The following is a 113,030-nucleotide window of genomic DNA, read 5'->3' on the forward strand; positions in this document are numbered from 1 at the left end:
CCCACGGCAACAACCCCACCATCTGGCCCACCTACACCCACACCTACCACAAACAAACCAACCACTTCGACCACACCAACTACCAAACCACCACCACCCAAAACACCACCCACACCACCCACAACTAACCCACACACACAAAACCGAAGGCGAGGTCAACTGCCGTGCACACCATCGACGTCATCGACGAGACCATCCTCAACCACCCCACCGACCGCGTCTGGCACGCCCTCGTCGCCGAGCTCAACGGCGCCGCCAACTGGTGGACCCCCCACAACACCTTCCAGCCCGGCCCCACCGCCCCCCAGCACAAGGGCGGCACCTCCCGGATCACCGTCCACCCCAACGGTGTCGGCAAGCCCGGGCCGAAGTTGCGCTTCACCGCCACCACCACCCACGTCGACGCCGAGCGCCAGCTCACCACCACTCTCTCCGGCCACTTCACCGGCGACTTCTCCTACACCCTCACCCCCGTCGACGACGGCGCCCGCACCCGGCTGACCATCACCTTCACCAGCACCCCCCACGGCTGGCCCGCCCTCCTCGACAAGGTCGCCCACCTCGGCTTCAAGCACTCCCAGCAGACCCAGCGCGCCCTCACCCAGCTCCGCGCCCACCTCGACACCCACCTCGACACCCACCAGGACGACACCAAGGGCACGAGCGCGTGATCACCGCCGCGGCGCCGCCCGCCCTGCCGATGCGCGGCGCCGCGCGTGGCCCCGTCCGGTGGGCGGAGGCGTTCGGGGACGGGCCGCGGGCGCCGCTCCTCCCGGCCGAGGCCGCGCACGTCGCGGGGCGGCCGGAGCGGCGCACGCGGCAGTTCACCGTCGCCCGTACGCTCGCGCGGCGGGCGCTCGGGCAACTCGGCTTCGCACCGGCGCCGTTGCTGCCCGGGGCCGGGGGTGCACCGGTGTGGCCGGACGGCGTGGTCGGCAGCATCACGCACTGCGACGGGTACACCGCGTGTGCCGTCGCGCCGGCCGGGCGGCTCGCCTCGCTCGGCATCGACGCCGAGCCGGCTCGGCCGCTGCCGGTAGGCATCCTGGGGCTCACCGCCTCCGCCGCCGAGCGAGCCGGTCTGGCGCAGTTGCCTCCGGGCCTCGTCCCCTGGGACCGGCTGCTGTTCAGTGCCAAGGAGGCCGTCTACAAGGCCTGGTACCCGCTGACCCGGCAGTGGGCCCCGCTCGTCGAGATGCCCGTGACGGTGTGCCCTGACGGGACCTTCACCACCCACCGGGATGGACAAACCCTCACCGGCCACTGGCACCACACCGGCGGCATCCTGATCACCACGATCGCCCTCCCGTGAGCCCGTGCCAGGATGGCCCCATGCTGAACGCGGCGCTGCGCGCCTCCAACTCGCCGTCCTGGTCGGACCGGGCGAACGCCGGCCGGCAGCTCGCCGCCCACGCGGACGTACCCGAAGTCGCGGCGGTCCTCCGCCGCCTCCTGCAGGACGGCCAGGACACGGCCGTCACGCAGGGGACGGCGGAGGCGCTGCTCAGGCGGCGCGATCTCCTGGGCCTGCGACTGGTCCTCGCGGCCTTCGCCGGGGCCGACGTCGACACCACCGACCACCTCGGCGACGCGATCCTCAACGTCTGCTTGCGGTCGGACGAGGACCAGGAGTACTTCGAAGGCCTCGCGACGGAGCTCGCCTCGGACGCTGAACCCGACGAGGCGGCGCGTACGGAGGCCGGGCTCCTGCTCCAGGAGTGGAATCCTCGCTTGGCATGATGCCGGTCATGGGAACATCGCTGCGCATCGAGGGCTATTCCGCGGCCGACCGTCCGGTCTCCACGCCGACGACCAAGTTCGGCGGCCAACCGGTGTGGCTGACCGGCCCGCAGTGGCCGGTCAGCACGGCATGGGACCGGCCGATGCGGTTCGTCGGCCAGGTCGAGTTGGGCCCGGTGCTCGGAGCCGCCGGGGACGGGAAGGTGGCCTACCTCTTCGTGACCCACGCCGATCACGAGGAGGACTTCTTCGATCCCGACGTCATCGACCCCGACGGCGGCGAGAACGCGGTGATCGTGCAGTCGGCTGGCGGCCTTGCCGGCCCGGTGCTCCCGCTGACGACCCTGCCACTGGAGACCGGCCCCGGCCTGTACGGCGACGACGGGTCGGCCGTGGAGTTCACCGTCGATCTGCGGCCCGTCACCGAGCCCGCTGCCATGACGGATGAGGAACTCGAAACCCTTCCGACCGCCGACCGCGACCGCTACGTCGAGCGGATCGACGGCGCCAAGATCGGCGGGACGCCACTGTTCTTCCAGGGGGACGAGTGGCCGGACGGCGGCCCCTGGCGACTGCTGCTGCAGCTGGACTCGAACTGGGTGCCGTTCCGGCTCAACCTGGGCGCGGCGCCGAGGTTGTTCGCCTTCGTGTCCGAGGACGGTGCCCGGGGCAGGATGCTCGTCCAGGATTCCTGAGCCGTCAGGATTCCTGAGCCGTCAGGACGCCCGAGTTGGCAGGGCGCCTCAGCCGTCAGGGCCCTCCCGGTGGACGACCTGCAACCGGTACCTACCTCCCCACCTGGAGGTTCGGTTTTCCGAACCCCGGATTCGGGTGCCAGCACGATCGTTTTCGGCGCTCCGCCCGCCCAGGATTGAGGCATGGCTGAGATGACGATGGATCCGGGGACGGCGGTCCTCGCCGCGCGGGCCGAGGGGCTGTACCGGGAGTACGGTCGCGGCTCGGGTGCCGTGCGGGCGTTGCGCGGGGTGTCCTTGGGCTTCGCGCCCGGGACGTTCACGGCGGTGATGGGGCCGTCCGGGTCCGGGAAGACCACCTTGTTGCACTGTCTGGCGGGCATGGACCGGCCCTCCCGGGGTTCGGTCTGGTGGGGCGGGACGGAGGTGTCGCGACTGCCGGAGCGGCGGTTGGCGCAGGTGCGGCGCAGCCGGGTGGGGTTCGTGTTCCAGGCGTTCAACCTGATGCCGGCGATGACGGTCGCGCAGAACGTCGAGCTGCCGGCTCGGCTGGGTGGTGAACGGCCGGACCGGGGTCTGGTGTTGGAGGCGATAGCGCGGGTGGGGCTGGCGGGGCGGGAGCGGCACCGGTCGGGGCAGCTGTCGGGTGGGCAGCAGCAGCGGGTGGCAATCGCCCGGGCGCTCGTGAGCCGGCCGGAGGTGCTGTTCGCGGACGAGCCGACGGGGGCGCTGGACCGGGCCACGGGGCACGAGGTCCTGGCCCTGCTCCGGGCCGGGGTGGACGAGGACGGGCAGACGTGCGTGATGGTGACGCACGATCCGGTCGCGGCCGGGTACGCGGACCGGGTGGTGCTGCTGGCCGACGGCGTGGTGGTCGACGAGCTGGAGCGGCCAACGGCCGCCCAGGTCGGCGAGCGGCTGAGCCGGCTGGGCGGGTGAGGGCCGTGGTCTCGATCGCGCTCGGGCAGCTGCGCCGACGGCCGGCCGCCTTCGTCGGTCTGGCGGTCGCGCTGCTCCTCGCCATCGCCGCCGTGACGCTCTTCGGTTCGCTGATCGCCGCCCAGGCCGCCGCTCCGGCGGCTGCCCGGAAGGCCGTCGCCGGGCCGGGGGTGCTGGTGATCGCCGGTGCGTTCGGTGAGATCGCCGTGCTGGTGTCGTTCTTCGTCGTGGTGAACGCGCTGGGCTTCGCCCTCCGGCAGCAGCACCGCGAGCTGGCGCTGCTGCGGACGATAGCGGCCACGCCCCGGCAGGCGCGGCGGCTGGTGCGCGGCCAGGTGCTCGCGACGACGCTGCTGGTGGCGGTGCCGGCCTGGGCCCTGGGGTCGGTGTCGGCCCGCTGGTTCCTGGCCGCATTGCAGCGGCGCGGGATGGCGGCGCCGGGTGTGCGGGTGCCGGGCAGTCCGGTGCCGATACTGGTCGCGGTCGCCGCCGCACTGGTCGTCGGCCTGGTGGCGTCGGCGGTGGCCGCGCGGCGGATCTCGCGGATCGCGCCGGCGGCCGCGCTGACCGCGAGCTCGACCGAGCAGGGGCGGACGGGTGTGCTGCGGCTGCTCGCCGGGGCCGGTGCGCTGGTGGGTGGCGGGCTCCTGCTGCGGCTGGCCGCGACCAGGTCCACGCAGGATCTGGACAAGGCCGCTCAGGCGGCGCTGCTCGGTTCGCTCGTGCTGCTGGTCGCGGCGGCGCTGCTGGGGCCGCTCATAACGCGCGTGTTGGTGGCCGTCCTGGGCGCACCGATACGGGTGCTCGTCCCCGGTGCGGGGTGGCTCGCCGACGCGAACATGCGGGGGTACGCGCGGCGGTTGTCGTCCGCCGTGGTGCCGGTCGCCCTGCTGGTCGGGCTTTCGGGCACCATGTCGATCATGACAAGTACCGCCGGGCACGCCGCACGGGCGAGCGCGGGCAGCGTCACCTCCGCGACGGACGTCTGGCTGCGCCAGGCCGAGTTGGGGCTGCTGATCTGCTTCGCGACCGTCTCCACCCTGAACACCCTGGTCGCTGTGACCGCCGAGCGGCGCCGCGAGTTCGCGCTGCTGAGGCTGGTCGGCGCGACGCGTGGGCTGCTGATGCGCATGCTCGGCGCGGAGGCGGTGCTGACGGCGGCGCTGGGCGTGCTACTGGGCGCGGCGGTCGCGGGGGCGGCGTCGGCGGCGTTCAGCCGGGCGGTGACGGGTTCGGCGGTGCCGTCCGTCCCGGTGGGCGCGTGCGGGTGGATCGTGGCGGGCGCGGTGGCGCTCACCGTTCCGGGGATCCTGGTGACGGGCCTGCGGGCGATCGCGGGTCCGGCGACGGAGCTGGCCGGCGGCGGGCGTGACTGAGACCGCATCGAGGGAGCGGCGGCCGTACCTCTCCGTACGCACGGGCGAGTGGGCATTCGCCGTCCTTGGCCTGCCGCTCGCGCTGCTCGGCAGCCTGTACGCGGTCGCCGTCCTCTACGCGGGGGCGCTGCTGTCGCTCACCGTGCTCGGCCTGCCGTTCGTCGTCGCCGCGCTGCTCGGCGCGCGCGGGATCGGCACACTGCACCGGTGGCTGGTCGGCCGGCTGCTGGTCGCGTACGTCGAGCGGCCGGACCCGCTGCCGCGGCCCAAGGGCGTGTTCGCCCGCGGCCGGGTCGTGCTGACCGATCCCGTCGCGTGGCGGACGCTGCTCTACCTCGTCCTGCGGCTCCCGGTCGGCGCGCTCGGGTTCGCCGCCGCCGTGGGGCTTCCCCTCACGTGCGGCTGGCTGATCGGCTTCCCGCTCTGGGTGCGTCTCCTCGATGGACCGCACCCGGTCGACTGGCTGGACACCGCGCCGCTGGCCGGCCTGGCCCTCGTCACCACCGTGCCCGCCGCCGTCCGGGCGACGGGCGAGCTGAACCGGTGGCTCGCCCGGCTGCTGCTGGGCCCGGCCCGCGCCCAGCAGCGCGTCCGGGAGCTGGAGAGCGCCCGGGCCGTCCTGCTCGCGGAGAACACCGACCAGCTCCGCCGCCTGGAGCGCGACCTGCACGACGGCACGCAGGCCCGGCTGGTCGCCCTCGCCATCACGCTCTCCCTGGCCGACGACACCCTCACCGGAGCGCCGCCGGACGCCGAACGGCTGCGCACCCTCGTCGACCGCGCCCGCGGCCAGACCGACGACACCATCGCCGAGCTGCGCCGCCTCACCCGGGGCATCCACCCGGTGGCCCTGGACGGCGGCCTCGGGGAGGCGCTGCCGGGGCTCACCGCCACCTCGCCCGTGCCGGTCGACGTCATTCTCGACCTGCGAGAGCGCCCGGACCCGGCCGTCGAGCGGGCCGTCTACTTCTGCGCCGCCGAGTTGCTCACCAACGTCGCCAAGCACAGCGGCGCGCAGGCGGCCGAGCTCACCGCGCACGCCGCAGACGGCCTGATCCGCCTCATCGTCCGTGACGACGGCCGGGGCGGGGCAGCACTCGGCACCGGACCCAGCGGCGGCACCGGACCCGCACTCGGCACCGAACCTGGCGGTGGCACCGGCCTGACCGGTCTGGCCGAGCGGCTCGCGGCGGTGGACGGCGTCCTGCGCATCGACAGTCCGCCCGGCGGACCGACGGTCATCACCGCGGAGCTGCCGACGCACCTTTGAACGCCCCTACGAGTTCACCCACCCGACGAACCTCCCAACGAACCTGCAGGAACCATCGTCGCCCCGCCGGCAGGTCCGACGGCAGGTCCGACGGCAAAAATCGGTAGGCCGACCCGGCCGGATCTGCCACGATCACCGGATGGGTGCATTGGATGCGGTGGCGGCCAGGGTCGCCGGCGGGGCCACCGTGGAATTCCGGCCGAGTGGCTCGTCGATGGTCCCGCTGATCCGCAGCCGCCAGCTGGTGACCGTCACCCCGGTCGACCCGTCGAAACTGGAGCGCGGGGACATCGTCCTCGCCCGCGTCGCCGGGACGGTGTACCTGCATCTGGTGTCGTCCCTCGATCCGGCGAAGCGGCGCGTGCAGATCAGCAACAACCGGGGCCGCGTCAACGGTTGGACCGGGCACGATCGCGTGTTCGGCATCTGCGTCGCGGTCGACGGGGTCCCCCGGGCCGGTGCGGCCGACAAGGCGGTCAAAGCCGTCAAGGCCGTCAACTCCCGCTCTCTGCCAGGTAGGTGAGGACCGCCTTCACTCGCCGGTTGTCGGCCTCCGTCGCGTGCAGGCCGAACTTGGCGAAGACCGCGGCGACGTGCTTCTCCACGGCGCGCTCCGACACCGTCAGGAGTCCGGCGATGGAGCGGTTCGAGTGGCCCTGGGCCATCAGCTCCAGCACCTCGCGCTCGCGCGGGGTCAGGGTGTCCGCCCGGCTGCGCTGACCGCCGCGAAGAAGCTGGGTGACGACCTCCGGGTCGAGCGCCGTGCCGCCCTCGGCGACCCGGTGCAGCGCGTCCACGAACTCCGAGGTGCGGGCGACGCGTTCCTTCAGGAGGTACCCGACGCCCGCCGAGCCGTCCGCCAGCAGGCGGGCTGCCCAGGCCGCTTCGACGTGCTGGGAGAAGACCAGGATGCCGACCCCCGGCGCCGTCGCGCGGATCTCGACGGCGGCACGAATGCCCTCGTCGGTGTGGGTGGGCGGCATCCGGACGTCGACGACGGCCACGTCCGGCCGGTGCTCGGCGACGGCGGCCAGCAGCTCGGGTGCCGTCCCGGCGGTGGCGACGACGTCGCAGCCGCGGGCACCGAGCAGTTCGACCATGCCGTCGCGCAGGACGACGGAGTCCTCGGCCAGGACCACGCGCAGGTGCTTGTTGATCACCCGACCATTATCCGGTCGGCCCGAACCCGCCCGCCCACTCTACCCGTGGCTCCTCGACCAGGGAGTCGAGTGCCGCTTTGACACCGAGGTCACCGACGTCGACTACGCGTTCACCGCTGAGGGAGCGCCGTGCCCGCCCGGAGCCGTCCGGGCGGGCACGCGCGTCGGGCGGGTCCGCTCAGCGCGAGCCGCGCCCCTGGAGGAACAGCGCGCGGGTCAGGGCCGCCAGGCCCGCCGTGCACAGCAGTGTCCGGAGCATGTTCGTGGCCACCCAGGTGCCCTCGAACTTCTCCCGCACGCCGTGGAAGTCCGTGATGTGCGCCGGGTCGCCGGCGGCCGCCAGCTGGTTGTTGAGCGGGATGTTGACACCCATCGTGACCATCAGCGCGGCCACGTACAGGACGGTCGCAGCCGCCGCCCAGAACGCCGCGGTGCGCCGGCCGGCCTTGTACTGGAGGTAGGCGGCGACGCCCGTCGCCGCGAAGGCCCCGACGAAGACCAGGCCGAACAGCCCGTTCTCGATCGCCTTGTTGATGTTCTGCATCGCCGTCACGTAGGTACGGTCGTCGCCCTTCGCGAGGCCCGGCATCACCGAGACGTCGAAGGCGAAGAACAGGCCCGCCATCAGGCCCATCGCGATGGTCGCCGCCACCAGCACGGGCCCGGCGGCCTTGCCCTGGGCCGCGACGGGGGCGGCGGGGGCGCCGTAGCCGGCCTGGAAGGTGGAGGGTGGTGCGGTTCGGTTGGTGCTCATCGGTACTCCTTCGGGACGCGGATGGTGCGGTGACCGGTCACAGGACCGGGGCCAGGGTGCGCCGGTAGCGGCGTTCCAGGACGGTGCGGCCCAGCAGCCGCACCGGCGCCGGGATGGTCGCCGCGACGGCGGCCACCGAGGCCGCGTCCGCGCCGTCGAACATCCACGGCTGCAGGTAGGTCATCACCTGGGCGGGGGCGCTCCCGATGATCCGCCGCTCGACCCGGCCGTACTCCGCGACGCCCAGGGCGGCGAGCACCGGGAAGACGACGCGCTCCTCGTGCCGCAGGTGGTCGCGGACGAGGTCGGCGAACTCCTGGGCAGCCTCCGGGAGTTCTTCGATCCGCCCGGTGGTCAGAACGCCCGCCACCCGGCTCATCGAGCGGTCCAGGGCGCCGTGGTCCTGTTCCAGCGCGCCGCTCCCGTCGAAGCCGGGCACGTGCCCGCGCAGGTAGGGCCAGAGGATCTCGTCCTCGCTGTGGTGGTGCCAGTCGATCACCGCGCGCAGCCGGCCGAACCACTCCCCCAACGCCCGCGCGCCGCCGGGCCGTACGCTCCGCGCCGCCGCGCACAGGCGGGCCGCGTCACGCCGCATCGCCACGTGCATCAGGCCGAATCCCCGGACGTGCTCCGGGAGGCCGCCCAGGCCCTGCTCGCTCGACCACACCACGCTCTCGTTTCCAGACATGACGCTCCATCACCTCCGCGATCACACCTACCTGTTGACCTACCCGGTGCCCGTCCCCGACCTCGATGGGAACACACCGGCTCGACGGCGAACCACGCATTTCCACCCCTCCTCAAGCCGCTTTCGAGCAACCGTCGGAAATGGCCACCGAATGCGTACGGAAGAGGCGTTCGGAGAATCAGGACCGGGAATTTCCGTGAAACAGCCGCGCATCAGCCGTGTCCCGGTTCCGCGACACGGCCGCGCCCGCCGCCGTCCGCGCCCGGTAGTCTCGGCCTGCTCTCGATTGGAAGGCATGTCCATGGCCAGATTGATAGTTCTGCTCATCGCACTCGCGGTCCTGTTCTCCGTGTTCGGGTTCCAGGGCGGCAACCCCTTCGTCGGCGTGCTGTTCGCCGCCGTGGCGGTCGCCCCGTTCGGCTACCTCGTGTACGCGGTCGTCCGCAGGAGGCGCGGGCCCCTGGACGGGAAGGCCGTCACCCCGGCGCAGCGGCAGCGCCGCACGTGGGCGCTGCGGGTGGTCGCGCTGGCGATGGTGGGGGCGATCGGGTACGGCGGCTACTGGGTGGTCTTCGAACCGCACGCGAGCGACAAGGCGCTGCGGAGCCTGTCGGACTTCGAGTCCGGCTGCGGGGGCTCGTTGGCGCGCAAGTACTTCCCGCAGGCCGCCGAGCACACCGGCCCGGGCCCGCATCCGGTGGCGATGTTCGACATCAGCGAGTCCGGCTCGTCCCACCCCGTCTACCCGTCCCTGGAGACGCCGGACTACTGGAGCGCGAACAAGCTCGACCCGCACCGCGTGCAGCTGCTCGCGTGCCTGGACGAGCCGGACGAGGGCGACCTCCTGACCACCTGCAAGTTCACGACGGACTCACTGAAGCTCTACCGGGGCGTCTACAACGTCACCGTCTACGAGGCCCGGACGGGCCGGAAGCTCGGCAACGAACGGCTGCTGGGCAGTGCGAAGGCCGCCTGTCCGAGCATGGTCTACCTCGGCAAGAACGTCGACAAGCTCCACACCTCGCCCGAATTCGCGGACTACCAGCAGGTGTTGAAGAGGTACGTCGAGCAGTAGCGGGAAGGGCGAGGCCCCCGGGGACGGTGCTCCCGGGGGCCTCGTGCTCGGTGGAACGCGCCGCGCCTCAGCCGGTCATGGCGGCCAGCACGGTGCGCCAGTCCTCGCCCGGCCCGGGGCGCAGGACGGCGGCGAGGGTCTCAGCGCCGTAGCGCCAGGGGCGTCGGAGCTCCCGGTCGGCGTCCGGCCCCGGGGTGACCGTGCTCGCGGACCCCAGCAGGCGGACGAGCTCGGCCGTGAAGTCCGTCCAGGAGAGGTGCCCCGTGACGGCGTTGACGATCCGTCCGGCCGCGGGCGGCTGCTCCACCACGCACGCGCCGAGCGCCCGGGCGAGGGCGGCCGAGTGGACCCAGCAGGCGCCGGCCCACTCGGGGCCGTCGGGCAGGGTGATCGGTTCGCCCGCCAGGGCGGCCTGGAAGAGGGCGCCGGTGGAGCCCCAGCGGAGCTGGTCGCGCAGCCGCTGGTGCGGGCCCCAGACGATCGGGGCGCGCACGATGCTCGCCGGGCCCCGGCCGGATTCGAGGAGGATCCGCTCGCAGTCGAGCTTGGCCTGCCCGTACGGGGTGAGCCCGGGGCCGGGCTCGGCGCCCTCGGGGACGTCGACGGCCGCGGGCCGGCCGTAGGCGTCGATGCTGCTGACGAAGACGAACGGTCCGCCGCGCCAGCCGTCCACGAGGGCGCGCATCGCGGCGACGTCGGTCGCGTGGTCGGTGAAGGTGCACGCGGCGTGGATGACGGAGTCGGCGCCCTCGACGGCCCGCCGGAGGCTGTCGGGGTCGGCGAGGTCGCCCTCGGCCACCTCGACGCCGTTGAGGGCCGGGAGGTGGGCCGACTCGGGCCGGACCAGCGCTCGCACCGGGCGGCCCTGGGCCATCAGTTCCTGGAGCACGGCCGCTCCGACCCCGCCGGTGGCGCCGGTGACCAGGACCGTGCCCGCGCGGGCCCGTGTGACGGGGGCGCCGGTGCGGGCGAGGGCGGCGCGGCGCTCGTCGCCACGGGTGGCGAGGAGCCCGGCGAGGGCCCGCGGGGTGCGCTGCTCCAGGATGTCGAGGCCGGTGAGCGGCAGGCCGGTCCGGGTGCGCAGGCGCTCGGCGAGCTGGACGGCGACGAGGGAGTGGCCGCCGAGGGCGAAGAAGTCGCCGTCGGCGGGCGGGACGGTGCCCAGCAGTTCACCGAAGGCCGTACGAACGGCGGCCAGCGGCCCGGACTCGTCGGCCCCTGGTGCGGGGGGACGGGCCGCGCCGGGCAGACGGGCGTGGTCCGGCGTGCCGTCGGGCAGGCGGGGCAGCCGGTCCAACAGGACGACGGCGGACGGGAGTCCGTCCGCCTGTACGGCCCGACGCAGGAGTGACTTGAGCTCGGCACCGCTGGGCGCGACCGGTCCGCGCACGACGGCGTAGCCGAGCAGCGGCCCGTCCGCCGACCGGGCGAGCGTCGCCTCGGCGACCCGCGGATCGGCCAACAGCACGGTGAGCGCCGGGTGTTCGGACGCGGTGAGGCGCGAGCCGGGGAGCTCGTCGACGCGGCGGTCCCCGTCCGCGGCGACGGCCGCCAGCAGCTCGGCGAACGCGGCCAGCAGGCGCCCGGCCGTCTCCTCGTCGAGGGCGTCGCGGTCGTGCTGGACCAGGCAGCGCGGCTGCGGGCCGTCCTCGACGAGCAGCGCGAGGCCGAACTTGGCCAGCCCGAGGTCGAGTTCGACGCTCTCGGCGGCGAGGCCGGGCAGCGCGAGCGGCTCGGAGGGGCGGACGACGTCACAGCTGACGGAGAGCAGCGGGATGCCGTCCGCGCCGCGGGCCGAGGCGCCGAGGCGTTCGAGCACCAGGTCGAACGGGACCTCGTGGTGCTCCTGCGCGTCGAGCAGCGCGCTCCTGACCTGCCCGAGGACCGCCGTGAAAGCCGCGTCCCCCGCGATGCCGGCCCGCAGCGCCAGGGTGTTGACGCTCAGGCCGACGGTGGTGCGCAGGTCGGCGCGGTGGCCGCTGGCGCAGCCGAGGACGAGGTCGCTCTCTCCGGAGGCGTTGCGGAGCGTGGCGAAGGCCGCCGCGAGGACGACGCCGAACAGCGTGGCGCCGTGCCGGGCGCCGAGGCGGCGCAGCGCGTCGACGGTGCCGGGGGTGAGCGGGGTGCTGTGCAGGGCGGCGCGGCGTTCGCGTGCGCCGGGCGGGACGGGCCGCAGGAGCGGCAGCGGGCGGGCGCCGGCCAGGTGGGCGGCGCGGCTGTCCGCGGCGGTGGTGAGCTCGGCGTCGCGGGCGCGTTCGCGGCGGGCGTGGTCGGCGTACGCCGGTCCGGGCGGCGGGAGCTGGGCCGGACGCTGATCGCGCGCGGCCTGGTAGAGGGCGGCGAGTTCGGCGCCGACGATCGGCAGGGAGCCGCCGTCGACGGCGATGTGGTGGATGGTGAGGAGGAAGGTGTGGTCTTCGGGTGCGTGCCGGAGCAGCAGGGCGCGCAGGACCGGCCCGGTGGCGAGGTCGAACGGGCGGGCGGCCTCGGCGGCGAGCAGTCCGGGGGCGTCCGCGTCGGTGGCGTCGACGACCGGGAGCGGCACCGGGGTGGCCGGGAGGGCCTCCTGGTAGGGCTCGTCGCCGCGGCTGCCGTAGTGCGTGCGCAGGACGGCGTGCCGTTCGGTGAGCGCGGTGAGGGCGGCGGCGAGCGCGGCGGGGTCGAGCGGGCCGCGCAGGCGGGTGGCGAGCGGGACGTTGTAGAGGGCGCCGCCCTGGCCGAGGTGGTCCATCAGCCACATCCGCTGCTGCGCGTGCGAGAGCGGGGCGGGGCCGGTGGGGTCCACCGCCGGGGCGGGCTGGGCGGCGGCGGGACGGGTGCGGCTGCGGGCGCGCCGCAGCAGGTCGGCCTGGTCGACGGCGTTCATCGGTCGGCCCCCTGCGCTTCGGCCCCCTGCGGTTCGGCCCCCTGCGCTCCGGCAGCGGCGTCGGCGGCCGCTTCGGCCGCGGCGACGGCTTCCGCGTCGCGCAGGGCCCGTTCGAGGAGTTCGGCCTGGCCCGCGACGGTGGGGTCGGCCAGGAAGGCGGCCAGCGAGAGCTCGACGCCGATGTCCCCGCTGAGGTCGTCGACGACCCACATGGCGAGCAGCGAGTGGCCGCCCTCGGCGAGGAAGTCGGCGGTCGGCGAGGTCACCCGGCGGCCGAGGGCGCGCTCCCAGGCCTCGGCGACGACCTGCTGGATCGGCGTCAGCTCGACGGCCTCCCCAGTGACGGCGGCCCCCGTGGCGGCCTCCCCCGCGGCCGACGCCGTCCCGCCGTCGGCGGGCGCGGACTCGGCGAGCGCCCGGCGGTCGACCTTGCCGGTGCCGGTGAGCGGGAGGGCGTCCAGGACGGCCCACGCGGTGGGCACCAGGTGGGACGGCAGCCGCTCGGCGAGCCGGGCGCGCAGGGTCTCGGCCTGCGGCCGCGTGCCCTCGGCGGGCACGACGCACGCGGTGAGCGCCGCCTCCGGCCGGCCGACCCCGCGCACGACCACAGCGGCCTCGGCGACCTCGGGGAACTGCAGCAGCGCGTGCTCGACCTCCTCCGGCTCGATCCGGAAGCCGCGCACCTTGACCTGGTGGTCGACGCGGCCGTGGAACTCCAGGACGCCGTCCGGGCGGCGGGCCGCGAGGTCGCCGCTGCGGTAGGCGCGCCCGACGCCGGGCAGTTCGCGGAAGCGCTCGGCGGTGAGCTCGGGCCGGTCGAGGTAGCCGTCGGCGACGCGGGCGCCGGCGATCCACAGCTCGCCGACGGTGCCGTTCGGCGCGGGGGCGAGGTCCTCGTCGAGGACGAGCACGCGGGCGCCGCCGGTGGCGCGGCCGATGGGCACCGGGCCGGCGCAGTCGGCCGGGTCGACGCGGTGCAGGGTGGTGAAGGTGGTGCCCTCGGTGGGCCCGTAGCCGTTGACGAGCTCCAGCCACGGGAACGCGCGCAGCACGGCGGCGGAGTGGTCTGGCGAGAGCGCCTCGCCGCCGACGGCGAGGGTGCGCACGACGCCGAAGATCCGGGACTGGCGGGCCGCGAGGTGGTGGAAGAGCGCGGTGGTGAGGACGAGCACGGTGACGCCGAACCGCTCGACGTCAGCGGCGAGTTCCTCGGAGGTGGGCCGGTCGGCGGGCGAGACGGCGACGGCGGCGCCGTTCGCGAGCGGCGCCCACAGCTCGAAGGTGGAGGCGTCGAAGGTGACGGCCGAGTGGAACAGGACGCGGTCGCGCGGCCCGACCCGGATTCCGTCGGGCGCGGTGACGAGGTCGGCGATGCCGCCGTGCGGGATCCGGACGCCCTTGGGGCGGCCGGTGGAGCCGGAGGTGAAGAGCACGAGGGCGGTGGCGGCCGGGCCCGTGGTGGGCAGGGCCCGGGCGGCGGGCTCCTCGTCGGTGCCGCGCTCGCCGAGGACGAGGGTGCGGTCGTCGGACAGGCCGGCCTCGGCGAGCAGGGCCTTGTCGCCGAGGGTGAGCTCGACGCCGGCGTCGGCGATCATGTCGGCGATGCGCGGGCGCGGGTAGGCGGGGTCGAGCGGGACGACGTGGCCGCCGGCCTGCCAGACGGCGAGCTGGGCGACGACGAGGCGGGTGGAGCGGGCGCAGAGCAGGCCGACGGCGCGGCCGGGGCCGATCCCCCGGGCGCCCAGCACGGTGGCCAGCTTCCGGGCGGCGTCGGCGAGTTCGCGGTAGGTCAGGACGGTGGTGCCGTCGGTCACGGCGAGCGCGTGCGGGCGCTCGGCGGCGTGCCGGGCGATGAGGGCCGGGACGGTGTCCGCAGCAGGCATGACGTGGTTCCCTTCCGGGCGCCCCGGCGGCTGGCCGGGGCGCCCTGGGTCAAGGCTTCGAGGACGCGGTCAGGCGGTGGCGCCGGCGCCGGTGCGCCGTTCGTCCACGAGCCGGGCGACGGCGCGCAGGTCGGGCTGGCGCAGCAGTGCGGCGGCGCGCAGCCGTACGTCGTACTCGTCCTCCAGCGCGGCCAGCAGGCGGGCGGCGGCGAGGGAGTTGCCGCCGGCCTCCAGGAAGTTGTCGTGCGGTCCGAGGTCGGCGCGGCCGAGGAGGTCGCGGGAGAGCCGCAGGACGGTGCGTTCGGTGTCGGTGGCGCCTTCCTCGGCCCTCACACCGTTCTCAAGGGATTCGGCGGCCAGCAGCGCGGCGCGGTCGACCTTGCCGTTTGCGTCCAGGGGGAAGGCGTCGACGAGCCGGACGAGGGAGGGCACGGCCTGTTCGGGCAGCCACGGCCGGACGGCCTCGATCAGGCCGGCGGCCTCGGGAAGTTCGGTGGAGGCGGCCTGGACGAAGGCGAGCAGCCGGTAGCCGCCCGCCGCGGCCGGTGCGGCGGCGACGACGGCGCGGCGCACCCGCTCGTCGCGCTCGAACGCGGCCTCGACCTCGGCGGGCTCGATCCGCACGCCGCTGACCTTGACCTGGTCGTCGAGCCGGCCGAGGAATTCCAGCACGCCGTCGGCGCGCATCAGGACGCGGTCGCCGGTGCGGTAGACCCGGTCGCTGCCCTCGACGGCCTCGGGCGCGCCGACGAAGCGGCGGGCGGTGAGTTCGGGGTCGAGGTAGCCGGCGGCCAGGCCCCGGCCGCCGATGCGCAGCTCCCCGGCCTGTCCGCGCGGCACCGGCCGCCCGTCCTCGTCGGTGACGAGGACGACGGCGCCGGGGATCGGCAGGCCGATCGGCGGCGCGTCGGTGCCGTGGTCGCCGCCGGGCGCCATGGTGTGGACGGTGGTGGCGACGGTGGCCTCGGCCGGGCCGTAGGCGTTGTGGACGGTGGCGGTGACGTCCGGGCCGGGGGTGCGGCGCAGCCGGTCGCCGCCGATCGTCAGGTGCCGCAGGGCGAGCCCGGCGGGCCAGGGCCGGTCGAGGACGGGCTCGGCGAGCGGGGTGGGCAGCACGGTGACGGTGATGCCGGCCTCGCGCCACCAGTCGGTGAGGGCGCCGGCGTCCCAGCGGACGGCGTCGGGGGCGACGCTGAGGGCGGCGCCGGAGGTGAGGGTGGCCCACAGCTCCTGGAGGTGCGGGTCGAAGGCCACGCCGATGAGCAGGCTGTGCCGCTCGCCGGGGCCGAGGCCGGTGAGGTCCCGGTACCAGTGCAGGAGTGCGCCGAGGGCGGGTTCGCCGACCGCGACGGCCTTGGGGGTGCCGGTGGAGCCGGAGGTGAGGACGGCGTAGTGGGTGCCCTTGGGGATCTCGACCGCGCCGCCGTCGGAGCCGTCCGCGAAGGCGGCGATGACGGTGGCGGCCGCGTTGGCGCCCTCCGTCGGCAGGGCGAGCTTGAGCTGGTCGCCGGCCTGGCGGCCGGTCGGGAGCAGGGCGGGGTCGCCGATCAGGCAGGCCGGCCGCAGCTGTTCGGCGACGGCCTGGAGGCGGCGTTCGCCGGGGCGCGGGCCGAGCGGCAGGTGGACGGCGCCGAGCTTGGCGGTGGCGAGGGTGACGGCGACCAGCGCGGCCGAGTGGTCGAGGCAGATGCCGACCAGGTCGCCCGGGCGCACGCGCTCGCGCAGCGCGTCGGCGACGGTGTCGGCGAGGCGGTCGAGTTCGGCGTAGCTCCAGGCGTGGTCGCCGTCGATCAGGGCGGGCGCGTCCGGCGTGCGGTGCGCCCAGGTGGTGAAGAGGTCGAGGACCGCGCCGTCCTGGTGCGGACGGCCGTACTCGATGCTGAGGGGTTCCATCATCGTCTCCCGGTTCAAGGTCACGGCGCGTCAGTTCAGGCCCATGGAGCGGGCGATGATGACCTTCTGCACCTCGGAGGTGCCCTCGATGATCGTCATCATCCGCACGTAGCGGTAGAGGAACTCCAGCGGGTGGCCGCGCACCCAGCCGGTGGCGCCGTGGACCTGGAGCGAGCGGTCGACGGCGCGGACGGCGGTCTCGGAGGCGGTGAGCTTGGCGAGGGCCGCGTTCTCGGGCGCCTCGGTGCCGTCGTCGACGAGGCGGGCGCACGCGAGGGTGAGCAGCTTGGAGGCCTCCACCTCGGCGCGGGTGGTGACGAGGTGCTCCTGGACGTGCTGGTAGTCGCCGATCGGCCGGCCGAAGGCCTCCCGCTCACGGGCGTACTCGACGCCTGCGCGCAGCGCGTACTCGGCGACGCCGTTGCACATGGCGGCGACGACGAGCCGGCCGCGCGAGAGGCTGTCGATGGCGAGCGCGGTGGCCGCGCCGATGCCCTCCTCGCCGCCGATGACGGCCTCGGGCCCGACGGTGACGCCGTCCAGGAGGAGCTCGAACAGCGGCTCGCCGGACATGCCCTCGTAGCGCTGGCCGATCCGCAGGCCGGGCTGGTCCATCGGCAGGACGAAGGCGGTGGCGCCCACGGTGCTGCCGTCGCCGAGGTCGGTGGCGGCGACGACGAGGACGATGCCGGCCCGGTCGGCGTTGCTGACGAAGGTCTTGCGGCCGTTGAGCACCCACGTGTCGCCGGTGCGGACGGCGGTCGTCGTGAGCCGGAACGCGTCGGAGCCGGCGTGCGGCTCGGTGAGGGCGAGGCAGCGGGTCTGCTCGCCGCGCACCAGCGGCACGAGGTGGCGCTCGATCTGCTCGGGCGTGCCGTTGCGCAACAGCGGGCTCGGGCCGTCGGAGCCGGCGAGGGCGTACGGCGCGAGGGAGCAGCCGCTGCGTCCAGCGGCGTGGTGGAGCAGGACGACGGCGGTGAACGGCATGTCGGAGCCGCCGAGTTCCTCGGGGTAGTCGCCCGCGTAGAAGCCGAGGGCGGCGGAGCGCTTGCGCACGTAGGCGCGCAGGTCGGCCGGGGGCTGGTCGGCGGTCTCGGGCAATTCGGCGGCGAGCGGCACGAGTTCGCGGCGGATGAAGCTCTCGAACGCGTCGACGAGTTCGCGGTGACCGTCCTCCAGGACGGACGAGGGCGTCGAAGTCACTTGGCGTCTCCGGTCAGCGCGCGGGCCTGGTCGGCCAGGACGGGGTGGCGGAAGAGGACGCGCAGCGGGGGCCGGGTGCCGAGGTGCGGTTCCAGCCAGGCGGCGACCTGGGCGGCGAGCAGCGAGTGGCCGCCGACCTCGAAGAACTGCGACTCGGCGGTGAACCGGTCGTGGCCGAGGACCTCGCGCCAGGCGGCGGCGACGAGCTCCTGCCCCGGGCCGTCGAAGGCCGCGCCGGTGGCGGCGGGGGCCTCCTCGGGCGCGGTGGCCTCGGCGGCGAGCCGGGTGAGGGCGGCGCGGTCGGGCTTGCCGCCGGGCAGGGTCGGCATGGCGGGCAGGGCGGTCCAGGTGGCCGGGACGAGCCCGCCGGGCAGGCGCTGCGCGAGGGCGGCGTGCAGGGCGGTCTGGTCGGGGCGTTCGTCGCCCTCCAGGAAACCGACCAGGCGTGGGCCGGCTTCGGGGTCGGTGTGCAGGACCACCGCGCAGGAGCGGCCGCCGAGTTCGGCGGAGGCGGCGGCCTCGATCTCCTCCAGCTCGATGCGGTGGCCGCGCAGCTTGACCTGGTTGTCGGTGCGGCCGAGGAAGCGCAGCCGGCCGGTGAGGTCGCGGTAGCCGCGGTCGCCGGTGCGGTAGACCCGGCCGAGGCCGGGCAGGTCGCGGAAGCGCTCGGCGGTGGGCTCGGGCAGGTTGAGGTAGCCCTCGGCCAGCATCGGCCCGCCGACGGCGAGTTCACCGACGCAGCCGGGCGCCAGCGGGCGCAGCGCGGCGTCCAGGACGTGCATCCGCACACCGGGCAGTTCGTCGCCGAGCGGCACCTCTCCGCCGCCGTCGAGGTCGGCGGGCCCGACCTGGTGGACGGTGGAGGTGACGGTGGCCTCGGTGACGCCGTAGGCGTTGAGGACCGTGGTCGCCTCGGTGAGGCCCGCGAGGGCGCGGGCGGGCAGCCGCTCGCCGCCGAGGACGAGCAGGCGGGGCGTCCAGCGGCCGTCGCGCAGCGCCTCGTGCAGGTCCTCGCGGACGGCGAGGAGGTAGCTGGTGGGCAGGTTGGCGACGGTGACGCCGCGGGCGGCGAGGACGGCCACCAGTTCCGGGCCGGTGGGCACTTCGCGCTGCGGCACGACGAGGGCGGCGCCGGCGGCGAGCGCGGGCAGCACCTCCTCCAGGGCCACGTCGAAGGACGGGCGGGCGAAGAGCAGCACCCGGTCGGCGGCGGTGAGCTCGTAGCGGGCGGCGATCGCGCCGACGTAGCCGGCCAGCGCCTCGCGGCCGACCAGGACGGGCTTGGGCACGCCGGTGGAGCCGGAGGTGTGGATGACGTACGCGATGCCGTCGAGCACGGCCGCGGGCTCGGCCTTGGGGAAGGCCGGTCCGTCCAGGAGCGCGGGGGTGACGCCCTCGGCGGGCAGGGCGAGCGCGCTCTGGCGGGTGGCCAGCACGAGCGCCGGGGCGAGCCGCTCCACCAGCAGGCCGAGGCGGGCGGCCGGGTCCTCCGAGGAGAGCGGCGCGTACACGGCGCCGTGGCGCAGGCAGGCGAGCAGGGCGACGACGCTGTCGACGCCGCGCGGCAGGACGGCGGCGACCGGCTGGCCGGGCTCGACCCCGGCGGCGCGCAGCCGCTCGGCGAGCTCGCAGACGCGGCGGTCGAGCTCGCCGTAGGTGATCCGCTCGGTGCCGGCGACGAGGGCGAGGGAGGTGGGGTCGTGGGCGGCGGCCGGGTCGAGGTTCGCCGGCTCGACGGCCGTCTCGACGCTCTCCGTGATCGGGGCGGCCAGGGCTGCCAGGGGCTCCTCCGGCCGGTCGAGGTAGGCGCGCAGGAGGTCCAGGAGGCGCTCGGACAGCAGTACGGCCTCGGACTCGTCGAACAGGTCGGCGTCGTAGTCCCACACCAGGGTCATGCCGGCGGCGCCGTGCTTCTCGCCGACGACGCGGCGGTCGTCGGGCATCAGCACGAGGTCGAGGTCGAAGCGGGTGGTGCCGGTGTTGAAGCCCTCGTAGAGGAGGACCTCCAGGCCGGGCACGCGCACGTCCGGGAGCGGGGCGTCGTGGGCGCTGAACATCACGTTGAACAGCGGGTTGTCCGCGCCGGTGGTGTGCAGCCCGAGGCGGCGGGTCAGCTCCTGGACGGGCAGGTCCTGGTAGGGCAGGGCGCGCAGCAGGACGTCCGTCACCTCGTCGATGGCGTCGGTGCCCGAGGTCTCCGCGTCCGGCCGCAGGCGCAGCGGGACGGTGTTGACGAACATGCCGAGGGTGCCCTCGAAGCCGACCGGGCGGTTGCCGACGGCGGTGCCGACGACGATCTCGTCGTGGCCGCTGTGGCGGCGCAGCAGCTCGGTGAACAGGGTGAGCAGCGTGCTGAACGGGGTGTGCCCGTCGGACTTGCTGCGCTCGCGCAGCCGCTCGGCGAGGTCGGCGCCGACGGCCTGGCGCAGCTGGCCGCCGCGGTGGCGGCGGACGGCGCCGGGCCGGGCGAGGCCGGGGAGGGTGACCTCGCGCGGGGCGTCGGCCAGTTCGCGGAGCCAGAAGGCGAGGGCGTCGTCGCTCGGGCCGGTGGCGGTGCGGGCGTGCTGTTCGTAGGAGGGGGCCTGGGCCAGCTCGTAGGGCTCGTCCAGGACGTGGGCGCGGTAGACGGTGAACAGGTCGCGCAGCAGGATCGCGAAGGAGTGGCCGTCGTGGATCAGGTGGTGCTCGACGTGGATCAGCCGGTGGTGGTCGTCGGCGACGCGGACCAGGTGCCAGCGCAGCAGCGGGGCCTGGCTGGTGTCGAGCGGCTCGGCGGCCTCGGCGGCGAGCAGGGTGCGGAAGGCGGCCTCGGGGTCGGCCTCGGCCGAGAAGTCGCTGGTGCGCAGCCGGGGCTCGCAGTCCTCGGCGACCCGCTGGCCGGGGACGCCTTCTTGGCGGGCGACCAGCTCCAGGCGCAGGCCGGGGTGGTGGGCGACGACGGCGGTGAGGCCGGCGCGCAGGGCGTCCCGGTCGACGGTTCCCCAGAGGTCGAGGACGGCGGTGAAGTTGTAGGCGCGACTGCCGGGCAGCATCTGCTCGTGCAGCCAGACGATCTCCTGCGAGGAGGAGAGTGCGAACATGGGCGGCTACTCCCTAGTGGTGGCGGGCGTGTTCGTCCTGCGGGCGGCGGGGCGGGCGAATTGTGGGGTCCCGTCCCGGCCGGCCGGGCGCGCCGGGGTGGTGGCGCGTGCGGCACTGCTGCGTGGGGGAGTTCGTGGTTCCTTGCGGAAGCTCGCGTCGAACGGCCCGAGGCCGTCGGCGGATCGGCGGCGCTCTGGTCAGGCGGCCGGCCGGAGGTGGTGGCGCAGCGCGCCGAGCAGGCCCTCGAAGGCCGCTTCGGCGGTGGCGTCCGGGAAGCGCTCGCGGTCCCAGGCGAGGCGGACCAGCAGGTCGTCGCCGTGCGAGGCGGAGACGGCGAGCGGCACGGGCAGGGGGCGCCCGGCGAGGTGGGTCTCGCGGCCGGGGACGCCGGCGAGGGCGAGCGGCGGGCGGCGGTGGAGGTCTTCGAGGGTGAGGAGGCCGTCCAGGGCGCCGTTCCAGCCGGCACCGGCCGCGCGGGCGGCGCGGACGACCTCGTCGAAGGGGGTGTCGGCGTGGTCGAGGTCGTCCCACCAGCCGTCGGCGAGCGCGTCGAGGTCCCCGGTCGGGCCCGGGAGCGCCGGGTGGACGAGGGTGTTGATGAAGCAGCCGAGCGCGGCGGGCGCTCCCGACGGGCGGCCGCCCCACGGGTAGCCGAGGGCGAGCGGGCGGCTCCGGTCGGGGCCCGTCCCGAGCGGGCGGCTCCGGTCGGGGCCGGTGCCGAGCGGGCGGCTCCGGTCGGGGCCGGTGCCGTGCAGGCCGCCGGTGCCGTGCAGGCGGTGGGCGGCCACGGCGACGGCGTCCAGCAGGACGGGGAAGACCGAGCCGCGGACGGCGCCGGGCACGCGTTCGGTGAGCATGCCGGTGGAGTGCGCCGGGCCCGCCTCCGTGGTGGCGAGGCCGCCGAGCCGCTCGCCCCAGTGGGCGTGGGCGGCGGGGGTGGAGGCGGCGTCCTCGGCGGCGAGCTGGCGCTCGACGGCCTCGCGGTAGTCGGCGACGGCGGCCTCGTCGGGGCCGCGGCCGGGCTGGGCGTCCGCCGCGTAGGCGTCCTCCAGTTCGGCCGTGACGACGCCGAGCGACTGCTCGTCGCAGGCCGCGTGGTCGAGCGCGACGGCCAGCAACTCCTCGTCGCCGTCCGGCTCTTCGGCCACCAGCAGGCGCAGCGCAGGTCCGTCGGCCGGCCAGTCCAGGAGGGCCTCGCGCAGCGCCTCGCGGGCGGAGCCGCCGGGGGCGACGGCCACCCGGGCGGCCTCGGCCGACGGTCCGCCGACGCGCAGCACGGGTGTGGCGCGCACGTTCGCGAAGGCGCCGCACAGCGCGGGGTGCCGGGCGGCCACGGTGGTGGCGGCGCGCTGGAGCCGGGGCAGGTCGACGGTGCCGCGCGGGTAGGCGAAGAAGACCGGGACGATCTCCGGGCGGCCGCCGGGGGTGAGCCGGCGGGTGATCAGGAAGCGCCGCTGGGCGCCGGTCAGTGGGAGGAGGGCCTGCGGGGTGTCGGCGGCGATGGCGCGGTAGCGGGCGAGGTAGGCGGCGGTGATGCTGGGGGCACCGGTGGCGGTGCTGGTGGCGTGCACGGAACGGTCTCCGGTCTCCGGGTCTCGGTCTCGGTACGGGTTCAGGGCGTGGGGCTCACGGCCGTGTCGGGCGTCTACGCCCTCGTCTCGGACGCCTCCGCCGCCGCCTCCGGAGCGGGCGCGACGGCCGTCGGCAGGTCGCGCATGCGGAGCAGCGGCGAGAGCAGCAGCGGCACGGGCACGAGCAGGAAACCCGCCGCGCACAGCCACAGCGCGGTGCGCGACCCGGCCGCGTCGGCGACGGCGCCCCCGGCGAGCGCGCCGAGGGGCAGCGTGCCCCAGACGAGGAAGCGCATGGTGGCGTTCATCCGGCCGAGCAGGTCGGGCGGGCAGACGGACTGGCGGAAGCTCACCTGGGCGACGTTGTAGGCGACCGCGCCGAACAGCACCACGGCCGAACCGACGCCGAAGAGGACGACGCCGAGGCCGCCGTCGGCCAGCGGCCACAGCACGGCGAACGGTCCGGTGACGACCGGGGCGAGCCAGATCAGGCGGGCCTGCCCGACGCCCCGGGCGAGCGGCCCGGCGCACAGCGCCCCGGCGAGGCCGCCGACGGCGGAGGCCGACAGCAGCACGCCGATGGCGCCGGGCGGGAGGTCGAGCACGCGCACCCAGAACACGGTCTGGACGGCCATCAGCACGGCGGCGAACAGGTTGGAGACGGCGGTGGCGGCGGCGATGACCCGCAGCAGCGGGTGCCCGAGCACGAACCGCACGCCCTCCCCCACCTCGGCGCGCAGCGACTTCCCGGCCACGGGCTCCGGCTGCGGTTCCTCGGCGCGGATCCGGGTGAGCAGCAGCGCGGAGGCCAGGTAGCCGCAGGCGTCGGCGACGATCGCGAGCGGCGCGCCGAGGAGTTGGACGAGTCCGCCGCCGAGGCCGGGCCCGGCGATCTGCGCCGAGGAGCGGACCGTTTCCAGCGCGCCGTTGCCGCCGACGAGGTGCTCGCGCGGCAGGACGGTCGGCAGGAAGGACTGGTGGGCGACGTCGAAGAACACCGTCGCCACGCCGGTGACCAGCGCGACGGCGTACAACTGGGCCATCGTCAGCGCGCCGAGCGCGGCGGCCGGCGGGATGGACCCGACGGCCACGCAGCGCACGACGTCGGCGCGGATCAGCACGGGCAGTTTGCGCATCCGGTCGAGCCAGGCCCCGGCGGGCAGGCCGACCAGCAGGAAGGCTGCGGTCTCGGCGGCGGTGAGCAGGCCGACCTGGAAGGGCTCGGCGTCCAGCACCAGCACGGCGACCAACGGGAGGGCGACCAGGGTCACCTGACTGCCCGTCTGGGCCGCGGCGGCGCCCGCGAGCAGGAGCCGGAAGTCTCGGTGACCGAGGAGGCGAGGGCGGGGAGGGGACGGAGTATCGCTCTTCTCGTTCATCAGTACGACTCTCGGTCACCGATTCGACACGCGGCAACCGCCAGGTCCGTTTCCGGACGAAGCGATGGCCGGTCCGATCCCGCCACCGCCCCGACCGGCCTTCACGCGCCGCTTATCCGCCCCGCGAACCCGCCCGCAGCGCGCTGCGCAGGGGAAACCGGCCCTCCGGTCGGCCGGTCGCCCCCGGCGTGCGAAGTCCATACCTCCGTCCGAAATACGGACACGCCCTTTCCAGCCATCGGACGGATACGCTCAACTTGGCCGGATCCTGTGAGGTATTGACGTTTGGTCACCTCGGCGTGGTGTCGGCGTGATACCGACCCGTCCGATCGCCACCGCGTCAGAGCGCGGCGCGCAGCCTCCTCTTGTCGGGCTTGCCGACCGCCGTCAGCGGGATCTCGTCCACCACGTGCAGGGCCTCGGGCGCGTACATCCGCCCCTTGCGCGCCGTCACGAACTCCCGTACGTCGTCGAGCTCCGGGCGCCGCCCGGGCGCCGGGACGACGGCGACGTGGACGTGTTCGGCCTCGTCGCGGTCGCGCACGCCGAACACCGCGCACTGGGCGATCGCCGGGTGGGTGACCAGCAGGTCCTCGACGTCGGACGGGTAGACGTGGCCGCCGACCACGATGATCACGTCCTTCAGCCGGTCGGCGAGGTAGAGGTAGCCGTCCTCGTCGACGTAGCCGACGTCCCCGGTGTCGAGCCAGCCGTCGCGCAGCACCGCGGCGGTGAGGTCGGGCCGCTTCCAGTAGCCGGCCATGACGGAGGCCGAGCGCACGTGGATCCCGCCCTGCTCCCCCACCGGCAGGTCGGTGCCGTCGGCCGCGCGGATGGCCACCTCGACGCCCGGGAGGGGGCGGCCCACCGAGATCTGGCCGCCGCGCCCGACGCGGTCGTGCTCGTGCGGGCCGAGGACGGCGATGTTCTGCGCCTCGGACTGCCCGTAGCCGCTCGCCAGCACCGGGCCGAACACCTTGATCGCCTCCCGGATCCGCGTCGGCGAGGCCGCGCAGCCGCCATAGAGGACCCGGGCCACGCTGGACAGGTCGGTGCGGCCGATCGCCGGGTGGTCGAGCAGCCGGTAGAGCAGCGGCGGCAGGACCCACAGGTCCGTGATGCGCTCGCGCTCGACGGCCGCCAGCACGTCGCCCGGGTCGAACGCGCGCTGGAGGACGACCGAACCGCCGTGGTAGAGCGCGAGGTCGACGAACACCCCGGCGAGGTGGGCGACCGAGGTGGCCGCGAGGAAGCGGGGCCGTTCGCCGGCCCCGTACGGCGACGCGTCGAAGATGCGCCGGTAGGGGCCGTGCAGGCTGCGGATGCCCTTGGGGATGCCGGTGGTGCCACCGGTGTGGCGGATGCCCCAGTCGTCGTCCGGGCCGACGTGGACGGACGGCGGCTCGGCCGGCTGTGCGGCGGAGGCGGCGACGACGTCCTCGCCGGGCCCGCCCGGCCCCAGCGAGAGGACCGTCGGGACGTCGACCAGGGGCAGCAACTCCTGGGCCACCGGGAAGCGTTCGGCGTCGACGAGCAGCACGGCGGTGTCGACGCTCGCCACGATCTCGGCCATCGTCGGGGCGCCCATGCCCTCGTACAGGCTGACCAGCCGCGCGCCCGCGAGGCTCGCGGCGTAGCGGGCGCTCAGCGCCTCGGCGGTGTTGCCGGTCAACAGGGTGACGGTGACGCCGCGCGCCGCGCCGCGGTCGGCGAGCTCGCGGGCGAGGCGGTAGGTGGCGGCGGCGAAGTCGCCCGCCGTGACGTCCACGCCGTCGGCGGTGGTGACCGCCCGGCGGGCGGGGTCGGCGGCGAGGGCGCTCAGGATCAGTGCGGGGGCGCTGACGAAGTCCTGCTGGTGCATGACTGCTCCTACCTCACGTTCTTCTGCGGGTCGTTCCTCGGGCTCTTCTCGGGTCCACTGACGCTGTGCAATCGCACCATAACGCCATGTCCCTGCCGGTTTCCCGGAGTTCGCACACCGGCGCCGGCCGCGTCGGGGGCACGGGTCACCGCGCGAACCGCGCCGCGCCGGACGCGGTGAGGAAGGCGGAACCACGTCCGGCACAGCGGCTTGCATGCACTCAGCCTGCGTGCGGGAGCCTTCGCGCGTCCAAGACCCGGATCTTCTCTCCGGGCCTGTGAGAGCCGTGTCCGGGCGGAGGCGCGCGGGTACGGTACCCGCGTGACAGGAACCACGGACACCGTGCTGATCGTGGTGCGCGGGCCGAGCGGCGCCGGCAAGTCCACCGTCGCCGCGCGGCTACGCGCCGCCTACGGGCGGGGTGTCGCCGTCGTCGCCCAGGACGTCCTCCGCCGGACGGTCCTGCGCGAACGCGACGTCCCCGGCGGGGCGAACATCGGCCTCGTCGAGCTCGTCGCCCGGCACGCGCTCGACCACGGCTACCACGTCGTCGTGGAGGGCATCCTCGCCGCCGACCGCTACGGCCCGATGCTGGCCCGCCTCGCCGCCGGCCACCGGGGCCGCACCCACCTCTACTACCTGGACGTCGAGTTCGAGGAGACGGTGCGCCGCCACGCCACCCGCCCGCAGTCCGCCGAGTTCTCCCCCGCCGACATGGCCGAGTGGTACCGGCCCCGGGACCTTCTGCCGGGCGGCGTCGAGCGGGTCGTCCCCCAACACAGCACCCTGGACACCACGGTGACGCGGATCCTCGCCGACACCGCCCTCACCCCGCCCGGCTGGACTCCCCGCCCCTGAGGCGGCGGCCGACCGGGGGCCCGGCCGGCCGCCTCTCGCCGGGTCAAACGGGTCAGACCGGCAGGGCCTGCCAGTCGCCGAAGGTCGTCGGCGTGGTGCCCGCGCGGAAGTACACACGGCCGTCCGTGCCGATCGCGAAGACGTGGAGCACGCCGGCGCCGTCGACGACGGCCGACGGGTAGTCGAGGACGGTGCCGCCGAGGTCCTGCCAGGCGCCGTAGCCGGAGTTCGGCGCGGTCTGGGCAGTGGTGCTCACGCCGCCGCCCCGGTTGCGCTCGAACAGGACGACCTGGCCACCGGCCGTGGTCGCGGCGGGCTCGCCGACGCCCAGGTGGCCGCCGAGGGAGGCCGGGGACTGGCTCCACGCGCCGCCGACCTGCGTCTGGTAACTGACCAGCACGGCGCCGGTGCCGGCCTCGCGGTAGGCGAGTTCGATGCGGCCGTCCTGGTCCAGCGCGGCCTTCGGCGGACTGGCCGGCTGGGCGTTCGGGATCTGACCCGGGCCCGCGAAGGTGCCGTTGGGCGCGCTCTGCCACCAGCCGAGGATCCCCGTGCGGGTGCTCGCGAACACCTCGATGGCCCCGGTGCCGTTGCGGATCGCGGTGACCGGGTCCTGGACGTCGCTGCCGCCGTGGTCGGCCCAGGTGCCCGACCACGCGCCGCCGGGGGCGGTCTGACCGGTGCGGCTGACACCTCCCCCGCCGTTCTTGACGAAGACCTCCAGCCGGCCGTCCTGGTCGTTGGCGACGGCGGGCACGCCGACCTGGTCCTCGTTGCCGAGCCCGGCATTGGGGTTGCCGTGGTCGGTCCACGAGGACGCCCACGCCCCGTTGGGCGTGAGCTGGGCCAGGGAGACGATGCGGTGGTCGGTGAGCCGGCGGCCGAACACCTGGAGCCGGCCGTCGGCGTTGGTGCCGACCGCGAGGGCCGGGACGAGCCACCCGCCCGGGTCGGCCATCCGCAGCGGGGCGGACCACGTGCCGTCCGCCTGGCGCCAGTTCGTGTAGAGCGCGCCGCTGCGGACCACGAACACCTGCGGCCGGCCGTCCTGGTTGAGCCCCGCCCAGGAGGTGCCCCGCGACCAGCGGTAGTACATCCGGGCGTACCAGGACTGCGAGTAGTTCCCCGAGTGGTCGTGGCTGGCGTACTCGGAGACGAACACGCCCTTCTCCCCGACCGTCGCGGGGTCGAGGTTCACCGGGCCGTCGCCGATGTTGTAGTCCCGGTAGTTCACCTGGATCAGCTGACCGCCGTACTTGGCGGCCGCGAGCCCCGCGAACCGCGCGGCGGCCACGTGGTCCCCGTGGTCGGCGGAGTAGCGGCTGTCCGGGAGGTCGTCCTGGGCCCGGAGCACGGTGGGCTGGTACGTCACCATGATCTGCCGCAGCACCTCGACCACGTCCGCGGCCGTGAAGGTGGAAGGACCGGTCATCGGGCTGCCGACGGGGACGACCGTGGTGTCCGTGGCACCGCCCAGGACACCGGCGAGCTGGGCGTCGTGCAGGTTCATGAAGACGAGGTGCACCGGCCGGTCCTTGAGGACGTACCGCTCGACCTGCTTGCCCGCGACCGTCCACGCCTCGGCCGTCCAGTGCCCCACCTCGTCGGTCGACGGGTCGGTGTCGCCGACGCCGGTCATCCGCGAGTAGGCGTTGATCGCGCCCATCTGCCGGTTCCAGGTGCGCAGCGGCTCGCCGGCCGGGTCCCAGCAGACGGTGGGGCACGGGTCGCCGGTCCCGTTGCCGGCGGTGACGAAGACCGTGACCGACGGCGTGCCGTTGGCGAGCGAGTTGGACAGGTCCGGGTTCATGAACAGGATGTCGTCGTCCTCGTGCGCGACGACCTGCATGAACAGCGGCCCGGAGCCGGCGGCCGGGGCGGCCGTGCTGCCCGCCGCCGCGGCCGCGCGGGTCGCGCTGCCCTTGGCCAGCACGGGCACGGCCAGGGCGGTGAGTGCTATGGAGGACAGGAGCTGCCGTCGTCCGATTGCCATGTGATCCCCCCAGGATCGAGATCGGCATGCGGTCATGCCAGGGGGGAGGCTAGCGCACGGAGAGTTGACGGGACGTCAACGGCGAGGCGGCTTTGCCTCAGGGGTAGCGGAGGTACTGGTAGGTGCAGGCGCCCTGGGTGACGGTGCCCGTGACCGTCCACCCTGCGGGGACGGGGTAGCCGTAGACGCGCCCGCCGGGCATCCAGCACACGACGTAGGCGGTGGCCCCGGCGCCGTGCGCGGCGCCGCCGAGGTAGGAGACCTGGGCGGTCTGGCCGTCGAGCGAGGCCCCGACGAGCACCCAGCCGGCCGGGACGGTGGTGTTGGCGAGGACGGCCACCCTGGCTCCGTAGGGGGCGCCGCCGAGGTACTCGATGAGCTTGTCGTGGACCGCGGTGTTGATGCTGACCACCGCCCAGCCGGCCGGGACCGGGTTGTACTGGGGGATGCGCATCTGCGTCCCGAACGGCGGGTTCACGACGCGGGCGGCCGGGGCCGCGACGGTGGTGGGGGCGGCTCCGGCGACGGTGGCGGACCCGAGGAGGGCGGCGAGGGCGGCCGCGCAGGCAACGAGGGCGGAGGTTCTTCGGCGCATGGTGGGGTTCCTCTTCATCGGCGGAGGGCGCGTGGTGCACGGTTCACGCTCCGCCCCGGCGCCGCCCGCCGTCAACGCCGTCCGCCCCCTTCCCCGGGGCGCAGAGGGGCACGCGGCGGCGGATTGCCGCCGGTGCATCACGCCCCCGCGATTCGGCGCTCCCCGACTTAGTACTGCCTGAATGAGTACTGCCTGGATCAGTACTGCTTGTCGATCAGCCGACGTGCCGCCACCAACGCCCCGTCCGTCCGGACCCGGCCGGCCAGTTCCCGGGCCTTCTCGACGGTCCGCGGAGCCAGGGCCCGCCGCAGCTCCGCCGTCAGGGAGTCGGCCGTCAGCTCGCCGCCCGGGTGCGCGGCGCCGACGTGGAGCTGCTCGACGCGCTGGGCGAAGTAGAACTGATCGAACATCTGTGGCACGACGACCTGCGGCGCGCCGGCCCCGGCGGCCGCGGTCGTCGTGCCCGCCCCGCCGTGGTGCACGACCGCGGCGACCCGCCGGAACAGCGCCTGCTGGTTCACCTCGCCGATCACCAGGCAGTCGGGTGCGGCCAGGTCCGCGGCCAGGTCGGCCCAGCCCCGGGCGAGGATCACGCGACGGCCGAGGACGCGGGCGGCGGCGAGCATCGTCCGGGCGGCGTCCTCGGGGGCGCGGACGCTGCCGAAGCCGACGTAGACGGGAGGCTCGCCCGCGTCGAGGAACGCCGTCAGCCCGGGCGGGAGCGGGCGGTCGTCCGCCAGGGTCCACGCCCCGGTCTGCCGGACGTCCAGCTCCGACCGCCCGGGCCACGGCGCCAGCGTCGGATCGGCGGCGAGCCACGGGGTGCCGGTGAAGATGTGCCGGCTGACGTCGCCGATCGGGCCGAGGCCGACGGCCTCCCGCTGGACGTTGAGCGCCGCACCCCACATGACGTTCCAGCGGTGGGCGTCGCGGTCCCACAGCGTCCGGTTGTCGACGCTCCCGTCCGCCGGCTTCTCGCCGAGCATCCCGAAGGCGGGCGGCGCGTGGTGCGGCGACGGCAGCGTGATGGGCGCGAACGCGGCGTAGACGTAGCCGGCGCCCCGCTGTTCGGCGACCGAGCGCGCCGCGACGGCCAGCGCGCCGCCGCCCACGATCACGTCGCACCCCTCGGCCGCCGTGCCCACGGCCTTGAACTGGTCGGCCACCGTGCTCTCGATCATCCGCCGCCGCTGTTCGGGCGTGGGCACCTGCCCGGCCGGGCGCGTCGCCGTCCCGTGCAGCAGCGGGCCCACCGGTACGTACTCGATCCCCAGCGACCGCGCCCACTCCTCGAAGTCGGGCGGCGCGCACACCACGGCCTCCTGGCCCAGCTCCAGCAACCGCAGCGCCAGTGCGACCACCGGTTGCGCCTCGCCCCGCGAGCCGATCGTGGACAACAGCACCCGCATGTTCGTCACTTCCCGTCCGTCCGCCGCGTCCCGTCACGCGGAGGTCCATCTTCGCCCGATATGGGGGCCTTGCGGCAAGATCCCCCGTGCGGTATACCGTGGAACGGGAGGGGAAACGGGCGACCCCACGCCTGCGCGCCGGAAATTGCCGCGACATCGTGCGCGTACGGGTGTTAGCTTCCGCCCCATGCAACCCCTGAACGAGAACGAGATCCGCGAATCCTTCGTCAACTGCTCCAAGGGCGAGGCCCGCCGGCTCAACCTCCCCCGGGGGCTGGCCGAACTCCCGTGGGAGCAGCTGGACTTCCTCGGCTGGCGGGATCCGGGCGCGCCCGACCGCGCCTACCTGGTGGCCCACCACGGCGGCGAGCTCGTCGGCGTCACCCTGCGGGTGCCGTCGGTGCGCCGCAGCCTCACCAAGAGCAACGTGTGCTCGTTGTGCGTCACCGCCCACGCCGGTTCCGGCGTCGCGCTGCTGGCCGCCCGCCGGGCCGGCGCCGCCGGGCGCGAGGGCAACTCCGTCGGCAGCTACATCTGCGCCGACCTGGCCTGCTCGCTGTACGTGCGCGGCCTCAAGAAGTCGACGCTGGTGACGCGTCCCAACGAGTCGCTGCCGGTGGAGGAGCAGATCGTCCGCACGGTGGGCAATCTCGACGCCTTCCTCGCGAAGGTGCTCACCGACTCCGTCGCGTAGTACCCACGGCGTAGGCCCCGGCGCCGACCGCGAGAACGGCGGCGCCGGCGGCCATCGATGACGGCGGCAGCGCGAACGCCAGCACCAGGCAGCCCGCGAGGCCGACCACCGGGACGGCCCGCGGCGGGCGGCCTTCGGCCCTGGTCAGCGTCCAGGCGGAGGCATTGGCGATCGCGTAGTAGGCGAGCACGCCGAAGGACGAGAAGCCGATCGCCCCACGCAGGTCCGCCGTCGCGGCGACGGCCGCCACCACGGCCCCCACCGCGAGCTCCGCCCGGTGCGGCACCCGGAAGCGCGGGTGGACCGCCGCCAGCGCGTGCGGCAGGTGGCGGTCGCGCGCCATCGCGAGCGTCGTCCGGGAGACCCCGAGGATCAGTGCCAGCAGCGAGCCGAGCGCCGCCACGGCCGCGGCCGCCCGCACCACCGGGGCCAGCCACGCGGCACCGGCCGCCCGTACCGCGTCCGAGAGCGGCGCACCCGCGGCGGCCAGCCGTTCGGGCCCGAGCACCGCCAGGACGGCGGCCGCGACCAGCGCGTACACGACGAGCGTGATGCCGAGGGCGATTGGGATCGCCCGGGGGATCGTGCGGGCCGGGTCGCGGACCTCCTCGCCGAGGGTGGCGATCCGGGCGTAGCCGGCGAACGCGAAGAACAGCAGTCCCGCGGCCTGCACCACCCCGTGGAACGAAACGTCCGCACCGAAGCCGAGCCGGGCCGCGTCCGCGTCACCGGACGTCAGGGCCGCCACGACGACGGCCGCGAGCACCGCGAGCACCACGGCGACGACCGCCCGGGTGAACCACGCGGACTTCTGCACGCCGCCGTAGTTCACCGCCGTGAGCGCCACGACCGCCGCCAGCGCCACGGCGTGCTCCTGCCCCGGCCAGACGTAGCCACCCACCGTCAGCGCCATCGCCGCACACGACGCGGTCTTGCCGACGACGAACCCCCATCCGGCCAGGTAGCCCCAGAACTCGCCCAGCCGCTCCCGCCCGTACACGTACGTCCCGCCGGACTGCGGGTACCGGGCGGCCAGCCGGGCCGACGACGTCGCGTTGCAGTACGCCACCACGGCCGCGAGCGCGAGCCCGGGAAGCAGTCCGGACCCCGCGGCACCGGCGGCCGGGGCGAGGGCGGCGAAGATGCCCGCCCCGATCATCGAGCCGAGGCCGATCACGACGGCGTCGAACGTGCCGAGCCGCCGCCCGAGCCCGTCCGGGGCGTGATCTGTCGACGGTTGTCCCACGGTGCTCCCCTGTCCGCCCCCGGATCCGACTCCGGCTCCGGGGGACGAGCGTCAGCCGACGGGCTTGCCGTCCCGGCGGATGACCTGCGGGAGCAGGCCGTCGACCTCGTCGGCGATCGCGTCGAGCAGCTCGGTGCCGAACACGCAGAGGGACTTCTCCGACGGGTGCCCGAAGACGCCGAAGCGGAAGTCCTCGGCGAGCTGGACGGAGTGGTTCCCGTCCGGGTACGGGCTCAGCGGCCACCCCTGCCACGGCTGCCCCTCGACGACGCGAGGCGTGGCCGCGCCGTCCGGCACGAGGTCCGGGCGCAGCCGGTAGGACGCGTGCGGCTGGTCGAGGAGCCAGAGCGCCTCGCCGGGCCGGCAACATCGCGCGAGCCCGTCCTGCACCACGCCGACGAGCCGGTCGAGCTTCCGGTACCCCGGGTCGTCGTCCAGCGCGCCGAGGCTCCACGTCACCGAGGACGCGGGCTCCGAGATGCCGGGAATGACGGACGTGTCGGGTCGGAAGTCGAACGCGGCCTGGAAACGGTTCCAGATCTCGCCGTGCTCGGAGTCGTTGAGTCGCCGCAGGGCCTCGGTGGTCATGGGGGTGAACTTATCAAGGACCGACCCCCCTGTTGCCATCCCTGCATGTGTCCGCAACCCGTCCCGGATTTCTCTCATAGAACCTGGTCAGCGAACGTGTGTACGGCTGCGGCACTTCACGGTACGGTGGCCGCGCCCGCAGTCTGCCCACGGCCGCGCCCCTGCGGCCGGCGTGACGGCAAATCCGGTCGCGACGGCCCCTGCCGGCTGGCATGGTGACGGCCATGGATGCTGCCTGCTGAGCCAACGAACCATCAACATCATTCCATCAATGGGTAGTTGGTCACGTGGCCCCGGACCCCCGACCACCCGCTCAACCGCCTGCCGCTGTTCCTCCGCTTTCGGCCCGCGCCGAGAGCCGGGCCCTGTGGCCGGGCCCGGCCTCACGTCGGCGGCGCGGCTCCCGTCCGGATCATGCCCCGGGCTGCTCCGGGCGGGCCTGGAACGGGCAGCGCCACTCCCCGTCCGTCGCCATCCCGGAGTACTGACGTGCCTCGGAGGACTCGCCGAACTCGGCGAGGTTCGGGTTGATCGAGTCCTGGAGGCGCAGTTCGCGCTCGCGGATGCGGCGCTGGAGGCCGCCGTAGACGCCGTTCTCCACGAGGCGCTTGAACTGGTGGTGCGAGTTGAACGCCAGCGCGGGGAAGGCGAACCGCCGGGTGATCCGCGACGCGTTCTCGTGCAGGCCGACGATGAAGAAGGGGTGGCCGGCGATGCTGAAGCCGAACGACGGGGATTCCGGGTCCGGGTTGGCTCCCTCCGCCCAGGGGTAGCCGCTGTCGGCGTCGAGGGCGTGGAGGTCGGCGAGCTGGCGCCACAGCAGGGCGTGGAATTCGGGCTCTGGGAGGCCTGACGGGCCGTCGAAGACGGCGACGATCGACGCGAAGTTCTGGTCGGGGCCCAGGTCGTGGGTGACGAAGTCGACCAGGGCGTCGTGCAGCGCCTCGGTGGTCGCGGCCTCGCCCATGGGTCCCACCTGGATGGGGCGCAGGCTCTCGCGGCGCAGCGCCGCCTTGGCCCCCAGGCAGGAGAAGTCCTCGCTCTCGATCCAGGCGGTCAGTTGCCGGTGGATGGATGTGGTGGTCATCGGTATCTCCTCATAACGAATGACGGATCATGGGGCCGGGGCTCAGAACGGCCGGGGCTCAGAACCGCTCCATCCGGGCCGCCACCGCACGCGCGCTGCCCGCCGCCACCAGGTCGGAGGCGCGCAGGCGCCAGCCGTGCCGCTTCATCGCCCCGCTGACGCGCAGGGCGACCAGCGAGTCGCCGCCGCGGGCGAGGAAGTCGTCGTCGGGGCCGAAGTCGGGCGCGCGGAGCAGCGTGCGGACGAGGTCCAGCAGGAGCGAGAGTTCGGAGGCCTGGGCGGTGTGCGCGACGACGTCGGGCTCCGGACCGGCGGCCGTCGTGGCTGTGGCAACGGCCGCGGCCGCGACGGCCCGGCGGTCGATCTTGCCCGAGGGGGTGAGCGGCAGCCGGTCCCGGACGAGGATCAGGCCGGGCACCATGTGCCGGGGCAGGCGTGCCCGCAGGTGCTCGCGGATCCCGTCGGCCGTCGGGCCGTCCGGACCGACCGAGACGACGGCGGCGAGCGTCCGTCCGCCCGTCCCCGTCCCGTCGTCGATCGCCACGGCGGCGGCGGCCGTGACGCCGGGCGTGTCGAGCAGGTGCCGGTCCACCTCGTCGAGCTCGATGCGGTGGCCGCGCACCTTGACCTGGTTGTCGAGGCGGCCGAGGAACTCGACGGCGCCGTCCGGGTGGCGCAGCACGAGGTCGCCGGTGCGGTACATGCGGGCGTCGTCGTCGGCCGCCGAGAACGGGTCGGGGCGGAAGTTCTCGGCGGTGCGCGAAGGGTCGTCGAGGTAGCCGTCGGCGAGCGGGGTGCCGCCGATCCAGAGTTCGCCGGGCGCGCCGGGATCGGCCGGGCGCCGGCCGGCGTCGAGGATGTGGAGCCGCCGGTCGCCGACGGGGCCGCCGATGGGCAGGCCGGTGGTGGTCGGCAACGGGTCGTCGGGGCGCAGGACGAGGGCGGTGCAGGTGATGACGGTCTCGGTCGGCCCGTAGCCGTTGACGAGCGTGCAGTGGCCGAGCGGTCCGGCGCGGTGGGCGTGGACGTCCTTGGTGCCGGCGCTCTCACCGCCGATGACGACGGTACGGACACCGGCGAAGGAGACGTCCGCGCCCTGCATCTCCGCACACAGCAGACGCCAGTAGGCCGTGGGGAGTTGCAGCATGGACACGTCCAACTCACGAGCACGGGAGGCCAGTTCGACGGACGGTAGCGCCCGGGCGGCGGAGTCCAGGAACGCCACCGTCCCGCCGACGGCGAGCGTGGGCCAGATCTCCTCCTGCGCGACGTCGAACCCGAGCCCCGCGAACTGCAGCACGGTGTCGGCGGGTTGGAGCCCGAGCAGGTCCGCGACGCCCACCGCGTGCGCGGCGAGCGCGTCCTGCCCGACGAGCACGCCCTTCGGGGTGCCGGTCGAGCCGGAGGTGTAGATGGCGTACGCCGCCCGGTCGGCGAGGCGCCCGACGTTCAGCTGCGCCGCCGTGCCCGCGTCCGCTCCGGCGAGCGCGTGTGGGCCTTCGGCGTCGACGAGGGCCCGGGCGCCGGATCTGCTCAGCAGCCGGTCCCGGTACTCGTCGGGCACCGCCGCGTCCATCGGCAGGAAGGCCGCCCCGGCGAGCCAGCTCGCGAGCATGGCGACGACGACGCCCGGGCCGGAGGGCAGCCGGATGCCGACGAGGTCGCCGGGTCCGATGCCCAGGGCCGACAGCTCGGCGCCCGTCTTCTGCGCGCGCTCCCAGAGCTCGGCGTAGGTGGTGTCGGTGCCGGTGGTGCGGAGGGCGACGCGGGAACGGACGGCGGGGTCGGCGGACTCGGCCCGCACTCGGATCCGGTCGGCGATCCACGGTGGGGAGGGAAAGGAAGTCATCGGGTACCCGGCTCGGAAGTCTGGAGGTTCGACGGGGGTGTGGTGGGCAGGGCGGGCCCCGGTTCGAGGCGCCGTCGCCCCGCCATGACGACCACGAAGCCCACGCCGCCGCACAGCGCCGCGAAGGCGTACGCCGCGTGCGCGCCGAAGGAGTCGGCGAGGTGGCCGCTGGCCGAGGAGCCGACCGCCACCCCGAGCCAGAGGGCCGTGGACTGCCAGGCCATCGCCTCGGTCCGGCGGGAGGCTGGAACGCCCTCCCCGACCAGCATCATCGCGGCGATCATCGCCGGGCAGGAGCTCGCCCCGGCCACCAGCAGCACGATCCCGGCGGCGAGGAAGCTGTGCACGAGGAGCATCGGCAGGATGCCGACGGCCATGATGACGGTCGAGACGCGGAGGATCTGCGCCAGTGGCGCCGGCCATTCCCGCGCGCCGTACACGACGCCGGCCACCGAGCTCCCGATCGCGTAGATCCCGAGCAGCACGCCCGCCATGAAGTTCTGTTCCTCGGCGCCGGAGAAGGCGACGGTGGCCATGTCGACCGAGCCCCACATGCCGCCGAAGCAGAGATTCACGCCCGCGACGACGGCAACCGGCCCGAGGAACAGGGCGCTGCCCATGACACGGTTGCCGGGCCGCCTCCGGGGCTCGGTCCGGCCGCTGAGCGACAGCAGGACGCTGCCGCCGCACACGAGGACGAGCGATCCGATGATGCCCGCGGTCGGGTTCACACCGACGGCGAGGGAGGTCGCGACGACCGGGCCGGCGATGAAGATCACCTCGTCGACCAGCGATTCGAGCGCGAACGCCGTCCCCTTGAGCGGCGAGCTCTCCAGCAGTCCGCTCCACCGCGCGCGCACCATCGAGCCGATCGCGGGCGTGGCCGCCCCCATCACGGCCGCCGTCACGAACAGCGTCCAGAGCGGCATGCCGGTGTGCAGCGCGCTCACGACGAACGCACTACCGCTGACGCCACACACCGCGGCGCAGGACAGCAGGACCCTCCGCTGCCCCACCCGGTCGGCCAGGCGCGCCAGCTGCGGTGCGGCGACGGCGTACCCGATCGCGGCGAGGGCCGACAGGGCGCCCGCGGTGCCGTAGTCGTGCCGCGTCTCGGAGACGAAGAGCAGGATGCTGATCCCGGTCATCCCGATCGGGAACCTGGCGAGCATCCCGGGGATGAAGAACCCCCACGCGCCGGGCGTGGACAGCGCCTTCCGGTAGCGGTCGATCCCGAGCGTCACGGCGTCGGCCCGGCGGCGACGCCGGTGACGAACGCCGCGATCAGCCGGGTGAGCGCGTCCGGCTCCTCGAACTGGACGGCGTGGCCGGTGTCGAGCTCGTGCACCTCCAGGTCCGGGTGCGCTTCGAGGAAGGCGCGCACGCGGGCGTTGTCGACGAGCTTGTCGCGCCGGCCGAAGACGGCCCGCACCGGGAGCCGCCCGATCCGCGCGTAGTCCTTCTCGGAGGCGACGGCGATCTCCTCCCAGGCGTCGACCGTGCCGACGGTGACGTGCCCGAGCTTGAGCCGGTCGGCGTCGATGGCGGCGAGCCAGTGCGCGTCGTCGGTGAAGTCGCCGGGGCGCAGCGGGATCTTGATGAACGGGCGGCTCGGTTCGACGCCGAGGTCGAGCACCTCGACGACGTCGAGGGCGGCGTCGATGGAGCGGTCGAGGACGTCGTTGTACCGCTCGTTGAAGAAGAAGCCGGGGCAGACCATCAGCAGGCTCGCGAGAACGCTGCGCTCGGCGAGGCGGGCCGCGACGACGGTCGCCACCTGGGCGCCGAAGCACCAGCCGGCCAGGTGGATCCTGGTCCCGGGGCGGGCCGCGCGGATGCTGTCGAGGAGGCGGGCGACGTCCTCGACCGCCAGGTCCCCGGCGGGGATGTGTCCGCGCACGGCGTTGAGCCCGGAGCCGCGCAGGTCGACGGCGAGGAAGGCGACGCCGGCGCCGAGTTCGGCGAGGCGGGTGCCGAGGGGCGCCTGCCAGCCGGAGTGGCTCATGCCGCCGTGCAGCATGACGACGAGGTCGGGGGCGGTCTCGGCGCCCCACACCCGGTAGTGGGTGAGGTAGCCGTCCGGCTGCTCGAAGGTGCGCACGCCTTCCTGGGCGCTCTGGTCGATCGTTGTCACGGGTTCTTTCCTCTCTCAGGCGGACGGGTTCTGCCGCGCGCGGAGTTCGTCCGTGCGGGTGCGGATCTCGTCGGTGACGTCGTGGACCCGGCCGGTCGGGCGGGCGGCGATCTGGGCGAGGACGGCGGAGTAGAGGCGGGCCAGGTCGTCCAGCGCCGCCTGCGGGAGCCGCCGTCCGTCGGCGTCGAGGGTGATCTCCAGCGCGGCGCGGGCCGGGTCGCGGCCCACGGTGGCGAGGAGCGGGGCGTCGGTGTGCTCGAACCACCGGACGTCGGTGAGGTACGCGCGATCGGCGGCCACGTCGGAGTAGGCCGGGAAGTCCGTGTAGTTGAACAGCGCTGCGTAGCGGGGCTGTTCGGGCGCCGCGCACCGCCGGTGGGCCAGCGCCCGCATCTCGGACGCGAACACCTCGTCGATCAGCTCGGGCCACGTCTGCCCGTCGACGCGCACCCGGTGCGGCTGGAAGTTGAGGAACATCCCGACGAGCGCCTCGGCTCCGTCCGTCTCGGGTCGGCCGTGCGTGAACACCCCGCTGACGACGTCCTGCTCGCCGGTGACGAGCGCCAGGACGCGCAGGTGGGCCGCCAGGAGCACGTGCTTGAGCGGGTGCCCGGTGCTCCGGGCGACCTCGCGCAGCTCGGCCTCCTGCGCGGCCGGGACGACGACGGTCGCCTCCGCCCAGCGCGCGCCGCGACCGTCGGACGGGTAGCCGGGCAGCGCCGTCCCTGGGTGTCCGGCGAGGACGTCCCGCCAGAACCCCTGCGACTCGTCCGAGGCTCGGGCGGAAGCCTCCGCCTCCACGTAGGCGCGGAAGGAACCGGGCTGCGGCCACTCCACCGGCGTGCCCGTGTACGCGAGCAGGAGGTCCCGGACGAGCAGCGACAGGCTCCAGCCGTCGACGATCGCGTGGTGGAAGCCGAGCGAGAGGACGAAACGATCCTCCGCGAGCCGGTGGGCGGCGAACCGCAGCGGCGGCCGGTCCCAGGCGAAGCCGGAGCCGCGCTCGCGCTCGAACCAGGCGTCGGCCGGGCCGTCGTCGTACACGGTCAGGTCGGGCTCGGCCGAGGCGTGGACGAGCTGCCGCCCCGCGTCCAGGTCGAACGAGGTCCGCAGCGTCTCGTACGCCTCTATCATGCGCCGCAGCGAGGACCGGAGCAGCGGCTCGTCCAGCGGCAGGGCGACGGTGTACGCGAAGACGTCGTGGTACGCGGACTGCGCCGGGTCGCGCCGCGTCGCTTCGAGCATCCGCAGCTGCGTGGCCGTGAGCGGGTACGTGTCGACGACGCCCTCCGGCAGCGGCCCGGTCGCGGCGGCACTTTTCGTCACCTGCACCGCCTCGGTGACGGGCGCCTGCCCCGCCAGGCGACGGACGAGGGCCCGGACCGTCCGCGCCTCCATCACGTCGCGCATCGCCGCGCCGGGGAACACCTTGCGGAGCTTGACGAGGATGCGGATCGAGGTGATCGAGTCGACCCCGGCGTCGAGGTAGTTCTCGTTCGCCCCGACCGTCTCCCGGCCGACCGCCTTGGCGATGATCCCGGCGACGGCGAACTCCGTCTCGTCCTCGTCGCCGCCCGCCGCCCCGTCGGCCGCGTAGCGCCCGAGGGCCGCGAGGAAGTCGTCGACGAACGCCTCCGCCGTGGCGGTCTTGATCCGGGACGGGTCGTGGCACACGGCGATCTCCGTGGCGTGCGCGAAGTGGTCCCGGTGGACGTGGACGAGCACCGGGAAGCTGGTGAGCTCGAAGTACCGGGCGCTCGCGATCGTCACCGGGCCCTCCTGCGCCGCCGCCTCGCCGACTCTCCCTACTCCGCCCGCTCCACCCGCTCCACCCGCTCCACCCGCTCCGCCCGCTCCGCCCGCTCCCGCCGCGTACGCGTGGAAGTCGGTGTAGTTGAAGACGACGTCGAAGAGCGCTCCCCCGTGCTGCCGCTCGATGTCGGCGAGCGGGTACCGCTGGAGCGGGAGCAGCTCGCGCTCGCGCGCGAAGACCGCGGCCGGCAGCGCCGGGTCGTCCGCCTCGCCCACCTCGACGGGGAACGGCAGGGTGTTGAGGAACAGGCCGACCATCTCGCTCCCGCCCGGGATCTCCGGACGGCCGTTGCCGACCAGGCCGGCGATCACCCGGGAGGCACCGCTGAGCTCCGCGAGCGCGGCGCAGTGCGCGGCCAGGTAGAGCGACTTGAGCGGCAGTCCGAGGGCGGCGGCGCGCCGGCGCAGCCGGGCTTCGAGGTCGGCCGGGACGATCCGCTCGACCGCCGCGGTCTCGATCTCCTGGCCGGGCGACGGACGGCCCGCGACGAGCGTCGCGGCGTGGCCGCCGAGCAGGCGCCGCCAGGCGGCCCGGTCCTCGGGCCGCTGCGCGCTCTCGCGTTCCAGCGCCACGTACGTGCCGTAGCTCGGCGCCGGAGCCGGCACCCGCCCGCCGGGGAGCTCGCCGCACCGCCGCCGGATCTCCTCGACGACGAGCGCGACGCTCCACCCGTCCAGGATCAGGTGGTGGAACGAGACCGCCAGGTTCACGCGGTCCGCACCCCGCACGTGGACGCAGAAGCGGATGGGCGGCCGGGCGAGATCGAGCGGGCGGTGCTTCTCGGCCTCGATCCAGTCCTCGACGGCCTTGTCCTGTGCGCCGGAGGGCAGCTGGGAGACATCCACGAACTCCACGGCCGGCAACGCCTCCACGAGGACGATCTGGAGCGTCTCCTCGTAGTTCTCCAGGTCGAAGTACGACCGGAGTTGGGCGTGCCGGGCGACGGTCCCACGGATGGCACGGGCCAGTTGCTGCGGGCCGGTCACGCCCGCGAGCTCGTAGTCGAAGATGTCGTGGTAGACGGGCGACTCCTCGTCCAGCAGCGAGTGGTAGATCATGCCGGACTGGAGCTTCGTGAGCGGCCACGCGTCGACCGCGTCGGCGGGCAGCAGGGCCCGGTCCTCGTCCGACACGAGTGCGAACACGGGCGTGACGGCCGCCTCGGCTGCGCCACCCCGGGTGAGCGTAGCGGCGAGCTCCCCGAGCGTCGCGTGGGCGAACACGTCGCGCAGGCCCACGGGGTAGCCGGCCGCGCACAGGCGGGAGGAGACGCGCAGGGCGAGGATCGAGTCGCCGCCGAGGGCGAAGAAGTTGCTGTCCAGACCGACCGGTTCGGCCAGGCCGAGCACCTCCTGCCAGGCGCGGGCCACGGCACGCTCGGCGTCCGTGGCGGGTGCGGGGCCGGGGCTCGCGGTCCCAGCGGCACCCGCCGTCGGCGCGGGCAGCGCCCGGCGGTCGAGCTTGCCGTTCGGCGTCGTGGGCAGGGCGTCGAGCCCCACGAGGTACTGCGGCACGAGGAACTCCGGCAGCAGCTTGCGCAGCCGGGCCCGCAGGTCGTCGGCGTCGAAGGCCTGGCTGACGACGTACGCGGCGAGCGCCTGCGCGGGCCCCGACGAGTCCACGACGACGGCCGCGTCCTGGACACCGGGCAGGTCCCGCAGCACGGCGGCGATCTCGTCGGGCTCCACGCGCAGCCCGCGCAGCTTGACCTGGTTGTCGATGCGGCCCAGGTACTGGATCTGCCCGTCCGGCAGGAAGCGCGCCAGGTCACCGGTCCGGTAGAGACGGGCGTCGGGCGCGGTGCCGTACGGGTCGGCGACGAACATGCGGGCGGTGAGCTCGTCGCGCCCGTGGTACCCGGTGGCGACGGCCACGCCGCCGATGCACAACTCGCCGGGCACGCCCACTGGTTGGAGCCTCAGGTCCTGGTCCAGGACGTACAGCCGCACGTTGGCGATCGGCGTGCCGATGGGGACGATCTCGCCCGGGTAGTCGGTCGTGCAGGGCCAGTGCGAGACGTCGATCGCGGCCTCGGTGGGCCCGTACAGGTTGTGCAACTCGCAGCCCGGGAGCGCGGCGTCGAACACCTCGATGGTCTTGCGCGGCAGCGCCTCCCCGCTGCAGACGACGCGCTTGAGCGAGCCGCAGTGGGCGGCGAGGCCGTCCGCCTCCAGGAACACGTTGAGCATGGAGGGCACGAAGTGCACGGTCGTGACGGCGGCGGAGCGGATGAGCTCCTTCAGGTGGTCCGGGTCCCGGTGCCCGCCGGGCTTGGCCACGACGATGGCGGCGCCGGTCATCAGCGGCCAGAAGAACTCCCACACCGACACGTCGAAGCTGTACGGGGTCTTCTGCAGGACGCGGTCCTCGCCCGCGAGGGGGAAGGCGGACTGCATCCAGTACAGCCGGTTCGCGAGCGCGTCGTGCCGGTTGACGACGCCCTTGGGCTGCCCGGTGGAGCCGGAGGTGTAGATCATGTAGACGGGGTCGGCGGGGCTCGACTCCCGTACGGGGTCGACGTCGTCCTCGTGCCACGATTCCGGACCCGACAGGACGAGGACGTCCGCCGTCACCTCACCGAGCCCCTCGCGGTGCCGCTCCTGGGTGAGGATCAGCGGCAGATCCGCGTCCTGCACCATGAAGGCGATCCGGGCGGCTGGGTACTCGGGGTCGATCGGGACGTACGCGCAGCCCGCCTTCACGATCGCGAGCAGCGCGACGACCATCTCCACGGACCGTTCCATGAAGACGCCGACGAACGGGCCCTTCCCGCTCGCCGCGAGCTCCCCGCGGATCCGGTGCGCCACCCGGTTCGCCCGTCGGTTGAGCTCGCCGTACGTGAGGCGCTCACCGTCGAACACGACGGCGAGCGCGTCCGGGGTCCGCCGGACCTGCTCCTCGATGACGTCGACGACCGTCCCGGCCGGGTATTCGGCCCGCGTGTCGTTCCAGTCGTCGAGGATCAGCCTCCGGTCCGCCTCGCGCGTCATCGACGCCGCGCCCACCGGGGCGTCGACGCCGGCGGCGGCCAGCGAGGTCAGGAGCTGCGCGTAGTTCCGCAGGAGCCGCTCGGCGGTCTCGCGCGTGAAGAGGTCGGTGTTGAACTCCAGCTCGAACGCGTACGCGTCGTCGGCCGCCTCGACGTACAGCATCAGGTCGAACTTGGCGGCCGTGCGGCGGACCGGGCGGTACTCGGCGACCGGGCCGGGCCCGAGGCCGAGCGCGGGCCGGCCGCCGAGCAGCGTGAGCATCGTCTGGAACACCGGGTTGTGGTCGCGCGGCCGCTCGACCCCGAGCGCCTCGACCACCTTCGGGTACGGGGTGTCACCGTCGTCCAGCAGCCGCTCGGCCGCCTCCTGCGCGCTGCCCAGCACCGTGCGGAAGCTGTCGTCCGGGTCCACGGGGACGAAGAGCGGCAGCGTGTTGACGTAGCAGCCGACCTCGTCCAGGTCCTCGGCGCCCGGCCGGTTGAGCACCGTGGTGCCGACGGCGAACCCGTCCTGCCGCGTGTACCGGTTCAGCAGCACGGCGTACGCGGCGAGGAACACCGGGAACGCGGTACTGCGGCACTCGCGCGCGCACTCCTTCAGCAGCGGCTCGACGTCCGCGCGCGGGACGGTCACCGTCAGGCTGTCGCCGCGGAAGGTCTGCACGGCGGGACGCGGGCCGTCGAGCGGCATGCCGAGCAACTCCGGGCAGTGGGCCAGGGATCGGCGCCAGCGCTCGACCTTCTCGGCCTGGTCGGCGGTGGCGTCGGCCGTGCGGCTCGCCGCGACGAACGCGCGGAACGCAGCGCCGGCGGCGGGCCGTTCCGGGATCCGGCCGTTCGCTGTGAGCGCGCGGTAGTTCTCCCCGATCTCGTCCAGGAGGAGATGGATGCTCCAGTCGTCGATGACGATGTGATGAGCCGTCAGGGAGAGGAGCCAGAGGTCGCCCGGCAGCGCCACGAGGAGGGTGCGCAGCAGCGGGGCCGCAGCGAGGTCGAACGGCTGCCGGTGGTGCTCGGCGAGGAGCTCGTCCGCCTGAACGCGGGCCTCGGCCGGGGCGGTTGTGCGGAGGTCGGCGAAGGTCGTGCGGTCCGGAGCGGAGTCGTGCACCCTGGCCCGTGGGCCGTCCGGGGTTTCGAGGAACGTGGTGCGGAGGGCGTCGTGCCGGAGGACCGTCGCGTGGACGGCCCCGCGTAACGCCTCCGGATCGAGCGGGCCGCGTATGTCGAAGGCCACCGATTCGTTGTAGGCCGGTTCGTCGAAACCGGCGAGTTCGTGGAAGAGCCAGAGGCTTTCCTGGGTGTGGGAGAGCATGCGCATGCCAGATTGAGGGATCGCGGCCATACCGCACTCCAAAGTCGGGGCAGGGCTTCAGCCCGTGGGCGTGAATTTGCTGTTGTGCACAATCACGGCGTGCCGCAGCGGAGTTGCCGCCACCGGCCGGAACCGGGGCAGGCCACTCCCACGCCGCACCAGGTCGACGTTCGGACGGGTCCCGCCGCTGCCCTACGAGGCGTCGGCGGACCCGTGGAACGGGTCGAACACCTCGTCGTAGGGGCGGAGGATCGCGTCCAGCGTCTCGGGCGTCGCCGCTGCGTCCGGGCCTTCGGCGACGGACTCGGTGGTGATCACCACGTGGGCGGCCGCCTTGCGGGCCAGGGCCACGGCCGTGTCGACGCCCTCGGCGTGGACGACGACGAGCCCGCAGCGGTCGTCCGACCAGCGCAGCTCCGACACCACCCCACCCGGCCGGACGCTCACGACCACGTCCACGACGCCTTCGACGGCCTTCGCCGCGTCGACACCGGTCACGGACGTGACGACACCGGGGTCGGCGGTCAGGAAACGGACCGCCGCCGCGCCGCGCGCCGGGTGGAGGCCGTCGAGCGGAGAGCCTCGGCCGGCCAGCCGGAAAGCGGCTTCCTCCATGTCGATTCCGTACACCAATTTCACGAGATCGTTGATGCGGTCGCCACCGCGCCGGGTGTGCGATTCGATGATGCGCGGTCCGTCGGCGGTCACGATCACCTCTGTGTGCGAGGGACCGTCCTGCAATCCGACCGCGTCGAGCAGGCGAATCGTCACATCACTGATCTCCGAGAGTTCGATGTCGGAAATGGGCGCGGGAATGACGTGCCCGACTTCGACGGTCCCGCCGTCGGTGTCCTTCGCGGTGACCGCGACGACGGTGTGCCGCCCGGCCTCGGAAAAGGCCTCGACACTCAGTTCCGGGCCGATCAGGAGCTGCTCGACCTGGAATTCACCGAGCCCGAACTCCTGGCACCAGGCCCACACGTCGTCGACCTCGTCGAGCGATGCGATCCGCCGCACCCCGAGACTGCCGGACCCCATCGTCGGCTTGACGATCGCGGCACCGTGCGCCGCGACGAACGCGCGCAGCTGCGCGTGGGAGGGATTCAGCTCGAAGGGCACCGGGCCGATGCCGCGCTCGTTGAGGAGCGCACGCATGGCCGACTTGTCGTGCAGCAGCCGGGCGGTGCGTTCCGTCGTGCCGGCGATCCCGAGCAGCGAGGTCAGGTGGCCCGCGACGAGCTGGGCCGCCTCGGTCTGGGTGACGATCCGGTCGATCGGGCCGAGCTCGTGCAGGGCCCGCGTCATGGCGACGGCGGAGGGCACGTGCTGATAGTCCACCAGAACGAGCTGACGACAGAACGGAATAACCGCCTGGTCGAATTGCGAAGGCTTCTGGAGGTAAACGACGTCGACATCGGCCGACGTGGCCTTCGGAACAATTCGAATGCTGTCCCCGATGATGAGGACACGAGGCTTTGCCACGAGCTTTCCCCCGGTCTGACCGCGCTCACTCATGCCGCTGGCGACCCTAGCACAGGGGCAACGGGGGCTGGTAGGGACGGACTTGGCGATTGACGTTTCTTTACTCGTCACCGTACTTACCGGCTGGTACTTCTTCGTTTTCGCTGGTCAATGGTCCGGCTCGGGGAACCGGACCGAATTGATCACCGAACGGGAGTAAGGGTCGCAGTCGGATTCCGCTGGGGCGAATGGTGCGGGTGGTGACGGGCGAGAGGGGAGAGCCAGATGAGGAGAGCGAGGACGAGGGCGATCGGCAGGACCGTGCAGGCGGTCGCGGTGGCGGCGGTGACGTCAGGCCGCATCGGTGCCGCCGGCGGGGAGGTCGAGTTCGACCCAGACGGTCTTGCCGTTGGGGTGGCGCGGGATCGTGCCCCAGCGGTCGGCGAGCGCGTCGACGAGCGTGAGGCCGCGCCCGGACTGGGAGTTGGGCGTGAGTCTGACCGGGAGGACGGGGAGGAGACGGTCCCCTCGGCAGTCGGACACCTCGATACGGAGGGTGGTGCCCCGGCGCACGGTGGTGGTGAGGCAGAGGTGGAGCTCGAACCCGCGCCCCGGAACACGGCCGTGCGTGATCGCGTTGGCCGCGAGCTCGCCGACGACGAGGAGGGCGGCGTAGTACGCCTCGGTGGCCGTCAAGTTGACCCGCCAGGCGGCGAGTTGACGGCGGGCGATCCGGCGTCCGATCGCCGCACCCTTGGGGGTGGCGGTGAGGACGGAGGTGTGGGAACGGGGATTGTCGAGGGGGGTTTCGGACTTCATGAGCAAAAGCGTGACGGCAGAGACGTACGCTGACCATGGCCGGAGCAGGCACGGAGAGTGCTTGTATGGCAGCGGATTGTCGCCTGTCACCTCTGGCGGGCGTGATCGGATCATAGGGGTGGTCACCATGGGTGGAGTCCGGGACGAGGACTCGACGACGACGATGCCGGAGGAGGAGGGCGAGGTCTCCGACTTCTTCCGCGCCATCGGGAAGCAGATCAAGCTGCTGCGCGAGCGGGCCGGCTTGACCCAGAAGGAACTCGGCGAGAAGGTCGGCTACGGCGAGCACCTGATCGGCGCCGTGGAACGCGGAAAGCGCACCCCGCAGCCGGAGTTGCTGGTCGCGCTCGACAAACTCCTCAACGCCGGTGGCCTGTTGGCCGTCGCGGCGGAGGACGTGGTCAAGGCGCGGGCGAAGGCACGGATGCGGCACCCGCACTGGTTCCGGGGCTACGCGGGCTTGGAAGTCGACTCAATCGAGACGCATGACTACAGCACGCTTCTCATCCCTGGACTGCTCCAGACCGAACCCTACGCGCGAGCACTCTTCGAGATGCGGCAGCCCGCACTCTCCGAGGAAGTGATCGAGATGCGCATCGCCGCGCGCATGGCGCGGCAGGAGGTCCTCACGCGCTGGCCAAGAGCGATCTTCAGCTGGGTGATTGACGAGAGCGTGCTTCTTCGTCCTCTGGGCGGATCCGAGATCCTCAAAGGACAGCTGCGTCGGCTGCTTGAAGTCGGGAACACACGAGGCATGGCGATCCAGGTCATGCCGATGAGTCGCACGGAACACGCGGGGCTGGGTGGAGGGTTCATTCTGATCACTCCCAAGGGCAAACCGCAGACCGGCTACATCGAGGTTCAGACGAGCAGTAGGCTGATCACCGACCCGGACGAGGTTCGGATCATGAACGCGCGGTACGGCACGCTCAGGGCACAGGCTCACAGTCCGCAGGAGTCCTTGTCCTTGATCGAGAAGATGCTGGGAGAGCTATGAGCACCGAGCTGGCATGGTTTAAGAGCAGCCACAGCAGCAACGAAGGCGGCGCTTGCGTCGAGGTGGCAGAGACCCCCGGCGTCGTCCACGTCCGTGACTCAAAGGACAAAAGCGGCCCGCAGCTGGCCTTCGAGCCGGCCGCGTGGAAGGCGTTCGTCGACTTCGCCGCGACCGCCGAGGTCTGAAATCGGCCTCTTGACGGCCCATCGCTAGGCAGCGATGGGCCGTCGGCGTACCGTCGGAACATGGCCGAGCTGACCTGGTTCAAGAGCAGCCACAGCAGCAACGAAGGCGGCGAGTGCGTCGAAGTCGCCTGGCGCAAGAGCACCTACAGCGGCAACGAGGGCGGCGAGTGCATCGAGGTCGCCGAGACGACGACCGCCGTTCTCGTCCGCGACTCCAAGGACAAGACCGGCCCCCACCTCACCTTCTCCCCCACGGCCTGGCAGGCCTTCGTGGACTTCGCCGCGACCGCCGAGGTCTGAGCGAGCGCAATCCGAGCCGGTACGTGGGAAGTCGGATCCGCCGACTTCCCACACCGTATCGAGGGTCGCGTCGAGGTCCGGTTCCCAGCACCACTACGGACCACCCGACGGCGAAGAACAGGCGCCGCCGTCGAGCGGCGTCGGTCGAAGCATTCACCGCGCCAAGGTAGACCCGCCGACCGGGCCGGCACCATGGCCAGGCAGGATCCCGGGGCGGCCGACCGGCGAAAGTCGCGTGACCCCACCGGCGGCACCGGCGACACTGACGCCATGACTGGTTCCGCACCGCCTCGACTGCTCCGACCGCGTGCCCTGAGGCCCGGAGACCTCGTGGTCATCGCCTCACTCTCCGGTCCCCTGCCCGCCGCTTACGAGCCCAACGTCGAGCAGACGGTGGTCGTGCTCCAGCGAATGGGCTTCCGTGTGCGTCGGGCGCCGCTGCTCGAAGCCGGACGCAGCCATTGGTGGAGCGCGGCCACGCCGGCGGAGATCGCCGGTGAACTCAATGGTCTCCTACGTGATCCCGAGGTGCGCGCGATCGTCGCGAGTGACGGCGGTCAGACCGCGCTCGGCTACCTCGACCTGATCGACGTCGAGGCGATCCGGGCCGACCCCAAGCCGATCCTCGGCTACAGCGACATCTCGCTGCTGCACCTGGTGCTCTACGCGCGCACGGGTCTGGTCGGGTTCCACGCCGACATGGCCGTTCCCGGCTTCGGCGGGCACTGGCAGTCCGCACCCGTGGCGCGCCGGGCGGAACTTGAGGATCTCTATTCCAGGCTGCTGACCGGTACCGAAGCGATCGGCGCGCTGCCGGCGAGCTCGTCGTGGGAGTGCTGGCGTCCCGGTCGTGCCGAAGGCCGGCTGATCGGCGGGGTGATCAATCGCATCGTGCTGGCGCAGGCGACGCGTTTCGCCCTCCCGCTCGAACGGTTCGACGGCGCGGTGCTGTTCTGGGAGGAGATGGGCGGTCTGGCCTCCCACGTGTGGAGCTACCTGCAGGTGATGCGGCACTCCGGCATCCTCGATCGGATCTCGGGCATGGTCGTGGGCGTTCCGCGCGAGATCGTCGGGCTGGAGCCCGGCGCGTCCCCGACCCTGCCCGAGATCGTCCTCGACGTCCTCGGCGACCGCGCCATCCCGGTCCTGGGCAACGTCGACTTCGGGCACGCCGGCCCGAACCTGCCGATGCCGGTCGGCATCCGCGTCGGCCTCGACGCGCAACAGCGGACGCTGTCGCTACTCGAACCGGCGGTAGGGCCGCCCGCGACGACGGGACCGGTCGGCTGAGCACCGCGGATCAGCGAGCCGACGCGTCGAGCGTCCACCCGGTTTCGCATTTGACGTCCACTCACACCCGAAGATGGCGTTCGCCGCTGCTCGTTCCCTATACCGCGGTGCGGTGTTGGGTACCGGCGGCTGTCAGCGGCGCCCGTGACCCGTCCGGTCGGCATGGCGCCAGCCGAGCGTAGTAGGAGAACGGCGGGCCGATCAGCCGGGTCACGTGGAGTCCCGCGGCATTGGCATGGCGAGCCAGGGTGGCGCGCCGCACCTGGTGCCGGTCGAAGAACTCGCCCACCACGATCCGTCCGTTCGGCTTCACCACCCGGCTCAGCTCCGTCAGCGTCACCGCCGGCTGCGGGATCTCACCCAAGGCCGTCACCAGGTAGGCGGCGTCGAACACGGAGTCCTCGAACGGCAGGTGGTGGGCGTCCGCCCGGGTCGGCGCGATGTTGGTGAGACCGCGCTGTGCGGCCCGGCTCATCACGTGGTCGAGCATCTCCTGCTGGACGTCGACGATGTCGAGTCGACCGTCGGTGCCCAGTTGCGGGGCGGTCTGCAGAGCCTGCAGGCCCGTGCCCGGTCCGACCTCCAGGACCCGCTCGCCCTGACGCAACTCCAGCATCGAATCGAGCCGCTCCTGGCTGAGCAGCGGCAAGGGCAGGTCGAGGAGCCGGCGCTGCGCGTACGGGTAGGGGGCGGAGTCGAACGCCCACCAGGACAGGGCCGCGGTGCCGGCCGCCGCCGCGGTCAACCCCCATCGCGCTCCGGGGCGACCGAGTGCAGTGCGAAGATTCATGATCAAGAGTCCTCTGTCGTGAGTAAGTGACGGCTGGTCAGACAGGCTGTGCTGTCGGAACGCGGAGCGCCCGCCAGGCGACGAGGGCACAGACCACCGCAAGCGGTAGTTCGGCGAAGCACGCCATGGCCAGCGCCACGGCGAAATCGCTGCCGGGCCCCGCTGTCACCGGGTCGAACCAGGAGTCGACCAGCAACAGCATCGACGTGGCCGCAGCAGGCAGGGCCCGGCGGGGATCGCCACGAGCGGCCAGGACCCCGGTGGCGATGAAGCCGAGTGCCTCCATGGCGTCCAACCCGGCCCAGGCGGCCGACCAGTGCACAGCAGTCGCTGTTGACGGCAGGGTGGTGCAGAGCACGAACGCCCAGGCGAGAACTGCGACTCCACAGCCGATGAGTGCCGACTCAGGCCACCGGCAACGGCTTCGGCGCCGGTGCTGCGCGGGCTGCTTGCCCGCAGCGGCGCGCTCGCGGGTCGAATCGGGCAGCGCCTTCGCCGTTGATCGCTCGATGACGCTGTACTTCTTTGTCGTGTCGCGAAGATCGATCATCGGTGCATTCCTCATGGCCATGAACCTAGGAACGGACCACGATCCACCGCGTCGGCCGGCGGATGTCACCTCTTCCCAGGCCGTCGGCCCGGGAGCGTATCCGGCGTACATCCCCGGGGCGACGCGCAGAGCCGACGCCACTGAATACGATCTCCGTATGGAACGGCTTCTCCAGCGTCTCGCGACATCGAGCCGACCGTGAGCACGCCGGTGGCACCGCCCGAGGGTTCGAAGCCCTCGGGCGGTGCCACGATGCACGAGCCGATCCGGCGCCCACGGCCTCGCAGGCGCCCGACAATCACCCGACAGCCGGGCCTTGTACGGGTCGGCCGGCCGCCTCCAGCAGCAGCTTCGCCGCCACCGTCGCCCCGTCCGCCCGGATCGTGCCCGCCACGGCCTTCGCCCGCTCGGCGACCTCGGGCGTCAGCACCACCCCCAACGCCGCCGTCAGCGACTCCACCGTCGGCGCCGGCCCCCGGTGCGCCGCGCCGATCCCCAACTCGGCCACCCGCGCCGCCCAGTACGGCTGGTCCGCGATCAGCGGCACGATCACCTGCGGCGCTCCCGCCCGCGAGGCCGTCGTCGTCGTGCCCGCGCCGCCGTGGTGCACGACCGCAGCCACCCGCCGGAACAGCGCCTGCTGGTTGACCTCCCCGACCACGAAGCAGTCGTCGCCGTCGTCGACCGCCCCCAGCCCGGCCCATCCGCTCCCGACGACGACCCGACGCCCGTACGCGCGGCTCGCCTCGATGACCGCTCCCGCCACGTCCTTCGGCGCGTACGAGGCCATGCTCCCGAAGCCGACGTACACCGGCGGCTCGCCCGCGGCCAGGAACGCCTCCAGCTCGTCCGGCAGCGGACGCTCGTCCGGCAGGATCCACGCCCCGGTCTGCAACAGATCCAGGTCCGTCATCCCTTCCGACGGGCACAGCACCGCGTCCGCCGCCAGCCAGGGCCGCTCCCCGAAGACGTGATCGCGGACGTTGTCCACCGGCGGCAGCCCGATCCCGGCCCGCCCGCGGTTGAGCGCCTCCCCGTACAGGCCGTTCACGCGCTCGCCGTCCTCCCGCCACAGCACCCGGAGGTCCGTCTCCCCCTCCGACAGCGGCGGCCCGGGGCGCCGGCCCGGCCGGAAGTGCGGCGACGGGATCCCGGCGATGTGGAAGCACGCGAACACGTACGGCACGCCGAGCTTCTCCGCCACGTCCCGCGCGCCCGCCGGCATCAGCCCGGTGGCGAGGATCGCATCGCACCCGTCCTTCGCCGCCGCGGCGAGGGTCTCGAACCGCGCCTCCACCAGCGCCGGCGCCAGCCGGAAGGCGTCCTCGCCGGTCGGCGGCTTCGGGTTGGCGACGATCGACTTCACCGTCGGCCCGAGCGGCACGAGCGGCACGCCGACCCGCGCCAGCAGGGCGACGAAGTCGTCGTCCGCGGGCGCGCAGACCGCCGCCTCCGCCCCGAGCCGCTGCAATTCCACCGCCAGCGCCGCCAGCGGTTCGACGTCTCCGCGTGATCCCCAGCTCGTCAACAAAACGCGCATTTCCCGACTCCCGTTTCCGCAGGTCATGGCCTTGAGACCGACGATTGTGCGGCACACCGGGGGCCTTGCGGCAAGCCCCCCGATGCGTTATATCTTGATAGTGGCGAGGAGAATATTTCTTCTCGCCTTTTCCGTGCCCACTGGACCTCCGGAGAGGGTTTCCCGCAGGGGACGGGACGCGAGGGGGCGCGGTGGAGCGACGGAAGCTGATCGGGATCGGTGCGGGGCTGTACGGCTAGCCTCCGGTCCTACCCGTGCGAGGGCTCCAGCACGAAGACGGGGATCACGCGGTCGGTCTTCTCCTGGTATTCGGCGTACGGCGGATACGCGGCGACCGCGCGCTCCCACCACTCGGCCTTCTCGGCTCCGGTGATCTCACGGGCCGTCATGTCCCGGCGTTCGGGCCCGTCCTGGAGCTCCACGTGCGGGTCGGACTTGACGTTGAAGTACCAGACCGGGTGACGCGGGAAGCCGCCCTTCGAGGCCACCGCCGCGTACCGCCCCTCGTGCTCGACGCGCATCAACGGGGTCTTGCGGATCTTGCCGCTCTTCGCACCGCGCGTCGTGAGGATGACGACGGGCAGGCCCGTGTCCCAGAGCGTCGTTCCCTGCGTGCCGCCCGAACTCTCGTACAGCTCGACCTGCTCGCGCACCCACTGCGCCGGGCTCGGCTCGTACTCGCCCTCAAGAGGCATCGCGTTCACCCCATCGTCACGTCATGAAGTGTGGTGTCCGACAGGCAATGCCCGCTCCGGCCGGAGGCACCCCCAGCTGAAGAAGCCTATCGGGTCCTACGCGCGTGTTCGCGTCACGGGCGGTGGCCGTTCGGTGGTGTCACAAGCACGTGGGCACGGCCTCGTGAAGGCCGCGCCCACGTGGCCGTGCGCACGCTCGACCTACTCCGGGTGGTCAGGCCTTCCTGATGGTGTACGCGATGCCGCTGCCCACGCAGTTGCTGGCGCCCTGCGAGCTCGCCACGACCCACCCCGCCGGGACCGGCGAGAAGGAGCAGACGATGGCGTAACGCAGGTTGGCGGCGTTCACGATGATGTACGCCACGCCGGTGCCGACGCAACCGGCGGTGCTGTACGAGCTCGCCACGACCCACCCCGCCGGGATGGGAGACATCGAACACGCGGTGACGTTGGTCCGGTTCGCGGTGTTCGCGATGGAGTACGCGACACCGGTACCGGCGCAACCGGCACTGCTGTAGGAAAGCGTGATCACCCACCCCGCCGGAATCGGCGACATCGAACACGTAGTGGCGGCAGTCCGGTTCGCGGTGTTCGCGATGGAGTACGCGACACCGGTACCGGCGCAACCGGCACTGCTGTACGAAAGCGTGATCACCCACCCCGCCGGGATGGGAGACATCGAACACACGGTGGCGCCGGCCTGCCCGGTCACGTCCACGATGGTGAACGCCACGCCGGTGCCGGGACAACCGGCGCTGCTGTACGAACTCGTGATCACCCACCCCGCCGGAACCGGTGAGTAGGAGCAGATGGTCCCGCCACCGGCGAGCCGCTGCGGGGCCGCCTGTGCTTGCGCGGTCGCGGCGGTCATCACGCCCAGGAGCATGAGGACGACCGTCACCAGATGAGGTATGCGGTTCCGTACGGACTTCAAGGCCGGCCTCGAATCTTCTCGACGCTCCACGACCACGCTGGCGTGGCCGAAATGAACGATTGGCACACGGTGCATTCACCGTAGCTGAGATAGTGTCAGAGTTGCTCCAGGGCCGCCACTGTGCAACGGATACCGGTGTCCCAGGGGCCCGGCCCATGGGCAAAGCAGTTGCCGGAAGCCAGGTCGCCCTGCTCGAATCGCCGTCGTGAACGCCTACCTGCGCACCGACCGCCTGACCCTCCGCCGCTTCACCCCCGCCGACCTGGACGACCTCGCCGCGCTGCACGGCCACCCCGACGTCATGCGCCACATCGACGACGGCCGGCCCGTACCCCGGACCGCCGTCGAACGCGAACACCTCCCCGCCCTCCTCCGCGAGTACGACGAACTCCCGGGCGGAATGGGCTGCTTCGCCGCGGTCGAGACGTCGTCCGGGCGCTTCCTCGGCTGGGTCTCGCTCCGCCCCGCGAGCAGCGTCGGCCTGACCGGCGGCGACACCGAACTCGGCTACCGCATGCTGCCGTCCACCTGGGGCCGGGGCTACGCCACCGAGGGCGCGCGGGCCATCGTCCACCACGCCTTCACCGAGCTCGGCGTCGAGCGGATCGTCGCCACCACGATGACGGTCAACACGGCCTCCCGTCGCGTCATGGAGAAAACCGGGCTGACGCACGTCCGCACGTTCTTCGAGGAGTGGCCCGAGTACATCGAGGGCGCCGAACACGGCGACGTCGAGTACGCGGTCACCCGCGAAGCGTGGGCCCGGGGCCGGTAGACCACGGCGCCAACGCACCTGCTCCGGCCGAGGAATGAGCAGCCGAGCCCCCTGTTAGGGTGCGCGCATGTCATCGATCAAGCAGTTCCAGGTCACCTTCGACTGCGCGGAGCCCGAGCGCGTCGGCCGCTTCTGGTGCGAGGTACTGGGGTACGCGGCAGCGAATCCTCCGAAGGAGTTCGCCACTTGGGACGACTACGAGAACTCCCGGTCCCCCGAGGAACGGGGTTCGTGGTTCGCCTGCACCGATCCGACCGGCGTGGGCCCGCGGCTGTACTTCCAGCGCGTTCCCGAGGGGAAGATCGTCAAGAACCGGGTGCACCTCGACGTGCGCGTCGGCACCGGGCTCGTGGGCGAGGAGCGCCTCGCCGCGCTCGAAGCCGAGTGCGCACGGCTGCTCCCGCTGGGCGCGGTACGCGTGCAGTTGCTGTACGACGGTCACGACTCGTGCATCGCGATGCAGGACATCGAGGGCAACGAGTTCTGCATCGACTGAGCAACGTCCTGCCGAGCCGCACACCCCGGAGATCCCCGAGCCGACCGCTCGGGGATCTCCTTCGTTTCGGGGCGGATCAGGCGTCCACGGGCTGCCAGGCCGGACCGTCCCCTCCCGCCTCGACGCGCCCGAACACAACGTCGGCGAAGTGCACGCCGAAGCCGATCGTGTCCGGCTCGGCCAGCTCGGCGACCAGGCGGCGACGGTTCTCGGCGGTCCGGGCGAGGTCGTGGTCGAAGCCCGAGGACCACTCGGGGTGGTCGATCTGGATCGGCGAGTGCACGGCGTCGCCGAAGGCGATCAGGCGCCGGCCACCGCCGGTGATGACGTACTCGGCGTGCCCGACGGTGTGGCCCGGGGTGATCCGCACCTGCACGCCGGGGAAGACCTCCTCGCCGTCCGAGACCGTCCGGACGTGCGGGGCGAGGGCCGCGGCCTGCTCGGCCGTCAGATCCCCGCGCCCCTCCCACTCCGGCCCGGAGATCAGGTAGTCGGCGCGGGCGAACGCCGGCCGGTCGCCCTCGGGGGTGCAGGCCCAGCCGAGGTGGTCGACGTGGAGGTGGGTGAAGGCCACCGCCTCGATGTCCTCGGGGGCGCGGCCGAGCCGGGCCAGGTTGTCCAGGAGCGCGCCGCCCCGGATCGAGTGGAGCGGGCCCTCCGGGAGCTCCAGCGCCCTCGGGCCGACGCCCGTGTCGATCAGCAGCGCCCGGCCGCCGTGCTCGACGAGCAGCGCGCCGACGCTCCCGACGAGGTTGCCCGTGGAGTCCAGGTACTCGGGGTGCGCCGCCCACACGTCCTCCGTGGTGTCCGGCAGCATCGCGAGCGGCCGGAGCCGCACGTCGCCGTCCGGCACGTACGACACCTTGGTGTCGCCGAGCCGAATCGAGCGGATGTCCGACGGCCGGCTCAGCCGTGCGGTGTCCTGCTTCGTACTCAAGTCCATTGTGAGTCCTCTCCCCTGATGGCCGTTCATCGGCCCGGCGCCGCGCTCCCCGCGGCGACGGAGATCACCATAAGCATCAAGTTCGAATCATTCAAGCTCAAAATATTCTGGCTTGACGGACTTGCTAGGATGGGGGGCATGACGACGTCCCGGGCCCAGGAACCGCAGGCCATCGCCGAACGACAGCTGTGCGGCATGGTCAACGGACTCGCCCAGCGCATCGGCGAGCACGTGCGCGAGCACGCCGCCGCCCTCGGCCTCACCGAGGCCCAGGCGACGGCGCTGCGCGAGCTGACCGGGCCGATGACCATGCGCGAGCTCGCCGAGCGCATGAGCTGCGAGCCGTCCAACGCGACCTTCGTCGTCGACAAGCTCGAGAAGCAGGGCCTGATCGAGCGCCACCCCCACCCCACCGACCGCCGCGCCAAGCACCTGGTGCTCACGTCCGAGGGCACCGCGATGCGCGACCGCCTCCTCGAACTCCTCGCCGTCGGCTCCCCGTTGGCGGCCCTCGGCCCGGAGGAGCAACGCGTCCTCCACGGCCTGCTGAAGCAGGCCATCACCCGGTCGTAACGCGCCTGGAGGGGCGGGGGGAAACGCCCCCCGCCCCTCCTCACCGCAGCCACACGCTACGGGCGCCGGTCGAAGCCGACCTTCCACTGGACGAGACCCTGGTAGAAGGTCGCGATGAGGAAGACGCTCCGGGCGGTCGCGGTCAGCCACGGGTTGTTCCGCATGCCGGCGTACGTGTTCTCGTGCTGGAACCCGCTCCAGCTGCGCTCGGTCCACTGCCCCAGGTAGGCCTGGTGGTAGCCGTTGCCGGAGTTGCCCAGGACGGCGATGACGCCGTCACCCGTCTCCGTGGTGAACGCGATGCTCGGGGTGCCGAAGATCTGCAGGTTGTCGTCGAGGCGCTGCGGCTGGCCCCAGACGTCGGAGCGGTGGTCCCGCGTCATGACGTACGCACGCCCGTCCAGCCCGCGGTGGACGAGGGCGAACTGGTCCCAGTAGCTGCTGTAGGCGATGGAGTTGGCCGTGTCGCTCAGGATGCCGGGGACCTGCCGGGGAGCGGCCCAGTTCGCTCCGTCGAAGGACGCGGTGTACTGGTTGTTGTCGGTCGCGCTCCCCCACGACAGGAGCATCTCGCCGTTGCGGACCGGGGTGACGGACAGCGACAGGTTGGGCCTGGTCACCACGTTCCCTTCGGGCGACCACCAGTTGGCGGGCTGGCTCTGCGAGAGGATCCCGCTCTGGGTGAACCGCGGCTGCGTGTAGTAGATCCGCCCGTCGACCCCGGTGTGGAAGACGTAGAAGCCGTTGGCCGTCCACACCACGCGGGGCGCGGCCTGCGTCTGGGTGCCAGGGAAGACCACCGGGGCGCCGCCGTTCCGCGATATCCAGACGCGGTTGTTGTCGTTCCCGCGCCACACCTGGATGAGGGTGTCGGGGCTGCGGGCCTCGGAGATCGTGTCCCCGGACTGCAGGTTCACCTCGTTCTCGGTCTCCTGGTACCACTGGCTGCCCTCGCCGAGGGCCGCCGACGCGGGCGAGGCCAGTCCGACGAGCAGGGCGAGGACGGCGGTGAGGACGGTCATCACCAGACCGCCGCCTCGTTGGATCTTGGACACGGGTGTCTCCGTTCGGGAGGTCGGCCGGGAAGAGAGCCTTCCCGCGAGGGCTCCGCCCGGGCCCGACGACATCGCCAGGGCCCCGAACCGCTCACGGAAAGGCTGTCGGTGAGCGAAGGAGCAGGACATCAGTCATCTGACTGTCCGTTCGCCCACGCTCCCGCCCGACCGACCCGTTGTCCTAAGAACCGACCGGCGGGTCCTCCAGGTCGCTGATGACGAGGGTGTCCAGCCGCACCGAGTACCAGACGTCCTGCGACGTGCCCCCGCCCCACTTCTCCGTCAGCACGATCGTGGCGTGCCCGGCGCCGCTGCCCTCGTAGCGGGTGGACCAGTCGAGCGGCACGTTCTGGGCGCGGAACACCGGGTCGGCGTCGTTCGCCTGCGCCCACGCGTCGAGCCGCCTGTTCAGCTCCGCCGTCAGGTAGTGGGCACGGACCTCGGCGGGCGACTGGTCCTTCGTGTCGAGGACCGCCCGGCGGTACTCCCGGAAGAAGGTGTTCACCCGGGCCTCGGGCGTGCCGGCCGCCGCGTGGGCCGGAACGGCGGGCACCACGACGGCGGCCCCGAGCACGGCGGCGGCGAGGGCGGTACGCAACTTCGACATGATTCCTCCATCAGGACAGGAACGTCTTCACCGGAGGAACGACCGGGCAAGCCCCCGGCTACGACGCCCGACCACCCGCGAACGCCGGGTACCCCGGTAGCGGTTCGTCGTCCCACTCGCCCGCGATCTTCCGCAGCAGCAGCCCCGCCGTCTCCGCGAGGGCCGGGAAGTCCGTCAGTCCGCTCGCCATCTCCCAGCGGTGGCGCAGCACTTGCCGCGCCGTCGGGGACGGTCGCCGAGAGTGGAGGGGCTTGTTCTCCGCCGTGCGCGGAACCAGCCAGACGGTGGTGTAGACCGTCCAGGCCGCGATGGCCTGCTGCATCCCGGCCTGCCACACGGCGTCCTCGGCGAGTGCGGGATAGGCCGCGACGATCTCGGTGCGGTACGCCTCCTCGATCGCCTCCGTCTGGCCGGGCGGGAGCCGGAAGACGCACCAGCAGGTGGAGAACGGCATCCGGCAGTAGGCAGCCGTCAGGAAGACGGACTGGTAGCAGGCCGCCTCGAAGTCGATCAGCCGCAGGCCGTCCGGGGTGAGCAGGTTGTTGTCGGGACAGGTGTCGCCCGGGGTGAACGCGGGGTACTCCTCCCCGCCGGCCGTGCCGATCCGCGCCAGCTCCCCGGCGAGTTCGGACGGCACGGCGATCCCGGTCTCCTCAAGCCGCAGCAGTAGCTTGGTGACGGACTGCCGGATCCACGGCTCCTCCGGCGCCAACACCGTCGTGGACTCCGCCACCAGCCGCTCGAACTCGGCCTGCCGGTGCACCGATCCGGCGCCCAGCCGCCCGAGCCCGCGCGCCCAGGCCAGCAGGCTCCCCTCGGCGGCCTTCGGATCGTCCCCGAGCAGCACGTCCGCCAGCGTCGGCGCCGTGCCGAGGTCCGCCATCACGACCAGCGGCACGATCGGGTCGACGGCGAGCAACTGCGGCCCGCCCAGCCCGAGCGAGAGCGCGGCGGCCTCGCGCGCGAAACAGCGCACCGCCCCGTCCCCGCCCTTGAACGCCTTCACGACGACGCTGCCGCCGGCCGCCGTCCGGCACCGCAGCACGGCGCTGCGGCTGCTGCCGCCCAGGTCCACCGGGTCCGTCAGCCCGGTGCCCAACACGTCGCCCGCCCTGCGCAAGATCTGTTCCACCCGGCCATCCTGTCAGCGCGCGCAACCGGAATACGGAGAGTGCCGATCCCCGTTCGGGCGACTACGACGTGTGCGCACCAGCCTGCCGGACGAGAGTGGAGGCGGGGGCAATCCATCCGAGCGAGAAGATCGGAATCCCGTCATGACGATACGCAGGTCCATGCTCCTCGTCGGCGCCGGCGGCCTGGCCGTCACCGCACTGGTGGTCCGGGTGGCCGTCGCCGAGGCCCCGGTGAGCCTGACGGTGGCGCACGGCAGCGGCGAGTGCACCTTCGACTGGACGAAGGAGGGCGTCGCCTTCACTCCCACCGCCCCCGGGAAGGCGCCCGGTTCCTACGCTGTATCGGACATCAAGGGCACCGTCACGGTCGACATGGCCGCTCCCGATCCCCTCTCCTTCGCCCGATCGGCCACGGTCGACGGAAGGTTCAAGGGAGGCTTCACGCTCAAGGATGCCGCCGGGCACTTCGTGCAGGTCTCCGAGGGGCAGGGCAGCGCACCCGCCGGCAAGGGCGAGTTCCTGGTGAAGACCTCCGCCGACGGCGCCGGCACCCGGATGCCCGTCTACGCCCTCAAGGACGCCTCCGACGCCCTCGACCCGAGCATCGTCTCCATGGTCCCGCCCAGGGTGAAGCTGAACGTCCTCCCCATCGAGATGGTGCTGACCCCCGAGTTCGCGCGCACCCTGAACGACACCTTCGGGCCCGATAGCGCCAACCCCGGCCAGCCGTACGGCATTTGCAGCGCGCAGATCACCACCAGCTGACGCCGGACCGCCCCCTTGCGGGCGGGGACCGTCGCCGTCACCCTTTGGTCGAGCGACGGCCCGAACACCCTTCCCCCGAAAGGGCCCCAGCATGCCCCAGGACACCGCGTTCACCCTCCCCTTCGGGGCCGTGACCAGCCCGGACGCCGACGCCGCCCGGCACCGCAGCCTCCTCTGGTGCCGGCGGCTGGGGCTCATCGCGGACCCGGTCGACGAAGTGCGCTTCCTGCACTGGGACATCGCCGGCCTCATGGCCGCCTGGAACCCCCGGGCGAGCGGTGCGCAGCTGGACTTGACCGTCGACGCGGTGGTGGTGGCGACTTTCCTGGACGACCACGTCGACGGCCCGCTCGCCGACCGGCCGGACCAAGTGGCCGCCGTCTGCGCGGACTTCGCCACCGTCATCGCCACCGGAGGACAGCCTCCGGCCGGCGCCGGGCCACTGATCCGGGCGTTCGGCGACGTGTGGCGCCGCCTCGCCGACGGCGCCTCGCCCGCCTGGCTGGAGCGCACCGGGCAGCACTGGCAGTGGTACCTCGGCGCCTACACCCAGGAGGCGCACAACCGCGCCCGCCGTCGCGTCCCGACCCGCGCCGAGTACGCGGAACTGCGCCGCCGGTCGGGCTTCGTGTACGCGATGATCGACCTCGGCCAGAAGGCCTACGGCTTCGAACTCCCGCGCCGTCTCTACGCCGACGCCGTGGTGCGCCGGATGCTCGACATCACGGCGGACGTCGTCGACACGTTCAACGACGTGCACTCCGTGGAGAAGGAGGAATCGCGCGGCGACCTCCACAACCTCGTGCTCGTCATCGAGAACGAGCTGGGCTGCGACCGCGCCGACACCGTCCGCGAGATCCAGGGCATGATCAGCGCCTGGTGCGAGGAGTTCCTCGCCCTGGAGCAGCGCCTGTTGAGCACGGTCGGGCTGCGGGACACCGCCACCGCCCTCCGGATCGCCGACTGCATGCGCACGGCGATGAGCGGCTACCTGGAGTGGAGCCGGACGACCCGCCGCTACTCCCACCTGGTCCCCGCCGGGGAGCCCGCCCTCGTCACCGACCTCGTCACCTCGCCACGGTCCACGCACGGCCACCCACACCTGTGGCGGGGACACACGCCGTCCTGAGCGATCAGCCCAGCAGGGCACGGACGGTGGGCTCGACGAGGTTAACGAGGTCCAGGTCCACCGGTTGCTCCCACGCCCACCTCAGGAGGCCGAGCACCACCCTGTCGTCCAACGGCTGCGGTAGCGCAGTCGCACGTCCCACCGGATCCAGGCCCTCCAGCAGGCGCAGCACCAGGACGCCCTCCCCGAACTCGGCCTCCATGGGATGCGGCAGGCTGCCCAGCCACGTCAGCAGCGCGGCTGCCCGGCCGGCGGGATCCGGGTAGTCGGCGGCCAACTGCTCGCGGAAAGCGCCCACTTGGGCCTCCGGCAACTGTCCGGCGTCTCGCCCGGACACCTTCGCCAGCGCCGGCCGCAGCGAGACCGGAACCTGCCGACGCGCCAACTCCCCTGAACCGTACCGCCCGTGACCGGCCTGCCGGGTCTGGTGCACCCCCTCACGGAGCCCCATAGCGTACGACCCCGGGGGGCGTCGTGCGCCTGGTCAGCCGATTCGCACCCGTGGATCACGTGAATGACCGCCCCCACGATGGGCATTGATGGTGTGCCGAGCCTGCCAAAGGAGCCGCCCGTGTCCGCGCCGTCGTACCTGCCCGCGATGACCCTCGACCAGTACCTCGGGCACCTCTCCGCCCGGCACCCGCAGTGGCACCGGGCGCTCGATCCGGGGCGGCTCGGGTCCGCCACGGCCATGCGCCGGCTCTTCTCGCCGTCGGACGAGTTCAGCCCCGTCTGCGCCGACTCCCCGCGCGCCCCCGGGAACCCGCTCGTGCACTGGACCGGTGGCCGCGAACTGCTCCGCCTGGCCACCGGCGGCGCGAGCGACGCACTCGTCCTGGACGTGCTCGGCGGCGACGGTCCGCTCGCGCGCGCCGCCGCCGTCCGCCCCGGACAGGTGCCGGACGGGCTGGCCCTGCTGACCGGGGACCTCTCCGGCCCCATGGTGGCCGCCGCCCTCGCCCACGGCCTGCCCGCCGTCCGGCAGTCCGCCGACCGGCTGCTCCTCGCCGACGGCACGGTGGACGCGGTGCTGCTGGCGTACGGCACGCACCACGTCCCGTCCGACGACCGGCCCGCCGTGGTCGCCGAGGCCGTGCGGGTGCTGCGGCCGGGCGGCCGGGTCGTGCTGCACGACTTCGAGCCGCACAGCCCGACGGCCGCGTTCTTCCGGACCGTCGTCGACCCCCACGCCGCCGTCCGCCACGACCACCCGCACTTCACCCGCACCGAGCTGCTCGACCTGTTCGCGCCGCACCCCGTCGCCGTGCGCCTGCTCGACGTCTACGACCCGTTCACCGTCCGTGCGGCATCCCCGGAGGACGCGAAGGCCGCCATGGTCGACCACCTCGCCGAGACCTACGCCCTGACGGACCACTTCGCCGCGCTCGGCCCCGAGCGGGCCTGGGAGCTCCTGGTCGCCGCCTTCGACCACACCGACCACCTCGCCGGCCTCTGCACGCCCCTCAACGCCCCCGCCCGCCCCTTGGTCGGCCCGGTGCTCGACGGCTACGTCGCCGAGGTCCCGAGGGTGGCGCTCGTCGCGGTGGCCGAGCGCCGCGCGAGGTAGGCCCCGGAGGTGGGCCCTGCCCGTCGGGCGGGGCCCTCACGGGAAGACGTGGTACCACTGGGACCGCTCCGGCCCGCTGTTCTCGTGCGCCCAGAACCCTCCGCCCAGCGGCCCCGAGACACCGGGAGGACCCGGTGTGACCCCGTTCACCACCTGCCCCCGGGACTCGAAGAACCGCCGGAACGCCCCGGCCGGATCCGCGGCGACCGCCCGGCGCGCCGCGTCGTCGAGTTCGATCGTCACCTCGAAGAGCTCGGCGGTCCCCACCCGCACCCGCTCGGCGCCGGCGCTCACCGCGTCGCCGTCGGCCAGGGGAAAGACCGGGGACCACTTCGACTCGTCCCCTCCGCTGGTGATGTGGATGTACCCCGGGTGGTACGGCAGGCCGGGCTGCGGCTCCGGCGCCGTGATCGCGTTGACCTTGAACCCCTGCGACTCCAGGAACCGCCTGACGGTCCCGGCCGGGTCCTTCTCCAGCTCCCGCCGCACCGCGTCGTCCGCGACGTCGATCGTGACGCGCACGACCTCGAACTCGACGTCCTCCACCTTCCGCAACGTTCCGCGCAGTTCCACTCCGTCGGACATGACGTACCTCCAGGGCGCCTCGTCGACGTCCCCCATCCCCCATCCCCCAGTCTGCGCCGCCCCCCGGTGCCCGCAACGCGGGACGAAGTCACAGCCTCCGCCACTCGATACGCACAGTCACCATCCGCCGGGCAACATCCAACACCCGGCCCTGGAAGGGGCAATACCGCCGGGTTCGTGCGGCAGCCGGGCTCGCGCCCGAAGCCGCTGCTCGGACGGGCGCCTGGCGGCTCGCCGCATACGCTCGGTCCGTGGACGTTCTCAGCGATGTGATCACGGTGGCGCGGACCGGGCGTCCCCGCTCGGCGTGGGTTCGATGGCATGCGCCGTGGGGGCAGCGGTTCCCGGCCGTGCCCGGGGCGGTGGCGTTCCAGGTGGTGCTGGAGGGGAGTTGCTGGTTCCTGGCGCCGGGCGCCGAGCCCGTCCGACTGGACGCGGGCGACGTGCTGTTCCTGCCGCACGGCAGCGGGCACGCGCTGGCCGACGACCCGGCGACCCCGCTCACGGCCCCGGTGTGCAAGCCGGACGAGCCCGGCGATGCCTACGTCGCGGACACCGTCGACCGCCTCGGCCTGAGCGGCCCGGCCACCGTCGTCCTGTGCGGAGCGTACGAGCTCGACCCGACCCGCACGCACCCCCTGCTCCTGACCCTCCCGGACTTCCTGCACCTCCCGGCGGATCCGGTCCGTCGCCCCGAACTCCACGCCGCCGTCACGCTCCTGGCCGCCGAGGTGGCATCGCCGCGCCCGGGCACCGGCGCGATCGTCCCGGCGCTCCTCGACACCCTGCTGATGTACGTGCTGCGCAGCAGGCTCGCCGAGCGCCCCGCCGACGGTCCGGCGACCGGCTGGGCCGCCGCGCTCGCCGACCCCGCCGTTGCCGCCGCCCTCCACGCCCTGCACAACGCCCCGGCCGAGCCCTGGACCGTCGGCAAACTCGCCGCCGAAGTCGGCCTCTCCCGGGCCGCGTTCGCCCGCCGCTTCGCCTCGACGGTCGGCCGGCCACCGCTCGGCTACCTGACCTGGTGGCGGATGAGCACCGCCGCCCACCACCTCCGGACGACGGACGCGCCCCTGCGCGTCGTCGCCGCCCGGGTCGGGTACGGCTCCGAGTTCGCCTTCGCCGCCGCCTTCAAACGGGCCCACGGCATGGCTCCCGGCACGTACCGCTCGTATGCTGCTCACCGTGATCAACTCGCTGACGAACATGGATGATTCCGAGGTCGCCATCGCCGCCGCGCGCGCCGGTGCCGACGTGGTGCGCGCGATGTACGGGCAGGACCTCGCCCGCATCGACAAGGGCGCCGGGGACTTCGCCACCGCGGCCGACGTGGCGGCGGAGCGGGCGATCCTCGACGTCATCCGCGCGGCCCGGCCGGACGACGCGCTGCTCGGCGAGGAGGGCGGGCGGCAGGGGCCCGTCGGCGCCGGGCGCGAGTGGCTGGTGGATCCCCTGTGCGGGACGCTCAACTACGCCGCGGGCACGCTGGTGGTGGCCGTCAACGTCGCGCTCCGCGACGGCGCCGCGGCGGTGGCGGATCCGTTCGGCGGCGAGGTCTTCTTCACCGACGGGACGACCGCCCGGGTGCGCCGCGACGGCGTCGACGCGACGCTGACGCCCACCGCCGCCACGCAGTTGGTGGACGTCAACCTCGACCCGCCGTTCCCGGGCGCCCCCGGGTTCCGGGCCGTGGAACTGCTTGCCGACGCGCGGTTCGTCGAACGCTTCCGGCCGCGGGTCGTGTCGACGTCGCTGGCGCTGGCCTGGGTGGCCGCCGGCAAGCGCGCCGCGTACGTCACCGACGGCGGCGACCTGTCCGGGAGCGTCCACTTCGCCGCGGGCATCGCGCTGTGCCGGGCTGCCGGCTGCGTGGTCACCGGCATCGACGGCACCCCGATCGACACCGGGGCGGGCGGCCGCGGGCTGCTCGTGGCGGCGGACGCCGAGACGCACGGGCTGCTGATGTCGATGATCACCGGTCAGGGCTGACGAGGCCGGCACCGCGCCGTCGCTCCCCTCGTGGCGGCGGCGCGGTGCTCGGGGAGCGGTCTCAGCGGGAGGTTCGGCACCTGGTGAGGGAGCCCTCGGCGTTGATCGACTTGATGTGCCCGAACCACTCGGGGATCACGTTGCCCCAGTTGTCCGGCGGAACCGTCACGGAGTTTCCGCTGCAGTGCACGTCGCTCCAGATCCTCCAGGAGGCGTTGCTGTGGTTCCACCACGAGGCGGCGTTGTAGGCGACCTTGGTGTCCTTGAGGTCGTTGTCGTAGCTCGCCCGCAGCAGGACCCCGCCCGTGCGGTTCTGCTCCGTGTAGAGGCAGAAGTTGCCCGCCGAGCACCCGGACTCCGCCGACGCGGGGTGGGCGGTGGCGGTCACGGGCGGGGCGCCCAGCGCGGTGGTGAGGGTGAGGGCGGCCGTGGCCAGCGCCGTGGCCAGGGAACGGTGGTGCGTCATCGCTGTGGTCCTCTCGGTGTTCGGCGGGCGCCGGGGCTCCGGCCGCTCCGCCGTCACCAGGAGTGTTCGGCCTCCTGGCCACCGGCTGAACGGGTTGTCCGTTGCCGGCGCCGCCAGGCACCTGGCAACACCCTCCGACCTGGGACGACGCCACCCTCAGTGACAGGCCGCCGGCACCGGCTCCTGCGGCACCAGCCGCTGCCAGCGAGCGGGGTCGGGCCTCGGGGCGAGCCCGCAGACACGGGCCAGGACGCGCCCGGGGTCGAGGTCCCACCGGCGCAGCGTGCCGTCCCGCGAGGCGGTGACGAGCGTGCGGGCGTCCGTGAACACGCCGTCCTGGACGGCCGCCGCGTGGCCGCGCAGCTCGGCCTCCAGGGTTCCGCCCGGCACCCGCCACACCCGGGCGGTCCGGTCGCGGGAGCCGCTGACCAGCCGGGTGCCGTCGGGGCTGAACCGGACGTTGACGATCGGGCCGGTGTGTCCGGGCAGGACGGTGACGCGCTGCGGGTCCGCGACCGGCCGCAGGTGCACCTCGCCGTCGCGCCCGGCGGTGGCGAGGAGGGTGCCGTCCGGGCTGGCGGCGACGCCGAAGACGGTGTCGTGGTGGTCGTGCAGGACGGTCGCGCGGCCGGTGCGGGTGTCCCAGAGGCGCACGGTCTCGTCCTGGCCGGCGGAGGCGAGCAGCGTGCCGTCGCCGATGAACGCGAGGCCGAACACCTCGTCGTCGTGGCCGGTCAGCTCGCCCGCCGGCTCCCTGGTGGCGACGTCCCACAGCCGCACGACGCCGTCGTTCCCGGCGGAGGCGAGGCGGCTGCCGTCCGCGCTGAAGGCGAGCGCCTTGACGGGCCCGGTGTGGCCGGTGAGCTCGCCGGCCGGGGAGAGGTCGGCGGTGTGCCAGAGGCGGACGACGTGGTCGGCCCCGGCGGTGGCCAGCAGGGTGCCGTCCGGGCTGTGGACGATGCCCCAGACGGCGCCGGTGTGGGCTTGGCGGGAGGTGACCTCGGTGTGGCGGGCGACGTCCCACAGGTGGAGCCTCCCGTCGACGGCACCGGCGACGACCTGGGGACCGGCCGGTCCTGACACTCCGTCGAGAGAGAGCACCGCGGCGGCCGGGTGCGCGACGAGTACCGGGTCACCCAGGCGCCACAGGCGGTTCACGGCGTCGTCGCCGACCGTCAGCAGCAGGGTGTCCGACACGAACCGCACGGCGTTCACCGGTCCGCTGTGCCCCGACAGCGTCGCCACCGGCTGCCCGGTCGCGGTGTCCCACACGCGGACGGCGTTGTCGCGGCCCCCGGTGGCGAGGGTGCGGCCGTCCGGGGCGAAGGTGACGGCGAGCACCGCGTCCGCGTGACCGGTCAGGGGCGCGGCGGCGGGCGCCCGGGTGTCGGTGTGCCAGATCCGCACGCCCTCCGGCCGGGCGACCGCGAGCAGCGACGCGTCCGGACTGAAGGCGAGGGCGCGGAGGTCCGGGCCGAGCTGCCAGGGCTCACCCGCGGCGCCCTTGGCCACGTCCCACAGAACGACCGTGCCGTCCGCGCGGGCCACCGCGAGCGTGCGGCCGTCCGGGGAGAACGCCAGGTCGATTACCCCGCCGTGCCCGGGTTCGCCGATCACGGCGGGCGGCCTGGCGGGCGCCGCGCCGTCGTAGAGGCGCACCGTCCCGTCGTCGCCGCCCTCGGCGAGGAGTCGGCCCACCGGAGCGTACGCGAGGGCGCGTACCGGGCCACCGTGCGCCGCGTATTGGCGTACCGCAGGGGCGGGCGTGCTCGTGTCGTACACCCGCGTGATCCCGTCCGCGCCGGCGGTCGCGACCAGCATCGCGTCCTGGGACAGCGTGACGGCGCGCAGCGACGACGGGCCCACGGACAGCGCGAAGCGGGCGCGGGAGGCGGACCCGTCCGGCTGGAGGTCCCACAGCCGCAGGACGCCGTCGTTGCCCGAGGTCGCCGCCGTCCGGCCGTCCGCCGAGACGGCCGCGGCGTTCACGGCGCGTCCGCCCGCGTCGCCGAACTGTCCCACCAGCGACTGCCCCTGTGCGCTCAGCAGGGCACTGCGGCTGCGCGGGGTGTCCGCCGCCCGGAACGCCTCGGCGGCCAGCAGCATTGCGACGTCCGGCTCGGTCGCCGCCACCGCCTGCGCCTGCGCCGCGTACTCGTCCGAGCGCGCCAGCCGGGCCGCCGTCACCGCCCGGCCGCGCTGCCCCCACGCCACCGCCCCGGCGCTCAGCGCGAGCGCCAGGCACCCGGCGAGGGCCGCCGTCAGCCGGCGCAGGCGGCGCGCCCTCGCCAGCGCCGCCCGCTGCGCCGCCTCCTCGGCCTCCTGCGAGCGGGTGAGGAATGCGACCTCCGGCGGGCTGAGCGCGCCCGCGCCGTCGCCCCGGGCCCATTCCCGGGCCAGGGCGAGGCGGGTGCCCTGGTAGAGGGCGGACGGGTCGCGCCCGGCGTCCTGCCACGCCTCGCACGCCTGGCCGAGCTGGCGGTGCACCCGCAGGCCCGCGCGGTCGGCGTCCAGCCACTCGCGCAGCCGCGGCCAGGCGGTGAGCAGGGCCTCGTGGGTGATCTCGACGCCGTCGCCGGTGAGCGTCAGCATGCGGGCCCGGCCGAGCGCCTCGACGGCGGCGCGGGCGTGGTCGCGCCGCTCGGCGGGCTCGTGCCACAGCAGGCGTTCGAGCGGGACGCGACGGCGGGCCTGGCGAACGCCGTCGCCGGCGTGGACGAGTCGGATCATCATCCTGTGGACGGCGGCCCGGCCGTCCTGGGGCTGGCGGAGGTACACCGCCTCCGCCGTCGTGGCGAGCGCCTCACGGACGCCGCCGGTGCGGCGGTAACCGGCCACGGTGAGCACCCGGCCCTCGCGCTGCTGCCAGGTGGCGAGCAGCGCGTGGGCGAGGAGGGGGAGAGTGCCCGCCTCGACGGGATCCGCCCCGAGGTCGGAGAGCAGGAGGTCGACCAGGCCGACTTCCAGCTCCAGCCCCTCCGCCGCAGCCGGCCCCTCGACGGCCCGGACGAGCTCCGCCCGGTTCATCGGGCCGAGCGGCAGGTGCCCGTTCTCCAGCGCGGCGAGCAGCTCCGGATAGGCCAGGCACCGCCCGTACAGGTCCGCGCGCACGCCGATCACGACGGGCACGGTACGCGGCCCCGGCCCGGACCACGCACACAGCGCCGCGACGAACGCCCGCCGCTCGTCCTCGTCCTGACACTCCGTGAACAGCTCCTCGAACTGGTCGACGACGATCAGGGCCTGTCCGCTGTCGTCGGCAACCGCATCAAGCCTGGCCAGCACCTGTCTCGGCCGGGCCGTCGGCGTGCACACCTCGACCCGCCAGCCCGCCGACCCCGGCAGGCACCCGCGCGCCAACGCCGGGACCAGCCCGGCCCGCAGCAGCGAGGACTTGCCCGTCCCCGACGGGGCGACCACCGCCAACGGGCCGCCGCCGTCCATCCGTTCGCCGACGCACGCGACCAGCCGGGCGCTCGCGCGCTCACGGCCGAAGAACCACCGGGCCTGGCCGGCCTGGAACGCGGCTAGCCCGGGGTACGGGCAGGCGTCGGCTGCTCCTTCGGAGACCATCGCCGCCAGATCGCCGTCACCCCCGAGCGCGGCGTCGCAGGCACGGGCGACGTCCAGCGACATCGGGCGCTCGCCGGTCTCGATGCGGCTCAGGTAGCCCTTGCTGAAGTGCGCCTGCCTCGCGAGCGCCGACAGGCTCATCCCGCGCTCGCGCCGCATCCGGCGCAGCACCGCACCGGGTGCCTCGTCCCGGTCCTGCTCGTTCGACACGCGCGCTCCCTCGGCCGGCACCAGCACGTGCCCCGATTGTCGGCGGACGATCGACCCGCCCGGACGGCCTGCCGCCCGGCCTCATCCGAAAGTGCGAACGCCGGTCCGGGAGTTCACGAACGACCGGGCGGCCGTCTCGACGCCTTGGCCGCCTGCAAAGCCGTCCGGGCACGCTCGGCACCCCGCGCATCGACGACCGTGCCGACTCTCCCCTCCCCCTCACAAGCCCGGCAACGCCCGGGCCGTGGCACGGGATCACGGCATTCCCAGCACTCCGCATACCGCTTCGGCGCCACCGCGTGAACCGGCGGCATCTTCCGCACCAGGCGATCGCGCAGCACCCCCACCGGCGAGTGCACGGGCGACGGCAACCCGGGCAGCAACGCCTGCGCCAGATCGGCCGGACTGCTCCCCCGCTCCAGCCACTCCTCGACGAGCGGCGCCAGCGCCGCCGCCTCCCGCTCCCCGAGCCGCAGCCGCGGCTCCGGCCGAACCACCTGGAGCAGCGTCCGCGCCGCCACGCCCGGACCCGGGCCCGAGTCCGAGTCCGAGCCCGAGTCGCCCGGGAGGGTGGGTTCTTGCTCACGTTCCTTTACTTCAGGAACGGCACGGGGACCGCCCACCGGCCGACCGGCCGCCGGACCCTTGGCACCCGGCGCCACCTGCGGCGTGTCGTAGACGTGCGCCTCACTGCGCAACGTCCCGTCCGGCAACCGGACCACCTCGACGCAGTAGAACCCGGCGTCCGTCAGCTCTTTGAGGGCCTTCTGCACGGCACAGCGCCCCTGCGGACTGGTGTCGGCCATGCGCCGCCCGTCCTCCCGCCACCCGTCGGGCCGGGAGAGGAGATCGGCGAGCAGACCGCGCGCAGTGTAGCTGAGCCGACGATTCTGCAGTGCGGCGTTGGGAATTACGGTGAACGAGCGCGTGTGCGCGCTACGATGTACACGCATCGGAGGTCCTGCTCCTGTGCCAGACCCCGGGGTGTTGGTAGCACCGCCGGGGTCAACGTTTTTCTCTTGATGGCACGGAACGTAGCACACGTACGACCGAGAGTTGCAGCCGTTTAACTTTCTTTCCCGGAAGCCAAATTGACGATCAATATCGGTCCTCCGGTGTGCAATTTCGGATCAGCCGACTTCCAGGACGCCTTCGAGAACGAAGATGACTTCGGTCTCCCGGGCTCGCATGGAGCTCCTCGTGCCGCGCCCGGACTCGGACTCCGTCGCCGGATGGAACAGACCGCCCACCGACTCACCCACGCCCACCTCCGTGACATTGGCGCCGCCCACGATGGTGCGGGTCTCGTTGACCGTGGTGCTCTGACCGGTGTTCCAGGTGGTGATGTCCGTGCTGGTGACGAGGGTCGCCCCGTTGAGGAGCGTGGTGGCATGGCCGCTGATCGAGACGGTCGCGGACGTGATGCCCGGATTGATCGGCGAGGCGCAGTGGGAATGGAACAACTCCACGGGAAGTCGGCGGGCCCGACTTTCTGCGTCGCGGGTGACGAAGGTGCCCCTACTCCTTCACCGGGCCGTCCTCCTCCTCGTCCCCGTAGGGCTCCTCGGGCGGCGGTGCCAGGACGAGCGGCCGGTCCTCTCCTGGTGAGGTGAAGACCGCCGTGCCTTCCCAGACCTGGCCGGCCATCGCCGGATCGACGATCGTCTCGGCGTGCAGGACCAGGACGTAGTTCGGGTCGAAGCTCGACCGGACCGGGAAGTCGGCCGGGTCGACTCCCAGCCGCTCCAGGCCGCGCGGATGGAGCGCGATATCGACCGCCAGCCGCTCCCCCGTGTACGAGTGCTCGGCCCAGCCGTCGGTCTGCAGCAGGTAGGACACCTGGTCGCCCTCGTGGCCGAACGCGCTGTAGCTGCTCAGCGCGCGCTCGCCGGGCGTGCCGTCGGAGTCGATGACCAGCACGGCGACCGGCACCTCCGGATCGCCGGGCCCCAGGCCGGAGCGGACGTTCAAGCGAGCCATGGGCACCTCCGGGTCGCAACAGGGATCGGACAGGACACCACTACACCTCACCCCACTGACAATTCACCCCACGGGCTCCAGCCGCAGCCGCCGGACCGGCCAGGGCGCCGGCTCGGCCGGGCCGAACCAGAGCCGGACGTCGAGCCCGGTGCGGACGGGCAGGGCGGGGTAGTCGTTCTCGGCGTGCTCGGTGCGGTGCAGCGCGTGGTGCGGGCCCAGGTGCCGGGCCGCGTACTCATCGAAGGCCGCCGCGTCCGACGGCTCGCAGACCGTCGCGGCCACCTCGCGGGTGCCCCGCTCCGGGGCGAAGCCCGGGCCGCGCAGCAGCAGGACGTCGTCGCTGTCGATCATGGTGGCGTTGGCCGCGTCGCGGTGGGCCCGCCAGACCGGGCCGGTGTAGAACGCCTCCAGCGCGCGCCGGCGGTGCGCCAAGTCGGGGAACGCGCGTATCCAGACGAACCGGTCCGGGTCGTCGAGGTCGCGGAACCGGCCGCCGAGGGTGATGCCGACGGCCTCCTGCCCGGTCACGAACTCGCGCTCGAACAGCTCGATCAGCGTCTCGCGCGTGCCGGGGTGCAGGGTGTACTAGCGGAATTCGACGATGTTCAGGCTCATGCGCCGCAGGCTACGGCCGCTCCACTGACACCTCCTGTTAGCGAACCTCCCATGGCGTTCAGTCCGCCGAGCTGCTGCCGGCCGCCGCGGAGCGGCAGTCGTTGCGCGCGGCGGGCGACAACTGCGGGCACAACCGGGCCTTGGCAGACTTGTCGTGGTAGTTGACGTTCCAGTAGCTCGTCATGCCGCTGACGCACAGCGGCCGCTGCCACGCCTCCGGGGCCGCCTCGCACTGGTCGCCGACCCACGCCGGGCGGTCGATGTTGTACTTCATCAGCCGGGAGCCGGTCCCCCGGGTGCAGGCCTGCCGGCCGTCCGACGTGGGTGCGGCGAGGCACCAGCGCAGGGCCTCGGCGAAGCTCTCGGGGTGGTCGGCGTAGTCGTGCTTCTGGAGGAAGTAGACCGGCGCGTAGAAGTAGCAGGCCCCCTGGAAGACGTCCGGCTGCTCGGGGCAGGGGTACAGCGGGTCGGCGGCCAGCTTGTCCGCGGGGAGCTGGGCGGTGGCGGCCGGGTCGGTCTCGTCCGGCTCGAAGAGCTGCATGAACACGCCCTCCGAGCAGGCCACGACCTGGTACGTCTGCGAGAACTTCCGGCACAGCTGCTCGGCGTCGGGCAGCTTCAGCCGCGACACGAACATCGCGCCGTGCCCGATGCCGTGGATGCACGAGGCCGATTCGTCGGGCGCGCAGAGCTTCGTCACGGCCGAGGCGGGGTCGGGGCTCTGGGAGAGCTTCTCCTCGACGATGCCGTGCAGGTAGCCCGAGCCGCAGACGTCGTTGCGGAAGGACGCGGCCTTGGCGAAGTCGTCGCCGTACTTCTGCAGGGCCGCGTGCCCGAGGTCGTGGGCGACCGGGTGGCAGATCCGGCTGACGTACGGCTGGCTGTCGGTGATCCTGGCCAGGTCGGCGAGCGCCTGGGCGGGGTCGGAGGCGTTCAACTCCGCCACCAGGTGGTCGCGCAGCTTGCTCTGGGTCCACACTGCGGGCGTGGCGGAGGCCGAACTCGGCCGGGGCGAGCCTGAAGCGGCGACGGGAGTGGGACCCGTGACCGCCGCGACGGGCTGATCGGCGGCAGCAGCCGCAGGCGTCCACTGCGTGTGCAACACCGCCCACACGCCCATCGCGAACACCAGCAGTGACGTGATCAGCATGAATCGCCGAGCCATCTTCCCCCCGTTCCCAAGTCGTCAATCCTGGGTGCGGCCGACGGTTCTGACCATGCGCTATCGGCCGCAGTCCCGTCTCCCCTACGGACGGCGAAACCCGGCCCGGCGGTTCCCCGCCTGCGACCCGACGCGGAGCGGCGGGCCGAAACGGGCAAGGCAGTGCCAGACCTTCTTGAGGTCCTGCGGGTCATAGCGCCCACTCCGGACGGCATCGCCGATGGTCCTCGGATCGAGCCGGCCGTCGACCGCGATCTCGGCCCCCAGGTCGACGTACTCCTGCCCGCGGTATCCCGAGTGGCGCCGCAACTCCCCTACGGAGAGGCGGAATCCGGGGTGCCACTCGACCCGGCACGGGAGCCTGCGCGCCGCGCGCTCCACCGCCGTGCCGCGATAGCTGGGATCGAGGACCAGCGCCTCGGCGTCCCGGTCGAACCGGACCGGCCCGTGGACCTGCGCCTCGATGTGGCCGTCCACGGCATCGAGACCGTCCGCCTCGGCCAGCTCGACGAGGGCGCAGCGCGAGGCGACGCCGAAGGCGGACGGGTCGGTGGAGCTGTCCGGATAGCAGAACGTGGCACGGGCGAGGGTGGCGGCGGAGAGCCTGAAGTACGAGGACCCGAACCGCGGCGCGCCGCCTGCCGGATCGCACCGGAAGTCCAGAGCGCCGTAGACGGGGCGCTCCTGCGGCGGCGCATCGTCGTAGGCCCCCGCGAAGATCCGGCTCTCCCAGTGCCACCGGTCCCCACCCGGCCGGGCCGTCAGGCCGCCGTTGCTGGTGCCCGTCACGAACTGCGAGTGGTAACGCCCGTCCGACGCCATCCTGACGAGGACCGGCTCGCCACCCGCGATCCGGTCCGGATGGAAGTTCATGGTCAGCCGCAACCGCGGATCGAGCGGCCCGCCCCGAGCCAGCCCGGCCACATGCGCCAGCGCCCGCCGCTGCGGCGACCACACTGCATCGTCCACCCCCATGACGCGCAGTGTGGACGAACGCCGCCTCCCACCGCACCTCGATTTCGCCACGACCTGGTGCGCAGGAAGTCGACGTAGCCGACTTCCTGCGCACCGCCAAGTCGTGGCAGACCCGCATGCGATCGTCCACGGAAGCTGACGCCCGCGCCCACCCGGGCAGAAGGAGGAGAGCCGGCGAAACCACTGCGGGATCCGCGCACGACTCGACGCAGGCACCGACCCGAACGTCTGGGGCGGCAGGCTCCCACTGCACCACGCAGCAGGCTTCGGCTCTCCGAAGGTGGTGGCCGAACCGGCCGGCCACCTCTCGGACGTGGACGCGCTTGAGGACCGGACGACGGCACTGCGGGAGACCGTCATGACCAGCCGGCCGGACTGCGCCCGGGCCCTCGTGGCCGCCGGTGCCGATCCCTGGCGCCCCCAGCTCGGCGGTTCCCCTGAGGAGGTCCTGACCGGCTACCTCTACCGCCACCACCACGAACGCCCGCGCCGTCACCGGCCCCGCCGACATCTGGGTCCGGCTGCCCGACATCGACTACTGGGAGCGCTGAAAATCCGGTCGTGGAAGCCACCGCCGGACTGTCATCCTCACTGCATGCTGCTCAAACTGACCGGCTCCAGCTGTTCCGGGAAGTCCACGCTCGCCTTCGCCGTGGCCGGCCGGCTCCGGCAGGTCGCCGTGCACGACTTCGACGAGGTCGGGGTGCCGGAGAACGCCGACCGCCGGTGGCGGCACCGGATGACCGAGCTGTGGGTGCGTCGCGCCCTGACGTACCAGGACCGCGGCGTCGACATCCTGTTGACCGGCCAGTCCCCGCTGGGCGAGGTCCTGGCGGCGCCCTCGGCGCCACTGCTGGACGGGATCGCGGTGTGCCTGGTCGACGTCGCCGACGACGTCCGCCGGGAGAGGCTCACCGCACGGGACGCAGGCCGGTGGGACTCCTTCGCCGTGGACGCCTTCCTCGGCTGGGCGGCCTGGCACCGCGGTCACGCACGCGATCCCCGCCACCGGCCGGACGTCATCACCGGCGGCAGCGGCCCGGAGATGGCCTGGCACCGCTGGACGACCTGGACCGCCGCGGACCCCCGGTGGCACACCCACCGGCTCGACACGACGGGCCGCCCCGTCACGGACTCCGTCGACCAACTGGAGCAATGGGTTTCCGACCAACGCGAAGCACACCGCACCGGCCACCTGCCCCTGGCCCCCGGCTGGACGGCCATCACCGACCACACCACCTGACCCGCTGACCCGCTGACCCGCTGACCCGCACAGGAAGTCGGCCGCTCCGACTTCTCGATCGCCAAGCACCCTTCCTCGCCGACCAGCCCGCACCGAGCGCCCACCGCCAGGCTCAGTGGGTCCGGCGCGGGGATCGGTCGGATGCCCAGTGGACCGGGTTGGCGCCGCCGGTGGGACACGGTGTGCCGGGTGCGCGTGCCATACCGGCCGTGAGCGTCAGCGGCGGGCGGCCCTGGGTGGGCGGGCGCCTCGGCGGCAGCCCGCCCACCCAGGTGGTTACTCGGCCGTGACGATCTCGTTCACGATCCACGCACCGAGTTCCTCGGTCATGGTGGTGTGCCCTTCGTTGCGGCCGGCGCACGCGAAGGCGTCGAGGGCGCTGCCGTCCGGGGTGATCGGCTGGAAGAGGGCCTTCGGGTCGCTGATGTCCCCGGCGGCGACGGCGCTGATGGCCGGGATGAAGCAGGACGTGGTGATGACGTCCGGGTCCACGGTGTTGCCGAGAAGACCCATGAGCACGGCGGCCAGGCCGAAGCTGCCGGTGTCGCCCACCGGGGACGGCGCAGTGAACAGGCCCCCGGGGGCACCGTCGATGTCGGGCAGCCCGCTGGTGCGGACCCGCACCGGCTCGCCGCCGGTCTTCTGCAGGCGGGCGACTTCCTGGTCACCCTGCGCCTGGGTCTTGAGCCACGTGTCGTGCAGCGTCTCACCGTCGCACTTCACCGCGGTCTCGTCGGCCTTGACGCCGTTGCCGTCGCCGGACTTCACACCGTTGGCGACACCGATCTTGCGGACGTTCCGCGGCCAGCCGCCGACCTCGTCGAGCGCCCGGAGGAACGCCGCCCGCTCCTCTGCCTGCTCCGCGGTGCCGTCGGCCTTCGCGATGTGCCACCGCGCCATCTGCTTCGCGGCCGTGCTGTTGAGCAGCCCGGAGAACTGGCGCAGGACGGGCCCCAAGGTGGGCTCGTCTCCCCAGTTGTCCGTCGCGAAGTGCGTGAACGCCTGGAGGGCGATGGGGAACCATGCGCCCTGGTGGGGGGTGTCGTAGGAGAGGTAGAGGGCCGTCTCGTGGTCGGGAAGGGTGGGGTCGCACTCCATCTTCGCCAGCGCGTAGCGGGTGACCAGTCCGCCCATGCTGAATCCGCCCACGGTCAGCTGCGCCCTGCCGAGCCGCTCCATGATGGTCCTGCGAATACAGTCGATGACGGTGTCGGCGTTGGCCGTGATCGACGCCGTCCGGTCCTCGTAGCCGAGGATGATGACGTCGCGCCCGGTCGCGTGGAGTTCGGAGATGAAGCGGAAATCGCCGTTCTCCTCCAGGCCGTTCCAGAGCTGGTCGAGGTTGCTCGCCCCGCTCGAGAAGCCGTCGGAGAGGATGACGGGCCGGACGAGCTGCCTGCGGTTCAGCGGGCTGTAGTAGACCCAGGCCGTTCCGCCGGCGAGGGCCCACTCCTCATGCGGTTCCGGAGCGGGGGGAAGCGAGGATCGGGCCCCAGGGGCAACCTGACCCCAGACATCAACGACCGGTGCAGAAATATCAGTTGACTCCTTACGTACTTCCCGGGCTCGCCGAATGGCTGACCTCAAACGGCACCCTAAGGAGGGAAGCAGCACTACCGAGGACAGTGGACACGTGGTTCACCTGAAGGTGGCCGCCTTCGCCCCGAAGGGTGTGCGCGTCCGCGAGATGGGCATAGTGCTCCGACCACCCGCCGCCCTCAGCCCACTCAGGGAAGGAAAAGGCACCGACCGGCGATGCGCTCGACACCGAACGGAGCGCCGACCGCCGGGCTCACCCCGCCGCGAACGTGCGCCGCAGATGCCCGACCAGACGCCCCGGGTCGCCGACCGGCAGGCGCGCACCCAGGTAGCCGTCCGGCCGGATCACGAAGGCCTCGCCGTCCGTCGCCGCGTACGCCTCCCGGAAGGCACCGCCCGCGTCCCGGAGGCCGGGGAGAAACAGCCCGGCCGACGGCTCGGCCCCGCGCGCGAAGACGACATACGCGTTCAGCAGCCCGTGCGCCGCCGCCCCCGCCGCCTCGGCGCAGGCGTGCAGGCTGCGCAGCTCCGTCTCCGGCCCCGCGTACAGCAGCAGCGTGTGGTGCGGGCTGCGCAGCAGGTCGAAGAGCCGCACGGGATGCGACACCAGCGGGCGCTCCAACTGCCCGCAGTCCGGCGCCCGGTCGCCGGGAACGGGCGCCTCGGCGCCCTCCAACGCACCCTCCGGCTCGCCCTCCGGCTCGCCCTCCAACGCACCCTCCAACTCGCCCTCCGGATCGCTCAACGGCCCGCCCCGGTAGTTCACCAGCAGCTGTGCCTCGCGCCGCAGCTCCAGCCCCTCCCCGGTGAAGCCGGACCGGGCGTGCCGGACGGTGCGCCCCACGACCTCCTCGCCCACCGGGTGGCGCTCGGCGTGGTAGGTGCCGAGGAGCCCGTCGGCGGCCAGGCCGCGCACGGCGAGGGCCAGTTTCCAGCCCAGGTTGTACGCGTCCTGGATGCCGGTGTTCATGCCCTGGCCGCCGGTCGGCGGGTGGATGTGGGCGGCGTCGCCGGCGAGGAAGACCCGGCCGTCGGCGTAGCGGTCCGCGAGGCGGTGGCTGATCCGGAAGGAGGAGGACCAGCGCAGGTCACCGATCGTGGCCGGGCGCGGCGACAGCCGGTCGACGACCGCCTGGAGGTCGGCGAGCGAGGGCCGCCAGCCGTCCTCCAGCCCGTGCGCGACGCCGCCGTCCGCCTCCGCCGGCTGCTCGGCGGGCGCGAGCATCGACAGGCGGTAACGGCCCTCGGGCAGCGGGACGCAGATCAGCGCGTCGCCACCGGTCCCCATGGACCGAACGGCCCAGCCCTCAGGGAGGTCCCAGTCGACGGCGACGTCGCCCAGCATGTACCGCGAGGGGAAGGCGTCCCCCTCGAAGCCGATCCCGAGCACGCGCCGCACCCGGCTGTGCGCGCCGTCGCAGCCGATGACGTACTGCGCCGACACCTCCTCGTCACCCTCCGGAGTCGTCAGCGAGGCCCGGACGTGCCCGTCCTCCTGCACCAGGCCTGTCAGCTCGCAGCGCCGCTCGACCGCGACTCCGAGACCCGCCAGGTGCTCCGTGAGCAGGCGTTCCGTCCGGTACTGCGGCAGCGCGGCGAACCCGAACGGCACGTCCGGCGGAAGGCGCAGGTCGAGGCGCGGCCCGGGCTCGCCGTTCAGGTACGTCAGCTGCCCCTTGAGCGGCACGGCCTCGTCGAGCACGCGCGGGAGCAGCCCCATCGCATCCCACAGCTCCAGCGTGCGCGGCTGGATCCCGACGGCCTTGGCGTACGGCTGCGCCGCCGCCAGGCGGTCGACGATCCGGCACGCGACGCCCCGGCGGCGCAGCTCGGCGGCGGCCGTCAGCCCGACCGGCCCGGCTCCCACGACCAGTACGTCCGTCTCGCCCACGCGTGCTCGCTCCTCGCGGCCCCGGCCCCCTCTCCTCCAGCCTCCGCCCGCTCCCGCCGGCCCGCCAACCCGCCAGCCCATGGAAAGCTCACAGAAAGCTCACAGAGCACTTGTTAGACATTTAGCCAAGATGCTAAATAGAAGGCATGACAGAAGCTCAGGACGAGGCGGGAGCCTTCCGCGCCCTCGCCGATCCGACGCGGCGCCAGATCCTCGAAGACCTGCGGGGCGGCGAGCTCGCGGCCGGCGAGATCGCCGCCAGGTTCGCGATCAGCGCGCCGTCCATCTCACGCCACCTCGGTGTGCTCAAGGGCGCCGGACTCGTCACCGAGCGGCGGGAGGGCAACCGGATCATCTACGCCCTCGCCGAGGAACGCCTGGCCATGTGCGTCGGCCGGTTCCTCAGCGCCGTCTGCCCCGAACAGATCGTGCTCCGCCACACCAAGTGGCGGCCCAAAACCGAGGGCGAGGGATCATGAGGCAGCCGAAGCTGTCCAGCGTCGTCGAACGACGCCTCCTGGTGAACTACCGCGTCGACCCGGACGTCGCCGCACGACTGCTCCCCAGCCCGCTGCGCCCCCACCTGGCGAACGGCCACGCGGTCGCGGGCATCTGCCTGCTGCGCCTCGGCGAGGTCCGGCCCGCCTGGGCGCCCAGGGCGTTCGGGCTGCGGAGCGAGAACGCGGCGCACCGCATCGCCGTCGAGTGGGACGGCCCCGACGGCGTCGAGAGCGGCGTCTACATCCCCCGGCGCGACACGGCCTCGCCGCTCAACGCCTGGGCCGGCGGCCGCCTCTTCCCCGGTGAACACGGCCGCGCGGACTTCGAGGTCCACGAGACCCCCGACCGGGTGCGCGTCGCACTGGCCGCCAGGGACAGCGGCACGCGCGTGGACGTCACCGTCGACCTGGCGGACGATCTGCGGGACAGCGAGCTCTTCGCCGACCTCACCGAAGCCTCCCGCTTCTTCCGGCTCGGCGCGAAGGGCTTCTCCCCCACGAGGGCCGGCCACCACCTGGACGGCATGGAACTGGGGACCGACGCCTGGCACGTGGACGCCGGCCGGGTCCGCTCCGCCGCATCGTCCTTCTTCGACGACCCGGACCGCTTCCCCCCGGGCAGCGCGACGCTCGACTGCGCCCTCGTCATGCGCGACATCCCCGTCAGCTGGCAGCCGCTCCCGCCCATGGCATGCGAACAGGAGGCCCGGATCGCCGGCTGACGATCGACCGGCGGTGGAGCATCCTGACCGGGCCCGGCCGCCGCCCAGGCCCACTCGTCCGCCACGGACCGGCTCTTGCTGACGAAATGTCAGCAACTGCCGCCCACCGCCTTGACGGTGCACTGCCACAGGCCTAGAACGTAGGCAGCCGCCCGGATCCCCACCCTCCGGGCACAGCGAAAGTTCGTCTTCTCGATCCCCCTCACCGAGGAAGAGGCTTTCCCATGCGCCTTCGCCGCCACCTCGCCGCCACCGCCGCCGTCGCCGCGGTCGTCCTGGGCGCGATTCCCGCGTCCGCCGCCCAGGCACCGGATCAAATAGCCGACGCGGTAGCCGTGTTGACCACCGACAGCGCCGGTACCACCGCCGTCGCCGTGGGCGACGCGCTCGCCGCGCCGCTCGCCGCGAACACCAGCGCCACCTTCTACTCGACCGCCACCAGCACCACCGGCGTCACCTGTGCGACGTCCCAGCTCTCGGCCACCGTCCTGACCAACCCCGCCGCGCCCGGCACGGCGACGGAGTCCTTCACCGGGCTCACCTTCGACTCGTGCACGGCCAACGTCACCGGCGTCACGAACGTCGAGAGCCTGACCGTCGGCAACCTGCCCTTCACCCTGTCCGTCGACGACGGCGCGGGCCTCCCGCTCACCCTCGTCGGCGGCCCGGCCGGGCCGATCCAGGCCAGCGCCGTGCTCGACACCTGGTTCGGCACGATCACCTGCACCTACCAGCTCAGCGGCAGCTTCACCGGCAACGCCGACAACGGCGCCCACAGCCTGACCTTCACCAACGAGCACTTCGCCAAGAGCGACGGCTCCTCGCTCTGCCCGGGCGACGGCTACTTCTCCGCCACCTTCGGGCCCGTCACCGACACCACCGCCGCCGGCAGCCCGGCGGTCACCGTCAACTGACGCGAACCCCGGGTCCGCGGACGGCGGGACCGTCCGCGGACCCGGCACGTCACGCGCCGCGATGGCGCTGGAACAACGCCAGGGCCGCCATGGACGCCGCGTCCTTGAAGGAACCCTCGGCGATGAGCTGCCACACCTCCGCCTCGGAGAACCAGCGGCTGACCAGCCCCGCCTCCGTCTCCTCCAGGTGCGTCTCCCCGGCGGTGAGGTCCGTGGCCAGGAGGACGTGGAAGCCCTGGTCGCAGTACCCGTACGCCTCGTACAGGTACCCCAGCGGCGTCATGGTGCCGGCCCTCAGCCCCGTCTCCTCGGCGAGTTCACCGCGGGCGAGGGCGAGCGGGTCCGCGTCCGGCTCGTCCTCCCAAGAGCCTTGCGGGAACTCCCAGTAGCGGCCCTTCACGGTGTACCGGTACTGCTCGACGAGGTGGAAGCCGCCGTCGGCGTACGGGACGACGAGCGCGAAGTCCGGCTTCTCCACGACGCCGTAGAGGCCCTCGGCACCGTCGTGGCGCAGGGTCCTGTCCTCGCGGACGGTCATCCAGCGGTTCCGGTAGACGACGGTGCTGCTGGTGGCCACCAACTCGTGCTCGGGCAGCGCCTGGTGCGGGGTCTCCATGTCCATGGGCCGACGCTAGCCGATCGCCTTCCGCCGGTCGGACCCCAAACGGTGCCCGAGGGGCCCGACGGCCACGCGTACCGGCCGGGCCGCACCGGGCCCAGCCGGTCGGCCGGTCGGCCGGTCAGCCGGTCAGCCGGTCAGCCGGTCAGCCGGTCGGCTCGTCAAAGGCGACCTGGATGGTGAACGGCTGCGAGTCGTTCACGCCCGGGTCGTCGGGGCTCGTGACCGACACCCGCCCACCGGTCAGCGGCTCCGAGGCGTCATTCGGGATCCGCACCGGCACGAGCGCGGTCGCCGTCCGCTCCGACTCCAGGCCTGCCGCGATCGTGCAGGTCACCGTCCAGATCTTGTCGCTCTTGTGCTGATTGCACGTCCTCGGGAAGAAGGGCTCCTCCGGCACTGCCCCGGGCGGCATCGTGATTTCGACGACGAGCGCCGGCGCGGTCTTCGCCGTCTCGTTGGCGACGATCCCGTGCACCGTCGTCGTGCCCCCCGGTACCGCCGCGTCGGGGTCCTCCTGGATCACCACAATGGACCCCGGAGCGGACCTCGGCTGCTCCACCGGGCCCGCCGCACCGAGCATCCCGGCCACCGCACCGCACACCACCGCCGCAACTGCCAACCTACGCAGCATCAACAGCACCTCTCGCGCTCCATGGATCCCCCGGTCACCGGTCACGCTAGGGGCCGCCGTCCGCCCCCGAGTCCACGACGCGAGCCGGACGGCGCCCGTCACCCCGACGGCCGAATCGGGAGGGGAACGGCAGGGGCCCCGGACGCCACGAACACGCCCGGGGCCCTCGCCGTACCGCCCGTCAGTCCCGGGTGGTCACGCCGATCGCCCGGGCCAGGGCTTCCAGGCCGTAGCGGCTGACGTGCTCCGAGTTGGCCAGGTCGATCGTCCGGACGCCCTCGGTGGCGAGGCGCTCGTTGATCTCCTCCAGGTGCTGCTGGACGACCTGCTTCTCGGCGTCGGTCGTACGGCCCTTGTGCGGCCGGCCGGCGTGGTCCAGGCTCGCGTAGTTGACCCGCTCCCTGGCGGCAAGCGACGCCGCGCTCTGGCTCGGGACGGACCGGGCGACCGGCTTGGCGCCGCGCAGCACCTCGGCCATCGGCGCCGCCGAGGCCAGCCGGTCGAACGCCTCGGCCTCCATGACGACCGTCCGGGGCTCGTCCGAGCCCGGGACGTGCAGCTCGATCGTCACCAGGTCGAGCGCCAGCTCCTCCACCGCCGCGAGCTCACCGGCGAGCGCCTCGATCTCGACCGGCCCGTCCGTCAGATCGGGGTGCCGGTGGACCACGATGCGCACCAGGTCGTCGTCGTTCTCCACGTGCTCGCCGGTCAGGTCCGAGAACCGGATGATCTTCTGGCCCATGTCTGCCTCTCTTGCCTTGTCGTCCGCGAAGAGCCTACGCCCGGATGATCTTCGTCCGGTCCAGCCTCGGTCCGGCCCCGGCCCGGCGTCAGGAGCGACGGTTGCCGGGGGCCTTCCACCAGAGGAGCCAGCCGACGGTGGCGACGATCAGCGCGTTCAGCAGGAGCATGTCCGGGGCTCGGCTGTAGCCGAGCATGCCGCGGAACCCCTGGGATTCGATGTACGTGTTCCCGTAGAACAGCGCCACGTCGAGGACGAGGAAGAGGGCCCACACCAGCCCGGGGTGGAAGCGTGGCCGGGGCAGCGCGTGCACGAGCGAGAACACGGCCGTGGCCACGATCAAGGGCAGGTAGTAGGAGGGCGAGAACTGCCCCACGAAGTTCCACGGCGCCGCCAGGCCGAGCGCCCAGAGCACCGCCATGGTGCCGCCGAACTGCACCAGCCGGGCCACGACCGGACTCTTCTGCGGAGCCCCGGCCGCCCCCTCCGCCGTCGGCGCACCCGGCGGGTAGGGCGGCGCGGTCTGCTGGTGCGGCGCGAAGCCGCCGTCGGGCGTCGGCGTTTGGTGCGGGAACGTGCCGAGCACCGACCGCAGCGGCTCACCGGACGGCGGCGGGTAGCCCAGGGCCGGCCCGAAGCCCGGCGATTGCGGCGGCGCGTCGACCCGGGTCGGCGGCGGAGCGACCGGGGCCGTCCCGCCCCGGATCACCGACTCCAGCGCCGCGATGGCCTCTTCGGCCGTCAGCCGCTGCGCCGGGTCCTTGGTGAGCAGCCCGGCGAGCACCGGCGCGAGGGCACCGGCCCGCTGGGTGGGGCGCGGCGGCTGGGTGACGACGGCGATGCACAGCGCGCTGAACGTGTCGGCGTGGAAGGGCGCTTGGCCCTCCACCGCCGCGTACAGCGTCGCGCCGAGCGACCACAGGTCGTTGGCGGGCGTCGGCGGCTTGCCCTCCAACTGCTCGGGGGCCATGTAGGCGGGGGTGCCGATGACGGCGCCGGTTCGGGTGAGCGCGGTCGTCGCGTCGGCCATGTGCGCGATGCCGAAGTCGGTGAGGATGACGCGCTCGTCCATCAACAGGACGTTGTCCGGCTTGAGATCACGGTGGACGATCCCCGCCGCGTGCGCCTGCTGGAGCGCCTTGAGCATCGCGACGCCGATCTCGGCCACCCGCCGCGCCGGCAGCGCGCCGTCCCGGCCGAGCAGCGCGGCGAGCGAGGCGCCGGTCACGTACTCCATGACGATCACGGGCGCTCCCTCGTGCTCGACCACGTCGTGCACGGTGATGATGCCCGGGTGGTTGAGCCGCGCGGCGGCGAGCGCTTCGCGCAGCGTGCGCTGGAGGAGCTGCTCGCGGTGCTCGTCGTCGACGCCGGCCGGCAGGAGCACCTCCTTCACGGCGACGTCCCGCCCGAGGGTCTCGTCGCGCCCCCGCCACACGCGGCCCATGCCGCCCTGCCCGATGAGGTCGTGGAGCCGGTACCGACCCCCGACGACTGCCCCGTTCGATGCTGTCACGGGCCCATACCTTAGTGGCGCGCCGCTGTCCCCGGACACGCCGCGGTACAGACCCGTCGGTCCGGGCCCATCCGTCCGGGCCCGTCGGCCCGGCCCGGTCCGAGGGAAGCCGCTTGGTCATAAATTGGGTATCGCGCACCAGTTCGGGACTGCTAGCGTCCTCGACGTGGCAAAGCTGAACCAGATCATCGCCGTCGAAAAAGGCGTCAAGTCCAAGTCCTTCCAGGAGCTGACCCAGGCCCACCAGGACCTGCAGAAGCCCGCGCTGCTGGCCGGGATCTCCCGCACCTACCAGCCCAAGGACGAGGAGGGCGAGCAGCTGCCGCCGGAGTCGACCCGGGTGCAGCTCAAGGCCGAGGACATCCTGCGGTCCACCTCGACGACCCTCACCCGGCTGTTCGACGTGACGGCCACCAAGGACTGGGCCAACCTCGGCGCCCGCGCCGACGTGGTGGTGGACGGCCAGGTGCTGCTCGCCCAGGTGCCCGTCCCGTACCTGCTCTTCCTGGAGAAGCAGCTCACCGACCTGTTCACCTTCGTGCGCAAGCTCCCGGTGCTGGACGCCTCCGAGTCGTGGAACCTCGACCCGTCCACCGACTCCTGGAAGACCGAACCGGTGCGCACCATCCGGACCAAGAAGGTGCCGCGCAACCACGTCAAGGCCGAGGCCACCGAGAAGCACCCGGCCCAGGTCGAGGTCTACTACGAGGACGTCCCGGTCGGGTACTGGACGACCGTCAAGTTCTCCGGCGCCCTGCCCGCCCGGCGCGTGAACGAGCTCGCCGAACGGGTGGAGAAGCTCCAGCAGGCGGTCAAGTTCGCCCGCGAGGAGGCCAACGCCGTGGAGGTCACCGACCAGCGCGTGGGCGACGCCGTCTTCGGCTACCTGTTCAGGTAGCCTCCTGATCACCCGTCCGGGGAGCCGGGCGGGTGCACCGAACGGCGCCGAGAACTCTCCGGGAGACCGGATGGGGGCGCTCGCGCGGTGCGAAAAAGCTGACACTGATGTTGAAGCTGACCCAGGGGTCACAGTGGAGGTTCAAATCCTCCCCCCGGCACCACCGGCCGGGGTAGCCCAAGCCAGGCAGAGGCGGGCCCCGTCAAACTCAGACTCTCGCTCCAGTCTCAGCATTCGCCGCCGAACACCGGATCGACCGGGTGCGGACGAACATCGACGAATGCAGGTTCAAGTCCTGCCTGTGCCGCTCCGTGGCACGGTAGTTCAACGGCAGAACGCGTCGGTTTCAATCTGATCCGCGGCCCTTAAACGTGCCGGTGTGAGCAATTGGGCGGCACACAGGGGCCCGGGAGCAGGCTACGCTCCCGGGTCCTCTCGCCTTCCCGGCCCCCGCGTACGCCTCCGCTCGCGCGCGCCCCGACGCGCGCCCGGCGGCTCCCCCGCTGGTCGGGGCGGGGTCAAGCTCAGGTCAAGGGTTATGCCGGAGGGATGGCAAGGCCCTATCCTGTCAAGGATTCGAAAAGACACCTCGTTCGGTGAGGCGTCTTCACGGACACAGGCCACTGATCCCACCCGTCGAGAGACGCTCCGGATCAGGACAGGTCTCCCCGGCCCAAGGGGTGACCCCAAGTGGCTTCCCCGCCCGAACCGGCCGGGGACACGCCGTGGAGTGCCAAAGCTCTGACGAGTTGGGGTGCATCGGGCGGTGACGTCCGTCCGCCCTGCCATGCCGCCGCGGCGCCGGATCGCGGCCGAGATCGGGAGGGGGCGTGATGGACGGAAGTCCTGGCCATAGTCGGCCCTTCACCGTTTCGTTCCCGCCGTCCTTCTTCCGCTGCTCCAGGCGGCTCCTCCTTCCCTGACCTGCCGGGTCCGCTCCGCTTCCCCCCTCGCGTCCACGTGACGCGGGAGGCCCCTGCGCGCGCCCGGTGAGCCCTGCGGTCAAGGTTGGCAGCGCCATGCCACCGGGCGGCCCGATGTCCCGTCCTGCCGGGGCAAGGGGGGTTTCTCCATGGCCACCACCACGCTGTTCTCGTCCGCCACGGCGCGCCTTCGCGACCGCACGGTCGAAGCCGAGCGCCGCACCACCGTCACCAAGGCCGTCCGCTCGTCGCTCGTCTCGCTCGCCGGGCTGGTCGGCGGCCCGGTCACCAACCAGGCCGGCGAGGAGGTGGGCCGCGTCGTCGACGTCGTCGCCCGCCTCTACGGGCCGGAGCCCTACCCGCCCGTCACCGGCCTGATCATCCGCATAGGCCGGCGCCGCGCGTTCATCGCGGCGACCGCCGTCGAGCGGATCCACACCTGCGGAGTGCGGCTGCGCACCTCCCGCGTCGACCTGCGCGAGTTCAACCGCAGGCCCGGCGAGGTGCTGCTCGCCCGCGACGTGATGGATCACCAGCTCGTCGACGTCGACGGCGTCCAGGTCACCCGCGCCGCCGACCTCTACCTCGCCCCTCTCGCCGCCCGCACCGTCCTGGTCGGCGTCGACGTCTCGCTGCCCACCCTCCTGCGCCGCCTCGGCCCGCGCCGCTGGCAGATCCGCCCCACCCCGGACGGCGTCCTGGACTGGCAGTCCGTCGCCCCCTTCGGCGAGCAGGCCACCCACGGCCCCGCCGAGGTAAGGCTGCGCGCCTCCCGCTCCGCGCTCCACCGGCTGCGCCCGGCCGACCTCGCCGACATCCTGGAGGACCTCGGCCGCCACGAGCGCCAGCAGCTGCTCGGCTGGCTGGAGCCGGAGCACGCGGCGGACGCCCTGGAGGAGATGGAGCCCGCCGAGCTGGAGAACCTCCTGCGCGAGGCGCCGCCCGAGCACGCCGCCCGGCTGGTCGACGAGATGGAGCCGGACGAGGCCGCCGACGCCCTGCGCGACCTCAACCCGGGCGAGCGCGAGAACCTGCTGGCCCGGATGCCCGAGCCCGAGGCCGCCGAGCTGCGCTCCCTGCTCACCCACCGCGAGGGCACGGCCGGCGGCGCGATGACCACCCTGCTCGTCACCGCCGAGTCCGCCCAGACCGTCGGCGAGGTGCGGGCCGAACTCGCCGCGCAGGCCGAACACCGCACCGACATCGACGCGGTGACCGTCCTCGACGACGACGGCGTCCTGGTCGGCGACATCCCGCTGTTCGACCTCGCCGTCGCCGAGGACACCACCGTGATCGCCGACCTGGTCGCCTGGCGGGCCCAGTTCGGCCCGCCGGTGACCGTCCGCCCCGACACCCGCCTCGCCGAGGCCGCCCACCACCTGGTCGCGGCCCGCGCCACCTCCCTGCTCGTGGTCGACGACACCGACCGCCCCCTCGGCCGGGTCCTGGCCGACGACATCCTCGACTCGCTGCTCCCCGAGCGCGGGCGCCTGCACTTCCGGAGGCTCCTCAAGTGACCCGCGACCTCGACACCCGCCCCGGCGCCGACGCGTCCGCGGCCGCGCCGGCCGAGCCGCGGTCGTCCACGCCCTCGCCCGGACGCCGAAGAGGCTTCCGCCGGATCGCCGCCGTCGCGATGGTGGCCGGTCCCGGGCTGGTCGCGGCCAACGCCGGCAACGACGCCGCCGGCATCGCCACCTACGCCAGCGCCGGCTCCCAGTTCACCTACGGGACGCTGTTCTTCATGGTGCTCGTCACCATCGCCCTGGTGATGGTGCAGGAGATGGCCGTCCGGCTCGGCGCGCACACCGGCAAGGGCCTGGGCGCGCTCATCCGCGAGCAGTTCAGCCTGCGGCTCACCGCGCTCGCCGTGTTCTGCCTGCTGCTGGCCAACACCGGGCTGGTCGTCAGCGAGTTCGCCGGGATCGGCGCGGCCTTCGAGCTGCTCGGGGTGCCCAAGTGGGCGGTCATCCCGCCGGCCGCCGTCCTGCTCTGGTCGCTGGTGCTGTTCGGCTCGTACAAGTGGGCCGAGCGCATCTTCCTGGTGATGTCGCTGGCGTTCTTCGCCTACCCCGTCGCCATGGTCATGGGCCACCCGGACTGGGGGCAGGTCGGCGAGCACCTGGTCGTCCCGCACCTGGAGCCCAGCAAGGACTTCATCCTGCTGGCCGTCGCGCTGATCGGCACGACCGTCAGCCCGTACATGCAGTTCTACGCGGCGGCCGGCGTCGTCGACCGCGGTGCCAAGCCGGCCGACTACAAGCTGATCCGGGCGGACGCCGTGCTCGGCGCGGTGTTCGCGTGCGTGATCAGCCTGACGATCATCATCGCGACCGCCTCGGCCATCGGCGGCACCGGCCCGCTGGAGTCCGCCTCCGAGGCCGCCGAGGCGCTCAAGCCGGTCGCCGGGCACGGCGCCGAGCTGCTGTTCGCCTTCGGGCTGATGGGCGCCTCCGCCCTGGCCGGCGCCGTGGTGCCGCTCTCCGCCAGCTACGCGATCGGCGAGGCCGCGGGCGTCGAGCGCTCCGTGTCGCGCAGCTTCCGCGACGCGCCGCTGTTCCTCGGGCTGTTCACCGCCCAGATCGCGCTCGGCGCCATCGTGGCGCTGACCCCGGTGGACCTCATCCAGTTGCTGATCGGCACCCAGGTGCTCCAGGGCCTGATCAGCCCGATCGTGCTGGTCTACCTCCTGGTGCTCACCAACCGCCGGTCCGTCCTCGGCGACGCGGCCAACAGCCCCCGCTACCGCGTCGTGGCCACCGTCGCGGTCGTCGGCGTCGCACTCATGTCGACGATCCTGCTGGGCCAGACCGTCCTCGGCTGGTTCGGCATCGGCTGACCGACCGGGAACCGCCACCGGGCCTGTCGTCCACGGACGGCAGGCCCGGTGGCGTTCGGGGCCCCCGCGCGCGCCGCACGACCAGCCGAACGAGTGAATCCGGCGACGGGTCCGCGGCGCCGTCCGACCTCCCCCGCCGACGTCTCCGCGCCTTGCGCGCCCGGCTTCCCGCCGCTCCACGGGCCTCCCGCCGGGTGCTCGAAAACACCCCGTTCGACCCGGGCTCGCCCGGGAGCAAATCGCTTGAACGACGGGCTCGAACAGCACCATCATCGGACCTCCGCCGCCCGCCGTGCAGCCTCAACTCCGTTGTCCCTTTGCCCATTTGGGCTCTACTCGGGCTGCCCGGCGACGGCTCCGCACGTCCGTTCACGCGCCTGGAGGAGCTGTGGTGAATCCCCCTACCCCGGTGTTCAACGACCCCCGCGAGGTGGGAGCATGAGCGCCCCGACCCAGCGGTCCGCCGACGGCGTCAACGCCCCCGACGACGCCGACGAGGAACTCACGTGGCTGGCCGACCGCCGCCGCATCGAGACCATCGAGGCGATCAGCGTCGGCGCGATGGCCCGCCGCCTGCCCACGCTCGTCGTCCGCGCCTTCCGCCTCGGCTGGCGCATCGACCGGTTCTCCGTCGCCCTGCTCCTCGCCTGCCAGGTCCTCTCCGCCGTCCTCGGCGCGACCGGCCTGCTCGCCACCACCGGCACCATCGCCGCCCTGTTCGGCCCCGGCCGGGTCGGCGACAAGCTCGCGCACGCCGCGCCGTCGATCCTGGTGATCGCGGCCGCGGCCGGCGCCCGCTCGCTGCTCGGCATCACGATCCGCACCATCACCATCCACCTCTCCCCGCGCATCTCCCGCGAGGCCGAGGCGGCCGTCCTGCGCGCCACCGTCGCCGCCGAGCTCACCGCCTACGACACCGCCGGCTACAACGACGAACTGGACGCCGCCGACCGCGGCGCCGACGTGTGCGTCGACATCGTCGGCGAGGCGCAGAACCTGATCGCCTCCGTCGCCTCGCTCATCGGCGCCGCCGGCGTCCTCACCGTCCTCCACCCCCTCCTGCTCCCGCTGCTGGTGCTCGCCGCGCTGCCGCAGGGCTTCGCGTCGGTGCGCGCCGCCCGGGTCCAGTTCCTCGCGAACCGGGCCACCATCGGCGACCGCCGGATCATGGCCAACCTGCGCTGGTACATCCACGTCAAACGCAACGCCGACCAGATCCGCTCCGACACCATGGGCGACTTCCTGCTCGAGAAGTACGAGCACGTCGGCCGCCGCCTCGACGCCACCTCCCGCCGGGCCGCACTGCAGAGCGCCCGCGTCTCGGTGCTCGGCGCCGCCGCCACCGGGCTCGGCACCGCCCTCGTGTGGGCGGCGATGCTGTGGCTCGTCAGCACCGGCCGCATGGGCCTCCCCCAGGGCGGCGCGGCGGTGTTCGCGCTCGGCGCGGTCGGCACCAGCCTGCACGGCATCGTCGGCTACGGCGCCGACCTGTTCCGCACCGGCATGTACCTCGACGACTGGTCCACCTTCCTCGACACCGCCGGCGGCCACCGCCCCCGGCGCGGCGACCGGGTGCCCGAGCCTCCGCGCCGCATCGCCGTCGAGGACCTCCGCTACGCCTACCCCTCCTCCGAACGCACGGCGCTCGACGGCGTGAACCTGCACGTCGAACGCGGCGAGATCCTGGCCCTCGTCGGCGAGAACGGCTCCGGCAAGACCACCCTCGCCAAACTCCTCTCCGGCCTCTACCTGCCCACCGCCGGATCCGTGCGGTGGGACGGCCACGACACCCGCGACCTCGACCCGCACGCCCTGTGGCACCAGGTCGCCGTCGTCCCCCAGGACTACGCCCGGTGGCCGCTCACCTGCCGCGACAACATCACCCTCGGCCAGCCCGCCGCCGACGGCGACGCCGCCGTGCTGCGCGCCGCCGAGGCCTCCGGCGCGGCCGAGGTCGTCGCCAAGCTCCGCCGGGGCCTGTCCACGCTCCTGGCCGTCGAGTGGATGGGCGGCGAGGAACTCTCCGGCGGCCAGTGGCAGCGCCTCGCGATCGCCCGCGCCTTCCACCGCGAGGCCGGCCTCCTGGTCCTCGACGAACCCACCGCCGCCCTCGACCCGCGCGCCGAGCACCGCATCTTCCGCAACCTGCGCGCCGTCGCGCAGGAGCGGGCGGTCGTCCTCGTCACGCACCGGCTCACGAACGTGGCCGTCGCCGACCGCATCGTCGTCCTGGAGGACGGCAAGGTCCTCCAGGAGGGCACCTTCACCCAGCTGGTGGCCGAGAAGGGCGGCCGCTTCCGCGAGTTGTGGGACCTCCAGAACGAGCGCAGCGGCCTGCCCGCCCAACGCCCGGGATCCAGGATTAGCTAGCCTCCGGCCGCCGTCGGACTCCTGCGGCCTTCCCCGCCCGGACGGTACGGGTGTTCCGTACCGTCCGGGCACCGCGGTACGGTCGGTGGTCACCGACCGGGAGGCATCCGACAGCCGTCCCCGGTTCGGTGGATCGGCGGCGCCCGTCGCACTAGGGTTGTCGGCGATGACTACCGGGACGGCCTTGCGCCACACACGGATTGCTGCCCCGGCGCTCCGCTGAGCGCCGGACGGGCCGGCACGGGCCCGCAGTTCGACCGAAGGCCCGGCGCTTGCGCGCGGGCCCCTCCTCCGTCGTGTTCGACCTCGGGTTCGAAGCACCGACCACGACAGGAGACTTCATGTCCACCCGTACCGCGACACTGCTGATCCCCACCCCCGACGGCCGGGCCGACGCCTTCGCCGCCTTCCCCGAGCAGGACGGGCAGCACCCCGGGGTGCTCATGTACCCGGACGCCTTCGGCATCCGCCCGGTGATCCAGGAGATGGCCCGCGAGCTGGCCGGGCACGGCTACTACGTGCTCGTGCCCAACTTCTTCTACCGGCAGGGCCCGTCGCCCGTCGTCGAGCTCCCCGAGTACATCGGCGATGACGCCCGGGACGGAATCGTCGGGCAGTTGATGCCCCTGGTCCGGACGCACACGACGGAACCGACGCTCCGTGACGCCGACGCCTTCGTCCGCTTCCTCACCGCCCGGCCCGAGGTCGCCGCCGGACCGGTCGCCGTGACCGGCTACTGCTTCGGCTGCCTCCTCGCGCTGCGCACCGCCTCGGCCCACCCCGGGCAGGTCGCCGCCGTCGCCGGATTCCACGGCCCGGTGGTCGCCGAGGGGCCGGACGGCCTGCACCGCCTCCTGTCAGCCATCGCCGCCGAGGTCCACCTCGGCCACGCCGCGAGCGACCTGACCCCCGAGGCCCTCGCCGAGCTCAACCGGGCCCTGGACGCGGCCGGCCTCACGTACACCTCCGAGATCTACCCCGGTACCGTCCACGGCTTCACGATGTCCGACACCTCGGCCTTCGATCCGGACGGCCTGAAGCGCCACTGGGAGCAGCTGCTCCCCCTCCTGGAGCGCGCGTTGACGTAGGTCACTCCCCACCGTGCAGGTGGGCGTCGATCAGGGCGAAGGTCGCCTCCGGCTGTTCGATCTGCGGGAGGTGGCCCGCCCCGGCGATGAGCTCGAAGCGCCCGTCGCCGAAGGCGTCCGCGTACGCCGCGCCGTAGGCCGGGGTGACGACGCGGTCGCTCTCGCCCCACAGCACGAGGGCGGGCACCTCGACGCGCGGGAGGCGGTGGAGCAGCTTGGGGTCGTGCATGTAGGGGTCGGCGGCGAGGACGCGCATGGTGGCGATGTTGGCCTGGTGGGCGGCGACCTGGTCGGCGGAGAGGCCGGCCGGGTCGACGAAGAAGCGGTCGGGGTCGTGCCAGGAGTGTTCGGCGGCGGCGCGGGCGTCGAGGGCGAAGAAGTCGGTGATCGGCTCGCCCTCGATCCGCACGCCGACGGCGTTGATCAGGACGACGCCGGTGACGATCCCGGTGGTGTCGAGCGCGGCCATCTCGGCCGCGGTCCAGCCGCCCAGTGAGGAGCCGACGACCAGGACGTCCTCCAGCCCCCGCTCGTGCAGCATGCGGAGGTAGAAGAGGGCGAGGTCGTCGACGCCGGCCAGCCAGTCGGGGCGGGGTGTGCCGTTCCAGCCGGGGTGCGTCGGCGCGATGGTGTGCGCGTTGCGGGAGAGGTGCTCGGCGAGGCCCGCCACCGTGTGCGGGCCTCCGCCGCCGTGCAGCAGCAGGACCGGCCTGCCGCGGCCGGCCTCGGAGAGGGTGAGGGGAAGGTCGCCGTACATGACGGTGGTGCGGAAGAGGGTCATGACCTCAGGGTAACTAAATATCTTTATATAAGCTAGCTTGGTTATCGGGCGGACCCGGCCTAGACTCGCCCCATGCATGATGAGCTGCAGGTTCTCGGACGAGCGGTCAAGCAGGCGCAGTACCGGCAGCACCGGGCGCTCGACACCGCCTTGGCCGCCGTCGGCACGACGCTGGCCCAGTGGGACGCCCTGCGGGCGATCGGCCGCTCGCCCGGGGCGTCCGCCCGCGCGCTCGCCGCGGCGACCTTCCAGAGCGAGCAGGCGTTCGGCACGCTCGCCGGCCGCCTGACGGCCCAGGGCCTGGTGGAGCGCCGGCCGGGGCACGGGCGGCGCATCGAGCACCACCTCACCCCGGCCGGCGAGCAGGTCCTCGCCGCCGGGCACCGGGTCGCCGACGACGTGCTCGCCGAGTGCTTCGCCCCCCTGCCGCCCGGGGACCGCGCCACCCTGCTCGACCTGCTCCAGCGCCTCGGCGGGGAGGCGGACGGTTAACCAGCCTGGCGGTCGCGGTACGCCGCCGCGGCGCGCTGGTACTCCTGGTGCTCGGCGGCGTGGTCCGGGATGTAGGAGCCCGAGGCGAAGAACCGCTCCAGCGCCTCGTTGGCGCCGACGGCGAGCGGGCCGGAGCGGGCGAACATGGCCGTCTCGTACCGGATGACGGCGGCGTCGAGTGTGGGCTCCTCGGCTATCGCGCGGGCCAGTTCGGCCGCGTCGAGCATGGCGAGGTTCGCGCCGTGGCCGCCGAAGGGCGACATGAGGTGGGCCGCGTCGCCGACGAGCGTCACGCCGGGGACGTGCTCCCAGGCGAGCGGGGCGGGCAGGGCGTGGAGCGGCCGGTTGACGCAGCCGCCGTCGCCGTCCGTCACGAGGAGCAGCAACTCCTCGGCCCAGTCGCTGAATTCCGCCCGCAGGAAGCCCCGGACGGCTTCGGCGTCGGCCGGGTCGACACCGGCGGCGACGTGCCAGTCGAGGGCTGCGCGGATGCCGACGTAGCCGCGGACGCGGTCGCCGCCGTTGCGCTGGACGATGATCGCCCGACCGTTGCCGTTGTTCGCGAACACGTGCCCGTCGCCGACGAGTTCGGCGACCCGGGGGTGGCGGCGCTCGACGTCGTCGAAGCGGACTTCGAGGAACGTCACCCCGCTGTACCGGGGCACCGCGTCGCTGACGAGCGGCCGCACGCGGGACCACGCGCCGTCGGCCCCGATCACCAGGTCCGCCTCGGCCGAGGCGCCGTCCGCGAACTCCAGCCGGTGCTGCCCCTCCCCCAGTGGCACCGCCGCGACGAGCTTGCGGCCCCAGCGCACGGTGCCGGGCTCGACGTGGGCGGCGAGCATCGCGCGCAGCTCGCCGCGGTCGATCTCGGGCGCCGCGACGTCCCCCTCGTCGGGGACGAACGAGGCGAGCACGGCGCCGCGGTGGTCGAGCCGGAGCTTGGCCTGCCCCTCGGGCCGGGCGAGTTCGGCGAACGCCTCCATCAGCCCGGCGTCCTCCAGCGCGATCTGCCCGGAGTCGGCGTGCAGGTCGAGGGTGCCGCCGGGGTCGCGGGCGTCGACGGACGCGTCGGCGTCGTACACCGTGACGTCGATGCCGCGCAGTTGCAGCACCCGGGCGCAGGTCAGTCCGGCGGGCCCCGCGCCGATGACGGCGATGCGGGGCCTGCTCGTCGGGGCCTTCGTGGTCTCCATGGGGATCTCCTTCGCTCATGGCGGACGGCCACCCGTTCAGCCATTTACTGAACGGGCGCTCGGTAAGTGACGGTAGCCGAGCGGGCGCTCGGTAAGCAAGGCCGAGCGGGCGCTCGGTAAGTGGATAGGATGGGACCGCTGCGACGAAGGAGAGGAAGACCATGGCCCCCACCAGCGGAACCGAGCGGCGCTCCGGCGCCGAGACGCGCGCCGAGATCCTGCGCGTCGCGCTGCGGCTGTTCACCGAGAAGGGCTACGAGGCCACCACCACCCGGGACCTCACCGAGGCCCTCGGGCTCACGCGGTCGTCGCTGTACTACCACTTCCGCAGCAAGGAGGACATCGTCGCGAGCCTGATGTCCGAGCGCCGCCGCGACCTGGACGAACTCGTCGAGTGGATCACCGCCCAGCCGCGCACGCCCGACCTCCCGCAGCGGGCCGCGCTGCGCTGGCTGGACGGCACCACCCCGCAGCACCTCCAGGCGATGCTCCTCGCGCACGCCAACCAGCCCCTGATGCGGCGCCTGGCCCAGAAGGGCGAGGACGTCCGCGCGGCGTTCGACCGCGTCATCGACCTCCTCGCCCCCGAGGACGCCGGCCCCCAGGACCGACTCCTGCTGGTGATGGCCTTCGACACCGCCGGCGCGGCCCTGCTCGCCGCCAAGCCCACCGCCACGGACCCGAGCGACGTCCTCGCCGCCGCCCGCCGGGCCACGCGCGCGCTCACGGAGCCCGCTGCAGGCGCCTGAGGCGCGGGATCACCGCCCTCGCGTCAACTCCCGTTCGGCGACGACCCGGAAGCCGGTCGGCGGGCGGCCGGTCAGGCGCCGCACCGTGTCGGTCGTGCGGTCCTCCGCTCCCCCGGCGATCGCGCCGTCCATGCCGGCGAGCAGCTCGGCGAACTCGCGAGGCATCCCGGCGGCCAGGTGGTCCCGGAACTCGTCGTGCGTCAGGTGGTGATGGACCACCGGACGTCCGGTGACCTCGGCGACGATCGCGGCGACCTCGTCGTAGCTCAGCGCCTCCGGGCCGGTCAGGACGAGGTCGCCATCGGGCACGCGGTCGTCCGTGAGGGCATGGACGGCGACGGCGGCGATGTCGTCGGCGTCGACGAATCCGACCCGCCCGTCCCCGGCCGCCGTGCGGATGACGCCGTCCTCGCGGATGCTGCGGGCGTGGAGGTGCTCGCCCGTGAAGTTCTGCATGAACCACGAGGGCCGCAGCACCGCCCACTCGTCGAACAGGCCGGGCAGCGCCCGGTGCACCTCCCCCACCGCCGGACCGCCTTCCGGAACGGCCGACGAGCCGAGCAGCACGACCCGCCGTACACCCGCGGCGCGGGCCCGGCCGAGGAACGGCAGCATGACGGACGCCGGGTCGGGCTCGCCGACGGGCGGCACGAGGTAGACGCGGTCCGCCCCGGTGAGGGCGTCCTCGAACGTGGCGGGCTCGTACCAGTCGAAGCGCACCGGCTCCGCGCCGGGCAGCGGAGTCGCGCGGCGGGACGCGGCCCTGACGCGGTGTCCGGCGGCGAGCAGTCGCGCGACCGTCCGGCTGCCGGTGGTGCCGGTCGCGCCGGTGACGAGGGTGGCGGCGGTCATCGGGCGACGCTCCCGGCGAAGTCCAGGCCCGACTGCCGCACGGCGAGCGGGTTCCAGTAGTCGCGGTAGACGGCCAACCGTCCGTCCCGGACGGTCACGACGGCGATGTACGTCATCTCGAAGGGGCCGTCGCCCTGCACGACGCGGCCCACGGCCCGCATCTCCACGACGATGGTCTCCGGGTCGGCGGTCTCGTGGATCCGCAGGTCGGGGAAGCCGTGCAGGTCGATGTGGTCCGGGTAGCCGCGCATGTAGTCCGCGACAGCCTCCTTCCCTTCCAGTCGTCGCGGCCAGCCGGGTGGCGCGAAGGGGAACTCCATCACGCCGTCCTCGGCCCACAGGCCGACCCAGGCATCGATGTCCTTGTCCAGCAGCAGGCGCAGGCCGTGGCGGTACAGCTCCGCCGGCCGGGTGTTCGCGGGCATGGGTCTCGTCCCTCCGTCGCGTACGATACGGACCAGCGGTCCGCTTCACCGAAAGATACGGACCGTCGGTCCGCTTCGCAACCGACCCCTGCCACCCACCGGAGGACGACCGTGCCCGAGCGCAAGCCCCGCAAGGACGCGACCCGCAACCGGGCCGCCGCCCTCGCCGCCGCCGACACCCTCTTCGCCGACTGCCTGAGCCCCGAGGACGTCACCATGGCCGACATCGCCGACGCGGCCAGCGTCGGCAAGGGCACGCTCTTCCGCGCCTTCGGCGACCGCACCGGCCTCATCCGGGCCCTCTACGGCGCGCGCCTCGAACCCCTCGCGGCCGCCGTCGAATCCGGCCCGCCGCCACTGGGCCCCGCCACCCCGCCCGCCGAGCGCGTCCCCGCCCTCCTCGACGCACTGCTGTGCTTCAAGCTCGACAACCGGCACCTCGCGCTGGCCCTGGAGGGCACCGGCGCCGACAGCCCGTACCGGACGGACCACTACGAGCAGTGGCACACCCTCCTCCGCGACCTCCTGCACCGGCTCCCGGGCCTGGCCGACCCCGGCTTCACCGCCCACGCCCTGCTCGCGGCCACCCGCGCGGACCTCGTCGAACACCTGGCGGGCGAACGGCAGACGCCCCGCGAGGACCTGCGGGCACAGCTCGCGGCCTTCACCACCCGCGTCCTCGGCACACCCGGCGCGACGACTCCCCGATCGGGCTGAACACGCGTGTGCGGTAAGTCCGTTGCCCGATCGGCACCGGGCAGTGGAGACTGACCTCGTTCATGATCGACCGCGGAAACGAGGACCGCCCGTGCGCACCCCCTCCCCCGACCCCCGCATCGATGACCGGGACGTCCTGCCACACCTCGACGGCACGGAGCGCGGCCTGGTCGTGATGATGTGCGGCCTCCCGGGCTCCGGCAAGACCACGTACGCGCGAGCCCTCGAACGCCGCGGGTTCACCCGCCTGTCGATCGACGAGGTGGTGTGGACCCGCACCGGAGGCCGCGACGCCGCCGACCTCGACCCGGCGGCGTACGACCGGCTCAAGTCCGCCGCCGAGAAGGGCCTTTGGGACGAGCTGATCCGTCTCATGAAGGCGAGGCGCCCCGTCGTCATCGACTACAGCTTCTGGAACCGCGCCACGCGCGAGCGCTACAAGGCGGCGATCGAGAGCCACGGCTGCCGGTGGGAACTCGTCCGCCTCCGGGCCGACCTCGAAACCCTCCACCGCCGCCTCACGCACCGCAACCGGCGCAGCGACGCCAACAGCGTCACCGTCCCCGACGAGCTCCTCGAACGCTACTACGCGGCCTTCGAAGAACCCGTCGGCGAAGGCGAGTTCGTCATCGTCCAGGCGTAGGCGCGCAACGGAACGGCGACGCCCGCCCCCGGCGCGGTGGCCGGGGGCGGGCGTGTCGGTGCAGTCGTGGGGATCGCAGAGGTCAGGACGTACGGCGGACGTACGGCTCCCAGGCCACCGTGATCGAGCGCCGCTCGGCAGATCCGGAGCGGAGCCGTGCCTCGGCGCCGAACGGCGGGGCGCCGGAGCGCAGCCTGGCGGGCTGGGCGCTGATCAGCGTCCAGCCCGGGTTGCCGGTCACGCAGTCGACGGGGGTGCTACCGGTCGCGAAGCTGCAGAAGGTCCGGTACACCGTGCCGTCGGTGGTGATGGCCTCCACCTGGAGGGTGTTGCCGTGGTCCGCGATGGCCACACCACAGGCGGGGCCGTGGCCCGTGGGGAGTGCCGGCGGGGTCGACCAGGTGGTCACGTCGGCGTTCGGGCCGTTGAGCGGCTGGCTGCCGACCTGGACGGTGCCGTTCTTGACCACCCCGGTGTAGATGATCATTCCTGACCCCGTCGTCGCCGAGTCGATGGACTCGCACGGGCCGGCGGGACCCGTGTTGCCGGTCGCACCGGCCGGGCCCGTCGGGCCCGTGACGCCGTTGGTGCCGTTGGTACCAGCAGGACCCGTCGGACCCGTGACACCGTTGGTGCCGTTGGTACCAGCAGGACCCGTCGGACCCGTGACACCGTTGGTGCCGTTGGTACCAGCAGGACCCGTCGGACCCGTGACGCCGTTGGTGCCGTTGGTACCAGCAGGACCCGTCGGACCCGTGACGCCCGTGCTCGAACCGGCAGGACCGGTCGGACCGGTACTGCCATTGGTGCCCGCAGGACCGGTGTTGCCCGCAGGGCCCGTGTTTCCGGCCGGCCCGGTGTTGCCGTTGTTGCCGGCGGGGCCCGTCGGGCCCGTGACCCCGGTGCCCTCACCGGGAGGACCGGTCGGGCCGGTCGGGCCCGTGACACCCTCGCCGGCGGGGCCGGTCGGACCCGTGACGCCCTCGCCGGCGGGGCCGGTCGGACCCGTGACGCCCTCGCCGGCGGGGCCGGTCGGACCCGTGGGACCCGTCGGGCCGACGCACTCGATCACATGGCCGTGGTCGCCGTGGTGACCGTCGTGGGCGTGCTCGCCGTGGTCGCCGTTCTCTCCGTGGTCCCCGTGGTCTTCGCCGCCGTCACGGAACGACCGGCCCGGGGCGCCCGACTGGAGCATCGACCCGGCGAGCTGGTGCACCATGTCGTGGACACCGTCGGCCGACGGCAGACCACCGTCCGGCCCCTGCTCACTGCCACTCGGCCCCTGCTCGCCGCCGTCAGGGGACTGCTCACCGCCCCACGAGTCGTGCTCGCCCGGCGGACAGCCGTCCTCGCCGTGGTTTCCGTACATCTGGTGGCTCGGGTGCGGGAAGTGGAGGTGCATCCCGCCGGCGAAGGCCGTGCCGCTGGTCGACACGACGGCCGCGATGAGAAGCGCCGCCCCTGCGGCGCGCTGTTTGCGGCGGTTCGGCACCGCGGCCTTCCGGATCTGCGTTTGGTGTGAGGACACCCAGTACTCCTCGTCCATCGGAGATCGGCAGGATGAAGTGACCCCGCCTGGTGACCGCCATTGACCTCGGGAAACGGCACTTCCGGGCGGCGACGGACCGGAGTGTCACCGGCCCGGCCCACAGTGACCACACGAATGGCCCGGCCCCGTTGGCCTGACACCGTGTTGGACCGCGGAACCGGAGCGGGCCCGAAATAGCATCGCCAGCGCGATGCGCGGGCCGGACCGGCACGACCGGCCGCACCTGGTCCGCGCTCGGCTCCGCAGCCCGCCGCCCCCATCCCGAGAGGCCGTTGTGGCACGACCTGACAACTCCCCTCCCATCGCATCCGCCCCCGGCCCGTCCCGTTCCGGTGGCCGGAAGCCCACCATCTGCCTGTGCATGATCGTCAAGGACGAGGCGGCGGTCATCGAACGCTGCCTCGCGTCGGTGCGCGGCCTCGTCGACACCTGGGTGATCTCCGACACCGGATCCACCGACGGGACCCAGGAGCTGATCCGCCGTGCGCTGGCCGGGATCCCCGGCGAGCTGCACGAGGAGGCCTGGACGGACTTCGGCCACAACCGGACGCTCAACATCCGCCACGCCCGCGGCAAGGCCGACTACCTGCTGCTGATCGACGCCGACATGGTCGTGCGGCAGGACGGCCCGCTGCCCGAGCTCACGGCCGACTCCTACATGCTGCGCCACCCCGCCGATCTGGAGTACCGGATCAAGCGGCTGGTCAGCGGCACCGTCGAGTGGCGCTACGAGGGCTCGACCCACGAGTACCTGACGACGGACCAGCACGACCGCACCGCCGACCTCGACGCGCTGGTCATCGAGCACTTCGCCGACGGCGGCTCGCGCGCCGACAAGTTCGAACGGGACGCCCGCCTGCTCCGGCAGGACCTGGAGCGCGATCCCGGCAACGCCCGCGCGGTCTTCTACCTCGCCCAGACGATGCGCGACCTCGGGCGCACCGCCGAGGCGATCGAGCTGTACCGGCGGCGCGCGCGGATGGGCGGCTGGGCGGAGGAGGTCTACTACGCGCTGCTCCAGGTCGGCGTGCTGACCGCGGACGCCGGCGACTGGCCCTCGGCCATGGACGCCCTGCTCCAGGCCTGGGAGAGCCGGCCGCAACGGCTGGAGGCCTGCTACCAGCTCTCGTCCCGGCTGCGCCTGATGGGGCGGTACCAGGCCGCGCACGCGTTCGCCCGGGCCGGCCTGGACCGCGGCGTACCGAACGACTGGCTGTTCACGGAGCCCTGGGTCTACCGCTGGGGGCTGCTCTTCGAGTACTCGATCACGGCGTACTGGGTCGGGGACGCGCGCGCGTCCCTGGACGCCTGCGACCGCCTGCTCGCCACCGCCGACCTGCCCCGGCTCTACCGTGAACAGACCCTGGCCAACCGGAAGTTCGCCGAACAGGCCGCACCGGCCACCGTCTGAACCCACACCGGCCACCGCACCGGCCCCGAGGCTCCCCGACCGTCCGGAGTCCTCGGGGCCGGCGGTCGCCCGCCGCTCAGCCGGTCCGGGTCAGCAGCACGTAGCCGTCCTCGTGGGCGACGTCGCGGTACCCGTGCGCGCGGTGCCAGTTCAGGCGGTTCTGCTCGATCTCGACCGTCAGCGGCCAGCGTTTGTTCCACGGCATCCAGGTGTCCACAAGGATCCACTGGGAGTCGGGCCGGCTGGGTTCCCAGCCGAAGAGGCCGACGGTGGTGCGGTTGGTGAGCTGCGGCACGAGGAGCGTGGAGGCCTGGACGGTGGCGCCGTCCGGGATCCGGTCCATCAGCCGCCGGGCGACGGCGAGCCGCGGGTCGGTCCGCCAGGTGACCGGCTGGACCAACTGCCAGAACGGGAACTGCGGCAGCAGCAACAGACAGACCGCCGCCGCTCCCAGGAGGTGGCGCCGCACGCTGCCCTCCCGTGCGCGCCGGGCGGCCAGGGCCTCCACGAAGGCGGCGAAGACGATCGGCATCAGCACCAGCGAGTAGTGGTAGCCGGTGCCCCAGTGGAAGGCGTTGGCCGAGAAGAACCGCCACACCACCGTCGGGAGCGCGACCCACACGAGCGAGGAGCGCAGCGCCAGGAACAGGGTGATGGCCAGCAGGAGCACCAGCGTCGTCGCCTTGGCCTCGGGGGTGATCAGGCCGATCGTCGCCTTGTACAGCAGGCCCGCCACGACGGTGTCCGTGTCGGGTCCGCCGCCCGGGCCACCGTGCGGCCCCTCGCCCGAGCCGTCGACGTACGACCAGTAGGCGAAGTCGCCGCTCGGGTTGAAGGCCGGCAGGACCACCAGGACGGCGAACAGCGACCCGGCGACCCCGGCCGCGGCCGTGACGAACCCCGGCCTCCGGCTCCCCCGCCGGGCGATCAGCAGGCCGATCACCGCCACCGTGAGCCCGAGGTCCTCCTTCACCAGCAGCAGCGGAAGCGCCCAACACGCCGCCGCACGCGGCCTGTTGTCGCCGAGCGCGGCCAGCGAGAAGGCCAGCAGCGGGACGGCGAAGGCCACCTCGTGGAAGTCGAACCCGATCGCGCTGGCGATCCCCCAGGACAGGCCGTAGCAGACGCCGATCACCGCGGCGGGCCCCGATCCGAGCGCGCGTCGGGCCCAGAAGGCCAGCGGCACCATGCCGACCGCGACGAGTGCGGCCTGCACCACGAGCAGTGTCTCCGGGGTGCGCCAGACCCAGTAGAACGGGGCCACCAGCGCCAGGACCGGGGAGAAGTGGTCGCCCAGGATGGGGAAGCCGGGCGCCTTCAGCTCGGAGACGGGCAGGTGCCCGTCCGCGTAGGAGCGGACCACCTGCTCGAAGATGCCCAGGTCGTAGCTGTTGGACAGCATCCGCTCGTGGATCCGCACGGACAGCGTCGTGTAGACGGCGAAGAGCGCCCCCGCCAGGCCCCAGATCCACCACGCACTGCCCACGACGGGCGGCAGCAGGTACGGCTGCGTGACCCGTCTCCCGGAGCCGGACTGCTGCGGTGGACGCGCGATGGTGCTGTCGGTGGGGGGTGCCTGCATGGTCACACCTTCCGGGAGCCGCTGTGGAGGCCGTCGTCGAGGCCGATACAGCACGGCGTTGCACCGGGATCGACGCCCAACAAGATGTCAGGAACGCCTCGGCTCACCGGGGGAAGGAATAACGCGGGCGGTACAGGTTCAACCGATTGGCCGCAACAGCCGGCCGCCACGGCGGGCTGTCAGGCGCTTCACCCACGCCGGCTCCTTCGGCTCCTTCAGCTACTTCAGCTACTTCAGCTCGAACAGCAGCGAGCGGACCTCGGTGGTTCCGCTGTTGTGCGTGGAGTGGTTCACCGCCGGGGACCACATCGTCCCGCCGGCCGTGAGCGAGGCCGCCGTGGTGCCGCCGGACTCGTCGGTGAAGACCACCTCCCCGTCCGCGAGGTTGTAGACGAGGTTGGCACGGTGGTGGTGCATGCCGGTCGTGACGCCGGGCCCGAGCCGGGCCTCCAGCAACCGGACCCTGTCGTTCTCGAAGAGGACCTTGTACACCTCGGGTGCCACCTGCACGGCGTCGGCTGCCACGGGAACCTCCTGGGCGCGGGACTTGAGCGTCGTTGACCTGCTCTTGACCGTAACGCCCGGTACACGGCCGCGCACGGCGGGTGCGCCAGGGGCGGACTCGACCGGGGATCCACGAAGCGGCGCTCTACGATGAGAGGCGAGGTTCCATCTCCGGGTCCGCGTCGCAGCGGCGGGGAGGCCGACATGGCGTTCGACACCAATGGCTTCGGGCAGGCGGGCAGCCACCGCTACATACCGATCTCCGAACACGGCCTGATCGGTGATCTCCGCACGGCCGCCCTGGTCGGCACGAACGGCACCATCGACTGGTACTGCTGCCCGCGCTTCGACGCGCCCAGCGTGTTCGGGGCCATCCTCGACGCCGACCGCGGCGGGTCGTTCCAGCTGGCCGCCGACGTGCCCACGCGCACCCGGCAGTTCTACTTCCCGGACACGAACGTGCTGATCACGCGCTTCTTCGCCACCGACGGCGTCGCGGAGATCCAGGACTTCATGCCCGTCGTCGACGAGTCGCCCGAAACGGCCCGGCACCGGCTGATCCGGCGGGTGATCTGTGTCCGGGGAGTCCTGCCCTTCACCGCGCGCATCGCCCCGCGCTTCGGCTACGGCGCCGAGAAACACACCGTGCACCTCGACGGCCACGAGGCGGTGTTCCGCTCGCCGTCGCTGACGCTCGCGCTGACCGCCACCGCGCCGCTGGAGAGCGACGGCCTCGACGTGTGGTCGCACTTCAAGCTCCTCGAAGGCGAGTCCGTCGTGTTCGCCCTCGACCGGATCGGCGACGAGGTCCCGACCCGGTCGTGCGCGTGCGCCGAGGCGCAGGAGCAGTTCGAGGCGACCGTCCGGTTCTGGCGCCGCTGGCTGGCCGGGTCGCGCTACCACGGGCGGTGGCGGGAGATGGTGCACCGCTCCGCCCTGGTGCTGAAGCTGCTCACCTACGCGCCGACCGGCGCGATCGTCGCCGCACCGACCACCAGCCTGCCCGAGCGGATCGGCGGCGAACGCAACTGGGACTACCGGTACGTGTGGGTCCGCGACGCCGCCTTCTGCGTCTACGCCATGCTGCGCCTCGGGTTCACCACGGAGGCCGAGGCGTTCATGGGCTTCCTCTGCGACCGCATGTCCGGCACCGCCGGCGCGGGCGGCCCGCTGCAGATCATGTACGGCGTCGACGGGCGCGGCGAACTGCCCGAGTACGAGCTGGCGCACCTGGAGGGCCACCTCGGCTCGGCGCCCGTCCGGGTCGGCAACGCCGCGACCGGCTAGCTCCAGCTCGACATCTACGGCGCCATGATCGACTCCGTCTACCTGTCAGACAAGTGGGGGCAGCCGATCAGCAGCGCCGGGTGGGAGGACGTCGGCGCGGTGGCGGACTGGCTCTGCGAGCACTGGGACCAGCCGGACGAGGGCATCTGGGAGACCCGCGCGGGCCGCCGGGACTTCGTGTACTCGCGGCTGATGTGCTGGGTGGCGCTGGAGCGGGCGATCCGGATGGCGAACCGCCGCGGCCTGCCGGCCGACCTGCCCCGCTGGCGGCAGTCCCGGGACGCGATCTACCAGCAGATCATGCGGCGCGGCTGGTCGGCCGAACGGGGGGCGTTCGTCCAGTCCCTCGACGGCGGCGAGCTCGACGCCTCGCTGCTGATGATGCCGATGGCCAAGTTCGTCTCGCCCACCGACCCCAAGTGGCTCTCCACCCTGGACGCGCTCACGGCGGACCTGGTCTCCGACTCCCTGGTGTACCGCTACAACCCCGACACCAGCCCGGACGGCCTGAGCGGCTCCGAGGGCACCTTCTCGATCTGCTCCTTCTGGTACGTGGAGGCGCTGGCCCGCGCCGGCCGGCTGGAGGAGGCCAGGCTCGCCTTCGAGAAGATGCTCACCTACGCCAACCACCTCGGCCTGTTCGCCGAGGAGATCGGCCCGACCGGCGAGCAACTGGGCAACTTCCCGCAGGCGTTCACCCACCTGTCGCTGATCAGCGCCGCCTTCAACCTCGACCGGGCCCTGGGCTGAGGCGACGCCGAGGGTGTGGGATCCCAGGGAAGGAACCGGCCGGCCCCGGGCGCTCGCCGAAGGCCCGGCCGACGCAGGGGCGGCGAAGAGGCTGGTGTGCAGGGCCGACGGAACCGGGTAATGTCTTTCTCATGTTCTTCCAGACGCCGATTTACGAGTGAGCGCGTGACGGGCCCTTGCTGACGTCCTTCGACGTCGCCGCCCGTCCCCCACCGATGAATCCGTAGACCACTTCACTTCACCACCGGGAGAACCCACAACCGTGAGCAAGAACATCAACAACCCCGTGGGCATGGGCGGCGGCCAGCGCAAGAGGCAGTCCCGCGCCGAACGGCAGAACAACGGTCCGCACCGCAACCTCGACCGCCAGAGTGCAGCCGACCAGAAGGCAGAGCTGGTGCGCAAGATGCGCGAGAAGGCAGAAAAGGCCGAGGGCGCCGGGCAGGCGGACGGCGACACCGTACAGGGCTGACGCACCGCCGCCGCAGCGCGGCACCGCACGGGGCAGGGCTCGGACCGCGACGCGCGGTCCGAGCCCTGCTGCCGTCCCTGCGGGTGCTGTTCCTCAGCGACGGCCCCGACATGGAACGGCGGCTGTGCACGGCGACCCGGGCCATGTGAGCGGTCCGCACCGGCTCGAACGGCGGCGGTACGGCGAGAGGTCCCGCCGACCGGTGGGACCCCTGTGCGTGGGTGGGTCAGCCTGCTGCCCCCGCCGTCGGCCGGACGGCGACCGCGTCGATCTCGAAGAGCATCCCCGGCAGGGCGAGCGAGGCGACCCCGCTGAGCGTCTGCGCGGGCAGCCGGTCGCCCCAGGCCCCGGCCAGGGCCTTGCCGAGGACGGCCAGCTTCTCCGGGTCGTGGTCGACGATGTACGAGCCGAGCCGGACCACGTGCTCGAAGCCGAGACCGACCCCGGCGAGCGCGGTGCGCAGGTTGGCGAGGGCGAGCTCCGCCTGGGCGGCGAAGTCACCGGGCACGACCTGACCGCCGGCGTCGGAGGCGTACTGGCCGGCGATGAACACCGGTTCGCCGGGCGCGGAGGCGGCGTGGCTGTAGCCGAACGGCGTCGGGTCGTGCAGGCCGGGCGGGTTGGTGATGGTGCGGGTGTCGGTCACGGGTTTCCTCCCCAGGTGTCGGGCCGGGCTCGGTGCCGGGCGGTCTACGGCTCGGACCGGGCGGCTTCCTCCCGGGCGTCGCGCCAACTCGGCGACTCCAGGAAGTGGTTGTCGAAGAGGTCCTGCTTGGCGAGCAGTTCCTCGACCGTCGCCTCGCCCGCGCGGATCCGCTCCAGCAGGCGGAAGTAGTCGAAGCGCTCCACCCCGGGGGTGATCACGATCAGCAGGTCCGCCCCGGAGTCCGGCGCCGCCGCGAAGGCATGCGGCAGATGGGGCGGCACCACCACGAGGTCGCCGCTCCGGGCGGTGACCACCTCGTTCCCGACCAGCACCCGGGCCGAGCCGTCGACGACGAAGAACAGCTCCGAGGAACCCCCGTGGTAGTGCGGAGTGGCGCCGTCCCTGCCGCGCCCCAGCGTGACGCGCAGGGTGCTCAGGGCGCCGCCGGTGGCGCTGGAGTCCGCCAGCAGCCGCCCCTTGCCGCCGAGCATTCCGACGGTCTCGGCTTCGTCGCCCCGTACCACCACGGCTTCCGGTCCGATCAACGTCATTGGCCTCTCCCCACAGCGAGCGCTCAGATAGTTCCATGGCTGATAGTACTACGTCTAACTATCTCTCATCGAATAACATGCCCCCATGGATCACGTGGACGTCATGCTCGACCAGTGGAGCCGGGAGCGCCCGGACCTCGACCTGGCGGCGGTCGGCACCGTCGGCCGCCTCGGCCGCCTCGCGCTGCTCGCGGGCCGGGTCGTCGAAGAGGTGTTCAAGCAACACGGCCTCCATCGCGGCGAGTTCGACGTTCTCGCCACCCTGCGCCGCTCCGGCGCACCGTACGAACTGATGCCCTCCGAACTCGCCGCGCTGCTGCTGATGTCGCGGGCCGGCATGACCAGCCGGATCGACCGGCTGGAATCGGCGGGCCTGGTGGAACGCCACACCGACCCGGCGGACCGGCGCAGCGTCCGCATCGCCCTCACCGCGGCCGGACGCGCCCTCGTGGACGCCGCCTTCACCGACCACGCGGCCAACGAGACCGCGCTGCTCTCCGCCCTCTCGGGCGAGGAACGGGCCACCCTGGACGGGCTCCTGCGCAAACTGCTCGCCGACGTCGAGGGCGCGCAGAGCCCGGCGCCCTGACGGCCCGCCCGACGCCCCCGCCAGAACGACTCCGGCGGACAGACCGATGCGGAACCTACAGAGGGCCCGTCGTGGTCCGGGTGGGGTGAAGCCGCAATTGCGGTTGTGTGACGGCGCGTTGCCGCGAATGGCCGCAGGTGGCCGCCCGTGACGATCGGGGCCCGAACCTTGTCCGGGGCGTCGGGCCGGGGCCAACTTGCGGGTCGCAACTCGCTCCCGCCCCGCACGATCGGTGCGCCCCGGGGCGCACCGGACCGGGTAGCTGATACGCCGGAGTCCCCACGGACAACCGGTTCGCCGTCACCACACGGCGAACCGAGCAGGCCGAGCCGCGAGTCCGCCGGTGTGTCAGCCGGACGCGGAGGTAGTTCGCATGCCATCGTTGGCACGAACTGACCGTCGGTGCGGCAGCTTTCGCGTCATTGGCGAATTCTGGCCCATGCCCCATCGACGGGGTGTTGGCAGTTCACGCCGTGTCGTGATCCCATCACGGGGTGTACTGGCCGACGCCACCGGCATGCCGCTTCGGCATGCCCGTGCAGTTGCCTCCAGCACATGCCTCCCGCCGCTGCGCACGAGAGGACCCTCCGTTCCCATGGCCCTGGAAGTCGCCGACCTGCTCAACTCCTTCCCGGCTCCGGGCGAGGACTTCACCCTGCCCCTCGATTCGATCGAACTACCGGAGCTGTATCAACTGTTCGGCGCGGGCAAGGACTTCGTGCTCCGGGTGACGGAGGCGCTGCGCGAGAGCCTGACCGTGCTCGGCACGGCCGCGCTGCTGGAGGGGCGGGAGGCGCTGCTGCGGCTGGAGTTCCTGGCGGACGCGGCGGGCAGGTACGTCGTCGGGCTGCGCGTGGAGATCGACGTGGCCATGGGGGCGGCGATGGGGTCGGCCGACCTCGCCGCGGCCTGGGGGCTGGACCTCACCGAACTCCCGCAGGCGTTCCACGCCGAGGTGAGCGCCCTGCTGGCACATTACGACCTGGCGGCCGGCCGGGTGGTCTTCGGAGTGGAGACCGAGCACCTGCGCCTCGTGTTCGCCGCGCCGTCGATCGGCGGCCCCCTGGTGGCGCTGGCCGGCGTGCGGGAGAGCCAGGCGCTGCTCTCCGAACTCCCCCACGTGGGTGGCGAGATCCCCGACGGCGAGCTGATCGGGGTGCGCGGTGTCGAGGCGTTCGTCATCGGCGACCGGCTCACCGGGGCGCAGAGCTCGGCGGTGAACACCGCGGTGACCGCGGCCTTCGCCGACCGGGGCTGGTGGCCGCTGCTGCCGGAGCGGGAGCTGGCGGCGGGAGTCTGGGCGGGCGCGGCCTACCAACTCCCCGGCCAGGAACCGCAAGTCTGGGCGGTGCGGTTGGAGGTGCCGGAGATCGGCTGGGTAGCGGAGTTCCCGTCGATCCCCGTGGGCCGCTTCACGCTCTCGGGTCTGGGCCTGCGCTGGCCGCTGAGGAACTCCGGCGGCGGGAGCGGAGGCGACGGCCTGGGCGTGTACTTCCGGCTGTCCGTCAAGCTCGGCTGGCTCGACCTGCAACTCCCGGACGCGGGCTTCGACTTCTCGCTCCCGGACCGCCCGGGCGCGGGCGACTTCACGCTCCTCCCCCGTCTGCCGTCGATCGGCCTCCCGCTGGGCGGCCTGGATCTGACCTTCGCCGTACCCGAGGGCCCGAACCTGCCGCAACTCCCGGGCTTCCCCGGGCTGCCGGGCCCCGGAGTGCTGACCGGCTGGTGGAACGGCGAGGGCGACGGCAGCGGACTGGGGCTGCTGGACCTGCTCGGGCTCTTCGACGTCTCGCCGCCCGCGCTGCCGGACTTCTTCAATCCCCGGCTCCCCGCCCTCGGGCTGCGCTTCGACCTGGGCGTGGGCGACTTCGAACTGACCGGCGAGTCGCAGTGGCTGCGCTTCGTGCTGGCCGGCCTCCCGTCCCTCTCGGGGCCCGGGGACTGGGGCAAGGTCGCCCTGCTCGGCATCAAGGGACTCGACACCTGGCTCGCCGACCTGCCGTTCATCGGGGACCTGCTCCCGGACCTGCCCGACTTCCTGCTCAACGGGATCAGCCTGGCGGCCCTCGGATCCGGCCTCAGCCGACCGCAGTCGGACCTGCTGAACGGCTGGATCGGCTCGTTCCCGGGCGGTGCGCGCGCCTGGTGGCCCACTCTGACCTGGGAGTCCTCCGGCGGGGGCCAGGGCCGTCCGGGCTGGTCGCTGGACGTCGACTGGCGCCTGCCCGGCCGTCCCTCCGCCTCGCTCGGCATCCCTTGGCCACCGCCGCTGACACCCCCCGACCCGACCTGGCTGGAGTTCCCGGACCTTGAGCTCGGCCCACTCGGCCTGTCCGGCATCGGCCTGACCTGGCCGGCCCAGGGCGAGCCCGACTGGGACTTCGGCACCGACTGGGTCCTGCGGATCGCGTTCGACGCCAGGCTCCTGCTCGGCGGCGGGATCTCGCTGGGCCTGCCCGGCCTCGGGTTCGACATCGACCTGAAGAGCTTCCGCGTGCACCCCCGCTTCCCGCACCTGTCGCTGACGCTCCCCGGCGGGGCGGAGCTGAGGTTCGCCGTCGCGATGCCGACCGGCCCGACGCCGCCGGTCGCGCTCACCGCCCGCTGGCACGACGACGAGGGCGTGCCGGCCGACGAGCTGATGGTCGGCCTCGGCGCGGAGCTGGCGGGCGCGCTGGTCCCCGACCAGCTGATGCCGCGCCTGTACTCGGTGGGCCTGCGCCTCGACTTCCGGAAGTTCGAGCTCGTACTGGCCGCGACCTCCTCGTTCTTCGGCTGGATGCTGGCCGTCCAGCCCGCCAACGAACCCCAGCGCCGGCGCCTGCTGGCGGCCGTGCGCGGCACCGTCCGGGTCAAGGCCTCCGACCTGCCGATCGTCGACGAGACCGATCCGGACCGCGAGGTCACCGTCACCGACCTCCAGTTCGCCTGGGCCGGCATGAGCAAGGGCGCGCCCCGGCGCGCGTGGACGGCCGCAGAGGTGGCCGACCTCAACGCGCTGCTGGCCGAGTTCGCCACCGACCCCGCGGTCGCCGCCGACACCGGTACCGACACCAACGGCCCCACCGCCGCCGCCCTGTTGCCCGTCCTGCTCCCCGGCGATTTCGAGCCCGACACCACCGTCATGTGGGCGAAGCTCGGCTTCGAGGGCGGCAAGATCGACCTCGTCTACCCCGCCGACCGCGAGTTCGCCGCGCTCGGCCCGGGCGGCGGCGTCGTGCTCGGCCGCGAACGGGCCGACGAGGAGCAGCGCGCCTTCGACGGGTACGCGCTCGGCCCGGTGCGCCTCAGCCGCCCCGGCCTCGGCTACGCCCACGGCCGGCTGTTCATCGCCTTCGACGCCACCATGGCGGTCGGCCCGTTGACGATCGAGTTGCTGGGCCTCGGCCTCGGGGTGGACAAGGACTGGAAGGTCCTGCCGGTGCTGCGCGGCGCCAGCCTGGCGCTGGAGCGCCCCGGCCCGCCCAAGGTGGTGATCGCCGGCGCCTTCACCCGGCTCGACCTCGGCCCCGAGTACGAGCTCGCGTTCGCCGCCGCCGGCCGGATCGAGCTGCTCGACCTCCTCGCCCTCCAGCTGAACGGCAGCTGGGCCAAGCACAAGGACGGCTGGGACTCGATCTTCGCGTACGCCGAGCTGGTGGCCGGGAAGAACCGGATCAACGGCCTGTTCAGCATCGGCCCGGTGACGTTCACCGGCGTCGTGCTCGGCTTCGGCGTCAACAGCACCGTGCGGATCCCCACTACCGGTGAGCTCGGCACGTTCCCCCTGACCAAACGCCTCGGGGCGACGGCCGGCGAGCCGCCGAAGACCCCGGCCCAGGCCCTGGACGAACTGGTCGGCGCGGGCGGCTGGGTGACGCCGGCCCGCGGGCAGTACTGGGTGGCCGGCGGCATGGAGTTCACCGTCTACCGGTTCATCCAGGCCCGGGCCCTGGCCTTGGTCGAGTGGGGCGAGGCGGGTTGGAAAGTGATGCTCGCGGGCAGCACCACGCTGATGCTGCCGCCCAAGCTGCCGACCGAGAGCGACGCCTACGCGGTGGCGCCGTCGGCCGTCAACGCGCTGTGCTTCGGCAAGGTGGTCGTGGACTTCGTCTACGTCTACGACTCCGCGCTCGGCCGCTTCTCGATGGACACCGTGATCGCCAAGGGCTCCTACCTGCTGGACCCCAACGCCCAGCTCACCGGCGGGATCTCGCTCTACGTGTGGGGCAAGGACCTGCCCGGCGGCGTGAAGAAGGGCTTCGTGCTCTCGGCCGGCGGCTACCACCCCCAGTTCGATCCCCCCAAGCACTACCCGAGGCCGCCCCGGATCGGCTGGCTGTGGGAGCGCGGCCCGGTGACCATCAAGGGCCAGGCGTACGCGGCACTGACCGACGGCGCGTTCATGATCGGCGGGGCGCTGGCCGCGGTCTACGACAACGGCCACGGCATCAACCTGCGGGCCTGGTTCACCGCCCACGTCGACGCGCTCGTGCAGTGGAAGCCGTTCTACGCCGACCTCGCCTTCGGCCTGAGCATCGGGGTCGCCGCCACCGTCAAGGTGCTCTTCGTGCGGGTGCGGGTGTCGCTGGAGGTCGGTGTCGGCCTCCAGCTGTGGCTGCCGCCGATCGGCGGGCGGGCCAAGGTCAAGGTCTGGTTCATCTCCTTCACCATCGGCTTCGGCGCCGACCGCGCGGGCGCGCCGCCCGTGCCGTGGGAGGACTTCCAGCTCCAGCTGCCCGCGCCCTCGCGCACCGCGCTCAAGCAGGGCGTGGAGCTGCCGGACGTCACCGAGGACGAGTCCGAGGCCCGCCTCGCGGCCGAACTGCCGCAGCTGGTGCGGATCGACGGCTTCACCGTGTCCGTCGAGTCCGCGCTGCCAGCCTCGAAGATCACCCTCAACGGCGTGCTCTTCGCCGGCGGCGAGGACGCCCGCATCGACATCCGCCCGATGCGGCTGAGCGGCGTCGTCTGCGAGCAGGTCGTGGAGATCCGCGACCAGCGCGGCGCTCGCTACGGCTGGGAGGCGGAGGGCTGGACCGTGACCCCCACCGTCGAGGGCATGCCGCAGGCCCTGTGGGGCGCGCCGCTCGCCGACCCGAACGCGGCCCTCAAGCAGCCCGGCCTGGTGCCGGACTGCCTGACCGGACTGACCGTCGTGGTGCCCGGACCGACGCGGCAGCTCGGCGTCGGCGACGTCCCGTCCAAGGCCCTGGACGTCGAGGGCCTGCCGCCCGGCCGGATGCCGCTGCGCGAC

Annotated in this window: 100 protein-coding genes, 1 pseudogene and 1 riboswitch (1 of these 102 running past the window's edge); of the genes and pseudogenes, 44 read left to right on the forward strand and 57 right to left on the reverse strand. The window is 73.1% G+C overall.

Annotated features, from left to right (window positions below; genetic code table 11):
- The first annotated feature begins 164 nt into the window (after positions 1–164).
- The 8 genes from ACFXDE_RS17305 to ACFXDE_RS17340 all read left to right on the forward strand — a co-directional run bounded on the left by ACFXDE_RS17305 (position 165) and on the right by ACFXDE_RS17340 (position 6,543).
- On the forward strand, positions 165–671 hold the full coding sequence (locus tag ACFXDE_RS17305; protein WP_380495039.1) for an SRPBCC domain-containing protein: 507 nt from the start codon (positions 165–167) through the stop codon (positions 669–671).
- Positions 668–1,312, forward strand: coding sequence for a 4'-phosphopantetheinyl transferase (locus tag ACFXDE_RS17310; RefSeq protein ID WP_380495041.1), 645 nt, complete (start codon positions 668–670; stop codon positions 1,310–1,312). The genes ACFXDE_RS17305 and ACFXDE_RS17310 overlap by 4 nt, the downstream gene beginning before the upstream one ends.
- A gap of 20 nt (positions 1,313–1,332) precedes the next feature.
- A complete protein-coding gene (locus ACFXDE_RS17315; protein WP_380495043.1) occupies positions 1,333–1,740 on the forward strand; it encodes a hypothetical protein in 408 nt (135 codons plus the stop codon).
- Between the two features lie 8 nt (positions 1,741–1,748).
- Positions 1,749–2,435 (forward strand): DUF1963 domain-containing protein, encoded by a 687-nt coding sequence (locus tag ACFXDE_RS17320; RefSeq protein WP_380495045.1) that lies wholly within the window; start codon positions 1,749–1,751, stop codon positions 2,433–2,435.
- A 183-nt stretch (positions 2,436–2,618) separates the two neighbouring features.
- A complete protein-coding gene (locus ACFXDE_RS17325; protein WP_380495047.1) occupies positions 2,619–3,374 on the forward strand; it encodes an ABC transporter ATP-binding protein in 756 nt (251 codons plus the stop codon).
- Positions 3,375–3,379: 5 nt separating this feature from the next.
- Positions 3,380–4,750, forward strand: a complete 1,371-nt coding sequence (locus tag ACFXDE_RS17330; RefSeq protein WP_380495049.1) for an FtsX-like permease family protein — start codon at positions 3,380–3,382, stop codon at positions 4,748–4,750.
- On the forward strand, positions 4,743–6,020 hold the full coding sequence (locus ACFXDE_RS17335; RefSeq protein ID WP_380495052.1) for a sensor histidine kinase: 1,278 nt from the start codon (positions 4,743–4,745) through the stop codon (positions 6,018–6,020). Before ACFXDE_RS17330 ends, ACFXDE_RS17335 begins: the two co-directional genes overlap by 8 nt.
- A 139-nt stretch (positions 6,021–6,159) precedes the next feature.
- Positions 6,160–6,543: a S24/S26 family peptidase gene (locus ACFXDE_RS17340; RefSeq protein ID WP_380495054.1), complete on the forward strand. Its 384-nt coding sequence runs from the start codon at positions 6,160–6,162 to the stop codon at positions 6,541–6,543.
- On the opposite strand, the gene ACFXDE_RS17345 is transcribed toward ACFXDE_RS17340, so the two are convergent.
- The 3 genes from ACFXDE_RS17345 to ACFXDE_RS17355 all read right to left on the reverse strand — a co-directional run bounded on the left by ACFXDE_RS17345 (position 6,515) and on the right by ACFXDE_RS17355 (position 8,622).
- A complete protein-coding gene (locus ACFXDE_RS17345) occupies positions 6,515–7,180 on the reverse strand; it encodes a LuxR C-terminal-related transcriptional regulator (RefSeq protein WP_380495056.1) in 666 nt (221 codons plus the stop codon). The genes ACFXDE_RS17340 and ACFXDE_RS17345 overlap by 29 nt on opposite strands.
- Before the next feature lie 178 nt (positions 7,181–7,358).
- Positions 7,359–7,934, reverse strand: a complete 576-nt coding sequence (locus ACFXDE_RS17350) for a DUF1772 domain-containing protein (RefSeq protein WP_380495058.1) — start codon at positions 7,932–7,934, stop codon at positions 7,359–7,361.
- A gap of 37 nt (positions 7,935–7,971) precedes the next feature.
- The gene (locus tag ACFXDE_RS17355; RefSeq protein WP_380495060.1) at positions 7,972–8,622 is read right to left on the reverse strand and encodes a hemerythrin domain-containing protein; all 651 of its coding nucleotides are present in this window, start codon (positions 8,620–8,622) and stop codon (positions 7,972–7,974) included.
- Between the two features lie 301 nt (positions 8,623–8,923).
- Between ACFXDE_RS17355 and ACFXDE_RS17360 the strand changes: the two genes are divergently transcribed.
- Positions 8,924–9,697 carry a hypothetical protein gene (locus ACFXDE_RS17360; protein ID WP_380495062.1) on the forward strand — a complete coding sequence of 258 codons (774 nt, stop codon included), beginning with the start codon at positions 8,924–8,926 and terminating at the stop codon, positions 9,695–9,697.
- Between the two features lie 67 nt (positions 9,698–9,764).
- Here the strand turns inward: ACFXDE_RS17360 and ACFXDE_RS17365 are convergent, their stop codons facing one another.
- From ACFXDE_RS17365 to ACFXDE_RS17400, 8 genes are all read right to left on the reverse strand, one after another.
- Positions 9,765–12,563 carry a condensation domain-containing protein gene (locus ACFXDE_RS17365; protein ID WP_380495064.1) on the reverse strand — a complete coding sequence of 933 codons (2,799 nt, stop codon included), beginning with the start codon at positions 12,561–12,563 and terminating at the stop codon, positions 9,765–9,767.
- A complete protein-coding gene (locus tag ACFXDE_RS17370) occupies positions 12,560–14,446 on the reverse strand; it encodes a non-ribosomal peptide synthetase (RefSeq protein ID WP_380495066.1) in 1,887 nt (628 codons plus the stop codon). Before ACFXDE_RS17370 ends, ACFXDE_RS17365 begins: the two co-directional genes overlap by 4 nt.
- A 69-nt stretch (positions 14,447–14,515) precedes the next feature.
- Positions 14,516–16,342, reverse strand: coding sequence for an amino acid adenylation domain-containing protein (locus tag ACFXDE_RS17375; RefSeq protein WP_380495068.1), 1,827 nt, complete (start codon positions 16,340–16,342; stop codon positions 14,516–14,518).
- 27 nt (positions 16,343–16,369) lie between these two features.
- The gene (locus ACFXDE_RS17380) at positions 16,370–17,542 is read right to left on the reverse strand and encodes an acyl-CoA dehydrogenase family protein (RefSeq protein ID WP_380495070.1); all 1,173 of its coding nucleotides are present in this window, start codon (positions 17,540–17,542) and stop codon (positions 16,370–16,372) included.
- Positions 17,539–20,622, reverse strand: coding sequence for an amino acid adenylation domain-containing protein (locus ACFXDE_RS17385; protein ID WP_380495072.1), 3,084 nt, complete (start codon positions 20,620–20,622; stop codon positions 17,539–17,541). The genes ACFXDE_RS17380 and ACFXDE_RS17385 overlap by 4 nt, the downstream gene beginning before the upstream one ends.
- A gap of 198 nt (positions 20,623–20,820) precedes the next feature.
- Positions 20,821–22,194, reverse strand: coding sequence for a non-ribosomal peptide synthetase (locus tag ACFXDE_RS17390; protein WP_380495074.1), 1,374 nt, complete (start codon positions 22,192–22,194; stop codon positions 20,821–20,823).
- A gap of 74 nt (positions 22,195–22,268) precedes the next feature.
- Positions 22,269–23,573: an MFS transporter gene (locus ACFXDE_RS17395; protein WP_380495077.1), complete on the reverse strand. Its 1,305-nt coding sequence runs from the start codon at positions 23,571–23,573 to the stop codon at positions 22,269–22,271.
- A 340-nt stretch (positions 23,574–23,913) separates the two neighbouring features.
- Positions 23,914–25,434 carry an AMP-binding protein gene (locus ACFXDE_RS17400; protein WP_380495079.1) on the reverse strand — a complete coding sequence of 507 codons (1,521 nt, stop codon included), beginning with the start codon at positions 25,432–25,434 and terminating at the stop codon, positions 23,914–23,916.
- A gap of 321 nt (positions 25,435–25,755) precedes the next feature.
- Between ACFXDE_RS17400 and ACFXDE_RS17405 the strand changes: the two genes are divergently transcribed.
- Entirely contained in the window at positions 25,756–26,292 is a 537-nt protein-coding gene (locus ACFXDE_RS17405) for a kinase (RefSeq protein WP_380495081.1), read from the forward strand.
- Positions 26,293–26,344: 52 nt separating this feature from the next.
- Here ACFXDE_RS17405 and ACFXDE_RS17410 read toward each other — a convergent pair whose 3' ends face one another.
- The 3 genes from ACFXDE_RS17410 to ACFXDE_RS17420 form a co-directional block, all read right to left on the reverse strand.
- Positions 26,345–28,285: a PIG-L family deacetylase gene (locus ACFXDE_RS17410; protein WP_380495083.1), complete on the reverse strand. Its 1,941-nt coding sequence runs from the start codon at positions 28,283–28,285 to the stop codon at positions 26,345–26,347.
- 97 nt (positions 28,286–28,382) lie between these two features.
- On the reverse strand, positions 28,383–28,880 hold the full coding sequence (locus ACFXDE_RS17415) for a hypothetical protein (RefSeq protein WP_380495085.1): 498 nt from the start codon (positions 28,878–28,880) through the stop codon (positions 28,383–28,385).
- Between the two features lie 197 nt (positions 28,881–29,077).
- The gene (locus ACFXDE_RS17420) at positions 29,078–30,289 is read right to left on the reverse strand and encodes a glycosyltransferase (protein ID WP_380495245.1); all 1,212 of its coding nucleotides are present in this window, start codon (positions 30,287–30,289) and stop codon (positions 29,078–29,080) included.
- Between the two features lie 187 nt (positions 30,290–30,476).
- Here ACFXDE_RS17420 and ACFXDE_RS17425 point away from each other — a divergent pair, with 187 nt between their 5' ends.
- On the forward strand, positions 30,477–30,983 hold the full coding sequence (locus tag ACFXDE_RS17425) for an FBP domain-containing protein (RefSeq protein ID WP_380495088.1): 507 nt from the start codon (positions 30,477–30,479) through the stop codon (positions 30,981–30,983).
- On the opposite strand, the gene ACFXDE_RS17430 is transcribed toward ACFXDE_RS17425, so the two are convergent.
- From ACFXDE_RS17430 to ACFXDE_RS17470, 9 genes are all read right to left on the reverse strand, one after another.
- Entirely contained in the window at positions 30,964–32,229 is a 1,266-nt protein-coding gene (locus tag ACFXDE_RS17430) for an APC family permease (RefSeq protein ID WP_380495090.1), read from the reverse strand. The genes ACFXDE_RS17425 and ACFXDE_RS17430 overlap by 20 nt on opposite strands.
- Positions 32,230–32,280: 51 nt before the next feature.
- Complete coding sequence (locus tag ACFXDE_RS17435; protein ID WP_380495092.1) at positions 32,281–32,817, reverse strand: DUF2716 domain-containing protein; 537 nt, start codon at positions 32,815–32,817, stop codon at positions 32,281–32,283.
- 412 nt (positions 32,818–33,229) lie between these two features.
- On the reverse strand, positions 33,230–33,904 hold the full coding sequence (gene gntA / locus ACFXDE_RS17440) for a guanitoxin biosynthesis heme-dependent pre-guanitoxin N-hydroxylase GntA (protein WP_380495094.1): 675 nt from the start codon (positions 33,902–33,904) through the stop codon (positions 33,230–33,232).
- 58 nt (positions 33,905–33,962) lie between these two features.
- Positions 33,963–35,753: a non-ribosomal peptide synthetase gene (locus ACFXDE_RS17445; RefSeq protein ID WP_380495096.1), complete on the reverse strand. Its 1,791-nt coding sequence runs from the start codon at positions 35,751–35,753 to the stop codon at positions 33,963–33,965.
- A complete protein-coding gene (locus ACFXDE_RS17450) occupies positions 35,750–36,997 on the reverse strand; it encodes an MFS transporter (RefSeq protein ID WP_380495098.1) in 1,248 nt (415 codons plus the stop codon). The genes ACFXDE_RS17445 and ACFXDE_RS17450 overlap by 4 nt, the downstream gene beginning before the upstream one ends.
- Positions 36,994–37,887: an alpha/beta hydrolase gene (locus tag ACFXDE_RS17455; protein ID WP_380495100.1), complete on the reverse strand. Its 894-nt coding sequence runs from the start codon at positions 37,885–37,887 to the stop codon at positions 36,994–36,996. Before ACFXDE_RS17455 ends, ACFXDE_RS17450 begins: the two co-directional genes overlap by 4 nt.
- A 15-nt stretch (positions 37,888–37,902) precedes the next feature.
- Positions 37,903–44,007 carry an amino acid adenylation domain-containing protein gene (locus tag ACFXDE_RS17460; protein WP_380495102.1) on the reverse strand — a complete coding sequence of 2,035 codons (6,105 nt, stop codon included), beginning with the start codon at positions 44,005–44,007 and terminating at the stop codon, positions 37,903–37,905.
- Between the two features lie 186 nt (positions 44,008–44,193).
- A complete protein-coding gene (locus ACFXDE_RS17465; protein WP_380495104.1) occupies positions 44,194–45,516 on the reverse strand; it encodes an ATP-grasp domain-containing protein in 1,323 nt (440 codons plus the stop codon).
- Between the two features lie 297 nt (positions 45,517–45,813).
- Positions 45,814–46,281 (reverse strand): ATP-binding protein, encoded by a 468-nt coding sequence (locus ACFXDE_RS17470; protein ID WP_380495106.1) that lies wholly within the window; start codon positions 46,279–46,281, stop codon positions 45,814–45,816.
- A 127-nt stretch (positions 46,282–46,408) separates the two neighbouring features.
- Between ACFXDE_RS17470 and ACFXDE_RS17475 the strand changes: the two genes are divergently transcribed.
- The 4 genes from ACFXDE_RS17475 to ACFXDE_RS17490 all read left to right on the forward strand — a co-directional run bounded on the left by ACFXDE_RS17475 (position 46,409) and on the right by ACFXDE_RS17490 (position 49,053).
- Positions 46,409–47,278 carry a Scr1 family TA system antitoxin-like transcriptional regulator gene (locus tag ACFXDE_RS17475; RefSeq protein WP_380495247.1) on the forward strand — a complete coding sequence of 290 codons (870 nt, stop codon included), beginning with the start codon at positions 46,409–46,411 and terminating at the stop codon, positions 47,276–47,278.
- Positions 47,275–47,463 carry a DUF397 domain-containing protein gene (locus ACFXDE_RS17480; RefSeq protein ID WP_380495107.1) on the forward strand — a complete coding sequence of 63 codons (189 nt, stop codon included), beginning with the start codon at positions 47,275–47,277 and terminating at the stop codon, positions 47,461–47,463. Before ACFXDE_RS17475 ends, ACFXDE_RS17480 begins: the two co-directional genes overlap by 4 nt.
- 60 nt (positions 47,464–47,523) lie before the next feature.
- Positions 47,524–47,763: a DUF397 domain-containing protein gene (locus tag ACFXDE_RS17485; RefSeq protein ID WP_380495109.1), complete on the forward strand. Its 240-nt coding sequence runs from the start codon at positions 47,524–47,526 to the stop codon at positions 47,761–47,763.
- Between the two features lie 270 nt (positions 47,764–48,033).
- Positions 48,034–49,053, forward strand: coding sequence for an LD-carboxypeptidase (locus ACFXDE_RS17490; protein WP_380495111.1), 1,020 nt, complete (start codon positions 48,034–48,036; stop codon positions 49,051–49,053).
- A 97-nt stretch (positions 49,054–49,150) separates the two neighbouring features.
- On the opposite strand, the gene ACFXDE_RS17495 is transcribed toward ACFXDE_RS17490, so the two are convergent.
- From ACFXDE_RS17495 to ACFXDE_RS17515, 5 genes are all read right to left on the reverse strand, one after another.
- On the reverse strand, positions 49,151–49,843 hold the full coding sequence (locus tag ACFXDE_RS17495; protein WP_380495113.1) for a class I SAM-dependent methyltransferase: 693 nt from the start codon (positions 49,841–49,843) through the stop codon (positions 49,151–49,153).
- 37 nt (positions 49,844–49,880) lie between these two features.
- Positions 49,881–50,393, reverse strand: coding sequence for a hypothetical protein (locus ACFXDE_RS17500; protein ID WP_380495115.1), 513 nt, complete (start codon positions 50,391–50,393; stop codon positions 49,881–49,883).
- A 298-nt stretch (positions 50,394–50,691) separates the two neighbouring features.
- A complete protein-coding gene (locus ACFXDE_RS17505) occupies positions 50,692–51,933 on the reverse strand; it encodes a glycosyltransferase (protein ID WP_380495117.1) in 1,242 nt (413 codons plus the stop codon).
- Between the two features lie 248 nt (positions 51,934–52,181).
- Positions 52,182–52,628, reverse strand: a complete 447-nt coding sequence (locus ACFXDE_RS17510) for a nitroreductase family deazaflavin-dependent oxidoreductase (RefSeq protein ID WP_380495119.1) — start codon at positions 52,626–52,628, stop codon at positions 52,182–52,184.
- Positions 52,629–52,842: 214 nt separating this feature from the next.
- On the reverse strand, positions 52,843–52,992 hold the full coding sequence (locus ACFXDE_RS17515; RefSeq protein WP_380495121.1) for a hypothetical protein: 150 nt from the start codon (positions 52,990–52,992) through the stop codon (positions 52,843–52,845).
- 4 nt (positions 52,993–52,996) lie between these two features.
- Here ACFXDE_RS17515 and ACFXDE_RS17520 point away from each other — a divergent pair, with 4 nt between their 5' ends.
- The 4 genes from ACFXDE_RS17520 to ACFXDE_RS17535 all read left to right on the forward strand — a co-directional run bounded on the left by ACFXDE_RS17520 (position 52,997) and on the right by ACFXDE_RS17535 (position 54,833).
- Positions 52,997–53,146 carry a hypothetical protein gene (locus tag ACFXDE_RS17520; protein WP_380495123.1) on the forward strand — a complete coding sequence of 50 codons (150 nt, stop codon included), beginning with the start codon at positions 52,997–52,999 and terminating at the stop codon, positions 53,144–53,146.
- A gap of 6 nt (positions 53,147–53,152) precedes the next feature.
- On the forward strand, positions 53,153–53,431 hold the full coding sequence (locus tag ACFXDE_RS17525) for a hypothetical protein (RefSeq protein ID WP_380495125.1): 279 nt from the start codon (positions 53,153–53,155) through the stop codon (positions 53,429–53,431).
- Between the two features lie 336 nt (positions 53,432–53,767).
- Entirely contained in the window at positions 53,768–54,337 is a 570-nt protein-coding gene (locus ACFXDE_RS17530) for a GNAT family N-acetyltransferase (protein ID WP_380495126.1), read from the forward strand.
- 67 nt (positions 54,338–54,404) lie between these two features.
- Positions 54,405–54,833, forward strand: a complete 429-nt coding sequence (locus ACFXDE_RS17535) for a VOC family protein (protein ID WP_380495128.1) — start codon at positions 54,405–54,407, stop codon at positions 54,831–54,833.
- Between the two features lie 76 nt (positions 54,834–54,909).
- Here ACFXDE_RS17535 and ACFXDE_RS17540 read toward each other — a convergent pair whose 3' ends face one another.
- Positions 54,910–55,776: an MBL fold metallo-hydrolase gene (locus tag ACFXDE_RS17540; protein ID WP_380495130.1), complete on the reverse strand. Its 867-nt coding sequence runs from the start codon at positions 55,774–55,776 to the stop codon at positions 54,910–54,912.
- A gap of 138 nt (positions 55,777–55,914) precedes the next feature.
- Between ACFXDE_RS17540 and ACFXDE_RS17545 the strand changes: the two genes are divergently transcribed.
- Complete coding sequence (locus ACFXDE_RS17545) at positions 55,915–56,349, forward strand: MarR family winged helix-turn-helix transcriptional regulator (protein ID WP_380495132.1); 435 nt, start codon at positions 55,915–55,917, stop codon at positions 56,347–56,349.
- A gap of 56 nt (positions 56,350–56,405) precedes the next feature.
- Here the strand turns inward: ACFXDE_RS17545 and ACFXDE_RS17550 are convergent, their stop codons facing one another.
- The 3 genes from ACFXDE_RS17550 to ACFXDE_RS17560 form a co-directional block, all read right to left on the reverse strand.
- Complete coding sequence (locus tag ACFXDE_RS17550; RefSeq protein WP_380495134.1) at positions 56,406–57,404, reverse strand: hypothetical protein; 999 nt, start codon at positions 57,402–57,404, stop codon at positions 56,406–56,408.
- A 181-nt stretch (positions 57,405–57,585) separates the two neighbouring features.
- Positions 57,586–58,011, reverse strand: a complete 426-nt coding sequence (locus ACFXDE_RS17555) for a hypothetical protein (RefSeq protein WP_380495136.1) — start codon at positions 58,009–58,011, stop codon at positions 57,586–57,588.
- A 58-nt stretch (positions 58,012–58,069) separates the two neighbouring features.
- Entirely contained in the window at positions 58,070–59,143 is a 1,074-nt protein-coding gene (locus ACFXDE_RS17560) for a hypothetical protein (RefSeq protein WP_380495137.1), read from the reverse strand.
- A gap of 142 nt (positions 59,144–59,285) precedes the next feature.
- On the opposite strand from ACFXDE_RS17560, the gene ACFXDE_RS17565 reads away from it, so the two are divergent.
- Complete coding sequence (locus ACFXDE_RS17565) at positions 59,286–59,909, forward strand: hypothetical protein (RefSeq protein WP_380495140.1); 624 nt, start codon at positions 59,286–59,288, stop codon at positions 59,907–59,909.
- A gap of 91 nt (positions 59,910–60,000) precedes the next feature.
- On the forward strand, positions 60,001–61,038 hold the full coding sequence (locus ACFXDE_RS17570; protein WP_380495142.1) for a hypothetical protein: 1,038 nt from the start codon (positions 60,001–60,003) through the stop codon (positions 61,036–61,038).
- A 4-nt stretch (positions 61,039–61,042) separates the two neighbouring features.
- Here ACFXDE_RS17570 and ACFXDE_RS17575 read toward each other — a convergent pair whose 3' ends face one another.
- On the reverse strand, positions 61,043–61,336 hold the full coding sequence (locus ACFXDE_RS17575) for a hypothetical protein (protein WP_380495143.1): 294 nt from the start codon (positions 61,334–61,336) through the stop codon (positions 61,043–61,045).
- 273 nt (positions 61,337–61,609) lie between these two features.
- Here ACFXDE_RS17575 and ACFXDE_RS17580 point away from each other — a divergent pair, with 273 nt between their 5' ends.
- Entirely contained in the window at positions 61,610–62,605 is a 996-nt protein-coding gene (locus ACFXDE_RS17580; protein WP_380495146.1) for a class I SAM-dependent methyltransferase, read from the forward strand.
- Positions 62,606–62,641: 36 nt separating this feature from the next.
- On the opposite strand, the gene ACFXDE_RS17585 is transcribed toward ACFXDE_RS17580, so the two are convergent.
- Entirely contained in the window at positions 62,642–63,190 is a 549-nt protein-coding gene (locus ACFXDE_RS17585; RefSeq protein ID WP_380495149.1) for a hypothetical protein, read from the reverse strand.
- Positions 63,191–63,441: 251 nt separating this feature from the next.
- Here ACFXDE_RS17585 and ACFXDE_RS17590 point away from each other — a divergent pair, with 251 nt between their 5' ends.
- Both ACFXDE_RS17590 and ACFXDE_RS17595 read left to right on the forward strand, forming a co-directional pair.
- On the forward strand, positions 63,442–64,404 hold the full coding sequence (locus tag ACFXDE_RS17590) for an AraC family transcriptional regulator (protein ID WP_380495151.1): 963 nt from the start codon (positions 63,442–63,444) through the stop codon (positions 64,402–64,404).
- The gene (locus ACFXDE_RS17595; RefSeq protein WP_380495153.1) at positions 64,376–65,179 is read left to right on the forward strand and encodes an inositol monophosphatase family protein; all 804 of its coding nucleotides are present in this window, start codon (positions 64,376–64,378) and stop codon (positions 65,177–65,179) included. Before ACFXDE_RS17590 ends, ACFXDE_RS17595 begins: the two co-directional genes overlap by 29 nt.
- Positions 65,180–65,240: 61 nt before the next feature.
- Here ACFXDE_RS17595 and ACFXDE_RS17600 read toward each other — a convergent pair whose 3' ends face one another.
- From ACFXDE_RS17600 to ACFXDE_RS17635, 8 genes are all read right to left on the reverse strand, one after another.
- A complete protein-coding gene (locus ACFXDE_RS17600) occupies positions 65,241–65,645 on the reverse strand; it encodes a peptidase inhibitor family I36 protein (protein ID WP_380495156.1) in 405 nt (134 codons plus the stop codon).
- A gap of 156 nt (positions 65,646–65,801) precedes the next feature.
- Complete coding sequence (locus ACFXDE_RS17605; protein ID WP_380495158.1) at positions 65,802–69,428, reverse strand: helix-turn-helix domain-containing protein; 3,627 nt, start codon at positions 69,426–69,428, stop codon at positions 65,802–65,804.
- A gap of 113 nt (positions 69,429–69,541) precedes the next feature.
- A complete protein-coding gene (locus ACFXDE_RS17610) occupies positions 69,542–70,234 on the reverse strand; it encodes a hypothetical protein (protein WP_380495160.1) in 693 nt (230 codons plus the stop codon).
- A 324-nt stretch (positions 70,235–70,558) separates the two neighbouring features.
- Positions 70,559–70,897, reverse strand: coding sequence for a hypothetical protein (locus ACFXDE_RS17615; RefSeq protein ID WP_380495162.1), 339 nt, complete (start codon positions 70,895–70,897; stop codon positions 70,559–70,561).
- Between the two features lie 49 nt (positions 70,898–70,946).
- Complete coding sequence (locus tag ACFXDE_RS17620; protein WP_380495164.1) at positions 70,947–71,408, reverse strand: hypothetical protein; 462 nt, start codon at positions 71,406–71,408, stop codon at positions 70,947–70,949.
- Between the two features lie 63 nt (positions 71,409–71,471).
- Positions 71,472–71,987: an NIPSNAP family protein gene (locus tag ACFXDE_RS17625; protein WP_380495249.1), complete on the reverse strand. Its 516-nt coding sequence runs from the start codon at positions 71,985–71,987 to the stop codon at positions 71,472–71,474.
- A gap of 94 nt (positions 71,988–72,081) precedes the next feature.
- The gene (locus ACFXDE_RS17630; RefSeq protein WP_380495165.1) at positions 72,082–73,173 is read right to left on the reverse strand and encodes a hypothetical protein; all 1,092 of its coding nucleotides are present in this window, start codon (positions 73,171–73,173) and stop codon (positions 72,082–72,084) included.
- A gap of 96 nt (positions 73,174–73,269) precedes the next feature.
- The gene (locus tag ACFXDE_RS17635; RefSeq protein ID WP_380495167.1) at positions 73,270–74,160 is read right to left on the reverse strand and encodes a DUF3626 domain-containing protein; all 891 of its coding nucleotides are present in this window, start codon (positions 74,158–74,160) and stop codon (positions 73,270–73,272) included.
- 595 nt (positions 74,161–74,755) lie between these two features.
- Here ACFXDE_RS17635 and ACFXDE_RS17640 point away from each other — a divergent pair.
- A complete protein-coding gene (locus ACFXDE_RS17640) occupies positions 74,756–75,403 on the forward strand; it encodes a hypothetical protein (RefSeq protein WP_380495168.1) in 648 nt (215 codons plus the stop codon).
- 276 nt (positions 75,404–75,679) lie between these two features.
- Here ACFXDE_RS17640 and ACFXDE_RS17645 read toward each other — a convergent pair whose 3' ends face one another.
- Complete coding sequence (locus tag ACFXDE_RS17645) at positions 75,680–76,990, reverse strand: esterase/lipase family protein (protein WP_380495170.1); 1,311 nt, start codon at positions 76,988–76,990, stop codon at positions 75,680–75,682.
- A 205-nt stretch (positions 76,991–77,195) separates the two neighbouring features.
- Positions 77,196–78,833 (reverse strand): FAD-dependent monooxygenase, encoded by a 1,638-nt coding sequence (locus ACFXDE_RS17650; protein ID WP_380495172.1) that lies wholly within the window; start codon positions 78,831–78,833, stop codon positions 77,196–77,198.
- 146 nt (positions 78,834–78,979) lie between these two features.
- Here ACFXDE_RS17650 and ACFXDE_RS17655 point away from each other — a divergent pair, with 146 nt between their 5' ends.
- From ACFXDE_RS17655 to ACFXDE_RS17665, 3 genes are all read left to right on the forward strand, one after another.
- On the forward strand, positions 78,980–79,312 hold the full coding sequence (locus tag ACFXDE_RS17655; RefSeq protein ID WP_380495174.1) for a metalloregulator ArsR/SmtB family transcription factor: 333 nt from the start codon (positions 78,980–78,982) through the stop codon (positions 79,310–79,312).
- Positions 79,309–80,055, forward strand: coding sequence for a DUF2071 domain-containing protein (locus ACFXDE_RS17660; protein ID WP_380495176.1), 747 nt, complete (start codon positions 79,309–79,311; stop codon positions 80,053–80,055). The genes ACFXDE_RS17655 and ACFXDE_RS17660 overlap by 4 nt, the downstream gene beginning before the upstream one ends.
- A gap of 224 nt (positions 80,056–80,279) precedes the next feature.
- On the forward strand, positions 80,280–80,969 hold the full coding sequence (locus tag ACFXDE_RS17665; RefSeq protein WP_380495178.1) for a Tat pathway signal sequence domain protein: 690 nt from the start codon (positions 80,280–80,282) through the stop codon (positions 80,967–80,969).
- 49 nt (positions 80,970–81,018) lie between these two features.
- Here the strand turns inward: ACFXDE_RS17665 and ACFXDE_RS17670 are convergent, their stop codons facing one another.
- The 4 genes from ACFXDE_RS17670 to ACFXDE_RS17685 all read right to left on the reverse strand — a co-directional run bounded on the left by ACFXDE_RS17670 (position 81,019) and on the right by ACFXDE_RS17685 (position 84,480).
- Entirely contained in the window at positions 81,019–81,591 is a 573-nt protein-coding gene (locus tag ACFXDE_RS17670; RefSeq protein WP_380495181.1) for an NUDIX domain-containing protein, read from the reverse strand.
- Between the two features lie 142 nt (positions 81,592–81,733).
- Positions 81,734–82,267 (reverse strand): hypothetical protein, encoded by a 534-nt coding sequence (locus ACFXDE_RS17675; RefSeq protein WP_380495183.1) that lies wholly within the window; start codon positions 82,265–82,267, stop codon positions 81,734–81,736.
- A 136-nt stretch (positions 82,268–82,403) separates the two neighbouring features.
- Positions 82,404–82,964, reverse strand: coding sequence for a hypothetical protein (locus ACFXDE_RS17680; RefSeq protein WP_380495186.1), 561 nt, complete (start codon positions 82,962–82,964; stop codon positions 82,404–82,406).
- A gap of 88 nt (positions 82,965–83,052) precedes the next feature.
- Complete coding sequence (locus ACFXDE_RS17685; RefSeq protein ID WP_380495188.1) at positions 83,053–84,480, reverse strand: protein kinase; 1,428 nt, start codon at positions 84,478–84,480, stop codon at positions 83,053–83,055.
- Positions 84,481–84,646: 166 nt separating this feature from the next.
- On the opposite strand from ACFXDE_RS17685, the gene ACFXDE_RS17690 reads away from it, so the two are divergent.
- From ACFXDE_RS17690 to ACFXDE_RS17710, 5 genes are all read left to right on the forward strand, one after another.
- A complete protein-coding gene (locus ACFXDE_RS17690) occupies positions 84,647–85,378 on the forward strand; it encodes a hypothetical protein (RefSeq protein WP_380448125.1) in 732 nt (243 codons plus the stop codon).
- 581 nt (positions 85,379–85,959) lie between these two features.
- Positions 85,960–86,139, forward strand: a riboswitch (M-box (ykoK) riboswitch).
- 311 nt (positions 86,140–86,450) lie between these two features.
- On the forward strand, positions 86,451–87,818 hold the full coding sequence (locus tag ACFXDE_RS17695; protein WP_380495190.1) for a magnesium transporter MgtE N-terminal domain-containing protein: 1,368 nt from the start codon (positions 86,451–86,453) through the stop codon (positions 87,816–87,818).
- On the forward strand, positions 87,815–89,140 hold the full coding sequence (locus ACFXDE_RS17700; RefSeq protein WP_380495192.1) for an NRAMP family divalent metal transporter: 1,326 nt from the start codon (positions 87,815–87,817) through the stop codon (positions 89,138–89,140). Before ACFXDE_RS17695 ends, ACFXDE_RS17700 begins: the two co-directional genes overlap by 4 nt.
- Positions 89,141–89,578: 438 nt before the next feature.
- On the forward strand, positions 89,579–91,510 hold the full coding sequence (locus ACFXDE_RS17705) for an ABC transporter ATP-binding protein (RefSeq protein ID WP_380447497.1): 1,932 nt from the start codon (positions 89,579–89,581) through the stop codon (positions 91,508–91,510).
- Between the two features lie 341 nt (positions 91,511–91,851).
- Positions 91,852–92,598: a dienelactone hydrolase family protein gene (locus ACFXDE_RS17710; RefSeq protein ID WP_380495195.1), complete on the forward strand. Its 747-nt coding sequence runs from the start codon at positions 91,852–91,854 to the stop codon at positions 92,596–92,598.
- Between the two features lies 1 nt (position 92,599).
- Here ACFXDE_RS17710 and ACFXDE_RS17715 read toward each other — a convergent pair whose 3' ends face one another.
- A complete protein-coding gene (locus ACFXDE_RS17715; RefSeq protein WP_380495197.1) occupies positions 92,600–93,379 on the reverse strand; it encodes an alpha/beta fold hydrolase in 780 nt (259 codons plus the stop codon).
- Between the two features lie 72 nt (positions 93,380–93,451).
- Here ACFXDE_RS17715 and ACFXDE_RS17720 point away from each other — a divergent pair, with 72 nt between their 5' ends.
- On the forward strand, positions 93,452–93,871 hold the full coding sequence (locus ACFXDE_RS17720) for a MarR family winged helix-turn-helix transcriptional regulator (RefSeq protein WP_380495200.1): 420 nt from the start codon (positions 93,452–93,454) through the stop codon (positions 93,869–93,871).
- On the opposite strand, the gene ACFXDE_RS17725 is transcribed toward ACFXDE_RS17720, so the two are convergent.
- The gene (locus ACFXDE_RS17725) at positions 93,868–95,067 is read right to left on the reverse strand and encodes an FAD-dependent oxidoreductase (RefSeq protein WP_380495203.1); all 1,200 of its coding nucleotides are present in this window, start codon (positions 95,065–95,067) and stop codon (positions 93,868–93,870) included. The two genes, ACFXDE_RS17720 and ACFXDE_RS17725, sit on opposite strands and share 4 nt — an antisense overlap.
- 161 nt (positions 95,068–95,228) lie before the next feature.
- On the opposite strand from ACFXDE_RS17725, the gene ACFXDE_RS17730 reads away from it, so the two are divergent.
- Complete coding sequence (locus ACFXDE_RS17730) at positions 95,229–95,816, forward strand: TetR/AcrR family transcriptional regulator (protein WP_380495206.1); 588 nt, start codon at positions 95,229–95,231, stop codon at positions 95,814–95,816.
- 9 nt (positions 95,817–95,825) lie between these two features.
- Here ACFXDE_RS17730 and ACFXDE_RS17735 read toward each other — a convergent pair whose 3' ends face one another.
- Together ACFXDE_RS17735 and ACFXDE_RS17740 are read right to left on the reverse strand one after the other, a co-directional pair.
- Positions 95,826–96,668: an NAD(P)H-binding protein gene (locus ACFXDE_RS17735; protein ID WP_380495208.1), complete on the reverse strand. Its 843-nt coding sequence runs from the start codon at positions 96,666–96,668 to the stop codon at positions 95,826–95,828.
- A complete protein-coding gene (locus ACFXDE_RS17740) occupies positions 96,665–97,093 on the reverse strand; it encodes a nuclear transport factor 2 family protein (RefSeq protein ID WP_380495210.1) in 429 nt (142 codons plus the stop codon). Before ACFXDE_RS17740 ends, ACFXDE_RS17735 begins: the two co-directional genes overlap by 4 nt.
- Positions 97,094–97,204: 111 nt before the next feature.
- Here ACFXDE_RS17740 and ACFXDE_RS17745 point away from each other — a divergent pair, with 111 nt between their 5' ends.
- Together ACFXDE_RS17745 and ACFXDE_RS17750 are read left to right on the forward strand one after the other, a co-directional pair.
- Positions 97,205–97,810, forward strand: a complete 606-nt coding sequence (locus ACFXDE_RS17745; RefSeq protein WP_380495212.1) for a TetR/AcrR family transcriptional regulator — start codon at positions 97,205–97,207, stop codon at positions 97,808–97,810.
- A gap of 91 nt (positions 97,811–97,901) precedes the next feature.
- A complete protein-coding gene (locus ACFXDE_RS17750) occupies positions 97,902–98,453 on the forward strand; it encodes an AAA family ATPase (protein ID WP_380495214.1) in 552 nt (183 codons plus the stop codon).
- Positions 98,454–98,535: 82 nt separating this feature from the next.
- Here the strand turns inward: ACFXDE_RS17750 and ACFXDE_RS17755 are convergent, their stop codons facing one another.
- The gene (locus ACFXDE_RS17755) at positions 98,536–98,940 is read right to left on the reverse strand and encodes a hypothetical protein (protein ID WP_380495216.1); all 405 of its coding nucleotides are present in this window, start codon (positions 98,938–98,940) and stop codon (positions 98,536–98,538) included.
- A gap of 585 nt (positions 98,941–99,525) precedes the next feature.
- On the opposite strand from ACFXDE_RS17755, the gene ACFXDE_RS17760 reads away from it, so the two are divergent.
- A complete protein-coding gene (locus ACFXDE_RS17760) occupies positions 99,526–99,975 on the forward strand; it encodes a hypothetical protein (protein WP_380495218.1) in 450 nt (149 codons plus the stop codon).
- A gap of 388 nt (positions 99,976–100,363) precedes the next feature.
- Entirely contained in the window at positions 100,364–101,413 is a 1,050-nt protein-coding gene (locus ACFXDE_RS17765; RefSeq protein ID WP_380495220.1) for a glycosyltransferase, read from the forward strand.
- A 76-nt stretch (positions 101,414–101,489) separates the two neighbouring features.
- Here the strand turns inward: ACFXDE_RS17765 and ACFXDE_RS17770 are convergent, their stop codons facing one another.
- The gene (locus ACFXDE_RS17770; protein ID WP_380495222.1) at positions 101,490–102,995 is read right to left on the reverse strand and encodes a DUF2079 domain-containing protein; all 1,506 of its coding nucleotides are present in this window, start codon (positions 102,993–102,995) and stop codon (positions 101,490–101,492) included.
- 228 nt (positions 102,996–103,223) lie between these two features.
- Positions 103,224–103,520: a hypothetical protein gene (locus tag ACFXDE_RS17775; protein WP_380495225.1), complete on the reverse strand. Its 297-nt coding sequence runs from the start codon at positions 103,518–103,520 to the stop codon at positions 103,224–103,226.
- A 183-nt stretch (positions 103,521–103,703) separates the two neighbouring features.
- On the opposite strand from ACFXDE_RS17775, the pseudogene ACFXDE_RS17780 reads away from it, so the two are divergent.
- Both ACFXDE_RS17780 and ACFXDE_RS17785 read left to right on the forward strand, forming a co-directional pair.
- A pseudogene (locus ACFXDE_RS17780) lies at positions 103,704–105,536 on the forward strand (glycoside hydrolase family 15 protein).
- A gap of 262 nt (positions 105,537–105,798) precedes the next feature.
- The gene (locus ACFXDE_RS17785) at positions 105,799–106,008 is read left to right on the forward strand and encodes a DUF6243 family protein (RefSeq protein ID WP_380447524.1); all 210 of its coding nucleotides are present in this window, start codon (positions 105,799–105,801) and stop codon (positions 106,006–106,008) included.
- A gap of 226 nt (positions 106,009–106,234) precedes the next feature.
- On the opposite strand, the gene ACFXDE_RS17790 is transcribed toward ACFXDE_RS17785, so the two are convergent.
- Both ACFXDE_RS17790 and ACFXDE_RS17795 read right to left on the reverse strand, forming a co-directional pair.
- A complete protein-coding gene (locus ACFXDE_RS17790) occupies positions 106,235–106,654 on the reverse strand; it encodes a RidA family protein (protein WP_380495227.1) in 420 nt (139 codons plus the stop codon).
- A gap of 44 nt (positions 106,655–106,698) precedes the next feature.
- Complete coding sequence (locus tag ACFXDE_RS17795) at positions 106,699–107,205, reverse strand: cupin domain-containing protein (RefSeq protein ID WP_380495229.1); 507 nt, start codon at positions 107,203–107,205, stop codon at positions 106,699–106,701.
- Positions 107,206–107,290: 85 nt separating this feature from the next.
- Here ACFXDE_RS17795 and ACFXDE_RS17800 point away from each other — a divergent pair, with 85 nt between their 5' ends.
- Both ACFXDE_RS17800 and ACFXDE_RS17805 read left to right on the forward strand, forming a co-directional pair.
- Entirely contained in the window at positions 107,291–107,794 is a 504-nt protein-coding gene (locus ACFXDE_RS17800; protein ID WP_380495231.1) for a MarR family winged helix-turn-helix transcriptional regulator, read from the forward strand.
- A gap of 595 nt (positions 107,795–108,389) precedes the next feature.
- Positions 108,390–113,030: the 5' portion of a DUF6603 domain-containing protein gene (locus ACFXDE_RS17805; RefSeq protein ID WP_380495233.1), read on the forward strand. The gene runs 216 nt beyond the window's last position; 4,641 of the gene's 4,857 nt are visible here — the first part of the coding sequence; it begins with the start codon at positions 108,390–108,392; its stop codon lies beyond the right edge, outside the window.

The sequence above is a fragment of the Kitasatospora sp. NPDC059408 genome (genome assembly GCF_042751525.1).
Lineage (GTDB): Bacteria > Actinomycetota > Actinomycetes > Streptomycetales > Streptomycetaceae > Kitasatospora.

What these genes read in the sequence shown, in the direction of transcription:
- ACFXDE_RS17315 (WP_380495043.1), top strand. Translation starts at nt 1,333, where the DNA reads ATGCTGAACGCGGCGCTGCGCGCCTCCAACTCGCCGTCCTGGTCGGAC.
- ACFXDE_RS17320 (WP_380495045.1), top strand. Translation starts at nt 1,749, where the DNA reads ATGGGAACATCGCTGCGCATCGAGGGCTATTCCGCGGCCGACCGTCCG.
- ACFXDE_RS17325 (WP_380495047.1), top strand. Translation starts at nt 2,619, where the DNA reads ATGGCTGAGATGACGATGGATCCGGGGACGGCGGTCCTCGCCGCGCGG.
- ACFXDE_RS17340 (WP_380495054.1), top strand. Translation starts at nt 6,160, where the DNA reads ATGGGTGCATTGGATGCGGTGGCGGCCAGGGTCGCCGGCGGGGCCACC.
- ACFXDE_RS17350 (WP_380495058.1), bottom strand. Translation starts at nt 7,934, where the DNA reads ATGAGCACCAACCGAACCGCACCACCCTCCACCTTCCAGGCCGGCTAC.
- ACFXDE_RS17355 (WP_380495060.1), bottom strand. Translation starts at nt 8,622, where the DNA reads ATGTCTGGAAACGAGAGCGTGGTGTGGTCGAGCGAGCAGGGCCTGGGC.
- ACFXDE_RS17360 (WP_380495062.1), top strand. Translation starts at nt 8,924, where the DNA reads ATGGCCAGATTGATAGTTCTGCTCATCGCACTCGCGGTCCTGTTCTCC.
- ACFXDE_RS17365 (WP_380495064.1), bottom strand. Translation starts at nt 12,563, where the DNA reads ATGAACGCCGTCGACCAGGCCGACCTGCTGCGGCGCGCCCGCAGCCGC.
- ACFXDE_RS17370 (WP_380495066.1), bottom strand. Translation starts at nt 14,446, where the DNA reads ATGCCTGCTGCGGACACCGTCCCGGCCCTCATCGCCCGGCACGCCGCC.
- ACFXDE_RS17375 (WP_380495068.1), bottom strand. Translation starts at nt 16,342, where the DNA reads ATGATGGAACCCCTCAGCATCGAGTACGGCCGTCCGCACCAGGACGGC.
- ACFXDE_RS17385 (WP_380495072.1), bottom strand. Translation starts at nt 20,622, where the DNA reads ATGTTCGCACTCTCCTCCTCGCAGGAGATCGTCTGGCTGCACGAGCAG.
- ACFXDE_RS17395 (WP_380495077.1), bottom strand. Translation starts at nt 23,573, where the DNA reads ATGAACGAGAAGAGCGATACTCCGTCCCCTCCCCGCCCTCGCCTCCTC.
- ACFXDE_RS17400 (WP_380495079.1), bottom strand. Translation starts at nt 25,434, where the DNA reads ATGCACCAGCAGGACTTCGTCAGCGCCCCCGCACTGATCCTGAGCGCC.
- ACFXDE_RS17410 (WP_380495083.1), bottom strand. Translation starts at nt 28,285, where the DNA reads ATGGCAATCGGACGACGGCAGCTCCTGTCCTCCATAGCACTCACCGCC.
- ACFXDE_RS17415 (WP_380495085.1), bottom strand. Translation starts at nt 28,880, where the DNA reads ATGCGCCGAAGAACCTCCGCCCTCGTTGCCTGCGCGGCCGCCCTCGCC.
- ACFXDE_RS17420 (WP_380495245.1), bottom strand. Translation starts at nt 30,289, where the DNA reads ATGCGGGTGCTGTTGTCCACGATCGGCTCGCGGGGCGAGGCGCAACCG.
- ACFXDE_RS17425 (WP_380495088.1), top strand. Translation starts at nt 30,477, where the DNA reads ATGCAACCCCTGAACGAGAACGAGATCCGCGAATCCTTCGTCAACTGC.
- ACFXDE_RS17435 (WP_380495092.1), bottom strand. Translation starts at nt 32,817, where the DNA reads ATGACCACCGAGGCCCTGCGGCGACTCAACGACTCCGAGCACGGCGAG.
- gntA (WP_380495094.1), bottom strand. Translation starts at nt 33,904, where the DNA reads ATGACCACCACATCCATCCACCGGCAACTGACCGCCTGGATCGAGAGC.
- ACFXDE_RS17445 (WP_380495096.1), bottom strand. Translation starts at nt 35,753, where the DNA reads ATGACTTCCTTTCCCTCCCCACCGTGGATCGCCGACCGGATCCGAGTG.
- ACFXDE_RS17460 (WP_380495102.1), bottom strand. Translation starts at nt 44,007, where the DNA reads ATGCGCATGCTCTCCCACACCCAGGAAAGCCTCTGGCTCTTCCACGAA.
- ACFXDE_RS17465 (WP_380495104.1), bottom strand. Translation starts at nt 45,516, where the DNA reads ATGAGTGAGCGCGGTCAGACCGGGGGAAAGCTCGTGGCAAAGCCTCGT.
- ACFXDE_RS17470 (WP_380495106.1), bottom strand. Translation starts at nt 46,281, where the DNA reads ATGAAGTCCGAAACCCCCCTCGACAATCCCCGTTCCCACACCTCCGTC.
- ACFXDE_RS17475 (WP_380495247.1), top strand. Translation starts at nt 46,409, where the DNA reads ATGGGTGGAGTCCGGGACGAGGACTCGACGACGACGATGCCGGAGGAG.
- ACFXDE_RS17480 (WP_380495107.1), top strand. Translation starts at nt 47,275, where the DNA reads ATGAGCACCGAGCTGGCATGGTTTAAGAGCAGCCACAGCAGCAACGAA.
- ACFXDE_RS17485 (WP_380495109.1), top strand. Translation starts at nt 47,524, where the DNA reads ATGGCCGAGCTGACCTGGTTCAAGAGCAGCCACAGCAGCAACGAAGGC.
- ACFXDE_RS17490 (WP_380495111.1), top strand. Translation starts at nt 48,034, where the DNA reads ATGACTGGTTCCGCACCGCCTCGACTGCTCCGACCGCGTGCCCTGAGG.
- ACFXDE_RS17495 (WP_380495113.1), bottom strand. Translation starts at nt 49,843, where the DNA reads ATGAATCTTCGCACTGCACTCGGTCGCCCCGGAGCGCGATGGGGGTTG.
- ACFXDE_RS17500 (WP_380495115.1), bottom strand. Translation starts at nt 50,393, where the DNA reads ATGATCGATCTTCGCGACACGACAAAGAAGTACAGCGTCATCGAGCGA.
- ACFXDE_RS17505 (WP_380495117.1), bottom strand. Translation starts at nt 51,933, where the DNA reads ATGCGCGTTTTGTTGACGAGCTGGGGATCACGCGGAGACGTCGAACCG.
- ACFXDE_RS17510 (WP_380495119.1), bottom strand. Translation starts at nt 52,628, where the DNA reads ATGCCTCTTGAGGGCGAGTACGAGCCGAGCCCGGCGCAGTGGGTGCGC.
- ACFXDE_RS17535 (WP_380495128.1), top strand. Translation starts at nt 54,405, where the DNA reads ATGTCATCGATCAAGCAGTTCCAGGTCACCTTCGACTGCGCGGAGCCC.
- ACFXDE_RS17540 (WP_380495130.1), bottom strand. Translation starts at nt 55,776, where the DNA reads ATGGACTTGAGTACGAAGCAGGACACCGCACGGCTGAGCCGGCCGTCG.
- ACFXDE_RS17545 (WP_380495132.1), top strand. Translation starts at nt 55,915, where the DNA reads ATGACGACGTCCCGGGCCCAGGAACCGCAGGCCATCGCCGAACGACAG.
- ACFXDE_RS17555 (WP_380495136.1), bottom strand. Translation starts at nt 58,011, where the DNA reads ATGTCGAAGTTGCGTACCGCCCTCGCCGCCGCCGTGCTCGGGGCCGCC.
- ACFXDE_RS17565 (WP_380495140.1), top strand. Translation starts at nt 59,286, where the DNA reads ATGACGATACGCAGGTCCATGCTCCTCGTCGGCGCCGGCGGCCTGGCC.
- ACFXDE_RS17570 (WP_380495142.1), top strand. Translation starts at nt 60,001, where the DNA reads ATGCCCCAGGACACCGCGTTCACCCTCCCCTTCGGGGCCGTGACCAGC.
- ACFXDE_RS17585 (WP_380495149.1), bottom strand. Translation starts at nt 63,190, where the DNA reads ATGTCCGACGGAGTGGAACTGCGCGGAACGTTGCGGAAGGTGGAGGAC.
- ACFXDE_RS17600 (WP_380495156.1), bottom strand. Translation starts at nt 65,645, where the DNA reads ATGACGCACCACCGTTCCCTGGCCACGGCGCTGGCCACGGCCGCCCTC.
- ACFXDE_RS17610 (WP_380495160.1), bottom strand. Translation starts at nt 70,234, where the DNA reads ATGGCCGACACCAGTCCGCAGGGGCGCTGTGCCGTGCAGAAGGCCCTC.
- ACFXDE_RS17620 (WP_380495164.1), bottom strand. Translation starts at nt 71,408, where the DNA reads ATGGCTCGCTTGAACGTCCGCTCCGGCCTGGGGCCCGGCGATCCGGAG.
- ACFXDE_RS17630 (WP_380495165.1), bottom strand. Translation starts at nt 73,173, where the DNA reads ATGCTGATCACGTCACTGCTGGTGTTCGCGATGGGCGTGTGGGCGGTG.
- ACFXDE_RS17635 (WP_380495167.1), bottom strand. Translation starts at nt 74,160, where the DNA reads ATGGGGGTGGACGATGCAGTGTGGTCGCCGCAGCGGCGGGCGCTGGCG.
- ACFXDE_RS17640 (WP_380495168.1), top strand. Translation starts at nt 74,756, where the DNA reads ATGCTGCTCAAACTGACCGGCTCCAGCTGTTCCGGGAAGTCCACGCTC.
- ACFXDE_RS17655 (WP_380495174.1), top strand. Translation starts at nt 78,980, where the DNA reads ATGACAGAAGCTCAGGACGAGGCGGGAGCCTTCCGCGCCCTCGCCGAT.
- ACFXDE_RS17660 (WP_380495176.1), top strand. Translation starts at nt 79,309, where the DNA reads ATGAGGCAGCCGAAGCTGTCCAGCGTCGTCGAACGACGCCTCCTGGTG.
- ACFXDE_RS17665 (WP_380495178.1), top strand. Translation starts at nt 80,280, where the DNA reads ATGCGCCTTCGCCGCCACCTCGCCGCCACCGCCGCCGTCGCCGCGGTC.
- ACFXDE_RS17670 (WP_380495181.1), bottom strand. Translation starts at nt 81,591, where the DNA reads ATGGACATGGAGACCCCGCACCAGGCGCTGCCCGAGCACGAGTTGGTG.
- ACFXDE_RS17680 (WP_380495186.1), bottom strand. Translation starts at nt 82,964, where the DNA reads ATGGGCCAGAAGATCATCCGGTTCTCGGACCTGACCGGCGAGCACGTG.
- ACFXDE_RS17695 (WP_380495190.1), top strand. Translation starts at nt 86,451, where the DNA reads ATGGCCACCACCACGCTGTTCTCGTCCGCCACGGCGCGCCTTCGCGAC.
- ACFXDE_RS17705 (WP_380447497.1), top strand. Translation starts at nt 89,579, where the DNA reads ATGAGCGCCCCGACCCAGCGGTCCGCCGACGGCGTCAACGCCCCCGAC.
- ACFXDE_RS17710 (WP_380495195.1), top strand. Translation starts at nt 91,852, where the DNA reads ATGTCCACCCGTACCGCGACACTGCTGATCCCCACCCCCGACGGCCGG.
- ACFXDE_RS17715 (WP_380495197.1), bottom strand. Translation starts at nt 93,379, where the DNA reads ATGACCCTCTTCCGCACCACCGTCATGTACGGCGACCTTCCCCTCACC.
- ACFXDE_RS17720 (WP_380495200.1), top strand. Translation starts at nt 93,452, where the DNA reads ATGCATGATGAGCTGCAGGTTCTCGGACGAGCGGTCAAGCAGGCGCAG.
- ACFXDE_RS17725 (WP_380495203.1), bottom strand. Translation starts at nt 95,067, where the DNA reads ATGGAGACCACGAAGGCCCCGACGAGCAGGCCCCGCATCGCCGTCATC.
- ACFXDE_RS17730 (WP_380495206.1), top strand. Translation starts at nt 95,229, where the DNA reads ATGGCCCCCACCAGCGGAACCGAGCGGCGCTCCGGCGCCGAGACGCGC.
- ACFXDE_RS17735 (WP_380495208.1), bottom strand. Translation starts at nt 96,668, where the DNA reads ATGACCGCCGCCACCCTCGTCACCGGCGCGACCGGCACCACCGGCAGC.
- ACFXDE_RS17740 (WP_380495210.1), bottom strand. Translation starts at nt 97,093, where the DNA reads ATGCCCGCGAACACCCGGCCGGCGGAGCTGTACCGCCACGGCCTGCGC.
- ACFXDE_RS17755 (WP_380495216.1), bottom strand. Translation starts at nt 98,940, where the DNA reads ATGATCATCTACACCGGGGTGGTCAAGAACGGCACCGTCCAGGTCGGC.
- ACFXDE_RS17760 (WP_380495218.1), top strand. Translation starts at nt 99,526, where the DNA reads ATGGCCGTGGTCGCCGTGGTGACCGTCGTGGGCGTGCTCGCCGTGGTC.
- ACFXDE_RS17765 (WP_380495220.1), top strand. Translation starts at nt 100,364, where the DNA reads ATGATCGTCAAGGACGAGGCGGCGGTCATCGAACGCTGCCTCGCGTCG.
- ACFXDE_RS17770 (WP_380495222.1), bottom strand. Translation starts at nt 102,995, where the DNA reads ATGCAGGCACCCCCCACCGACAGCACCATCGCGCGTCCACCGCAGCAG.
- ACFXDE_RS17795 (WP_380495229.1), bottom strand. Translation starts at nt 107,205, where the DNA reads ATGACGTTGATCGGACCGGAAGCCGTGGTGGTACGGGGCGACGAAGCC.
- ACFXDE_RS17800 (WP_380495231.1), top strand. Translation starts at nt 107,291, where the DNA reads ATGGATCACGTGGACGTCATGCTCGACCAGTGGAGCCGGGAGCGCCCG.